The sequence below is a fragment of the Streptomyces sp. NPDC041796 genome (genome assembly GCF_055590785.1).
The window spans coordinates 1-114,978 of the sequence record NZ_JBVJAH010000006.1 but is presented as its reverse complement, the minus strand read 5'-3'; the positions used below and the strand labels follow the sequence as shown (position 1 = coordinate 114,978).

Sequence of the window (114,978 nt, the reverse complement as noted above, 5' to 3'; positions counted from 1 at the left end):
CCAGGGTGCGCACGCTGAACGCCCGCCCCTGCCCGTTCGACGCGCCGGAATCGCCGGTCGGCACCTCCGGCGGAAGGGGTACGGAGCCGGTGCCGGTGCTGGTGCTGGTCCCGGTGCCGGTGGTCGTCTCCTGGACCGCCCGTCGACGCCCGGTGGCCATGGGCGCGGGCGAGGGGGCCGGAGCGGGCACGGGCGGCGGGGTGGCCGAAACCGGGTGCGGCTGCGGCGGCGTGTGATCGGCGCCCGGCTCCGGACGCACCACGTCGTGGCGGCCCTCGTCGGGACGCCCGGAGAACTCGGAACGCTCGGGGAGCTCGGAGCGCTCCTCGGGGCGCCGGTCCGCCTCGGCGGGCGGCAGCGCGAACGCGGTGCGGGCGCCGCCCTCGGGCGCCTGCGGCACGGTCCGGTCCTGTGCCGCGGCGAGTGCCCGGCGGGCCCTCCGCCCCCCGGCCGGTTCGGCGGCCGGAGCGTCGGCGGCGGGTGCGGCGGCCGCCGGAAGCGCCGGCATCGCGCCCTCGCCGGTGCGCCGGGCCCGCCGCCCGGCAGCCGGAACCGGCACCGCGTCCGCGGGCACGCCCTGCGGCGGCACCGTCTCACCGAACGCGGCACGGCCCTGCGCGCTCTCCGCGGCCGTCATGACCGCCCCCTCGGCGGGCGCCCCGACCGCGGGGATCCCGACCGCGGAGGCTCCGGCCTCGGCCGGGCTCGGCCGCCCGCGCCGCCGCCCGGTCGGCTTGGCCGCCACCGGGTCCTCGGCCTGCACGGGGCTCTCCAGGAAGGCCTCCGTCGAAGCGCGCCGCGCCCGCCGCCGACCGCCACCGGGCGCCCCGCCACCGGAGGTGTCCCCCGACGCCTGCGCGGGAACAACAGCGGCCGGAGCGCCCACGGTCGCCGGCGCTTCGGCCACCGGCGCTTCCAAGGCCGGAGTCCCCGCGCCCTGCGTACCCGCTGCCTGCGTCCCCGCGCCCTGCGTCCCTGCGCCCTGCGTACCCGCGCCCTGTGTCCCTGCGCCCTGCGTCCCGGCGACCGGCACATCCGCCACCGGCACGTCCGCCACCGGCGCCGCGACCGGCTTCACCGTCCCGGCGCCCTCGCCCAGCGGCACCTCCAGGACGTACGCGCTGCCCGGCATCCCCGGCACCTCGTGCGTCTGGAGCACCCCGGCGTGCGCCCGGACGATCCCGCGCACGATCGGCTCGTGCACCGGGTCGCCCCCGGCGTACGGCCCACGCACCTCGATCCGTACGACGTCACCGCGCTGCGCCGCCGCGACGACGATCGTCGAGTCGACGTACCCGCCGCCCGGCACCACCCGCGCCTTGCCGGTCGAGTCGACCCCGGCGACGTCCGCGATCAGATGGGCGAGCGCGGTCGAGATCCGCACCCCGTCCACCTCGGCCTCAATCGGCGGGGCGTGCACGGCGAACTGCGCCCGCCCGGGGCCGATCAGCTCCACCGCGCCCTCGACACCGGCGGCGACGACCGCGTCGAGCAGCGCCTTCGACTTCCGCAGCGACTCGTCACCGACGTCGAGCCGCTGGAAGCCCAGCACGTTGTCGACGAGCGTCGTCATCCGGGAGTACCCGGCGGCCAGATGGTGCAGCACCTGGTTGGCCTCGGGCCACAGCTGACCGGCCGGGTCGGCGGCCAGCGTGCCCAGCTCGCGGCGCAACTCCTCCAGCGGCCCGCGCAGCGACTCGCCCAGCACGGCGGTCAGCTGGGCGTGCCGCGCGGCGAGGGCCGCGTACCGCTCCTCGTACCGCTCGATCTCGACGGAGAGGCGCTCGCTGAGGTCGGCCATCTCGGTGGCGTGCCGTTCGGTGAGCTCGGTGACCTCGGCCTCGTGCCGCTCGGTGAGCTCCGCGACCTCGGCGGTGTGCCGGGTCTCCTGCTCCTCGTACGGGCGCCGGTCGGTGAACGTCATCACCGCACCGACCAGCTGGTCCCCGTCGCGGACAGGCGCGGTCGTCAGGTCGACCGGCACCGGTGAACCGTCCTTGGCCCACACCACTTGCCCGCGCACCCGGTGCTTGCGCCCGGACCGCAGCGTGTCGGCCAGCGGTGACTCCTCGAACGGGAACGGCTCCCCGTCCGCCCGGGAGTGCAGCATCAGACCGTGCAGTTCCTTGCCGCCCAGGTCGCTGGCCCGCCAGCCCAGTATCTGGGCGGCGGCCGGGTTGACCAGCACGATCCGCCCGTCGGTGTCCGTGCCGACGACGCCCTCGGAGGCGGCGCGCAGGATCATCTCGGTCTGCCGCTGGGAGCGGGCCAGCTCGGCCTCGGTGTCGATCGTCCCGGACAGGTCCCGCACCACGAGCATCAGCAGTTCGTCGCCGGTGTAGGCACTGCCGTACGAGTCGTACGCCTCGCGCCCGTCCTCCAGGCTCGCGCTGGTCACCTCGACCGGGAACTCGCTGCCGTCCGTACGCCGCGCGATCATCCGGGCCGGCTTGGTGCGTCCGCGCGCGTCGGCGGCCTCGGGACGGCGCATCGAGCCGGGGATCAGCCGCGAGTCGAACGCGGGCAGCAGATCGAGCAGCCCGCGCCCGACCAGTGCCGTACCGGGCGTCTCGAACATTTCGAGGGCGATGGTGTTGGCGTTGACGACCGTGCCGTTGCAATTGACGAGTACGAGCCCGTCCGGCAGCGCGTCGAGTATGGCTGCGAGGCGAGCAGCGCCTCGGGATGGCCTGCTGCTCACGACGACGCTTCCTCCCACTCGGCCTGTCATTGGAGGGAGTCTAAAGGCAGGTGATGTGGGCTCGACGGCGGTTGTGTGCGGGTTCCTCTACGACCGGGCCATCGGCAGCACCGGCTTCAGGGTGTCCCACCTGGCGATCTCGCAGCCGTCGGTCCGCTTGAAGTGGGCGTCGACGTCCTGGCCCTGCCAGGTCCCGGTGATGTGCGCGGTGGCGGCCCCGCCGTGCTGCTGGGTGCACATCTGGTCCTTGGCCACGGGCGCGAACGGGTCCCGGCCCTCCGCGGCCAGCTCGTCGAGCCGGTCGCACGCGCCCTTGACCCGGGGGTGGTTCCCCTCGGCGGTCCTCAGGCCGCACTTCAGCTCGAACGTGCCGTCCGCCATCGGGTTGCCCGAATTGCTCACGGTCACGGTCAGCGAGTCGGTGCCCGCCAGCAGCGGCAGCGGCAGAGGCCCGCCACCGGCCATGGCGGCGGGCGCGGCGGCACCGAGCGCGGCGAGGGACGCGGCGGAGGTGAGGACGAGGCGGCGCAGCATACGAACTCCTGGGGGGTACGGATCCGTCGGGATGCCGGGCATCCCTCACCCCACTAACGCTCCAGCCCCCGGCGCGTTGCGCAAGCGGAGCGCCGCGGCACGGAGGAACGCCTTTGCCCCGCACCCCGCCCGCCTAGTACCGTGGGGATCGATTGGTGACACCCCCTTGGACTGTGTCATCATCTGCACGCACCACTCGCGCCTGCGCGGGTGCGGGCAAACGCTGGAGGCGTCGCCTAGTCCGGTCTATGGCGCCGCACTGCTAATGCGGTTTGGGTCTTAAAGCCCATCGAGGGTTCAAATCCCTCCGCCTCCGCCAGCACCACCCGAAGCCCCGGCCTCACGGCCGGGGCTTCGGTCGTTTTCCGCCCTCCCCCACCCGTCCGGGCGACCCCCGCACGGGGCCCCCGACAGCCCCCTGTTGGGTATTTGCCCAGGTCAGAGGGGGTGCGGCTAATGGATTTCGCGTGACGGCGCAGGTCATGTAATGTTGTTCCCGCAACGCCGACCGGGCAGAAAAGCCCGGGAAGCACAAGCACTCGTAGCTTAACGGATAGAGCATCTGACTACGGATCAGAAGGTTGCAGGTTCGAATCCTGCCGAGTGCACAACAAGCCAGAGGCCCCGGACGAAAGTCCGGGGCCTCTGGCGTTGTCGGGGTGGGCGGGCAGTGGCCGGTGTCGCGGCGGGGGAGCTCGGGCGCCTTACGGTTGCCGTCATGGTGTGGCGGTGCAGCGGGCTGCGGTGGCCGGGTGGTGGGGGCGGGGCCGGGCTGGTGTGGGAGGGCGGACGGGTCAGTCCGCTGGTGTACGGGCGGGAGATCGGCTTCCGGGTGGTGGGGGAGCGGCGGTGCGGTGGGGCGCGAGGGAACCCTTGTCCGGTGGAGGCCGTCGTGGCTGGGCGCAGTACCGGGGGGCGGTGCGCGGAGTGTGCGCGGCTGGACCGGGTGGGGTCCGTGGCGGCGGACGGTGTGGCGGACGACCCCAGGGTCTTCCGGGTGTACCTCGCCTGGTTCGGCGCCGGCATGGTCAAGGTGGGGATCACGGCCGAGGAACGCGGTGACGCCCGGTTGCGGGAGCAGGGAGCGGTCGCGTACGGCTGGCTGGGGCGCGGGCCGCTGATGGCGGCGCGGCGGACCGAGGAGGTGCTCGGTACGGCGCTGGGCGTTCCCGACCGGATCCCGTACGCCGCGAAGCGGGTCGCCCGGGTGGGGCTCCCGGGTGGACCGGAGCGGGCGGCGGAGGTGGCGGCGTTGTACCGGCGGGCCGTGCAGGTGCCCGGCTGGGCGGACACGCTGGAGCCGCTGGACCTGCGGGTCGTCGACCACGTCGGGGTCTTCGGACTGGACCGGGTGGACCGTGTCGACGGGGTGGTGCGGGAGCTGGTGGACGGTGGGGGCGTGGTGGGTACGGTCGTCGCCGCCGCCGGACCGGATCTTCACCTCGTGGCGCCGGACGGTCGCCGGATCGTGCTGGACACGCGGCTCATGACCGGATGGGGGCTGATCCGGGGCGGCGAGGGCGGTCTCACGGTTCCGGTGGCCGCCGTGCCCGACGGCGTGCAGGGCGGGCTCTTCTAGCACCCGAGGGTAAAGACTCGGATCCCGATCGCCCGGAGACCTGGACACCCCGCCGGGGCCCGGCGGAAGGTGAGCCGCATGAGCGATCAACTCGTGGGTGGCATCGAGCCGCCCTACTACACCGTCGTGTTCACCTCCGTACGCGCCGAGGAGGACCACGGGTACGCGGAGACCGCCGAGCGCATGGAGCAGCTCGTGCGGGACGTACCGGGCTTCCTCGGGTACGAGTCCGCCCGTACGCCCGGCGGCGTCGGCATCACCGTCGGGTACTTCAGGGACGAGGAGTCCATCGCCGCCTGGCGGGCGAACGCCGAGCACCAGGACGCGATGCGGCGTGGGCGGGCGGACTGGTACGAGCGGTACAGCGTGCACGTCGGCAGGGTCGAGCGGAGCTACGGCTTTGACCGCGGGTGACGAGGCGCGGCGTGTCAGGGCGTTCCAGGAGCGGCTCGGGCTCCCCGGGCTGGTGGACGTGCACACGCACTTCATGCCGGAGCGGGTGCTGCGGAAGGTGTGGGCGTACTTCGACGCCGTCGGGCCGCTGACCGGGATGCCGTGGCCCATCACGTACCGCGAGGAGGAGGACCGACGGGTCGAGCTGCTGCGGGAGTTCGGGGTGGTCCGGTTCACCTCGATGATCTATCCGCACAAGGCCGGGATGGCGGAGTGGCTCAACGGCTGGGCGGCCACGTTCGCGGAGCGGGTCGAGGGGTGCCTGCGGACGGCGACGCTGTTCCCGGAGGAGGGTGTGGAGCGGTACGTGGGGGAGGCGGTCGACGGGGGCGCGCGGGTGTTCAAGGCGCATCTCCAGGTCGGCGCGTACGACCCGAACGACCCGCTGCTGGACGGCGCCTGGGGGCTGCTCGCCGAGGCCGGCGTACCGATCGTGATCCACTGCGGTTCGGGGCCGGCACCCGGCAAGCACACCGGCCCCGAGCCGGTCGCGCGGCTGCTCGCCCGGCATCCGCGGTTGCGGCTGGTCGTCGCGCACATGGGGATGCCCGAGTACGCCGACTTCCTCGACCTCGCCGAGCGGTACGGGGAGGTGCGGCTGGACACGACGATGGCGTTCACCGACTTCAGCGAGCGCCTGGCGCCGTTCCCCGTCCAGGAGCGGGGAAGGCTGCTGGAGCTGGGGGACCGGATCCTGCTGGGGAGCGACTTCCCGAACATCCCGTACGGCTATCCGCACCAGCTGGAGGCGCTGGAGCGGCTCGGGCTGGGGGACGACTGGCTGCGGGCGGTGTGTCACGGGAACGGGGCCCGGCTGTTCGGGCTGCTTTCTCAGTGAATTCACAGAAAGGCGAAAGGTTCCTTTCAGCGGGGTGCGTGATCGTCGGGGCATGACCGTCTCCTCGCCCCAGGGGCGCACCGAAATGCTCAGGCCCGACGGGAGTGCCGTCCGGGTGCTCGTCGTGGACCACGAGGACGCGCTCACCGAGCTGCTGTCCATGGCGCTGCGGTACGAGGGGTGGGAGGTGCGCAGTGCCGGCGACGGCGCCGGGGCGGTGCGTTCGGCGCGGGACTTCCGGCCGGACGTCGTGGTGCTGGACATGATGCTGCCCGACATGGACGGGCCGGTGCTGCTCGGTGGGCTGCGGCGCGAACTGCCCGGCGTGCCCGTGCTGTTCCTCACCGCGAAGGACGCGGTGGAGGACCGGATCGCGGGGCTGACGGCGGGCGGGGGCGACTACGTCACCAAGCCGTTCGGCCTGGAGGAGGTCGTGGCGCGGCTGCGCGGGCTGATCCGGCGGTCGGGGGCCGCGGCGGGGCGCGGCGAATCGCTGCTGGTGGTGGGTGACCTGGTGCTCGACGAGGACAGTCATGAGGTGTCGCGGGGCGGGGACGGGATCCACCTGACCGCCACCGAGTTCGAGTTGCTGCGGTTCCTGATGCGCAATCCCCGGCGGGTGCTCAGCAAGGCGCAGATCCTCGACCGGGTGTGGAGCTACGACTTCGGCGGGCGGGCGAATGTCGTCGAGCTGTACATCTCGTACCTACGGCGGAAGATCGACGCCGGCCGGGCACCCATGATCCACACCCGGCGGGGCGTGGGGTACCTGATCAAGCCCGGCGTGTGATGCGCCGCCGAGCAAGAGGGCGGTCGGCAAGAGGGCGCCGAGCAAGAGGGCGGTGAGCGAAGCGGCGCTCCCCAGGACGGCGATGAGCGAGGCGGCGCTCAGCAGCACGGCGCTGGGCGAGGCGGCGCCCGCCAAAAAACGTTATACAGCGTATGACTCAGCCTTGTACGGTGTACGGGACCACCTCCCATACACCGTACAAGGAGCCTGCCGCATGACGGCGACCACCGCCGGGAACGACCGGAAGCCCTCCGCCGCAGCGCTCGGCGGCGGCCACCCGCAGCGCTGGCTGATCCTCGGCGTGATCTGCCTCGCCCAGCTCACCGTGCTGCTCGACAACACCGTCCTCAGCGTCGCGATCCCCTCCCTCACCAAGGAACTCGACGCCTCCACGGCCGACATCCAGTGGATGATCAACGCCTACTCGCTCGTCCAGTCCGGCCTGCTCCTCACCGCCGGCAACGCCGCCGACCGCTACGGCCGCAAGAAGATGCTGATCACCGGCCTCGCCCTGTTCGGCCTCGGCTCGCTGGCCGCCGGACTCGCCCAGTCCTCCGCCCAGTTGATCACCGCCCGCGCGGGCATGGGCGTCGGCGGGGCGCTGCTGATGACCACGACCCTCGCCGTCGTCGTCCAGATCTTCGACGACACCGAACGCGTCAAGGCCATCGCCCTGTGGTCCACGGTCAGCTCGCTCGGCTTCGCGGCCGGCCCGCTGCTCGGCGGGTTCATGCTCGACCACTTCTGGTGGGGCGCGATCTTCCTGATCAACATCCCGGTCGCGGTCATCGGTCTGGGCGCCGTCGCCGCCCTCGTACCGGAGTCCCGGCACAAGCAGGGCGACCGGCCCGACCTCGTCGGTGCCGTGCTGTCCACGATCGGTATGACGGCGGTCGTGTACGCGATCATCTCCGGGCCCGACCACGGCTGGACGTCCGGCCAGGTCCTCGTCCCCGCCGCGCTCGGCGTCGCCGTCCTCGCCGCCTTCGCGCTCTGGGAGCTGCGCACCCCGTATCCCATGCTCGACATGCACTTCTTCCGCAACCAGCGGTTCGTCGGTGCCGTCGCGGGGGCCATCCTGGTCGCCTTCGGCATGACCGGTTCGCTCTTCCTGCTCACCCAGCACCTGCAGTTCGTGCTCGGGTACGGCCCGCTCGACGCGGGTCTGCGCACCGCGCCGCTCGCCCTCACCGTCGTCGTGCTGAACCTCACCGGCGTCGGCGCCCGGCTGCTGCCCAAGCTGGGTACGCCGTGGACCATCGCGACCGGCATGGCCCTGGTCGCCGCCGGTCTCGCCGCGATCGCCGTCCTCGGCGGGGCGCACGGGTACGGCGGCATGCTGCTCGGACTCGTCGTCATGGGCGCGGGCGTCTCGCTGTCCATGCCCGCCATGGCCAACGCCATCATGAGCGCGATCCCGCCGGAGAAGGCGGGCGTGGGCGCGGGGATCAACGGCACGCTCGCGGAGTTCGGCAACGGGCTCGGCGTCGCCGTCCTCGGTGCCGTGCTCAACTCCCGCTTCGCGGCGCTCGTCTCCGTGTCGGCGGCCTCCCTGCCCGCCGCGCTCGCGGCGGCCGACGGGCCGGCCGAGAAGGCCCGGATCTCCGACGCGTTCGCCTCCGGTCTGGAGACCAGCCAGCTCGTCGGCGCGGTGGCGGTCCTGGCGGGTGGCCTGCTGGCGGCGCTGCTGCTGCGGCGCGCGGAGGGACGGCGGGCATAGCATCGGGGCCAGGAACGAGGAGGAGGCCCATGGTGTCGGCAGCCGATCGCCGCGACGCCCAGCGCCCGGCGCACTCCAGCGTGTGGCTGCGGGGCGACGGCGACAAGTCACGGCGGGCCGGGCGCAGGGCGGAGCAGCCGTCCGGCCTCGACCGGGACCGCATCACGGCGGCGGCGGTCCGGCTGCTGGACGCCGAGGGCCTGGCCAAGTTCTCCATGCGGCGGCTGGCGGCGGAGCTGAACGTCACGGCGATGTCGGTCTACTGGTACGTCGACACCAAGGACGATCTCCTGGAGCTCGCGATCGACGCGGTGTTCGGGGAGCTGGACGTCCCCGACCCGGCCACCGATGAGGACTGGCGCCTCCAGCTCCGCGCCCTGGCCTCCGGCTACCGCGCCCTGCTGGTCCGCCACCCGTGGGTGTCGCCGCTGATCGGCCGGTTCCTCAACATCGGGCCCCACTCGATGGCGTTCGTGCGGTGCGTCCAGCGGGTCATCGGCAACACCGGCCTGCCCGCGCACGCCCAGACGGGCGCGACGCAGGCGGTCTTCCAGTTCGTGTACGGGTTCGGCACGATCGAGGGCCAGTTCATCCAGCGGTGCGCCGGCGCGGGCATGAGCCAGGACGAGTACTTCCGCGAGGCGATGGCCACGATCTACGAACAGCCCGGGTACGAGAAGGAGTTCCGGCGCGCCACGGAGCTGATGGAGGCCCGCGGCGGCGACACGGTGGAGGAGATGCGCGAGCGGGACTTCGAGTTCGCGCTGAAGGTGCTGATCGCCGGCATCGAGGCGATGACCTAGGGCGGGCCGAGCGTGCCCCGGCCTTGTCCAGGCCCCTGTCCGGGCCTTGTCCAGGCCCTGCCTAGGCCTGCGGGAGCTCCCCCCGCACGGCCTGGATGTCCAGCTCCACCCTCAGCGTCGTACCGATCGCCGAGATCCCCGCCCGCACGACCTGGTTGTAGTTCATGGCGAAGTCCTCCCGCCGCAGCTCCGCCGTCGCCCGGAAGGCGGCGCGCACCCCGCCCCAGGGGTCCGGGCCCGTGCCCAGGTAGGTGAGGTCGAGGTCGACGTCACGCACGACACCGTGGAGGGACAGGGCGCCGTGCACGGTCCAGCGGTCGGGGCCCGCGGGGCTCAGGCCGTGGCTGCGGTAGGTGATCTCCGGGTGGGCGTCGACGTCCAGGAAGTCGGGCGACTTCAGGTGCTTGTCCCGCAGCGCGTTGCCCGTGTCGACGGACGCGGCCGCTATCACGGCGTCCACCCGCGAGCGGGCGACGTCCTCGGCGATCTCGATCCGGCCACCGAACTCGGTGAACCGGCCGTGCACGCTGGAGATGCCCAGGTGCTGGGCGACCGCACCCACGGACGAGTGCGCCGGGTCCACCGACCAGGCGCCCGGCGGCGGGAGTTCGGCACCTCCCGCCCGTGCCAGGACGACCGTGCCCACGTCTGCCCGGCCGCTCGCCGTCACCAGCGCGGTGGACGCCACCGGGGCGTACCCGACCGCCGTCACGATCACCGTGTACGGGCCGGGGGCGAGGGGCACGTCCGCGACGACGACGCCCTCGGGGCCGGCCTCGGCCCGCAGCACCTGCGCGCCGGTCATGTCGGTGACGGTCACCACGGCGTGCTGGACGGCCCAGCCGTCGCGGGTGCGTACGTGTGCGCGAAGTCCCATTCCCGTTTCTCTCCTCGTACCGGATGAAGGGGGGCGGCAGGCCGTCCCCTGCCTGCCGCCCCCTGCCCGGCCGCCGCCTCCGCTCGGTGTGCGGCCGGGGGTCTCGGGTCTACTCGCCGGGGTGGGCGAGCTCGATGTCGTGGTCGTCGAGTCCGTGCCCGGCCACCGTCAGGGCGCCCGCCACCGGCGGGTAGCCGGTCGCGATGACCGTGTACTCGCCCGCGTCGAGGTCGGCGAACGCGTAGGCGCCGTCCTCGCCGGTGGTCGCCGTCGCGACGACGTTCCCGGCCGCGTCGACCAGCGTCACCCGCGCGTCCGCCAGCGGGTGGCGGTCCGCCCCGGCGCGTACCGTGCCGCGCAGCCGGGCGCCGGACCGCAGGAGCGCCTCCACCCGGGTGACGCCCTGGCCGCCGATCTCGACCGGCAGGGCGAGCGGCCGGTGGCCCTCGGCGTTCACCGCCACGGTGACGGTGCCCGGCACCAGCTCGGCGAAGGCGAAGGTGCCGTCCTGGGTGGTCACCCCATTGGCGAGCACGTCACCGCGCACATCCGTGACGATCACCATCGCGCCCTCGACGGGCTCCCCGCCCTCGGCGGCCCGTACGGTGCCGACGAGGCCGCTCGTACCGGACAGGAGGATGTCGTACGCCAGCGCCTCCTCGCCCACGACGACCGTGGACGCCTGGGGCTGGAAGCCGTCGGCCGAGGCGATCAGGACGTACGAGCCCGGGCCGGGCGCGTCCAGCGCGTAACCGCCGTCGGCCTGCGCCACCGCGCGGCCGAGCTGCCGTCCGGCGAGCGAGATCAGCGTGACCGCCGCCCGGGCCACGGGGGTGCCCTCCGCGGTACGGACGGTGCCGTGGACGGGGGTGCCGTTCGCGGGCGCCGTGGCGCGGGGCGTCTCCGGCGCCGTTTCGGCGGCGGCCTCGGGCTCCGGCTCGGAGTTGCTCTTCAGGGCGACCTCCTTGATGAACAGCGTCACGAGGAAGGCGAGCAGGGCGAAGGGGGCGGAGTAGAGGAAGACGTCGGCCACACCGTGCCCGTACGCCGTCTCCATGACCGTACGGATCGGGGCGGGCAGCGCGTCCAGGTCGGGGATGCCCCCGCCGCCGGTACCGCCGTGGCCGAGGGCCGCGCCCCGCGGGCCCAGGTCGGCGAGGCCGTCCTGGACGTAGTGGGTGACCCGGTTGGCCATGACCGCGCCGAGCGCCGAGACGCCGATGGCACCGCCCAGGGACCGGAAGAAGGTGACGACGGAGGACGCGGCGCCGAGGTCGGAGGGGTCGACCTGGTTCTGGGTGCACAGCACCAGGTTCTGCATCATCATGCCGAGGCCCAGACCGAGGACGGCCATGAAGACCGCGATGTGCCAGTACTCCGTGTCGTACCGGATGGTCCCCAGCAGGCCGAGGCCCGCCGTGACCAGCACGCCACCGCTGACCAGCCACGCCTTCCAGCGGCCGGTCCTGGTGATGACCTGGCCGCTGACCGTGGAGGACAGGAACAGCCCGCCGATCATCGGGATGGTCATGACGCCGGACATCGTCGGCGACTTGTCGCGCGCAAGCTGGAAGTACTGGCTGAAGAAGACGGTGCCCGCGAACATCGCGACGCCGACGAAGAGCGACGCGACCGAGGCGAGCGTGATGGTGCGGTTGCGGAACAGCCGCAGCGGGATGATCGGCTCGCTCGCCCTCGACTCCACGAGCAGGAACAGCGCGCCGAGCGCGACCGAGCCGCCGACCATGGTGTACGTCTGCCACGACAGCCAGTCGTACTTGTCGCCGGCGAAGGTGACCCAGACCAGCAGCAGCGAGACCGCCGCGCTGATGAGGAACGCGCCCGACCAGTCGACCTTGACCTGCCGTTTGACCACCGGAAGTTTCAGGGTCTTCTGCAGCACGATCAGCGCGATCACCGCGAAGGGGACGCCGACGTAGAAGCACCAGCGCCAGCCGAGCCAGTCGGTGTCGGTGATGACGCCGCCGAGCAGCGGGCCGCCGACGGTGGCGACGGCGAAGGTGGCGCCGAGGTAGCCGCTGTAACGGCCGCGCTCACGCGGGGAGATCATCGCGGCCATCACGATCTGGGCGAGGGCGGACAGGCCACCGACGCCGATGCCCTGGACGACACGGCAGGCGATGAGCGTGCCGGCGTTCTGGGAGAGACCTGCGACGACCGAGCCGAGTACGTAGATGACCAGGGAGACCTGGACCAGCAGCTTCTTGGAGAAGAGGTCCGCGAGTTTGCCCCACAGCGGGGTGGTCGCCGTCATCGCGAGCAGCGAGGCGGTCACGACCCAGGTGTAGGCGCTCTGGCCGCCGCCGAGGTCGGTGATGATCTCGGGGAGGGCGTTGGAGACGATCGTCGAGGACAGGATGGCGACGAACATCCCGAGCAGCAGCCCGGAGAGCGCCTCCATGATCTGCCGGTGCGTCATCGGCGCGCCATCGTCATGGGTCCTGGCGTGGCCGCCCCGCACACCGGCCGGTGTGGTCGTAGCCATGAACTTCCTTTGTGTCGGTACGTACGTGTTCGGGTGTACGGGTGGCGTGCGCCCGGCAGTCGCCGAAGGAGTCGCGGAGCCGGGCGAGCAGTGCGGTGAGCTGTCCGACGTCGTCGTCGGACCAGTCCTTGAGGGTGCGGGCGAACATGTCCGCGCTCCGGCGGCCGAGGTCGTCGAGCAGGTCCTGGCCCGCCGGGGTCAGCCGCAGGATGCGGGAGCGCCTGTCGTCCGGGTCGGGCAGCCGCTCGACCCAGCCGCGTTCCACGACGTGCGCGACATGGCGGCTGGTCACCGACATGTCGACGGCGAGCAGCTCGGCGAGCCGGCTCATCCGCATGTCGTCGTGGTGGGCGAGGAGGGACAGGACGGCCGCCGATCCGCCGGGGCACTCGGCGGGCAGGGCCCGGGAGAGTCCGCGCTTGACGGCGCCGATGGCGCTGAGCTGCCGGGCCAGTTCCTCGTACTGACTCCGCTCGGCCATGGCCACCCCCGCATCTTGTTGCTTAGGGCAACCATAGAAGCTGTTGGTTGCTACAGGCAAACTAAAAAGGGGCGAAGGCGGCTAAAGTCCTGGCAAAGGAAGGCGAGGGTTGGGTGGGGGGACCAGGTTCGCTAGGGTCCTGGCCCATGGCACACAACCCCCAGGGCCCCGACGGCAACTACGACCCGGCGGGCAGCACGCAGATGTTCCGCGCCTTCGTCGACGAGGGCACGCCGCAGCGGCAGCAGCAGGTGGCGGCCCAGTCGGGCCCGAAGGCCGGCCTGATCGCCGGCGTCGTCGCGGTCCTCGTGATCGTCGCCGCGGTCGCCTGGCTCGCGCTCGGCTGATCGGTCCGTTCATTTCCGTTCAGGTCCAGGACGCGGTGACGTCCTGGGTCTCGACACGCATGCCCAGCGGCACCCGCCAGGCGGCCACGCACACCGTGTACGTCTCGGTCCTCGTCGTGCCCGCCGCGATCGGCGCGGGCAGCGGCTGAGCCGACTCGACGGTCGCCCAGTCGACGCCGAGCGCCCCGATGATGTGCGTCGCGAAGGTGGCGGTGCCCGAACGCACCGGTGAGCCGCCGGTGTTGCGGAACCGCACGGTCACCTTCTCGCACCAGCGCCGGTCCGTGGCGGCCCGGAGCGGTTCGCCGACCATGAGCGCGGCGGGGCGCGGCGGCGACGTGGTGCCGGGCACCGGCTGCTGGGGTTCCTGGGGCGGCTGTGGTCGGGGCGGCTTCGAGGGCGACGCCGAGGACGACACCGGGGGCGAGGACGGGGCGGGCGACGCGGGCGCCGGAGCGGCGGGCGCCCGGGGTGGTGATCCGGGCGGGGTCGCGAACGACGGCGGTGACGACGACGGTGACGACGGTGGCTGCGGCCGTACGGGCGGCCCGGACGGCGCCCTCGTCCCCGTACCGGACGGTCCACGGCCGTCCAGCGGTACGAGCACGACCTCGCCCGACGGCGGGACCGGCCGTCCCGAGCCACCGGGGCCGACCGCTCCGGTCGCCACGCGGCCTTCCCCGGCGCCGTTCCCGCACGCGGTGAGCGCCCCGCCCAAGCAGAGCGCCACCGCCACCCGACCCAGTCGACGCTTCATCGCGCCAGTGTGGCTGACGAACCGTCAGTTATAAAGGGGTGCGCGTCAGTCGGAGATGAGCCCGTCCCGGAGCTGTGCCAGGGTCCGGGTCAGCAACCGCGAGACGTGCATCTGGGAGATGCCGACCTCCTCGCCGATCTGGGACTGCGTCATGTTGGCGAAGAACCGCAGCATGATGATCTGCCGCTCGCGGGGCGGGAGTTTGGCGAGGAGCGGCTTGAGCGACTCCCGGTACTCGACACCCTCCAGGGCGCTGTCCTCGTACCCCAGGCGGTCCGCCAGCGAGCCCTCGCCGCCGTCGTCCTCGGGGGAGGGCGAGTCGAGCGACGACGCCGTGTACGCGTTGCCGACCGCGAGACCGTCCACCACGTCGTCCTCCGACACGCCCAGCACGGCGGCGAGTTCGGGAACGGTCGGCGAGCGGTCCAGCTTCTGCGCGAGCTCGTCGCTCGCCTTGGTCAGCGCCAGGCGCAGTTCCTGGAGCCGACGCGGCACGCGCACCGACCACGAGGTGTCGCGGAAGAACCGCTTGATCTCGCCGACCACCGTCGGCATCGCGAACGTCGGGAATTCCACGCCCCGTTCGCAGTCGAACCGGTCGATCGCCTTGATCAGGCCGATGGTGCCGACCTGGACGATGTCCTCCATCGGCTCGTTGCGCGAGCGGAAGCGGGCGGCGGCGTACCGCACGAGGGGCAGGTTGAGCTCGATGAGCGTGTCGCGTACGTACGTACGCTCCGGGCCGTCCACACCTTCGGCGTCCAGGGCGGCGAGCCGCAGGAACAGGGAGCGGGACAGAGTGCGGGTGTCGATGGCTTCGGACCCCGACGACACGGTGTCGGGAGCCGCTGCGGGACCGCTCTGCGCGGGTACGGGCACCGGTACGGACTCCGGTGCGGGCACGGACGCCGGCACGGGCGTGAGCGTGAGCACCTTCGAGCTGCCCTGTTCTGCGGACATGCCACCCCCTTGAGGTCGCGGACGGTCGCGTGGGCCGCGACCATCGGAGGAACGCAGCCTCCACCTGAATACCGGAGCCGAGACTGCGGCAAACGCGGTTCCAGCAGAATGTCACATGTCGGCAACGCGCTGTAGTGACTTGTCGACAAGAATGCGGCAAGTATGCGCAGGAAACTAGGGGTGTGGGGCATTTGGGCCCCTGATCCTGGGCTGAACGGGTCTACCCGATCAGGTTACGCATCGATTCGATTTGCGGACCTCAGCCGGGCGAAGCTCCGGGCCAGGAGCCTTGACACGTGCATTTGTGAGACGCCCAGTTCCTGGCTGATCTGGGACTGGGTCAGATTGCTGTAGTACCGCAGCATCAGGATCCGCTGCTCCCGTTCGGGCAGCTGGACGAGCAGGTGCCGTACGAGGTCCCGGTGTTCGACCCCGGCCAGCGCCGGGTCCTCGTACCCGAGCCGGTCCAGCAGGCCCGGCATGCCGTCGCCCTCCTGAGCGGCCTCCAGTGAGGTCGCGTGGTAGGAACGGCCCGCCTCGATGCAGGACAGCACCTCGTCCTCGGAGATCTTCAGCCGCTCGGCGATCTCGGCGGTGGTGGGCGAGCGCCCGTGAGCCGTCGTCAGGTCCTCCGTCGCGCCGTTGACCTGTACCCACAGCTCGTGCAGCCGGCGCGGTACGTGGACGGTGCGCACGTTGTCACGGAAGTACCGTTTGATCTCCCCGACGACGGTCGGCATCGCGAAGGTCGGGAACTGCACCCCCCGGTCCGGGTCGAACCGGTCGATCGCGTTGATCAGCCCGATCGTGCCGACCTGGACGACGTCCTCCATCGGCTCGTTGCGGGAGCGGAAGCGGGCGGCGGCGTAGCGCACCAGGGGGAGGTTCGCCTCGATGAGCGCCCCGCGCACCCGGGTGTGTTCCGGTGTGCCGGGCTCCAGGGTCTTGAGCTGACCGAACAGCACCTGGGTGAGCGCTCGGGTGTCCGCGGCCCGTCCCTGTGCCGCGGTGCGGGCCTCCGGCTCGTTCTGGGGTGGCACCTGTTGAGGCGTCGTACTGGCCGGCACGTTCACGCCACCCCTTCGTGGTCGTTTTCTCGGTCAATTACGGTCAACTCATCCGTCAAAAGCGGTCATAGCATCACAAGACATGTCCACTGTGTGCAAGCACCTGATAACGTCGTGTTGTCGCCGCGCAGACGCGAAAAGCCCCGCACCGGTGGGGTGCGGGGCTCACATCCGGGAAGCGCCGGGAGCGGCGCGCGGGTCTAGAACTCGTAGTCGGCGATCACCCATGTGGCGAACTCGCGCCACAGACCGGCGGCGGCCTGGTGGGCCGGGTGCTCGATGTACCGCTTCAGTGCGTCCTTGTCCGCGACCGCCGAGTTGATGGCGAAGTCGTAGGCGATGTCCCGGTCGGTGATGTTCCAGGCGCACTCCCAGAACTCCAGCTCCGGAATGAGCCCGCCGAGCTCCTCGAACGCCTTCACGGCCTCGGCGACGCGCGGCTCGTCGCGCCGCACCCCGTCGTTCAGCTTCAGCAGGACCAGGTGGCGGATCACGGCGGACTCCTAGTTGACGAGCTCGGTCATGAAGTCGCCGACGCCCTGCGCGGCGCTCGAAATGCCCTCGAACCCTACCTGCACGAGGTCGGCGGCACGCGCCGGGGAGGTGATGATCGTGTACAGCACGAAGACGACGACGACGTACAGCGTGATCTTCTTGGCCTGCACCATCGACCCGGTCTCCCCGTCTCTCCCCTGCGATCCCCTCGGCGGTCGGGTGAGTCTAACCGAGCGCTCACGGACCAAGGTCCTCCCCACCGGGGCCTTTTGCCGGTCCCTCCGTGACAGGGCGAGCGAACCGGTCCCCCTCGCCCCCACGGAACGCGAAGGGCCCCGACGCCGAAGCGTCGGGGCCCTTCACACAAGAGCGGTAGCGGAGGGATTTGAACCCTCGGTGACTTGCGCCACACTCGCTTTCGAGGCGAGCTCCTTCGGCCGCTCGGACACGCTACCGAGAGAGAGCTTAGCCCAAAGGGGCCGCTTCGAAGAAATCCATTGCCGGGCGGGGCGCCGGCGGGTCAACGGTCACGGAAGAAGCGGGTGAGGAGCGCGGCGCACTCCTCCGCCAGCACTCCCTGGATCACCTCGGGCCGATGGTTGAGCCGACGGTCCCGTACGAGATCCCACAGCGAACCGACCGCACCCGCCTTCTCGTCCAGCGCCCCGAAGACCAGCCGGTCCACCCGGGACTGCACGAGCGCGCCCGCGCACATCACGCACGGCTCCAGCGTGACGACGAGCGTGCAGCCCGTCAGCCGCCACTCCCCGTACGCCTCGGCCGCCCGGCGCAGCGCCAGCACCTCGGCGTGCGCGGTCGGATCGCCCGTCACCTCGCGTTCGTTGTGACCGGTGGCGAGCACCGAGCCGTCCGGGGACAGCACGAGCGCGCCGACCGGCACATCGCCGGCCCGCGCGGCTCGCTCGGCCTCCTCCATGGCGCGGCGCATGGACGCCCGCCACGGTTCCCGCACGGGGTCGGGTGCGGTGGGTGTGGATGTCGGTGCCGGACGCACTAGCGGACGGCCTCCAGCACCTCCGCGGCGCCGAGCGCGTCCGCGATCTCGGACAGCGCGTCGGTGTCGAGTGTCAGCAGTTCCTTCTCGGTCAGGCCCAGGTCGGCCAGGATCAGCCGGTCGCCGACCGGCGCCGCGGGCACGGCCTCGGCCGCCACCGCCGATTCCTCCTCCTCGTCGTCCTCGACCGGCTCCCCGTCCTCGGTGCCGTCGAGGTCCAGCGCGTCCAGGTCGGGGCCGTCGTCCTCCTGGTCGTCGCCCAGCAGTTCCTTGGTGAGGATCTCCCCGTACGAGGAGCGGGCGGCGGCCGCTCCGTCGGAGACATAGATCCGAGGGTCGTCCTCACCCTCCACGCGGACGATGCCGAACCATGCGTCCTCCTGCTCGATGAAGACGATCACTGTGTCGTCGTCCACCGAGGCATCACGGGCCAGCTCGGTCAGATCCGACAAGGTCTCCACATCGTCGAGCTCTGTGTCGCTCGCTTCCCACCCGTCTTCGGTGCGCGCGAGCAGTGCGGCGAAGTACACCGTGACTCTCCCACTGATCAGAGGTGTGACGATCGGGCGGCACGCTCCTTCAATGCCCCGCCCACTCGGCATCGTGGCAGATGCGAGGCCCTGAGGAGAGGCGTTCCGCTCTTGCGTCGTGCACCAGTCTGAGTCCGATGCCCGGTCCGTGTCATCAGCGAATCACCAGCGGCTCGTCACCGGATCGCCGGCGGGCCACCGGCGGAAGGCCGCCGAATCGCCGCCGGATCACCAGCGGAACGTGCGCATCCGCATCTGCTGGCGCATCCTCGCGGCCCTCGCCCGCCGTGGCTGGACACGGTCGCGGAGCGCCTTGGCCTCGTTCAGTTCGCGCAGGAACTGGGCCCGGCGCCGCCGACGCTCGGCATCGGCCTCCTGACGGTCCGGCGCCCGGCCGTCCTGCTCCCGTTCCGGCTCTTCCGGGTCCGGCATCGCGACCACCCCCAGGCTGGGTCCGTCCACCCCACCTTCCCTCCGCGGCGGGGGTTGATGCCAGTGCGGGCTACTGTTGAGGGCATGCGGATCCACGTCGTCGACCACCCGCTGGTGGCGCACAAACTCACCACGCTGCGCGACAGGCGCACCGACTCCCCGACCTTCCGGCGGCTCGCCGACGAGCTGGTCACCCTGCTCGCGTACGAGGCCACCCGGGACGTGCGCACCGAGCAGGTCGACATCGAGACCCCGGTGACCCGGACGACCGGGGTGAAGCTGTCGAGCCCCAAGCCGCTGGTGGTGCCGATCCTGCGGGCCGGTCTGGGCATGCTCGACGGCATGGTGCGGCTGCTGCCGACCGCCGAGGTGGGCTTCCTGGGGATGATCCGCAACGAGGAGACGCTGGAGGCGTCCACGTACGCCACCCGGATGCCGGAGGACCTCTCCGGGCGCCAGGTGTACGTCCTGGACCCGATGCTGGCCACCGGCGGCACGCTGGTCGCCGCGATCCAGGAGCTGATCAAGCGCGGTGCGGACGACGTGACGGCGGTCGTGCTGCTCGCCGCGCCGGAGGGCGTGGAGGTCATGGAGCGCGAGCTGGCGGGCACGCCGGTGACCGTCGTGACCGCCTCGGTCGACGAGCGCCTCAACGAGCACGGCTACATCGTCCCGGGCCTCGGTGACGCGGGCGACCGGATGTACGGGACCGCCGACTAGCGGCTCGAGGTTCTCTCAGCACTTCCCGGAGGGCGCGGGCGCGGGCTTGGCCAGGGCGGCCAGGGCCACGGTCGCGTCCTTCGGCGGTGTCAGGGTCTTGAAGGCCGTACCGATGATCAGGTCCACGTCCGCCGTGGCCCGGGCGTCCGTCTTGAGCGTGGCGCCCTTGAGCTGCGTACCGAGGACGGGGAAGGCGCTCTTGCCCGACCCGGTGCCGCCGAGCAGTATCCCGGCGCCCGGGACCTTCTTGTCGTACGCGGCCGGGGCGTTGCCCACCTTGCCGATGGCGAAGCCGCGCTTCTTCAGCTCGTCGGCGGTCGACTTGGCGAGGCCCGCGCGGGGGGTCGCGTTGTAGACGTTCACCGTGATCTGGGCCGGTTTGAGCGGTACGTGGACCGGCGTCAGGGGCTTCTTGGCGGGCTTGCAGCCGGGACCGGCCGTGGTGCGTGCCCGGGTGTCGGTACCACCCCCGCCGAAGACGTCGATGAGCTGCAGTGTTCCCCAGCCGGCCAGGCCGAGGGCGACCACTGCGGCGAGGGCCGCGACCACGATCCGGCGACGGCGTCGGGGGCGGCGCATGCGCGGGTAGGCATTACCCGTAACGCGGTACTTTCCGCCCATACCGGGGGGAGTGAGCATGCTCATGGGCGCAGCGTAATGCGGCCCGGTGACTATGCCTACTAAACGATCAGCCGATGGGGGCCGGACGGGTGGGAAAGGGCCCGAAAGGCTGACATCGCCGGGTGTGTTCGCTCAGTCCAGTTCGAGCACGCGGGCGTGGAGCACCTGGCGCTGCTGCAGGGCCGCGCGCACGGCGCGGTGCAGTCCGTCCTCGAGGTAGAGATCGCCCTGCCACTTCACGACGTGCGCGAAGAGGTCGCCGTAGAAGGTCGAGTCCTCGGCGAGGAGCGTCTCCAGGTCCAGCTGGCCCTTGGTGGTCACGAGCTGATCGAGGCGGACCGGGCGCGGCGCGACATCCGCCCACTGCCGGGTGCTTTCCCGGCCGTGGTCGGGATACGGCCGCCCGTTACCGATGCGCTTGAAGATCACACGGAAAGCCTACCGGGCGAGTGGCTCCCGGCGCAGCCACGCGGCGCCGTCGCGATGCGGGTGAAAGTCGAGCAAACCGGGACAGGCGGGCTGGATGTCTGCCGGTGAAACGCTCCGAGGGGCCCGGGCGCGCCGCGGTCGGACGCGGCCTCGGCCCACGCGCCGGGTGTGGCGCCGGCGAAGGATCACCCGGTTCGGGGACGGGGCGGCGTGCCGTGGGGGTGACCCGCGGCCCGCCGCCCCGTGGCTGCTACTCGGTCACGTCGTGGTCGTGGCCGTCGTGCAGGCCGCCGCCGCTGCCCGCGTCGCCGTCCGTGGGGACGGTGACGACCGGCTTGCGCAGCGAGCTGAGGTCGTGGGCGTAGACGCCCACGGCGTTGGCGATGACGTCGATGTTGGCGTCGAACGCCGTCATGTTGATGTTCTTGATGTCGTCGCACTTGGCGTGGTAGCACGCGTCGTACGCGACCCCCGCCGTGCCGCCGAACTTCTCCGCCTGCTTGGCCGTCTTCAGGCCCTCGGCGCCGGTGAACGTGCCGCCGGACGGGATGCCGACCGCGATGAACGGGCCGTAGTCGGAGCGGCCGGTGAAGTCCGTGCCCTCGTGCGGGCGGCCCTGCTTGTCCATGAACTCGTTGATGTCACGCTCGAGCTGGGCGGAGCCTGCCGGGCCGGCGGGCGCGCCGACGCCGTCGGAGTTGTCACCGTCGTACACGAACAGGCCGTAGTTCGGCGAGGCGATCATGTCGAAGTTCAGGTAGAGCTTGATCTCCTTGCGGTCGAGCTCGCTGAGGTTCTCGACGTAGTGCTCGGAGCCGAGCAGGCCGTTCTCCTCGGCCGACCACCAGGCGAAGCGCATCTTGTTGGTGGGCTTCACCTTGGACTTGGCGAGGTCCAGGGCGACTTCGAGCAGACCGGCCGAGCCGGAGCCGTTGTCGTTGATGCCGGGGCCGGCGGTCACCGAGTCGAGGTGCGAGCCGAGCATCACGGTGTTGGCCGCGTTGCCGCGGGCGGTCTCCGCGATGACGTTGTTGGTGGTCCGCTTCTCCTGGAGCTGGCGGATCTCGAAGTTGACCTCGACCGGGCCCTTGGCCAGGTCGGCGACGAGCGCCTCGCCGTCGGCCTGGGATATGCCACCGGTCGGGATCTTGCCGGCCGCCGGGTCGCCCAGGGTGCCACCGAGCGAGCCGGGAACGTTGTTGTAGACGATCGCGCCGGTCGCGCCCGCCGCGGCGGCCTGGGCCTGCTTGTCGGCGAAGGTGCAGCCGCCGCGCTTGATGAGGGCGATCTTGCCGGTGAAGGTGCCGGACGCGTAGTCGGCGGCCTCGCAGCCCGGCGTCGCGTCGTCCGCGGGGGCCGGGACGGCGGCGAGGCCGGCCTTGACCCCGCCGACGGGCGTCGACTTGGTGTAGGTCATCGCCCCGATGGTGATGTCACGCGGCGTCGGCGAGACGACCGAGAGCTTCTCGGCCTGGGTCTGGGTGTAGATGAACTCGAACTTCTGGTACGAGACCTGGTAACCGGCCTTCTTAAGCTGCTGGTACACGTACGCGGCCGAGGCGTCGTGTCCGAGCGAGCCGGCCGCCCGGTGGCCGCCGGCGGAGTCGGCTATCTGCTGGAACTTCTCCAGGTGCTTGTAGGCGTCCTTGGCGGACGCCTCCCGGACGAGCTTCTTGGAGAGGTGCGCGGCATCTTTGGCCGCCTCCTTGCCGGGGTCGTGCCGACCGGCGGAAGCGGGGGAGGCGGAAGCCAGCAGGAGCGGGGTCGCGAGTGCGGCTGCGGCCAGGGTGGCCACGGCTCTGCGAGGGGATGAGGTCACAGAGGTCCTTCCCGGTGTGAACGAGGTTGAAGGGAAGCTAGCGATCTCCCAGGCTCCTGTGAACAGATGTGCCACAACTCACGTAATTTTCCGTACGTTTGGCAATGGAACATGTCACTCCGTCGCCGAAGGTCCCGTGTTCCTGGCCGATTTGGCGGCCTTCGTGGTCTTGGTGCCCTTGGCGGTCTTCGCGGTCTTCGCGGGTGTGGCCGCCTTGGCGGCGCGCTTCGCCTCCTGCTTGTACGCGCGGACCTTGGCGAGCGAGTCGGGCCCGGTGATGTCGGCGGCCGAACGGTACGAGCCCTCCTCGCCGTACGCGCCCGCCGCCTCCCGCCAGCCCCCGGGCCGTACGCCGTACTGCTTGCCCAGCAGCGCCAGGAAGATCTGCGCCTTCTGCCTGCCGAACCCGGGCAGGGCGAGCAACCGGTCCAGCAGCTCCTTGCCGGTACCGGCGTCCGACCAGACGGCGCTCGCGTCACCGCCGTACTCCTCCACCAGGTACTGGCACAGCTGCTGGACCCGCTTGGCCATCGAGCCGGGGTAGCGGTGCACCGCGGGCTTGGCGGACAGGAGGGCGACGAAGGCCTCCAGGTCGTACGCCGCGATCTCGTGCGCGTCCAGATCGTCGCCGCCCATGCGCTGCGCGATCGTGTACGGGCCGGAGAACGCCCACTCCATGGGGACCTGCTGGTCCAGGAGCATGCCGACGAGCGCGGCGAGCGGGCTGCGGCCCAGCAGCTCGTCGGCCTCCGGTTGCTGGGCGAGGTGGATCGTGGTCGTCATGTTTCGATGATCGCGCCGGTGCCGACGGGGCGCACGGCGGGGGCCCGGCCCGTGCGCTCGACGTGTTCGGGGCGGTGGTCAGCCGGCCGAGTGACGCAGGCGGGCCGCCCGCATCCGCAGGTACCGGGCTTCCGGGACGCTGAGGGTGCGCGCGGCGGCCGCCCGGTAGGCGGCCAGGGCGCCCTCGGTGTCACCCGCCCGTTCCAGCAGGTGCGCGCGGACCGCGTCCAGCCGGTGGTGGCCGGCGAGCCGGCCGGCGGGCCGTTGCTCCAGGGAGGCGAGTTCGGCGAGCCCGGCCTCGGGACCGTCCACCATGGCCAGGGCCACCGCGCGGCTCAGCTCGGCCATGGGGTCGGGTTCCCGCGTACGGCGAAGGAGCTGGTCGTACAGCGCCAGGATCTGGGGCCAGTCGGTGTCCTCGGCCCGCGCCGCCTCGTCGTGCAGCGCGGCGATCGCCGCCTGGATCTGGTACGCCCCGGCCGGGCCCTCCGCCAGTGCCTCCTCCACCAGGGCGGTGCCCTCCCGGACGGCGTCCCGGTCCCAGAGGGTGCGGTCCTGCTCGTCGAGCGGGATCAGCTCGCCGTGCGGCCCGGTGCGCGCCGCGCTGCGGGCCTCGGTGAGCACCATGAGCGCCAGCAGTCCCGTCACGGCGCCCTCCCGGGGCAGCAGGCGGCGCACCGCCCGGGTGAGGCGGATCGCCTCGCGGGCGAGGTCGGCGCGGTGCAGCTCGCGGCCGGAGGTCGCCGTATAGCCCTCGTTGAAGATCAGGTACAGCACCTGCAGGACGGCAGCCAGCCGCTGGTCGCGGTCGTCCGGGCCGGGCGGGCGGAAGGGCACCCCCTTGAGCTTCTGCTTGGCACGGCTGATCCGCTGCGCCATCGTCGCCTCGGGGACGAGGTGCGCCCGGGCGATCTCGGCCGTCGTCAGGCCGCCCACCGCGCGGAGCGTCAGCGCGATCTGCGCGGCCGGCGGGAGCTCCGGGTGGCAGCACAGGAACAGCAGCGTGAGCGTGTCGTCCTCGGACGGGGCCCTGCCCTCCCCGGGCGGCGGCGCGGTGAACGCGTCCCGGGGCGCGAGCGCGGCCTCCGCCTCCTCGCGGCGGCGCCGGGCCTCGTCGGCCCGGAGCTGGTCCGTGAGCCGCCGCGACGCCACCCGGATGAGCCACCCCCGCGGGTTCTCCGGCACCCCGTCGTCGGGCCACTGCCGCGCGGCGGCGAGCAGCGCTTCCTGTACGGCGTCCTCGGCGGCGTCGAAGTGCCCGTACCGGCGTACGAGCGCGCCGAGGACCTGCGGCGCGTGGTGCCGCAGCAGATCCTCGACGCTCCCGCTCATGCCGCCCCGCTCATGCCCCGCTCATGCCGTCCCGCTCATGCCGCGGTCATGCCGGGGCGATCTCGGGGCCGTTCTCCATGATCGGCCGGATGACGACCGGGTACTCGGGTGCGCCCTCCGGCTGCGGGCAGCGGGCGACGCGTGCCGCGATCTCGGTGACCCGGTCGAGGCTCGCGCAGTCGAGCACCCAGTACCCGGCCAGCAGCTCCTTGGTCTCCCCGTACGGTCCGTCCGTGATCACCGGCCGGCCGTCCTCGCCGAGGCTGACGAACCGTGTCCGGCGCGGCTCGGCGAGCCCCTGGCCGTCGACGAGCTCACCGGACTCCGCGAGGTCGTCGTTGATCTCCTGCATGAAGGCGAACATCGCCCGCAGGTCCTTCTCGCTCCAGGCCGGGCTGTGCGCGGAGGCCTTGCCGGTCATCGCGTCGTAGTCGGCCTGTGTGCCCTGCACCATCACCAGGTACTTCATGGTGCCGCTCCTTTCGAGGCTGCTTCGGGGTTGCCGTTCACAGGGGACGTCGGAGCCGACGACGCGTTCTCGACATCGGCTCCGGCCTCGGCGGCGACTTCCGGGAAAAGCCTCACAGAAATGCCCCGGGCACGGTGAGCGACTGCCTCCGTCGGCCGTGTTTGTCGCCCGCCCGGTCACCGGAGCACACCCGATTGCGGGACATGGCACTCCGCCGCCCACCGAACCGGTCATACGATCATCGCCGGTTCTCCGACCTGTCGAACCTTCCGACCAAAGGGCTCCTGTGAAGATCCGCCGTATGCTCGCGACGGCTGTCGTCGCCGCCGTGACCGCGCCCGCCGCACTGGTCTCCGTTCCGCCCGCGTTCGCCGCGACCGGCCCGGCGGTGCCGCAGTCCCAGGAACCGCCCCTCGGCCGGCCGTTCGGGGGCCGCGCCGCCACGGCCGCCGAGCCCGCCAAGCCCTCCCTCACGGAGCTCGAAAAGGCGGCCGAGGCGGCGCGCAAGGCCTACGAGGACGCCGTCGCCGCGGAAGCCGTCGCCCGCCGGGCGCTGACCGAGGAGCTGTCGGACAGCGCCCCGCTCGCCGTGGCCGCCGCCGGGGCGAACAGGAGCGCCGAGGCCGCCGCCACCGCCAAGGAGGCCGCCGACGGCAAGCTCGCCGAGGCCCGGGAGTCCCTGGCGGGGCTGCCGGTGACCGCCACGGAGGCGGAGAAGGCCCGGGCGGCGCAGGACGTCGCCGACGCCCTGGCCGCCACCGAGGCGGCCGGAAAGGCCAAGGACGCCGCCGACGCCCGGGCGCGGGAGGCCGGAAAGGCGCGGGACGACGCCCGGACCGCCGCGTTCCAGCGCGTGGACCGGGCGGGCCGGGACAAGGCGAAGGCCCTCACTGCCAAGGAGGCCGCCGACAAGGCGCTCGCCGACGCCGAGAAGGAGGCCCAGGAGGGTGCCTGCGTCCCCGAGGACCGGCTGACGGTCACCGCCACCGGCCTGCCGGCGAAGGTCACCGCCGGTTCGACGGTCGACTTCACGGTCCGCGTCACCAACGGCACCGACCGGACCCTGGACGAGGTCTGGCCGTACGTGAAGGTCGAGGCGGCCGACGACCTGCTGGACGTCCTGTGGTCCACGGCCGACTCCCCGGTCTGGCAGGACGCGGACGCCGACCACTACGCGGGCGCCGTCGAGAAGCTGGCGGTCGGCGCCCACGCCGACGTCAGGCTGCGCCTGAGGGTCGGCGCCTCGACGCCGGCCGGCGACGGCGTGGCCTCCATCGCCGCGGACTACCTCAACGACGACCGGTCGTGCGGCGGGACGCCGGAGTACTTCGACTACGCCTTCGACGTCGTCGCCGCGGCGCCCACCCCCGGTCCGGCCGCCGACCCGTCCGCCACCCCGGCCCCCGGGGCGCAGGGCTCCGCCTCCACACGGCCGGCCCACGCGGCCACCGCCACGACCGCCACCACCGCGGGCAGCCTCGCCGCCACCGGTTCCTCCTCGGCGATGCCGCGGGTCGCCCTCGCGGGCGCCGCGGCGGTCGCCCTGGGCGCCGGCGCGATGCTCGCCGCACGCCGCCGGAAGGCGCGTACGGACGGTTGACGTCCACGGGCCCGGACCACCCGGCCCGTGGACGTCCATCGGCTCATTTCCGCTGATGAGGCACGCCGAAGCCATTGCCCCGGAGGACCGCGAGACTAGGATCGCCGACCAGGGAGAGGGGGCGCGCGCGTGGGTTCCGAGCCAGGTCTTCGTTTTCACGTCCTCGGCGCGCTGGAGGGCTGGTCCGCGGGCGCGCGGCTGCGTCTCGGCGGCGTGATCCAGGAACGCATCCTGGTCACCCTGCTCCTGGAGTACGGAAGGGTCGTCCCCGTCGCGCGGCTCGTCGAAGCGGCCTGGGACGAGCTGCCTCCCTCCAGCGCCGAGCACCAGGTGCGCAAGGCGGTGTCGGACCTGCGCCGGCGCGTTCCGGGCGGTGCGGGGGTCATCGTCACCGACGGTCCCGGGTACCGTGCCGAGTCCTCCGGGTACGGGCTGGATCTGGTCGAGTTCGCCGAGGGGCTCCGCACGGCGCGGGAGGCGGTCGCGGCGGGGCGGCGCCAGGAGGCCGTCGACGCGCTGGGCCAGGCTCTCTCGCTGTGGCGGGGGCCGGTCATGGCCGGCCGGGGCGGCAGGGTGATCGAGTCGGCGGCGGCCCTCTGGGAGGAGCGCCGGCTCGCCGCGGCCGAGCAGTTCTTCGAGCTGCGCCTCGAACTGGGGGAGTCCGCCGAGCTGGTCGGCGACCTGCGGGCGCTCGTGTCGCAGCACCCGCTGCGGGAAGCCCTGCGCGCGCACTTGATGCTGGCCCTGTACCGGGCGGGCCGAGGGGCGGAGGCCCTGGAGGAGTTCCGCGCGGTGCGGGCCCTGCTGGCGGAGGAGCTGGGCATCGACCCCGGTGCGAGGCTCGTCCGGCTGCACGAGCGGATACTGCGGGAGGACCCGGCGCTCGCCCCGCCTCCCCGGCCGGCCGGCCCCGAAACCGGCCCCGAAACCGGCCCCGGAGCGGGAACCGGGACGGGGACGGGGACGGCGGACCCCGGGGCATCGGGCACCGGGACGCCGGACCCCGGGGCGGCGAGCAGGGCGGCGGCTTCGGCCGGCCCGCGGGGCGGCACGTACGCGGGAGCGGCGCCGGGGACCGCGCCGGAGGCGGAGACGGGAACCGCGCCCGGCACCGAGCCCCGGACCACCCCCGTACCGGGCCGCGCGCCCGACCCCGCGTACACGGGCCAGCCGCAGCAGGGGATCCGCGCCCTGCCGTACGACCTTCCGGACTTCACCGGGCGGGACGAGGAACTGGAGCTGCTGCTCGAACGCGCCCGCCGGCCCGGCGGCGGGTCGACGCGCGTCATCGCGATCGACGGCATGGGCGGTGCCGGGAAGACGGCGCTGGCCGTGCGCGCCGCCCACCGGCTCGCCCCGTACTACCCCGATGGGCAACTCCACATCGACCTGCGGGGTTTCACCCCGGGCGAGAGCCCGTTCCGGCCCGGTGACGCACTGGAGTCCCTGCTGCGGGGGCTGGGGCTGCCCGACCAGCCGCTGCCGGAGGGCGTGCAGGACCGCGCGCGTGTGTGGCGGGCGGCTCTGGCGGACAAGCGGGTGCTGGTCCTGCTGGACAACGCCGCCGACACCGCGCAGGTTCTGCCCCTGCTGCCCGCGTCCCCCGGCTGTCTGGTGCTGGTCACCAGCCGGGCCAGGCTGGTGGACCTCGACGGCGCCGAGTGGTTCTCGATCGGGATGCTGGCGCCCGCGGACAGCGCCGCGCTGCTGGCCGAGACGCTCGGGGCCGAGCGCACGGCCGCGGAACCGGACGCGGTGGCCGAACTGGCGGAGCTGTGCGGCCGGTTGCCGCTCGCCCTGCGCATCGCGGCCGCCCGGCTGCGCAACCGGCCGCGGTGGACCGTGCGCCACCTGGTGGAACGGCTCCGCCACGAGACGCGGCGGCTCGACGAACTCAGCGCCGGTCAGCGCAGTGTCACGGCCGCCCTGGAACTCTCGTACCAGTCCCTGGGCGCCCGGCAGCGGGCGGTGTTCCAGCTGCTGGGGCAGCACCCGGGCGCGGAGATCGACGTCTGGTCGGCGGCGGCGCTGGCGGGCACCTCGGCGCGTGAGGTGGAGGACGTACTGGAGCACCTGCTGGACGTCCACCTCCTGCAGCAGCACACGGAGGAGCTGTACAGCTTCCACGACCTGGTACGCAGCTTCGCGCGCTCGTTGCGGGCCCCGGAGGGCGACGACGACGGTGCCGGTGTCGTCGCCGAACGCCTCTTCCCGTACTACCTGGGGGCGACGGAAGCCGCGTGCGCGGCGCTGTTCCCGGACCGGTTGCGCTTCGGCACCGGTGTCGACGTGCCGGAGGAGCTGCCGCCGTTCCCCACCGCCCATGACGCGCTGGCCTGGTTCGACCGGGAACATCACGCGATCCAGCTCGCCCTGGGCCGGGAGGGTGACGCGGCGGACCAGCGGTGCGCCCTGCACCTGTCCCGGAACCTGGCCTTCTACTTCTATACGCGCAGCCGGGTCGAGGAGCAGGCGGCGCAGGGTGTCGCTGCCGTCCGCGCCGCCCGGCGTCTCGGCGACCCGACGCTGGTGAGCCTGAGCCTGAACAACCTCGCGGTGGCGCACTGGAGGCTCGGCCGGTTCACCGAGGGCGTCGCGGCGGCGTCCGAGGCGCTGGAGATCTCCCGCCGCTCCGGCGACCGCCAGCACGAGGCCATCAGCGTCGGCCGGCTCGGACTCCTGCACAGCGCGCTCGGCGACATCCCGAAAGCCCTCTCGTACCTCGAACGGGCCGTGGTGCTGCGCAAGGAGAGCGGGGACGAGGTCGGTGTGGCGGAGAGCTGGACCAACCTCAGCCCCGTCTACCGCTGGCTCGGCCGGTTCCCCGAGGCCACCGAGGCAGCACGGCGGGCCGTCGGCATCAACCGGCGGATCGGCTCGTACGACAACGAGAAGATGGCCCTGATCGAACTGGCGGCCACCAGCCTGGCCACCGGCGACGCACCTCAGGCGCTGGACACGCTCCAACAGGCCCTGGAGCTCGGCGACGAGACCCGCAGATCCGAGAACCACGCCCTCGCCCTGGCCTACGCCGCCGAGACCCGGCAGCTTCTCGGCGACGGGACGCGCGCCCTCGCCGACGCCGGGCGGGCCCTGGACGTCGTCGCCCGCTCCGGGGCGAGGCTGCGGTCCGCCGAGGTCGAGAACATCGTGGGCCGCGTCCACCGCCGAAGCGGCGACCCGGCCAGGGCCCTGCGCCTCCACACGAGCGCCCTGCGGCGCTCCACCGACCTCGGCTACCGGGTGGAGGCCGCCTGCGCGCTGGCCGGACTCGCCCGCGCCGCCGAGGAGGCGGGGGACGACCGTGCGGCCGAGGACCACCGCCACCGGGCCCACGCGCTCTTCGACGAGCTGGGGATACTGGCCACCACCTACAACACCTGGTCCTGAAGCCGGCGGGCGAGGGTCGGCCCCGGCCTTCGCCCACCGCCAGTCAGCCCTGGCTTCTGCCGACCGGGCATCAGCCCTGGCTTCTGCCGACCGGCGACCGGCGGTCAGGCCTGGCTTCCGCCGGTCGGCGTCCTGGGCGTGGGGACCGACGGTCCCTCGTCGCCCGCGACCGCCCGGGTCGTGTTCCCGGAGGTGTGTCCGGCGTGCACCGCCTCGACGGCTCCCCCCGCCGCCAGTGCCAACGCCATGGCGAGTATTCCGGTCAACCTGCCCACCTTGCCGCGCATGTCCCACCCCTTGGATCGGTCCGTCCGTTGCCCTTGGCACTTCTGATACTGGCGCCGGTGGTTCCCGATCCCGTCCCCTTTCCTTCCTTTCCCTCAGGACGTCGTCACCGCGGCCGCCCGCTCCTCCGTCTCCTTCTCCTTCTCCGTCTCCTCGGGCTCGCTACCGCGCAGCGCCCGCAGATCGACCCATCGCACGGTGAACAGCGTCAGCAGGACCGGGAGTACTCCGCCGAGGACGAACAGCCAGACGATGAAGTCACGGTCCGGGCTCAGGCCGGCCAGCACCGCCGACAGCGGTACGAGGGCCAGTGAGCCCAGCCAGTCGATGCTGATGACCCGGCCTCGGACGGCGTTGGGCACCGAGGTCTGTACGAGGGTCGACCAGTACACGTTGCCGACGGTGGAGAAGAACCCGTACATGGCGCCCAGCGGAAGCAGCATCCAGAAGGACGGTACGAAGACCATCAGCGCGAGCGGGGCGGCACCGGCCGTCCAGGCGAGCAGCATCCGGCGGGGGTAGTCGCGGGGCGGCTTGTGCGAGGCGAGCAGCAACGACCCGACCACCGCCGCGATACCGGTGACGGCGATGAGCGTGCCGTAGTCGCGGGCGTCGCCGCCCAGGTCGTTGTGGATCACGAACGGCAGGAGGACCTGGCGCGGTCCCGACTGGAGCAGCAGGACCACGCCCGACCAGACGATCAGGACCCACAGCCAGCGCTCACTGAAGAGATAGCGCAGTGCCTCGCGGTACGGGACCGGCGCGGCGTCTGCCCCTTCGCCACCGGCCACGCCACCGGCCACGTCACCGGCCACGTCACCGGCCACGCCGTCGTCCGCGCCGCCCGGCCCCGCCACGGCGGCGGGCGCCGGTGCGGGCCGGGGTACGACGATCATCGCCACGCACGCGGCCGCGATGCCGAAGCTGGCCGCGTTCAGGACGATGATGCTGAGCGAGTCGATCAGCGAGATGAGCAGTCCCCCGACCGCCGGTCCGACCATCCTGACGGCCAGTGAGCGTACGACGGATTCCATCGCGTTGGCGGCGTGCAGGTCGTCCCTCGGCACCAGATCCGGTGTGAAGGCGTCGGAGGCGGGGCCACTGATCGCCGCGGCCGCGCCCAGCACGAAGGCGGCGCCGACGAGCTGCCAGATCTCCAGACGTCCGGTCACATGGATGACGGCGAGCGAGGTGAGGACGGTGAAGGCGGCGGCGTACGACCAGCCGATGACCAGCTTGCGCGGATAGCGGTCGGCGAGTGCCCCGCCGATCAGGACGCAGGAGATGAGGCCGACCGACTCGGCGCCCACCACCATCGCCAGGTCGGAGCTGTTGCCGCCCAGATCCATCGCGACCCAGGGGAGGGCGACCAGCCAGACGCCGTCCCCCAGCATGCTGATGACGAAGGAGATGAAGAGCAGTCGGTAGTTCCTGTGCCGCAAGGGGGCCAATGACGTGGACAGGGACAGCATCGGGATTCCCAACTCCGGGAGAGCACCCGGACGGTGAGGACGGGGGAACGCGTGGAGCCGTGGACGCGGCCGGCTTGTCGCGGCGGCCGCGCCCACGGTCGTGGGGAGGGGTGACGTGAGTGGAGGAGAAACGGCGCGGGGGGCCGGTCCGGCGGAGGGGGCCCGCCGGGTCCCTCGGGGCGGGATCAGGAGGCGGCGGGCACCTTCTTGCGCAGCGCGATCCGGATCTCCTTGCCGTCCTTGCCCTTGATCATCATCACGGACGGCGTGGAGTGGGTGACCGGCAGCTCCCGCAGCTGCTTCTGGTCGGCGACCCGGGCCTCGTAGTACTCGCGGCTCGCCGGCACGGTGTTGGCCCGCAGCGACGGGATCGGACGCTTGGCGACCGGCCAGTCGATGACGTCGTTGCCCGGGTGGTACTCGCTGCCGTCCTCGGGGAGGAGGGTGCGCGGCCGGTTGACCGTGTAGACGTTCTCCAGGTGCTCGAAGGCGTGGCCGACGCCCGGCGGGATCAGCAGGTAGCGCTCCGGGTCGGGGAAGAACCGGTAGGTGATGTCCGCTCCGTACGTCGGTGAGTCCACCCGTGTGTCGATGAGGTGGAGGGTGACCTCCTGGTCGCGGGGCCCGGCGAAGGTCAGCCGGTCCTCCTGGCCCAGGTGGATTCCGTACGCGTCGTGCGTGTAGCCCGTCTCGCCGTGGTCGATGAAGTACAGCGGGTGGCGGTCCAGGAGAGCGGAGAAGCCGGACTCGGGGCCGGAGGAGATCACCGGGTGCCGCACCCAGCCGACGCCGAAGACCTCGGCCAGGGGCTCCCAGTTCTTCCTCTCGCTCCGCTGGAGCAGCCGGCGCAGCTCGACCCGGCGGACGCTGCCGTCGGCCAGCCGTACGTCGCGGGTGACGGGGTACTCGTACGCCACCTTGGGGATCATGGCGCGCTGCTGCGCGGCGACCATGTCGTACCAGAGTTCGCTCGCGGGGTGGGAGTTGGGCTTGTAGAGCGGGAGGTCCTCGTCGGCGACGTTCAGCGGGAGGTTGATGATGTCCGCGTCCGGCTGCCAGTCGAGGGTGCCGTGCACCCATTCCTCGGGGTCGGGGAGGAAGAGCTCGTAGGAGTTGATCGTGTTGACGGACTCCAGGCCGTCGAAGGTGTGGGCCACACCCGGCGGGATGTAGAGCGCGCGGGCGGAGCCCGGTGCCCATGTGTGCCGCTCGCGGACCCCGGCCGTCGGGGACCCCTCGCGGCAGTCGATGAAGTGGCCGGTGATGGTGCCGGTGCTGGGGCCGAGGAAGGTCAGGACGTCTGCCTGGCCGAGGTGAATACCGTAATGCCCGTAACTGAATTCCGTCTCGCCGTGGAATACGAGGGTCGCCGGCCGCAGTGTCGGAAAGGGGACGACGTAGGAATCGTTCCCGTTCTCGATCCGCCAGTTTTTCTGCCAGCAAAGTCCATCAATGGAGAACGACTCGTTCACAACAGTCCTCTTTCTTTCGTCGTGTCGACCGGAGGCCGGGGCGGGGCCGGACGGGCGATCCGGTGCGGTCGCGCGGTTCCGGGTACGGAAACGGGGTTCCGGGCGGAAACACGGTTCCGGTACGGAAACGCGGTTCCGGGGCGGCCCGGTCCCGGACGCGGAGGTCCGGGACCGGGCCGTACCGCCCCGTACCGCGTCAGGCGAGGATCTCGACCTCGTAGCCCGCGGCCTCGGCGGCGGCGCGCAGGTCCTCGATGGAGGTGGTCGGGAGCTCGTCGAAGATCTCCGCGACGGCCGCCTGCTTGATGCCGGCCAGCGAGGCGGAGAGGCGAGCCGCCTGGTCGGCGCCCTCGAACTTGGTGAACGCCAGGTTCGTCAGCAGCGTCTGCAGGGCCTCGTCACCGGAGGCGGCGGCCTCACGGAGCTTCGCCACGGTCTCGTCGTTCACGCCGCTCCAGTCGGCGTCGAACTGCGCGCCGGAGGCGTACAGACCGGTCAGCATCTGGTGGGCCTCGGTGGTCGTGATCGCCTTGCTGTTCATGGTCGACTCCTTATTCGCCGAGCACGGTCACGGTATTTCCGCTTTTCGGGGCGGTCCGTGTTGGTGATTGAATTTCAACAGTCGGCGGGGGGTCCGGTCAATGAATCCCTCATCGCCTTACGGGAATTCGGCATTCGGACATTCCGATGGGTCGGGTCCGGCGTACGGAAAAGGCCTGGTGCATCACGCCGCGGCGGCTCCCCGCTCCTGGGCCAGGAACGCGCCGGCCTGGTCGATGAACAGCCGCATCTCACGGGTGAGGGAGGTGCGCCGGCGGCGGACGAGCTGGGTGAACACCTCGAAGGGCGGCCGCCAGGCCAGCGGCACGAGCACACCGGCCGCCATGTCCTCCTGAACGGCGACCTCGGACAGCAACCCGACGCCGAGACCGGCCGCCGCCCACCGCTTGGTCGACTCGACGGTCCCCGACTCCAGCAGCGGTACGGGCGCGCCCGGCCGGCTGCGCAACTCCGCCTCCAGCAGCCTGCGGTGGCCGCGCCCGCACTCCGGCGCCAGGATGGGGACGCCCCGCAGGTCCGCCGAGGTGACCCGCGCCCGGCCCGCCAGTGGGTGGCGGGGGGCGGCGACCGCGACCAGGGGCTCGGGGCCGAGGACCTCGCTGTCCACACCGCTGTGCCGGGTCTCGGCCGACATCAGCATCCCGAGGTCGACGGTCCCCTGCCGCAGGGCGTGCAGGGTCTCCGCCCCGGAGCCCGGTCTGAGCACCAACTGGAGGTCCGGGTACCGGTGGTGGAAGTACTCCAGGACGGGCGGCAGGCGGTAGGTGGCGAGCGACTCCATGGTGCCGATGACCAACTGCCCCGACGGCTCGGGCGGACCGGCCGTCGCGCCGCGCGCCTCGTCGGCCAGGGTCAGCAGACGTTCGGCGTACGGCAGCAGCCGCTGCCCGGCCGGGGTGAGCCGGACCTGTCGGCCGGAGAGCCGCTCGAACAGCTCGACGCCCAGGGAGTTCTCCAGTCCTCTGATCTGGCCGGTGACGCTGGACTGCGCGTAGTTGAGTTCGGCCGCCGCCCGGCTGAAGCTGAGCAGCGTGGCGGCCCTCTGGAAGGTCGTGAGCTGGCGTATGTCCACCTGTCGTCTGTCCTCCGGGTCGTGGCGTTGCGCTGTCTTCCCTGGTTGAGACCGGGTTCGGGTCATGGGCTGTGGGTGCGGTCGGTGGCGGTCGCGCCGGCCGTGCCGGCCTCGTGGCTTTCGTGGTTCTCCTGGTTCTCGTGGCCGTCGGGCGGCGCCCCCAGCAGCCGCCGGGCGGCGGCCAGGTGTCGGGCGGCTTCCTCGGGCCCGTCCCCGACGACGACCACCCGCGCGGAGCGGCCCGGCCGTGGCCGTACGTCGACGGCATGCACGTACGGCAGGGCCCGCAGCGCGCCGATGGCGGAACCGTCGGGGCCCCCGCCCCCGGGCAGTCGGACGAAGCCGGTCATGGCGGTGCGGCGAGGGCTGGGCGTGGGCAGGAGGCCGCCGGTGAGCGCCCGGAAGGACTCGGCCTCCAGGTCGATCCCGCAGGCCAGCTCGACCAGCAGGGGAACGCGGTCCCCGCCGAAGCCGGCGCGCGAGGCGAGAACGCGGGGCCCGTCCGGAGTCCGCACCACCTGGGTGTGCGCGGGACCGCACTCGAAACCGGCCAGGTCCAGCACGGCGCACACCGCGGACCGGATCTCCGCCTCGGCACGGGCACCGAGCGGCGCGGGATGGACGTGCGAGACCGTCTCGAAGTGGGGCGGGCCCGTGGTCCGGGTGGCGATGATGCCGGCGACCTGGTGCATCCCGTCGACGCTGAGCGTCTCGACGGCGTACTGGGGGCCCGGAAGGTACTCCTCGACGAGGAAGGGCCCGGGCACGGCATGGGCCGCCACCGCACGTTCCCAGTCGCCGACGCCGTACGCGTCACCCACCAGCGCCGCGCCGCACCGGCCCGAAACGGCGGCGGACTTGACGACGACGGGGTCGCCCGCGAACCGCGCCACCGCCGCCCGTACCCCGGCGGTGTCGGCTGCCCTTTCGGCGCGTACCCGGAGACGGGGGTAGGTCCGCAACAGCTCCCGCATCGCGGCCCGGTCGCTGAGCAGCCGCATCGCGTGCGGGGGGTTGGCGCCGAGCCCCAGGGTCGCGGCCTCCGCCAGGACGGGGACCATGGCGCGGGCGCCGCCCAGGTGCATCACATGGGTGACCCGGTGCTCGCGGGCGGTGCGGGCGATGAGGGCCCGCAGGCCCGTCTCGTCGTCCAGGTCGGCCAGCAGCAGCCGCTCGGAGTGCCGGGCCACCTCGTCCAGGTAGGCCCGGTCGCGCAGCGCGGGGTCCCACACCGACCAGACCCGGCATCCGGCTTCGGCTGCGGTGCGCACGAGCCGGTCCGAGGGCAGCACCATCAGGATGCGTTCCGCGGACCGGGTGTCCGGCAGGGTGCCGGACAGGGAGTCCGTCATGGGCCGGCCCTCCTCCATCGACTGCGGCGAGTCTGGCCGGTCCGCTTCCCGATCCGTTCCCTCGTGGTTCCGGCCCCGTGGGAACCGGCGCTGCGACGATGTGGGAATGAGCGCACCGGATGACGACGGCCCCGAGGAAACCCGCCCTGTGGAAGAGGAAACCCGCCTTGAGGAAACCCGCCCTGTGGAAGAGGAAACCCGCCTTGAGGAAAGCCGTCTTGAGGAAAGCCGTCTTGAGGAAACCCGCCGCCACCTGCTGGACCTGGCCGCCCGCTCACCGGACGACGCCGACGTGGCGTACCGCACGGCCTGCGTCCACGACCGGCTGGGCCTGGAGGCGGAGGCGGTCCCGTTCTACGAGCGCTGCCTGACCGGAACCGGCCTCCCGGCCGAGGACCGCCGCGGCGCCTTCCTCGGCCTCGGCAGCACCTACCGGGTGCTCGGCCAGTACCCACGCGCCGTCGACACCCTCCGCCGCGGCGTGGCGGAGTACCCCGACGACGGCGGCCTCCGGGCCTTCCTCGCCATGGCGCTGTACAACACGGGCGATCACCACGAGGCCATGCGGATCCTGCTGGACCTGCTGGCCACGACCAGCCACGACCCGTCCGTCCAGCAGTACCGCCGTGCCATCGCCCTCTACGCCAAGGACCTCGACGCCACGGGATGACGACGGCACGTCGAGGGAGCCACCTGAGCCCGAGGTAAAGAATCATTGACATCATGTATGCGTTTCTTTACGCTCCTCAATGTCAAGTTTGTTTTACGTGGGGGAGGGCGAGTGGCGTTCGAAGAGAAGCGCGCATGGATCATGGCGGTGGTCGCGGTCGGGGCCTACCTGGCCTACGTCGGCGTGATCCTGGGGCGCGCGCAGGGCATCCCCCTCGCCGAGGTGACGTACGCGGCGACGCTGCTGTGGAGCGTCGGGGCCGCGATCGCCGCGGCGATCGCGCTCACCATCCTGGCCGCGGTCGCCTCCCCCGAGGAGGCCAACAAGAAGGACCAGCGCGACAGGGAGATCAGCCGGTTCGGTGAATACGCCGGACAGTCGTTCCTGGTCGTCGGCGGCGTGGCGGTCCTGGTGCTCTCGATGGCCGAGGCCGACCACTTCTGGATCGCCAACACGATCTATCTGGCGTTCGTTCTCTCCGCCGCCCTGGGGTCGGCCGCGAAAATCGCCGCCTACAGGTGGGGTTTCCAGCCGTGGTGAAGCCGACCCGCGTCACGAACCAGATCCGCTCCCTCCGGTTCGCCCACGGAGAGATGACCCAGGCGGAGCTGGCGGACCGCCTCGGCGTGACCCGTCAGACCGTCATCGCCATCGAGAAGGGCCGCTATTCGCCCTCCCTCGAAATGGCGTTCCAGATCGCCCGCGTGTTCAAGGTCCGCCTCGACGAGGTCTTCCAGTACCCGGGCAACGAAGGAGAGACGCCATGAAAGCCATCGCGCACGACAGGTACGGCTCCTCCGAGGTACTGGAGCTCCGGGACGTCGACCAACCGACTGCACCGGGCGAAGCGGACGTACTGATACGGGTGCACGCGGCCGCCGTCGACGCGGGCGTCTGGCACCTCATGACGGGCCTGCCGTACCTGCTCCGGCTCATGGGGTTCGGCCTCCGCGCCCCCAAGGTCCCGGTCCGGGGCCGCGAGGTGGCGGGCCGCGTCGAGGCCGTGGGCGCCGCGGTGACCCTGTTCCGGCCGGGCGACGACGTGTTCGGCTTCTGCGAGGGTGCCTTCGCCGAGTACGTGTGCGCCCCCGAGGACCGGTTCGTCGCGAAGCCCGCGAACCTCACCGCCGAGCAGGCCGCCGCCGTCCCCATCTCCGCCGTCACCGCCCTCCAGGCCCTCCGGGACGCGGGCCGCGTCCAGCCGGGCCAGAAGGTCCTGGTCATCGGCGCGGCGGGCGGAGTGGGTACGTACGCGGTCCAACTGGCCAAGGCGTTCGGCGCGGACGTCACCGGCGTGTGCAGCACCACCAAGACGGAACTGGTCCGCTCGATCGGCGCCGACCGGGTCATCGACTACACCCGCGACGACCTCACCGCCGGCGGCCACCGCTACGACCTCGTCGTCGACACCGCCGGCAACCGCCCCCTCTCCCAGCTCCGGCGCGTCCTCACCCCCCGAGGGACCCTGGTCCTCGTCGGAGGCGAGAACGGAGGCCGCTGGCTCGGCGGCACCGACCGCGTCCTGCGGGCGCTGCTGCTCTCCCCGTTCGTGGGTCAGAAGCTGCGCGGTCTGTTCTCGGCGGAGCGCCAGGAGGACCTCCAGACGCTGAAGGACCTCATCGAGGCGGGCCGTCTGACCCCGGTCATCGACCGCACCTACCCCTTGGCCGACACCCCGGAGGCCATCCGGTACTGGGAACGGGGCCACGCGCGCGGCAAGGTCGTCATCACCGTCTGACGGTCGGGCCCGGCCGTCGCGCGCTCCGCGTGTTCCGCGTGTTCGAGAAGGGCGCCCCCCATGCCTGAGCTGCCGGACGTCGAGGGATTCCGTGAGGTGCTCGAATCGTGCGCGAAGGGCAGGGTCGTCCAGCGCGTCGAGGTGCGCGACGCGGGCGTATTGCACGGGGTGAGCGCGCGGCGGCTGCGCGACGCGCTGGAGGGCCGCCGGATCACGAAGGCGGAGCGGCACGGGAAGTGGCTGCTCGCCCGCACCGGCGGCGGCCCCACGCTCGTGCTGCACTTCGGTATGACCGGCCTGCTGGTCTGCGGCCACCCCGACGAGCCGGCCGGGACCCACGACCGTGTCCTGTTCACCGTCGGGGACGGTCGTCAGCTCCGCTACCGCGACCAGCGCAAACTCCAGGGGCTGTGGCTGGCCGACGACGTCGGCGTCGAACGGCTCCTGGAGCACCAGGGACCCGACGCCCTGGAGGTGGGCCGCGCGGAGTTCGAGGCCGCGCTCTCCGCACGCCGCGGCCGCGTCAAGACCGTCCTCACCGACCAGTCCGTCCTGGCCGGACTCGGCAATCTGCTCGCCGACGAGATCCTGTGGCGCGCGGGACTGCGCCCCACCCGCCGGGCGAGCGACCTCACCGGGGCCGAACGCCGTCGCCTCTACACACACATGCGGCGCACCCTGCGCTCCGCGGTCACCGCGGGCCGGGTCCCGCCGCGCGACTCCTGGCTCACCGGCCACCGCGACGCCCCCGCCCCGGCCTGCCCCCGCTGCGGCACCCCCCTGCACCGCTCCCGCATGGCCGGCCGCGGCACGGTGTGGTGCCCACGCTGCCAACCGGACGACTGAACGCCACGCCGCGTTCAGCCCCCACCGGGCCGCACCGGTCCACACCGACGGCGAACCGAGTCCGGCGCGACCGTGGAACGACGAAGGCCCAGCACCGATGTCGGTGCGGGCCTTCAGTCACGAGGGGAACGAGGTGCCTCGCGAAAACGACGCGGCACGTCTCCCCGTGCGCATGCGGGAAATTGCGAGCTGGGTAAGCTGGAAGAAGGACACGTCGTCTTGGCGACAAGGAGCCAGAAAGCCGCGATTCAGCGAGCGAGTATACCTTTGACTGGGTATACCGGACGCGTTCCCAGGCGACCAGGGCTGAGACCGGCCGGAGAATTCCCCCCCCGTTCAGCCGTCGGCCCGATTCCTCGGGATGACAGCTGACCTCCGGTGCCGTTGGCTCAGCTCGGTCCACCCGACAACCGGCCCTGCCAGGAGGTGGGTTTGGGGTGAACCAGCGACCGCGAAGCCAGGCCGCGACGGTCGCCGTGACCGTATGCGTCGTCGTGCTGATCGCGCTCTACTACACATTTCCGGAACAGCGGCTGATCTTCGTATGCATCGGAGCGGTCGGCGTCATCGGTATTTGCCTGGGCGTCTATTTCAACCGCCCGGCGCATCGACTTCCTTGGCTGCTGCTCGCCGCCGGGAATCTCGCCTTCGCCGCGGGCCAAGCCACCCAGATCGTCCTCATCGAGACGCACGCCGAACAGTTGCCGTTTCCGTCGATCCACGACGGCTTCTATCTCGCGGCATATCCGCTCTATGCGGCCGGGCTGCTGGGCTTCGTCCATTGGCGCACGGGGTGGCGCGACCGGGCGAGCCTCGTCGACGCGCTGACGCTGACGGTCGGTCTGGCACTGCTGGTGTGGCTCTACCTCATCGAGCCCTACGCCCAGGCCTCGGGCCTCACTTGGATACAGAAGGCGTTCTCCATCGCCTATCCGCTCGGCGACATCCTCGTCCTGGCGATGCTGCTGCGCCTGCTCGCCGGCCGGGGCGGCAAGAGCCTCTCGCTCCTCCTGCTCACCACGGGCACCCTCGCCCTGCTCGCGGCGGACGTGGCATACGGCCTCATACAACTGCATGGGACCTGGCGCACGGGTACCGCGGTCGATCTCGGCTGGGCCGTCCTGTACGGCGCCTGGGCGGCCGCCGCGCTCCATCCATCCATGCGGTCGCTGACCCAGCCGGTGACCTGGCACGGTGAGACCGGCATGAGCCGGCTGAGCCTGCTCACCCTCGCGTCGCTGATCGCGCCGGCCATCCTCCTGACGGAGGCGGTGCGCGGGGCGAACGCCAACGTCGGCGTCATCGGGGTGTTCTCCGCGGTGCTCTTCATCCTCGTGCTGTACCGCCTGTCGGGCGTGGCGGCGACCCACCGGCAGGCAGTGGGACGGGAGAAGGTGCTGCGCAAGGCGGTGTCGTCGCTGGGCGGGGCGGGTGATCCACGGGATGTGGCCACTGCCGTCCTCTCCGCGGTGACAGAGCTGATGTCGCACGGCCCGCCGCGTTCCGCGCTGCTCACCGTGCCGGACAACACGCTCTGGCTGGACCGGATGCACGGCGGCGTACGAGGTCCCCTGACCGCGCCGGTGACCGCAACGGTCCGGGAACTGATGGCGTCGGGCGGGACCCGCCTGGTGACGCTCGACGGGGTGGGGCCCGAGCTCGCCTCCCACCTCACGGGCCAGGACGGGGAGCCGACCCGCACCAGCCATGCCCTGGTCTGCCCGCTCACCTCGCAGGATCACCCGTCGGGCGATCCGCTGATCGGAGCACTGATCGTGACCGGGGACGAGCGGAACCTGCTTGTGCTCCGCGAAACGCTGGCAACTCTCGCAGCGCAGGCGGCACTCGCCGTGGCGCGGGTCGCCCTCGCCCAGGAGGTCAACCGGCGCAACAGCGAGATGTACTTCCGCACACTGGTGCAGAACGCCTCCGACGTCATTCTGATCCTCGACGACGACCGGGTCCGTTACGCCAGCCCGTCCGCCGAACAGATGCTCGGAGTCGCCCACCTCGAGGGGGCGCACATCGTCGATCTGGTGCCGCCGCAGGACAGCCGCACGGTGGCCGACACGCTCGGACGGATACGAAGCCGCGAATACCACAGCCGGAGCGAGCACTGGCGCATGGTCCGCGCCGACCGGGCGACCATCGAGGTCGAGGTGAGGTGGAGCGACCTGCGGGAGGAGGCCACCGTCGGCGGGGTGGTGCTCACCCTGCGGGACGTGACCGAACAGCGAAAGCTCGAACGCGAACTCACCCACCAGGCGTTCCATGACTCGCTCACCGGCCTGGCCAACCGTGTGCTCTTCGAGGAGCGCGTCAACCACGCCCTCGTACAGGCCCAGCGCGACGGCACGGTGGTCGGCGTGCTCTTCGTCGACGTGGACGACTTCAAAGTCGTCAACGACATACACGGCCACGGTGTGGGCGACGAACTCCTCGTCGCGCTGTCGCTCCGGCTGCAGACCGCCGTCCGTGCCTCCGACACCGCCGCCCGCATCGGCGGCGACGAGTTCGCCCTGCTGGTGGAGGGCTCCACCAGGCCGACGGGCGTGGAGCGGTTCACCGAACACGTGATGTCCGTGTTCGCGGAGCCGTTCCGGCTCAGTGTGGGGCCGTTGAGCACGTACGCCAGCGTCGGCGTCGCGACGACGGAGGACAGCGTCGACTCGGTCGAACTGCTGACGCACGCCGATCTCGCGCTGTACGCGGCGAAGACGGCGGGCAAGCGCCAGTGGCGCCGGTATCACCCGGAGCTGCAGCGCGGCATGGCTGAGCGTGCCCGGTTGCAGGAAGGGCTGGACAGTTCGTCGATCGAAACCTCCTTCATGGTGCTTTACCAGCCCATCGTGGAGTTGGCCAGTGGGCGGATCGCCGGCTTCGAGGCGCTCGTTCGCTGGCCCCACTCCACACAGGGCATGGTGCTGCCGGAACAGTTCATCACGCTGGCCGAGGAGAGCGGGCAGATCGTTCCGCTCGGAGCGTGGGTGCTCGACCAGGCCGCGGCCGAGGCGGTCCGGTTGGAGGACTCCGTGCTGCGCGAGCGGACGGCCGACCGCGACGCCCCTTACGTCAGCGTGAACGTGTCTCCGCGTCAGTTCCGGGACGAGGAGTTCTACAACGTGATCCGGCGCGCTCTGGAGTTTTCCGGAATCGAACCGTCGTCCCTTGTACTGGAACTGACCGAAAATGTGTTGATGTACAACGATGAACGGATTCTGGCCGAGATGAGTTCGCTCACCGACCTCGGTATCCGTATCGCGATCGACGACTTCGGAACGGGCTACTCGTCGCTGAGCTATCTGCGGGAGTTTCCGATCTCGATACTCAAGATCGACAAGTCGTTCGTCGACGAACTCGGGCGCTCACCCGAACAGTACGCCCTGGTCGAGGGCATCACGCATCTCGCAGACACACTCGGCCTCACCGTGATCGCCGAGGGAGTGGAGGACGTGAGGCAGCAGGAGTCGCTGATCGCCATGGGCTGCCGGTTCGGCCAGGGATACCTCTTCGCCGAGCCGGTCGGTGCCGAGGAGGCGGAGCACCTCGTCATCGCGCCACCGCTCGGCCGGCTGCCCGGACTGCGCGGAACAGCCGTGGGCAGGAAGCCGTGATGGCGGCGGCCCTCTCCCGCGAGCGGCGCGGGTCGTGCTCCGTAGTACTCCGCGCAAGGCGGGAGACCCAAGGTGCCGGAACGTGATCGACCGTCGACGGAGTCGGCTGCACTGTGTGTCGTACTGCGCAACGACGAGGAACAGTACGCGATCTGGCCTGCCGATCGCCGGCTTCCGGCCGGGTGGCGCCGGGTCGGCGGGCCGGAGACCGCCGGGTGGTGCGCGGGCCTGGTCGACCGCCTGTGGACCGACATGCGGCCCGCGAGCGCCCGCGCCGAGCGGCGGCCCCAGGAGTCCTGGCCGAGCAGTGTGCCCGAGCTGATCCGGGAACGGGCGCGGCGGGAGCCGTCCGCTCTCGCGGTTCTCTCGGACGAGGGCCGGCTCAGCTACGCGGAGCTGACCGGCCGCGCCGACCGGCTTGCCCGACGGCTGCGGGAGGCGGGCGTCGACGCGGCGTCCGTCGTCACCGTGTGCCTCGACCGCGTGCCCGAGCTCGTCGTCACGCTGCTGGCGGTGCTGAGCTCCGGCGGCGCGTTCCTGCCCCTCGACCCCGCGACACCACGGCAACGGATGGCCGGACTGGCCGGGGAGACCGGTTCACGCCTCATCGTCTCCGACCGCGAGCACGCCCCGATGTTCGCCGAGCGCGAGGCGCGGATCATCCACCCCGGGGAACCGGCCCCGCCGGCCCCGGGGCCGACCCCGGAGCCGACCCCGGAGCCCCGGCCGGACGACCTCGCCTACGTGATCTACACCTCCGGATCCACCGGGCCTCCCAAAGGAGTGATGATCAGTCACGGGTCGCTGGCACACTCCCTCACCGCGGTGGCCCGGGCCTACGAACTGACGCCCGGCGACCGGGTGCTGCACGCCGCGGCGCTCGGCTTCGACACCTCGGTGGAGCAGATCTTCGCCACGCTGCTCAGCGGCGCGACACTCGTCCTCGCGGGAACACATACGTGGGCGCCCACCGACCTGCTGCACCGCTTCCCGGAGCACGGGATCACCGTCGCCGACCTGACCCCCGCCTACTGGCATCGGATCGTCTCCGCCCCGGACCACGACGAGGCCCTCGCGTCGCTGAGGCTCGCCATCGTCGGCGGCGAGATCGTCCATACGAAGGACTGCCGCGCCATACTGCACCGGATCCCCGGCGCCCGGCTCGTCAACGCCTACGGGCTCACCGAGACCACCATCACCTCCACGCTCTGCGACCTGAACGAGGAAGTGCTCGCCGCGCCGGACACCGCCCTCGCCCCGGTCGGCAGGCCCCTGGAGGGGACTCAGGTCCACGTGCTCGACGCCGAACTGCACCCGGTGCCGCCGGGCGAGCGCGGCGAGATCTATATCGGCGGTCCGGGGCTGGCGCGTGGTATCTGGCACCAACCTTCCCTGACCGCACAGCAGTTCCTGCCCGACCCGCACGGCTCGACACCCGGCGACCGGATGTACCGCACCGGGGATCTGGGGCGCCGGCGTTCGGACGGCAACCTGGAAGTCCTCGGCCGGGTCGACGACCAGATAAAGATCCGCGGGTTCCGGGTCGACCCGGCCGAGGTCGAGGCCGCGCTCGGTGCCCACCCGGAGATCGGCCAGGCGATGGTGGTGGCCCGGACACGCGGCAGCGGCGACCGGGACCTCGTCGCCTACGTCACGCCGGCTTCGCCGCCGGCCGGCGGCGAGGCGGTGCTGCGCGCACGGCTGCGGTCGGCACTTGCCCAGGTACTGCCCGGCTACATGATCCCGGCGACCTTCCACGCGGTGGAGCGGCTGCCCGTCACGCCCGGAGGAAAGCTCGACCGCAAGGCCCTGCCGGAACCCGTGACCGCGGCGCCGACGACCGGCGCCGACGACCGTCCCGTGCCGCAGGGAATGGCCCAGTTGTGGAGCCAGATCCTGGGTGTGGACTACGTCCGCCCGCACGACGACTTCTTCGAGCTGGGCGGCAACTCCCTCCTGGCCATGGAGATGCTCGCCCGGACCCGCGTCGTATTCGGCATCGGCATCACACAGATCCGCGACCTGACCCGTTCACTGCTGCGGTATCCGACGCTCGCCGCGTTCGCCGAGTCCGTGCGGAAGGCGCGTGCCGGGACGCTGGCCCACCCGGACGGCGGGAGCGTCGACTTCACCGCCGAGACCGACCGGCGCCTTCCGGAAGTGGGTCGTGGCGCACCGGCTCCGGCCCCCCGGCCCCCCGGCGACGTCCTCCTCACCGGGGCCACGGGGTTCTGCGGGGCGTACATGATCGACGAACTACTGCGCAGGACGACCGGGCGGGTCCTGTGCCTGGTCAGGGCCTCCGACGAACAGCACGGCCTGGAACGGATCCGGGTGAGTCACCAGCGGCACGCCCTCAGCGATCTGTCCAGCGATCGTGTCCAGCCGGTCGTCGGCGACCTGGGCAAGCCCGGGCTGGGGCTGTCACCCAGCCGGTTCGAGGAGCTCGGATCGACGATCGACGCCGTGTACCACTTCGGTGGCCACGTCAACTTCATCTACCCGTACCACGAGTTGCGCGCGGTCAATGTCGACGGAACATTCGAGATCATCCGCCTCGCCGCCGGCCGTGCCGTTCCCGTCCACTTCACCTCCAGCATGGCGGTGCTCGCCGGATTCGGGCCCGCCGGGGTGCGCGAGGTGACGGAGAGCACCCCGTTGCGCTTCCCCGAATACCTGTCGGTGGGATACGTGGAGACCAAATGGGTCGGCGAGGCGCTGTTGCGGAGGGCGTCCGACGCGGGCCTGCCGGTCGCCGTCTACCGCCTGATGGACGTCACGGGCAGCAGCGGAACCGGCGTGATGAACACCAGCAGCGAGATGGCCGCCCTCATCGACTTCATCGCGCGGACCGGGCTGTGCCCGGCCGTCCCGCTGCCGCTGGACTTCCTGCCGGCCGACCAGCTCGCCCGCGCCGTCGGACACATCTCCACCCGCCATCCCGCCCGCGGCGAGGTCTACCACATCACCAACCCCCGCCCCGCATTGTTGAGCTCGCTCGCTGAGCGCCTTCGCCGACGGGGTTACCCGGTCCAGGAGATCTCGTACGCCGAGTGGATCGCCGCTCTGGTGAAGTACGCGGCCGGGCACCCCACCGACCCGATCACGCCGTTCGTCCCGCTCTTCGTCGACCGGTGCGCGCACGCCGACATCACCGTGAGCGAAATGTACTTCCAGGGCGTTTTCACGGAGTTCACCCGCGACAACGCTGAGCGGGCCCTGGCGGACAGCGGGATCGACATTCCGCCGGTGGACGCGCAGATGATGGACCGCTACATCGACTTCCTCCAGCGGTCCGGCGCCGTCCGCCCGGTGAGGAGCCAAGGGCGGGAAGCGGCACGGTGGTGAGCCGATGCCCTCGCTGGGAGGCGCTGGACGTGCTGGACGCGGCTCGCGACGGTCCGGTGGCCTTCTGCGCCGACCTCAGCCCCGCCGGCCTCCTGGCGGCGTACCGCGCCGGGGTCTATCCGTTCCCGGCGTCCGACGACTACACCCGCGTCCTCAACGAGGTGGTTTACGCCGACCAGGTCGACGAGGGCCGCATTCCGCTCGTGGGGGAGGAACTCGTGGGGGAGGAGTCAGACGATCCCTACGCCGTCTCCTGGTGGTCGCCCGACCCCAGGCCGGTGCTGCCCGTCTCGGCCGCGCACGTGAGCCGCAGCCTCGCCCGGCGGCTGCGCAATCGGCTGGCCTGGTCGACCAGCCTGGACCAGAGGTTCGAGCAGGTCGTCCGCGCATGCCGGGCCGACCGCGACCCGTTGTGGCTCACCGACGAGCTGATCGCAAGCCTGCTGCGCCTTCACGAGCTGGGTCACGCTCACAGTGTCGAAGTGTGGGAGGGCGGCGAGCTGATCGGCGGCGTCTTCGGCCTCCAGGTCGGGTCCGTCGTCAGCATGGACTCGATGTTCTTCCACCGTCCCGGTGCCTCGAAAGTCGCGGTGGCCGACCTCGCGGCGCGTTTCGCCCAGGCCGGCGGCACGCTGCTCGACGCCCAGCGGGACAGCCCGCACGTCCGCGGCCTGGGCGCCCTTCTCGTACCTCGAGAGCAGTACGTGCGACACCTCCGGCGCGCCGCGTGCGACAGCCTCCCGATGATGCCCGCCGCCACCTTGCCCGCCCGCCGTCTCACCCCGCCGACGGGGTCGCGATGAGCGCGTTCGCCGCACTGCCCGCCCGGGCGATCGACGGACTCGGGATCCACCGTGCCGCCCGCTACGGCTGTGAGGACGGTGGAGTCGTCCCGGTGGTGGTCCGACCCGCGCTGCGACCGATCGGCACTTCTCCGGTCGTGGGGCCACCGGACGGCGGGCAGGTGACCTCCACGCCGATGGCCTCGTGCCCGACCCGGGTCATGGCCACGGGCGTGCGGGAAGCCCAGGTGGCGGGGCCCCGACCGTCGCGGCGTGTGCCGGGCATTCCTGAACGGTCGGCCCTGGGCGCCCCGAAAGTCGCAGCCGCGGCCATACCGCAACCACCGAACGACGAAGGACCCGGCCGCGATGCGGTCGGGTCCTTGTCTGCCCTGGTGGGCGGCTGCGGAGGATACGAGATTCGAACTCGTGAGGGGTTGCCCCCAACACGCTTTCCAAGCGTGCGCCCTAGGCCTCTAGGCGAATCCTCCGCCGCAAACAATACAAGACGTTGAGGAGTGCTCGCGAACCCGTTCCCCCGGGACCGTCCGAGAGCGCCCGCGGGGGTTCCCGGACGCCAGGGGGGTGCCCACGGGGGCGCTCGGCATCGGGTAAGCTGGGCGCAGCCCCTCACGTGGCGCTATCTGACTGAACTCCCCCAGGGCCGGAAGGCAGCAAGGGTAGGTCGGCTCTGGCGGGTGCGTGAGGGGCGCTTGCGTTGTCGGGGGCGGGTTCGGTGGGCCGGGCCGATTGTCGGTGGGGCCCGATATCGTCGTAAGGGTGTCGTCCCTTGCGCTGTACCGCCGCTATCGTCCCGAGTCCTTCGCCGAGGTCATCGGGCAGGAGCATGTCACCGACCCGCTGCAGCAGGCCCTGCGGAACAACCGGGTCAACCACGCGTACCTGTTCAGCGGGCCGCGGGGGTGCGGGAAGACGACCAGCGCACGGATCCTGGCCCGCTGTCTGAACTGTGAGCAGGGCCCCACGCCCACCCCCTGCGGGGAGTGCCAGTCCTGTCGGGACCTGGCGAGGAACGGGCCGGGGTCGATCGACGTCATCGAGATCGACGCCGCCTCGCACGGTGGCGTGGACGACGCCCGTGACCTGCGGGAAAAGGCCTTCTTCGGGCCCGCGAGCAGCCGGTACAAGATCTACATCATCGACGAGGCCCACATGGTCACCTCGGCGGGCTTCAACGCCCTGCTGAAGGTGGTCGAGGAACCGCCGGAGCACCTCAAGTTCATCTTCGCGACGACCGAGCCCGAGAAGGTCATCGGGACCATCCGGTCGCGTACGCACCACTATCCGTTCCGGCTCGTGCCGCCCGGCACGCTGCGGGAGTACCTGGCGGAGGTGTGCGGCAAGGAGCAGATCCCCGTCGAGGACGGTGTGCTGCCGCTCGTGGTGCGCGCCGGTGCCGGGTCGGTGCGTGACTCGATGTCCGTCATGGACCAGCTGCTGGCCGGTGCCGCCGAGGACGGTGTGACATATGCCATGGCCACCGCGCTCCTCGGCTATACGGACGGTTCGCTGCTCGACTCGGTGGTGGACGCCTTCGCCGCCGGGGACGGCGCCGCCGCGTTCGAGGTGGTCGACCGGGTCATCGAGGGCGGCAACGACCCTCGGCGGTTCGTGGCCGACCTGCTGGAGCGGCTGCGCGACCTGGTGATCCTGGCCGCCGTGCCGGACGCCGCCGAGAAGGGGCTCATCGACGCGCCCACCGACGTGGTGGAGCGGATGCAGGCCCAGGCGTCCGTGCTCGGGGCCGCCGAGCTCAGCCGGGCCGCCGACATCGTGAACACCGGGCTGACCGAGATGCGCGGTGCCACCTCCCCCCGGCTCCAGCTCGAGCTGATCTGCGCACGCGTGCTGCTGCCCGCCGCGTTCACCGACGAGCGGTCGCTGCTGGCCCGGCTCGACCGGCTGGAGCGGGGCTCCGTGGTCCAGGGCGCCGCCTTCCAGGCGACGGGACCGGGGCCCGCCATGGGGTACGTACCCGGTCCCGAGGCCCACGCCCCCGTGCCGTCGGCCGCGCCCGTCGGCGGGCCGGCCGCCGCCCGCGCGGCGGTACAGGGCCCGGGCGACGCCCCCGCCCCGGCGACGGCACCCGCGCCCGCCCAGGTGCCCGCGCCCGCTCAGGTACCCGCTCCCGCCCCCGCGGACCCCGAACCGGCTCCCGCGCCCCCGGCACCCGCCGCGGCACGGCCCGGGGCGTGGCCGTCCGCCGCCGCGCCCGGGTCCCAGGAGCCGGGCAGCCGGCCGGGCGCCTGGCCCACCGCGTCCGCACCCCGCTCCTCCGCCCCGGCGCAGCAGGAGCCCTCGGCGCCCGCGCCCGTGTCCACGCCCGCGCCCGCAGGCGCCGCGCCCGCCTCCGCGCCCACCGGTGGCCCCGGTATGGCGCAGGGTGCCGCCCAGGTGCGGAACATGTGGCCGGACATCCTGGAGGCGGTCAAGAACCGCCGCCGCTTCACCTGGATCCTGCTCAGCCAGAACGCCCAGGTGGCCGGCTTCGACGGCACCACCCTCCAGCTCGGCTTCCTCAACGCCGGTGCCCGTGACAACTTCGCCGGCAGTGGCAGCGAGGACGTCCTGCGGCAGGCGCTGGCCGAGCAGTTCAACGTCCAGTGGAAGATCGAGGCGATCGTCGACCCCTCGGGCGGCTCCGCGCCCCCGCCGGCATCAGGCGGCGCGGGCGGCGGTGGCTACGGAGGCGGTGGTGGCTACGGCGGAAGCGGCGGTGGCGGTGGCTACGGCGGAGGCGGAGGCGGAGGCGGTGGCGGTGGCGGTGGCCGTCCGCCCCAGGCGTCCTCGCCCGCCGCCCAGGCCGCCCCGCAGGCCGCCGCCCGGCCCGTACAGCAGGCGTCCCAGGCGCAGGCGCCCCGGCAGGCCCCCGGCGCGGGGTCCGGCGCGCCCGCTCCGGAGCCTCCGCGGGCCCCGGCGGCCCGGCAGCCGGTCAGACCCGAGGACGACATGCCGGAGGACGACGACCCCGACCTCGTCGACTCGGCGCTCTCCGGCCACGAGCTGATCGTGCGCGAGCTCGGGGCGACGGTGGTGGAGGAATATACGAACGAGTAGCGGGGGCGTCCTCGGTGGCCCGCACAAAGATCGCCCCGCTCAGCGGGCTACCCTGGCTGGCGTGAAGGTCCTCGTCATCGGCGGCGGCGCCCGCGAACACGCCCTGTGCCGCTCTCTCTCCCTCGATCCCGACGTCACCGCTCTGCACTGCGCGCCCGGCAACGCCGGAATCGCGGAGGTCGCCGAGCTCCACCCGGTCGACGCCCTCGACGGGGCGGCCGTGGCCCGCCTCGCCGCCGACCTGGGCGCAGGTCTGGTCGTCGTCGGCCCGGAGGCACCGCTCGTCGCCGGTGTCGCCGACGCCGTACGGGCGGCCGGCATCCCCTGCTTCGGCCCCTCGAAGGAGGCCGCCCGGCTGGAGGGCTCCAAGGCGTTCGCGAAGGACGTGATGGCCGCCGCCGGCGTCCCCACGGCCCGTTCGTACGTCTGCACCGCCCACGACGAGATCGACGAGGCGCTCGACGCCTTCGGCGCCCCGTACGTCGTCAAGGACGACGGCCTCGCGGCCGGCAAGGGCGTCGTCGTCACCGGCGACGTCGAGCAGGCCCGCGCCCACGCCCGCTCCTGCGACCGCGTGGTCATCGAGGAGTACCTGGACGGTCCCGAGGTCTCCCTCTTCGCGATCACCGACGGCACCACCGTGCTGCCGCTCACCCCCGCCCAGGACTTCAAGCGCGCCCTCGACGGCGACGAGGGACCGAACACGGGTGGCATGGGCGCGTACTCGCCCCTCCCGTGGGCCGACCCCAAGCTGGTCGACGAGGTCATGGCGAGCGTCCTCCAGCCCACCGTCGACGAGCTGCGCCGCCGCGGCACCCCCTTCCAGGGACTGCTGTACGCGGGTCTCGCGATCACCTCGCGCGGTGTTCGGGTCATCGAGTTCAACGCCCGCTTCGGCGACCCCGAGACGCAGGTGGTCCTCGCCCGCCTCCGGACCCCGCTCGCCCGGGTCCTGCTGCACGCCGCCAATGGCACCCTCGACAGCGAGCCGCCGCTGACCTGGCGCGACGACGCCGCCGTCACCGTGGTCGTCGCCTCGCACAACTACCCCGGCACGCCGCGCACCGGTGACCCGATCGAGGGTCTCGACGAGGTCGCGGCGAAGGACGCGCCCCACGCGTACGTCCTGCACGCGGGGACCAGGCGGGACGGCGACGCGATCGTGAGCGCCGGTGGCCGTGTCCTGTCCGTCACCGCGACCGGCAAGGACCTCGCCGAGGCGCGGGAGCGGGCGTACGCGGCGGTCGGACGCATCCGTCTCGACGGCTCCCAGCACCGTACGGACATCGCGCGCAAGGCCGCCGGGGAGTGAACCGGGCGCGAGCGCGGGAGTGAACCGCGTGGTTCGCTGAACCGTCTTCACCTTTGCCCAAAGCCATTCCATCGAGTGACGGCTGGCCCATCCGGATGACGCCTGCCGGTGCCCCAACTAGGGTGCCGCGCAAGCGTTCCGGCACTTGGCCCACCGGCATTGCGATGTCAGTGGCGGGTGCCACAGTGGGGGAGTGACCAACACCGCCGCGAGGCAGTCCGCCGCAGGGCAGAAGGGGGTGACGTACGGCCGTGTCCGATTCCGGTACTCGTTTCGGGATGGGTGAGGAGCGAGGCGCGCGGGCCGCGCACGCCCGGGCCCTGGCCGTGCTGCGGGTCCGCAGCAGGGCGCTGGCCGTGGCGTTGCTGCCCGCCGCCTTCGCCGTCGTGCTGCTGGCCGGTGGCGCCACGGGCCACCTGTCCGGCGCGGGCTGGGACACCGCGCGCCGCGTGGTGTCGGTGCTCGCGGTGGTGGTCCTGCTGGCCGCCGCGGCGGTCGGGGCCGTGATCGCGCGGGCCAGGCCGGCGCTGACCCCGACGGTGGAGATCCCCCGGGAGTCGGCCCCCGACCTGTACCGGCTGGTGCAGGACCTGGCGGGCCGACTGGATGTGCCGGTGCCTTCCGGGATAGCGCTGACCCCGGACTGCGACAGCTGGCTGGAGGACCGTACGCACCCGGCGCACGGCAGGCCGCCCATACCGGGCGTGCACCGTTCCGACACCCCGCCCGTGCTGGTCATAGGGTCACCGTTCCTGTGGTGGATGCGGGTCGCCGAGCTCCGGGCCGTGCTGGCCCCCGTCGTCGCCGGTACGGGACCGTCGGCGCACCCCGACATAGCGGCGGCCCGCCGTTTCGTCCGGGGCCTCGACGCGGCGGTCGCGGTGGCGGACCGGCCGGGGCTCGATCCGGTACGGCGCCTGGGGGCACGGTTCGTCGGCACGGCGGTGCGGGCGCTGCTCCGCGGGTGCCGGGTCCACGCGGCCGAGATGGAGCGGGGTGTGGCGGCTGCCGCGTCGGAGCGTGCACAGGCTGTGGACTACGGCCTGCGGATCGTCGCCCAGGAGCAGGTCGGGCTGGCGTACGCGGGCTGGGACCGGCTGCTGACCCGGGTGGCCCTGCCCGCCTGGCGGATGGGCCGCTGGCCCTCCCGGCTGGACGCCGGCGTCGTCTCGGCGCTGACCGAACTGTCGCGGCGCGACCGGCTGGCGGAGGGCTTCGCCTCCCGGCTGGGTGAGCGCCCGGCGTGCGACCTGCTCGAAGAGCCCGGGCTCGTCGACGAGGCCACCTCACTGCTCGCCGCCCGCCTCTTCCACGGCGGGCCCGCCGAGGTGGGCCCCGACTGGGCGCCGGTGGACTGGCAGCAGTACCCGGACGAGGTCGTCGACCGCAAATGGCGTACGGAGGCGGCACGCCTCCACCGGGTCCTCGACCGTCTCGGTGTCGACCGGGAGGAGACGACGCTGGCCCGGGTCATGGACCACCTGGCCACCGCCCGGACCGGCGAGACGCTCGCCGCGGCCATCACCGCGGAGGTCTCCCGCGAGGCGCAGACCCGGGCGGCCCCCGAGACCCCCGTAGCCTCCGGTCAGGCGGCAGCGCCCGAACGGGTCGCCGTGGCGCACCAGCAGAGCCCCGTGGCCCCTCAGGAGCCCCTTGTGGGGCACCAGCAGACCCCCGTGGCCTCCCAGGCCCAGGAGCCCTATGTGGCCCCCGAACAGCCTCCCGCCGCCACCGAGCGCGCCCCCCTGACCTCCGCCTCCGACCCCGCCCTCGCGGCGCCTGCCGAGCGGACCGCAGACCAGGCCTCCGACCGGGCCCCCGTAGCCCCTGGCCCGGCCTCCATGGCGCCCGAAGAGCCCGAAGAGGGACAAGCAGCTCCCGAGCGGGCACCCCTGGCCTCCGGCCCGGCCCCCGCCGAGCAGAACCCCAGCCAGACCCCCCACCACGCCCCCACCGACCCGGCCCCCACCGACCCGGCCTCCCCGCTTCCGCCCCCGCCCGCGCCTTCGGCGGCCGGGCAGGGGGAGCGGCGCGACGGCTCGACCAGCGCGGCCATATCCGTCCCCGGCGACCTGGACCACGCCGCGTGGGGCCCTGGCGGCGACGAGCTGCCGCTGTTCCCGTTGCAGCCACCGCGCAGTGGGCGGGAGCTGCTGGCCGATCATGTGACGGCGATGGTGTGCTGCGCCGCCGTCGACACCGCCGGTGCGGCGCCGGGGCTGGACTGGCTCGACGGGCCGACCCTCCTCGTCGCCGGAAAGCGCCACCCCGACCTCGGCGCGCGGGTCCTGAGTCTCATAGAGGACGCCGATCCCGAGCCGCTCCGCGACTGGCTCACGACCGTCGGAGTCCGGCCGGAGAAGCCCGTCCGTCTGCTCTGAACGGCGGCGTCGGGAACCCCGTACGAGACGGCGGAAAGCCCCAGGGCGTCACAGAACGCTGCGAAACGCACGCGACCGGCGCGCCAGGAACGGAATGCCACGTTCCGTTCTCGCCAATTAACGACGAACGGTGACGGAGTGGGTGCGTTATGTGATGTGCTGGAGACCGGCACTGACAGTCGCGGGGGAGTCGAGGGAGGGGCGCAGCATGGGGGCGGAACAGATTCGGCGGTGGGAATCGGGAGCCCTCGCCCATGCCGTCACGGACCCGTTCGGCCAGGGGCCGTTGCCCTGGCTCCGCGGCAGCGAGCAGTACTTCGGAGACACCGGTCAGGTCGTCCCCTGGTACGCCGACCCGGCCCTGGCGCGCGGTGGCCACGGCGGGCCGCGCTCCGCCGACGACGTACGCCGCCAGATCAAGGGCTTCGTTTCGGCCGGCGCGGTGGCGCCCGGCGAGGCGATCGACTTCCACATCACCGTCGACCCGCCCCAGCAGTTCTCGGTCGACATCTATCGGATCGGTCATTACGCGGGCGACGGCGCGGCCAAGATCACCACCAGCCCGCGCCTCTCCGGCATCGTCCAGCCGCCCCCGCTGACCGCGGACCGGACCGTTTCCTGCCACCACTGGTGGCTCTCCTGGCGGCTCCAGGTCCCGTCCTACTGGTCGATCGGCGCGTACGTGGCGGTCCTCACGACCGTCGACGGGTACCGCTCCCACATCCCCTTCACCGTCCGCGACGGCCACCCCGCGGATCTGCTGCTGCTCATGCCGGACATCACCTGGCAGGCCTACAACCTCTACCCGGAGGACGGCCGCACCGGCGCCAGCCTCTACCACGCCTGGGACGAGGACGGCCGCCTGCTCGGTGAGGAGGACGCCGCCACCACCGTCTCCTTCGACCGCCCGTACGCCGGGGCCGGGCTCCCGCTGCACGTGGGCCATGCCTACGACTTCATCCGCTGGGCCGAGCGGTACGGCTACGACCTCGCGTACGCCGACGCCCGCGATCTGCACGCCGGCCGTATCGACCCCACCCAGTACCGGGGCCTGGTCTTCCCCGGCCACGACGAGTACTGGTCGGTGCCCATGCGCCGCACGGTGGAGCAGGCCCGCGACCAGGGCACCTCGCTGGTGTTCCTCTCCGCCAACACCATGTACTGGCAGGTCGAGCTGTCGCCCTCCGCCTCAGGAGTACCCGACCGCCTCCTCACCTGCCGAAAACGCCGCGGCCCGGGAAAACCGGCCCTGTGGCGTGAGGTCGACCGCCCGGAGCAGCAGCTGCTCGGCATCCAGTACGCGGGGCGCGTCCCCGAACCGCACCCGATGGTCGTCCGCAACGCCGAGCACTGGCTCTGGGACGCCACCGGCGCCGGCGAGGGCGACGAGTTGCCCGGCCTGGTCGCCGGCGAAGCGGACCGGTACTTCCCGCGCACCGCCCTCCCCGAGCACCAGCGGCGCATCCTGCTCGCCCACTCCCCCTACCGGGACGGCGAGAGCACTGTGCGCCACCAGGAGACCTCCCTCTACCGCGCCCCCTCCGGCGCCCTCGTCTTCGCCTCCGGCACCTTCGCGTGGTCACCCGCCCTGGACCGGCCGGGTCATGTCGACCTCCGTATCCAGCGCGCCACGGCCAACCTGCTGGACCGCATCTGCAAACGGGACTAGAACGCAACCGGGAGCCGCTCCCGGAACCACCCGAGATCAGCCCGGGCATCGCCCGAGGACCCCCGGGGTACCAGGAACCGGGGACTCCGCCCGAAGATCCTTCCCGACCATCCCGTGCGATCCGCGAGACCCCTGGCCAAAGCCCGGCCCCGCATGCGGGAGAATCGGAGCCGATTGGACAGAACCACGGGGAGGAACCGTGTCCGGATTCGTCGAAAAGCCCGAGCCCGTCGAGGTCCCGGGCCTGGTGCATCTGCACACCGGCAAGGTGCGCGACCTGTACCAGAACGAGGCGGGCGACCTCGTGATGGTCGCCAGTGACCGCATCTCCGCCTACGACTGGGTGCTGCCCACGGAGATCCCCGACAAGGGCCGGGTGCTCACGCAGCTCTCACTGTGGTGGTTCGACCGGCTCGCCGACCTCATCCCCAACCACGTCATCTCCACCGAGCTGCCCGCCGGGGCCCCCGCCGACTGGGCGGGCCGCACGTTGATCTGCCGGTCGCTGCGCATGGTGCCGGTCGAGTGCGTGGCCCGTGGATACCTCACCGGCTCCGGCCTCGTCGAGTACAACGAGTCCCGTACGGTCTGCGGCCTCGCCCTCCCCGAAGGCCTCACCGACGGCTCCGAACTCCCCGCGCCGATCTTCACCCCCGCCACCAAGGCGGCCGTCGGCGAGCACGACGAGAACGTGTCGTACGAGGAGGTCGCCCGCCAGGTCGGCGCGGAGACCGCCGCCCAGCTGCGCCAGTCGACCCTCGCGATCTACTCCCGCGCCCGTGACATCGCCCGGGACCGGGGGATCATCCTCGCGGACACCAAGTTCGAGTTCGGCCACGACGGCGACGGCCTGGTCCTCGCCGACGAGGTGCTGACCCCGGACTCCTCCCGCTTCTGGCCGGCCGACGCCTGGGAGCCGGGCCGCGCGCAGCCGTCGTACGACAAGCAGTACGTACGCGACTGGCTGACGTCCCCGGCCTCCGGCTGGGACCGCAAGAGCGAGCAGCCCCCGCCGCCCCTCCCGCAGCAGGTCGTGGAAGCGACCCGGGCGAAGTACCTGGAGGCGTACGAGCGGCTGACCGGCACCGCCTGGCAGTAGGCGCACGAAGAAGCCCCCCGGCCGACCGGCCGGGGGGCTTCCATCTGAGCGGACGACGAGGCTCGAACTCGCGACCTCAACCTTGGCAAGGTTGCGCTCTACCAACTGAGCTACGTCCGCATGCGCCGTAGCGCGAGACCACTATACCCAACCTCGCTCGCGGGCGAGACGCACCGCCGTATGACGGTTCTCGGCACCCAGCTTCGAGGCGGCCGACGACAGGTAGTTCCGTACGGTCCCGGGGGACAGGGACGCCCGCTCCGCGATCTCCGCGATCGGCGCCCCGTCCCCCGCCAGCTCCAGCACCTCCGCCTCCCGGGCGGTCAGCGGCGAGTCCCCGGCGGAGATCGCGTCGGCGGCCAACTCGGGGTCGACGTAACGGTTTCCGGCGTGGACGGTACGGATGATCTCGGCGAGCCGCTGGGCGCTGACCGTCTTCGGCACGAAGCCCCGCACCCCCGCCGCGAGGGCCCGCTTCAGGTGCCCGGGACGGCCGTGACCGGTCACGATCATGGTCCGGCACCCGGGCAGTTCGGTCCGCAGCGATGTGGCGACCTTCACACCGTCGGCGCCCGGCATCTGGAGGTCCAGCACCGCGACGTCCGGCAGGTGCGCCCGCGCCATGGCGAGCGCCTCGGGCCCGGAGGCAGCCTCGGCGACGACCACGAGGTCGTCCTCCAGACCCAGCAGGGCGGCCAGCGCCCCCCGTATCAGGTGCTCGTCGTCGGCCAGCAGTACGCGTACGGGACCGGTCACCGGGCCACCCCCGAGGCGACCGCCTTCGCGCCCCTCGCCGTCCCGACCGGCACCCGCGCCGTCAGCCGGAACCGCCCTCCGCCCACCGGCCCGGCCTCCAGCGTCCCGTCCAGCACCGCGAGCCGCTCCCGGAGCCCGGCCAGCCCCGACCCCGCCCCCGGACCGGCACCTGGACCCCTCCCGGAACCGGCACCCGCACCCGCCCCGGACCGCGTCCCAGAACCCGCACCCGCCCCGGACCCCGTCCCAGAACCGGCACCCGCCCCCGCCCCGGACCCCGCACCCGCATCACCGTCCGCCCCGTCGTTCTCGACCACCAGCACCACGCACCCCTCCTCGGCGCCCACCGACACGGACACCGACACCGTGCACCGCCGCGCGTCCCCGTGCCGCAGCACGTTCGTCGTGCCCTCCCGCACCACCCACGCGAGCGCCGACTGGACCCGTGCCGGGAGCTCCGCGTCCTCCGCCGCCACCGTGCAGGTGATGCCGGCCGCCGCCAACACGCTCCGGGCGCCCTCCAGTTCCGTGTGCAGATCGGCCTCCCGATAGGCCCGCACCACGTCCCGCACCTCACGCTGGGACTCCTGGGCGATCCGCTGCACCTCGACCATCTGGTCCACCGCCACCTCCGTCTTGCCCCGCCGTGCCAGCTGTACCGCCAGCTCGCTCTTCAGCGCGATCACCGACAGGTTGCGGCCCATGACATCGTGCAGGTCCCGCCCGAACCGCAGCCGCTCCTCCGCGACCGCGAGCCGCGTCTGGAGCTCACGCGCCGCGTCCAGCTCCCACACCGCCCGCAGCAGCCAGGCCGAGAAACCACTGGTGAACGCCGTCATCAGCCCGGCGATCAGGAACCCCACGGCGAACCCGAGGGTCTCTCCAACGGTCAGCCCCAGCACCAGACAGGTCAGGGCCACACCGGCCCCCGTGCCCAGCACCAGGTACAGCATGTGCCGCACCTTGACCACGCACAGCACCACCGAGACAAGACCGAAGCCGAGCGACCCGATCACCAGCATCGAGGCCGTCCCCATGTCCTTGTCCAGCGTGCCGAACCGCCACAGCGCCAGCCCCCCGGCGGCCAGCGCCGCCGACAGCGTGCCGTGCGCGGCGATCAACCGGTACGGGCGCTCCCGCCGCCCCACGGTCCAGTCCAGCGCCCGGGAGGACAGCACCCCGCCCAGTGCGGCGTGCGCGCACGTCAGCAACAGCAGCCAGCCGCCCAGCGGCTGCGGCGCCTGCGACAGGGCCCGCAGCCCGATCGCGCCGACCTCGATCAGCACGAAGGCATGGAACGACCAACGGGTGTAGAGCTCCACCTTCTCCGGGTTGCTCCGCCGGCTCCACCAGCCCGTCAGCTTCATCCCCGTACCCCCCGATACCCCGGTTCAGCGCCGTGGCTCCCAGCGGAACCACCGCTGCACAGCAAACACCGAGATCACCGTCCAGGCCAGCGCCGTCAGCGCCGCACCCACCAGTTCTTCGGCGTCGCCCCCGCCGCCCAGCCAGCCGGCCCGAACGAGCGTCATCACACCGGTGAGCGGCAGCAGTTCGCACACCGAGGCGACCTTCTCCGGAAGTATCTCCAGCGGCACGAACAGCCCCGAGCCGATCGCCGAGATCAGGAACAGCGGCATGGTGGTGATCTGCGCGCTCTCCACGGTGCGCGTGACCGCCGCGGTCGCCCCCGCGAGCGCGATCAGCATCACCACCCCCAACACCACCCCGCCGACGAGGAGTTCCGGACGCTGCGGGCCGTCCACACCCAGCAGCGCCACACCGGCCACCACGATCAGCACGCTCTGCGCCACGGCGAGCACGAGCGCCGGCAGCGCGGTCCCGGCGAGGATCTCCCGGTCGGACGCCTCACCCGTGCGCAGCCGCTTGAGCACCAGTTCCTCGCGTCGGGCGACGTAGGCCGAGACGAGATTGAGGTAGACGACGAGGATCAGCATCATCACCACCCCACCGCTCAACGCCGCCTCGATGGCGCTCATCCCCGCCCGGTCGAGGTCGACCCGGTCGAGCGAGGACCGCAGCACCCCCACCATCAGCACGGGCATCAGCAGCGCGGTGAACAGCGCGTACCGGTTCCGTACGAGGAGGGTCAGCTCGGCCCGTCCCAGCGCGCCCATACGCGTCGTCATCGTGGTCGCCGCCATGTCACACACCCACCGTTTCGTTCTGCGCGATGTCGAGGAAGGCCTCTTCGAGGGAGGCGGACCGGGCGTCGAGCCCTTCGAGCCGTACACCCGTCCCGCGGGCCCACAGCAGCAGTTCGGCGAGCGTGTCCTGGAGTTCGTGCGTACGGATCTCGACCCTCCGCCCCGTGGCTGCGGCCCGCAGGGACAGCGGCAGCCGCCCGGCCGGAACGCCTTCCGGGAGGGAGAAGCGGATGCGCGCGGGGCGGGTGGCCGTCACCTCGGCGGGCGTCCCGGTCGTCACGATCCGCCCCTGGTGCATGATCGCCAGCCGGTCGGCGAGCGCCTCGGCCTCCTCCAGGTAGTGCGTGGTGAGCAGTACGGTCGTGCCGCCGTCCCGCAGGTGCCGTACCAACTCCCAGGTGTCGCGTCGGCCTTCGGCGTCCAGCCCGGTCGACGGTTCGTCCAGGAAGAGCACCTCGGGACGGCCGAGCAGGGCCAGGGCCAGGTCGAGCCGCCGCCTCTCGCCGCCTGACAGCTGCTTGACGCGCACCCGGGCCCGTCCGCCGAGCCCGACCATCTCCAGTGCCTCTCCGGCCGGCCGCGCCCCGGTGGTGCAGCCGGACCACATCCGTACGGTCTCGGTGACCGTCAGGTCGGAGGGGAAGCCGCCTTCCTGGAGCATCACCCCGATACGGGGCCGGACGGCGGCGCGTTCGGCGTACGGGTCATGGCCGAGGACCCGTACGGCGCCGCCGCTCGGGCGGGCGAGGCCCTCCAGCAGTTCCACGGTCGAGGTCTTTCCGGCGCCGTTGGTGCCGAGGAGGGCGAAGATCTCACCGCGCGTCACGGAGAAGGTGATCCCGGTCACGGCCTCGAACCCGCCGGCGTAGCTGCGCCGGACGTCCTCCGCCTCAATCACTTTGGTCATGCCTCAAGGCTTCCGCCGCCCGCCCGGCGAGGGCAGGCCGCGCTGTCACCGGTCCGCGATGACAAATGTCATCGAGCCGGGGCGGGGGAAGAACGCCGAAGGCCCCGGTCGTCCGAAGGCCCCGGTCGTGATGACCGGGGCCTTCGTACTCTGAGCGGACGACGAGATTCGAACTCGCGACCCTCACCTTGGCAAGGTGATGCTCTACCAACTGAGCCACGTCCGCATTGCTCCCGACTGCCAGCCTCCCGTTAAGGGAGCCACCGGTCGGTGCGAACACCACTGTACCTGATCCACAAGAGTGGTTGGTAAGCGATGCAGAGCGGGTGACAGGAATCGCACACTGCGCCTCCCCCCTGGAAGGGGGGTGTTCTACTACTGAACTACACCCGCACGCTCCGTGAGGTTCGGGCCTGTCGGCCTCGCCCCTCGGCGTGATCCAGACTCTAGCGGATCACCTGGGGTGGTGCGCAACTCGGTGCTCCGGGGGTCGCTCAGCTCGCCTCGCGGAAGGCCTCGTAGACCCGCTTGGGGATCCGGCCGCGGGCCGGGACGTCCATCTTGTTGGACTGCGCCCAGGCACGGACGGCAGCCGGGTCGGGTTCGAGCGAGGTGCGCTTGTACGCCGTCCGGGCCTTGCCGGCGGTGCCCCCGCCGCCTCCGCCGCTGCCGGCGGACTGCTTGCGCCCGGCCGCCATGTACGGAGCGAGGGTCTTGCGCAGTTTCTTTGCATTGGCAGGATTGAGGTCGATCTCGTACGTCTTACCGTCGAGGCCGAAGGTGACCGTTTCCGCCGCTTCCCCTCCGTCGATGTCGTCGAAGAGCGTGACCACTACGCGCTGCGCCACGGATATCGGTCCTTTCCCGCGGTGTGCCGCCCTTGCCTGCCAGGCATGGCATGTGCCATGTCTGACGTGCGGCGATACCGGATTTACGGCTGTTGAGGGGCAATGCTGCTTTCCTCTGTATTCCTTTGTACAGCGGAACGCGTGACATTGTGAAGCCCAGCCAATTGCATCAGCGTGTCCGACGGCAATGGCCGGGGTCATTTTTTTCCGGGATTTTCCCCGCCGGTTCCGAGTCCGTTCTCGTGGTCATTTGTAGGGACCTCCAGATGTCTACTCGCGTAGATTTTGGAGACAGGTACGCTGAAGGAACCGCCCACGCAACACACCACCGGGAGTGCCAGTGGCACGCGTCGTAGTCGACGTCATGCTCAAGCCGGAGATCCTCGACCCGCAGGGACAGGCGGTGCAGCGCGCACTGCCCCGCCTCGGTTTCGAGGGGATCGCCGACGTCCGTCAGGGGAAGCGTTTCGAGCTCGATGTGGAGGGGCCGGTCGATGACGCCGCCCTCGCCCGCATCCATGAGATGGCCGAGACGTTCCTCGCCAACACCGTCATCGAGGACTTCGTCGTGAAGGTGGAGTCGTGACCGCTCGGATCGGGGTCGTCACCTTCCCCGGGACGCTCGACGACCGGGACGCGCTGCGCGCGGTCCGGCTCGCGGGCGCGGAGCCCGTGTCGCTCTGGCACCGTGACAAGGACCTCAAGCAGGTCGACGCGGTCGTTCTGGCGGGCGGGTTCTCCTACGGCGACTATCTGCGCGCCGGCGCCATCTCCCGGTTCTCGCCGGTGATGGGAACGATCATCGAGCAGGCGAAGGCCGGTATGCCGGTCCTCGGGATCTGCAACGGCTTCCAGGTGCTGACCGAGTCGCACCTGCTGCCCGGGGCGATGCTGCGCAACAACCACCTGCACTTCATCTGCCGCGACCAGAAGCTGCGGGTGGAGAACGCGGACACCGCCTGGACCGCCGATTACGAGCAGGGCCAGGAGATCCACATCCCGCTCAAGAACATCGACGGACGGTACGTCGCCGACGAGCGCACGCTGGACGAGCTCGAGGCCGAGGGACGTGTCGTCTTCCGGTACGAGGAGTTCAACCCGAACGGCTCGCTGCGGGACATCGCCGGCATCACCAACGCCGCCGGCAACGTGGTCGGCCTGATGCCGCACCCGGAGCACGCCGTGGAGCCGCTGGTCGGTACGGGCCGTACCGACGGGCTCGGTTTCTTCACCTCGATCCTCAAGAAGCTGGTCAACGTCTGATGAGCCTCGACGCCGGAACGGCCGAGGGAGCGACTGAGCGCCCCGGCCGTCGACACCTGCACCACTCCGCGCGAAGGAGCGACCGAGCGTGACCCTCGACACCGTCAAGCACGCCACTGAGACCCCCGACGCCGAGCAGCCGTGGGCCGAGCTCGGCCTGAAGAAGGACGAGTACGAGCGCATCCGGGAGATCCTCGGCCGGCGCCCGACCGGTGCCGAGCTGGCCATGTACTCGGTCATGTGGTCGGAGCACTGCTCGTACAAGAGCAGCAAGGTCCACCTGAAGCAGTTCGGCGAGAAGGCCCCCGAGAACGACGCGATGCTCGTCGGCATCGGCGAGAACGCGGGCGTCGTCGACGTCGGCCAGGGGTACGCGGTGACCTTCAAGGTCGAGTCGCACAACCACCCCTCGTACATCGAGCCCTACCAGGGCGCGGCCACCGGTGTCGGCGGCATCGTCCGCGACATCCTCGCCATGGGCGCCCGCCCGGTCGCGGTCGTCGACCCGCTGCGCTTCGGTGCGGCCGACCACCCCGACACCAAGCGCGTCCTGCCGGGCGTCGTCGCGGGCATCGGCGGCTACGGCAACTGCCTGGGCCTGCCGAACATCGGCGGCGAGGTCGTCTTCGACTCCTGCTACCAGGGCAACCCGCTGGTCAACGCCGGCTGCATCGGTGTGATGAAGCACGAGGACATCCACCTCGCCAAGGCGTCCGGCCCCGGCAACAAGGTCATCCTGTACGGCGCCCGTACGGGCGGCGACGGCATCGGCGGTGTTTCCGTGCTGGCCTCGGAGACCTTCGACGACACCAAGCCCACCAAGCGGCCCGCCGTCCAGGTCGGCGACCCGTTCCAGGAGAAGCTCCTGATCGAGTGCACCCTTGAGATCTTCAAGGAGAAGCTCGTCGCGGGCATCCAGGACCTCGGTGGCGCGGGCCTGTCCTGCGCGACCAGTGAGCTCGCCTCCGCCGGTACCGGCGGCATGCGCGTGGAGCTGGACACCGTGCCGCTGCGTGACGCGTCGCTCTCGCCGGAGGAGATCCTCATGAGCGAGTCGCAGGAGCGCATGTGCGCGATCGTCGAGCCGCAGCACGTCGACCGTTTCATGGAGATCTGCGAGAAGTGGGACGTCATCGCCACCGTCATCGGTGAGGTGACCGACGGCGACCGCCTGGAGATCTTCTGGCACGGCGAGCAAATCGTCGACGTGCCCCCGGGCACCGTCGCCCACGAGGGCCCGACCTACCACCGCCCGTACGCCCGCCCGGAGTGGCAGGACGCGCTCCAGGCCGACGACGCGAACATGCTGCCCCGGCCGCAGAGCTCCGAGGAGCTGCGCGAGCAGGTCCTCAAGCTGGTCGCGCACCCGAACCAGGCCTCCAAGGCGTGGATCACCGACCAGTACGACCGGTTCGTGCAGGGCAACACGGTCCTCGCGCAGCCCGAGGACTCCGGCATGATCCGGATCGACGAGGAGACCAACCTCGGCGTGGCGATCGCGACGGACGGCAACGGCCGGTACGCGAAGCTCGACCCGTACGCGGGCGCGCAGCTCGCGCTGGCGGAGTCGTACCGCAATGTCGCCGCCTCGGGTGCCAAGCCGCTGGCGATCTCCGACTGCCTGAACTTCGGCTCGCCCGAGGACCCGGCGGTCATGTGGCAGTTCGCCGAGGCCACGCGCGGTCTCGCGGACGGCTGTCAGCAGCTCGGTACACCGGTGACCGGCGGCAACGTCTCGCTGTACAACCAGACGGGTGAGGTGGCGATCCACCCGACGCCGGTCGTCGCCGTCCTCGGTGTGATCGACGACGTCAACCGCCGTACGCCGATCGCCTTCGCGGAGGAGGGCCAGCTCCTCTACCTGCTGGGCGACACGCGTGAGGAGTTCGGCGGCTCGGCCTGGTCCGAGGTCGTCCACGACCACCTCGGCGGTCTGCCGCCCAAGGTGGACCTGGACCGCGAGAAGCTGCTCGGCGAGATCCTGATCGCGGCCTCCCGCGACGGCATGATCGACGCCGCCCACGACCTGTCGGACGGCGGGCTCGTCCAGGCGGTCGTCGAGTCCTGCCTGCGCGGCGGGAAGGGCGCGCGCCTGGTCGTCCCGGACGGGCTGGACGCGTTCACGTTCCTGTTCAGCGAGTCGGCCGGCCGCGCGGTCGTGTCCGTCCCGCGCAGCGAGGAGCTCCGCTTCACCGACATGTGCGGCGCGCGTGGCCTGCCCGCGACCCGCATCGGTGTCGTGGACGGTGACGAGATCGACGTACAGGGCGAGTTCAGCATCGGGCTGGGCGAGCTGCGCGAGGCGCACGAGGCGACCATCCCGGGTCTGCTCGCCTGACGCATCCGCCGACGGAGCCCCCGTACGGACCGCACATGGTCCGGGCGGGGGCTCTTTCGTTCTCCCGACGCTTGCACGTAATTACGTAACTACGTATTCTCTGGGTCATGGAGCTGGAGGAGCGGGTCGCGGAACTGGAGCGGCGCATGGCGGCGCTGGAGAGCGGTGACCGTCCCGCGCCGCCCGTCGGCGAGGGCGACTTCTGGGCCCTGGAAGGGCTCAAGGCACGGCTCGCCCAGGCGGGCGCCTCCGAGGGCGGGGTGCTGTTCACCGGAGCCGTACGGCTGCCGACGGGTGAGCAGTACGAATGGCAGTACGGGGTCCCCGCCGAGGAGGAGCTTGCCGGCGACTGGACCGAGGCCGCCGAGTCCTTCGCGGCGCTCGGCCACCCCGTCCGCCTCCGGCTGCTGCGCGAGATCGTCGGCGGCCGGCGCACCGCCGCCGAACTGGCCGCGCTGGAAGAGATCGGCACGACCGGCCAGATCTACCACCACCTGCGCCAACTGACCGGCGCGGGCTGGCTCCACACCGCCGGACGCGGCCGCTACGAGGTCCCACCGGGCCGCGTGGTGCCGCTGCTCGTGGCCCTGGCCACGGCCCGGCCCTGATCCACGTCCTTGGGGGAACGATGACGACACGCAAACTCGGCATGGTCCTGTACCGGCTGCTGCAACTGACCTTCGTGGCCACGGTCTACGGCTGGATCGTCCTCGATCACGCCTGGTGGTGGATGCTGCCGCCCCTCGTGGCGGCGTACGCCATCGTGATCGCCACGGCCCCGCGCCGGAAGGACCCCGTGCCGTCCGCCTCGCCGGTGGAGATCGCCCCACCCGTCACCGGCCGCTGGGCGGCGCTCAACAGCCCCGCCGACAAGACTCCCAGCCACGGCACCCACGGCTACGGCCAGACGTACGCGATCGACGTCATCGCCGACCCGGAGGACCGCGAGCGTCCCGAATTCAGCGCCCTGTGGCCCGTCATGCGCCGCAACCGCGACTTCCCCGCCTTCGGCGCCCCGCTCCTGGCGGTCGCCGACGCGACGGTCGTGCACGCGGCCGACCGGCAGCGCGACCACCTCAGCCGCAACTCCCTGCCCGGCGTCGCCTACCTGATGCTCTTCGAGGCGTGGCTGCGGGACATCGCCGGACCGTCCAGGATCTTCGGCAACCACCTCGTCCTCGACCTCGGCGACGGCACGTACGCGGCCTACGCCCACCTCCAGCGGGGCTCCCTGACCGTTCGCGCGGGCGACCGGGTGACCGCCGGGCAGCAGCTCGCCCGCTGCGGCAACTCGGGCAACTCCACCGAGCCGCACCTGCACTTCCAGCTCATGGACGGCCCGGACCTGGACACCGCCCGGGGCGTGCCCTTCACGTGGCGTGGCGTGGGCGTGCCGAAGAGCGGGGAGACGTTCGAGGCGGAGCCCGTGGCCTACTCGGCCTGACCCCAGAAGGCGTCGGCCTCGTCGATGTCCTCGACGCACTCGTCGATGTCGGTCGCCTTGTCCCCGACGATCGTGAAGAAGAGGCCGCCCTTCATCTCGATGCCCCGGTCCCCGCGGTCCGCGTGCCACTTGTGCACGGCCATCACGTGGCCCCGGCCGTCCGGGTAGACGCCCTGGAGCTCCACGCGGAAGGTGCCGTGGGTCAGCTCCATGAGCTTGCCGAAGTGAGCCATCACGTTGTCACGGCCTTTGAAGTGCCCGGACATCTGGCTCTCGCCGGGCGAGTGATGCGTGCAGTCACCCGTCATCAGAGAGGCGACCGTATCCATGTCTCCGTTGACGAACGCCTCGTAGCCCTTGCGTACCAGTGTGGCGTCAGGGTGTTCAGCCATGATCCCTCCACCCCTCTCGTAGCCCTCTCCCAGTCTCCGCCTCGCCTCTCCTCCCTGCCACACGGCGACGCGACTAGCCTCGGGCCCATGCCACCCGCCAAGAAGCGTCCGCGTGCCTACGACTCGGCCAAGACCCGCGCCGCCGTGCTCGCGCAGTTCGACCACGTACACCGAGCGGTCCGCACCCTCACGCCCGGGCAACTCGCCCTGCCCACCCGCCTGGGCGCGTGGACGGTCCGTGAACTGGCCGCGCACGTCACCATGGCGGTGCGCTCCGTCGTCCGGGGCGTGGCCGCGCCCGCGCCCGCGACCCGCGACCTCACCCTGCTGGAATGGCCGCTCGCCACCCGGAGGTTCGCCGGGGACGTCGACCACGACACCCGGGAGATCGCCGAGGCGGCGGCCGACACCCCGGCCGCGCTCGCCGCCCTGTACGAGGAGACCGGGCGGCAGCTCGCGGACGCGCTGGCCGCGGCCCCGGACGAGCGGCTGATCACCACGCGCTTCGGCGGCGTACGCCTCGGCGACTTCCTGGTGACCCGTACCGTCGAGCTGATCGTCCACACCGACGACCTGAACGCCGCGACGGGGCTCACCGTCCCGAACGACCGCCAGGCGCTGGCCGCCTGCACCCGGCTGCTCGCCGACGCGCTCGCGGTCAAGGCGCCGGGCGGGTCGGTGGAGGTACGGGTGCCGCCGTACGCGGTGGTGCAGTGTGTCGAGGGGCCCCGGCACACCCGCGGTACGCCGCCGAACGTCGTGGAGACCGACCCGCTGACCTGGGTCCGGCTCGCCACGGGGCGTACGACGTGGGCGGACGCCCTGGCCGCGGCCCAGGTCCACGCGAGCGGCGAGCGGGCGGACCTGTCGGCCCACCTCCCGGTCCTCGGCTGAGACGCCGTTGACCCCCGGACGGCCCTGAAACGGAACCGGGCCTCCACCCGGTCCGTCCCATCACCATGCCGACCATGACGAAGAAGCAGCCGCACCTCGCCGGGGCCGCCGCGCTCGCCCCGCTCCTCGTGCTCGCCCTCGCCGCCTGCGGCACCCAGTCCGGAAACGGATCGGGCGCGGGCGACGGCAGCACCTCCGTACGACCCGACGTACCGGTCACCGGTGTGCACTGGACCGTCGAGAGCGTCACCGTCGACGGCAAGAAGACCGCCGCCCCGGCCGGCGCGCATGTCCGGATCGACCCCAAGGGGCAGGCCAAGGGCAACTTCGGGTGCAACCACTTCAACGCCAGGGCGACCGTCGAGGGCGACACGATCACCCTCAGTGACATGGGTATGACCGAGATCGGCTGCCCCGAGCCGCTCCAGGGCTTCGAGGACGCGCTGAGGTCCGCCCTCACCGGCAAGCTCAAGGCCCGGCTGACGGACGGCGAGCTGACGCTGACCACCGCCGGCGGCGACACGATCCGGCTCAGCGAGCAGCCCCCGGCTCCGCTCGTCGGCACCAAGTGGACGGTGAACTCGCTGGTCTCCGGTCAGGCCGCCACCTCCCTGCCGGCCGGCACCGAGGGCAAGGCGTCCTTCGTGTTCGGCAAGGACGGCTCCGTACGCGGCACGCTGGGCTGCAACCAGTTCAACGCCCCGGTCACCACCGACGGCTCGACGATGACGTTCGGCCGGGTCACCACCACGCGCAAGCTGTGCGCCGGGCCGCAGATGGAGCTGGAGCGCGCCCTGCTCGCGACCATGACCGGCAAGGTCACGTACCGGATCGACCACCGCAGTCTCACGGTGACCGCCCCGGACAAGACGGGCTTCGCGGCCGGCGCGCAGTCGAGCACGGAAAACCGGACGACAACGGCTCCTCCCGCGCAGTAGCATCCGGCCCGCCTGCGAGGTCCGTCACACCCGGCGAGTAGCGCGGCGGGCCGCGCAGGCCCGCCGGGCCGCCGCCGGACCCGCCGACGGCCTCCACGGGCCCCTGGCCAGGGCCGCCGGGGAGCCCGCTCATGCCCTGGTCAGCGCTTGATCGGCGCCCGGCCGGGCCGCCGACCGGCGCCTGACCAGCGGCGGGCCGAAGGACCGCGCGGCACCGGAGCAACCGGAACGAATGACTCCCCCGCCCGGCCCCGGGCCGTCCCCAATTCGGACCAGTGGTCGATCTCGCCTACACTCGGTGGCGTGCCACGTGGTGACGGTCGACTCAATCACGATCTGCTTCCCGGCGAAAAGGGCCCCCAGGACGCTTGCGGCGTCTTCGGTGTCTGGGCTCCGGGTGAAGAGGTCGCAAAGCTCACGTACTTCGGGCTCTACGCCCTCCAGCATCGGGGTCAGGAATCCGCGGGAATCGCGGTCAGCAACGGCTCCCAGATCCTCGTCTTCAAGGACATGGGCCTGGTTTCCCAGGTCTTCGACGAGACTTCGCTCGGTTCCCTCCAGGGTCACATCGCGGTCGGTCACGCCCGCTACTCGACCACCGGCGCCTCCGTGTGGGAGAACGCGCAGCCGACGTTCCGGGCCACCGCCCACGGCTCCATCGCGCTCGGCCACAACGGCAACCTGGTCAACACGGCCCAGCTCGCCGAGATGGTCGCCGACCTCCCCAAGAAGGACGGCCGCGCCACACAGGTGGCGGCCACCAACGACACCGACCTCGTCACCGCGCTCCTCGCGGGCCAGGTCGACGACGACGGCAAGCCGCTGACCATCGAGGAAGCCGCCGCCAAGGTGCTCCCCGAGGTCCGGGGCGCCTTCTCCCTCGTCTTCATGGACGAGCACACCCTCTACGCCGCCCGTGACCCGCAGGGCATCCGCCCGCTGGTCCTCGGCCGCCTGGAGCGCGGCTGGGTCGTCGCCTCCGAGTCCGCCGCCCTCGACATCTGCGGTGCCGCCTACGTCCGCGAGGTCGAGCCGGGCGAGATGATCGCGATCGACGAGAACGGCATCCGCACCTCCCGATTCGCGGAAGCGAAGCCCAAGGGCTGTGTCTTCGAGTACGTCTACCTGGCGCGCCCGGACACCGACATCGCCGGCCGGAACGTGTACCTCTCCCGGGTGGAGATGGGCCGGAAACTGGCCAAGGAAGCCCCCGTCGAGGCGGACCTGGTCATAGCGACGCCCGAGTCCGGCACGCCCGCCGCAATCGGTTACGCGGAGGCCAGCGGGATCCCGTTCGGCGCGGGCCTGGTGAAGAACGCGTACGTCGGCCGGACCTTCATCCAGCCGTCCCAGACCATTCGCCAGCTCGGCATCCGCCTGAAGCTGAACCCGCTGAAGGAAGTCATCAAGGGCAAGCGCCTGGTGGTCGTGGACGACTCGATCGTCCGCGGCAACACCCAGCGCGCGCTGGTCCGGATGCTCCGCGAGGCCGGGGCCGCCGAGGTCCACATCCGGATCTCCTCCCCGCCCGTGAAGTGGCCGTGCTTCTTCGGCATCGACTTCGCCACCCGGGCCGAGCTGATCGCCAACGGCATGACGGTCGAGGAGATCGGCAAGTCGCTCGGCGCCGACTCCCTCTCGTACATCTCCATCGACGGCATGATCGAGGCCACCACCATCGAGAAGCAGAAGCTGTGCCGCGCCTGCTTCGACGGTGAGTACCCGATGGAACTGCCGGACCCCGAGCTGCTCGGCAAGCAGCTCCTGGAGACCGAGCTGGCCGCCGGACCGGCCGCCACGGCCGCGGCCGACGCCCTCCGTCGCCCGTAGGACCACCCGCAATCCCTGCAGTACGACACGAAAGTTCTCACAGTCATGTCTGAGACTGAGACCACCGGTGCCAGCTACGCAGCCGCGGGCGTCGACATCGAAGCGGGCGACCGCGCCGTCGAGCTGATGAAGGAGTGGGTGAAGAAGACGCAGCGCCCCGAGGTCCTCGGCGGCCTCGGCGGCTTCGCCGGCCTCTTCGACGCCTCCGCCCTCAAGCGCTACGAGCGCCCGCTGCTGGCCTCCGCCACCGACGGTGTCGGTACGAAGGTCGACATCGCCCGCCAGATGGGCGTGTACGACACCATCGGCCACGACCTGGTCGCGATGGTCATGGACGACATCGTCGTCTGCGGCGCCGAGCCGCTGTTCATGACGGACTACATCTGCGTCGGCAAGGTCCACCCCGAGCGGGTCGCCGCCATCGTCAAGGGCATCGCCGAGGGCTGTGTCCTGGCCGGCTGCGCCCTGGTCGGCGGCGAGACCGCCGAGCACCCCGGCCTGCTCGGCCCCGACGACTTCGACGTCGCCGGCGCCGGTACGGGCGTGGTCGAGGCCGACCGGCTGCTCGGTGCCGATCGCATCCGTACGGGTGACGCGGTGATCGCCATGGCGTCCTCCGGCCTTCACTCCAACGGGTACTCGCTCGTACGCCATGTGCTGTTCGACCGGGTCGGCATGCGCCTGGAGCAGCAGGTCGAGGAGTTCGGCCGGACGCTCGGCGAGGAGCTGCTGGAGCCCACCAAGATCTACTCGCTGGACTGCCTGGCGCTCACCCGGACCACCGATGTGCACGCGTTCAGCCACATCACCGGTGGTGGCCTGGCCGCGAACCTCGCCCGAGTGATCCCGGACGGGCTGCACGCCACGGTCGACCGGTCGACCTGGGCCCCGGGCGCGGTGTTCGACCTGGTCGGCACGGCCGGCCGGGTGGAGCGGCTGGAGCTGGAGAAGACCCTGAACATGGGCGTCGGCATGATGGCCGTCGTCCCCGCCGAGTCGGTCGACGTGGCACTGACGACCCTCGCGGACCGGGGCGTCGACGCCTGGGTCGCCGGTGAGATCACCGAGCGCGGCGAGCACGCCACGGGCGCAACCCTGACCGGTGAGTACGCCGTCTGAGCAGCACAGAACCCGGTCCGGGGCGGGGCCCCGGACCGGGCTCAAGTGGATTCAGGCGTCAAGCACCGCGACGCTGTGACGACGGACCGGACTCCTCGTCCTCGTCCTCGTCGTCGTTGTACAGCTCCGCGTAGCGGGCGTACGGGTCGTCTTCCTCGTCGTCGTCCTCGAAAGGCTCGCCGTTCGGCGGCTGCGAGAGCGGTTGCGGAGTAGAAGCGCCCAGCTCGCTGGCCAGACGCGACAGGTCAGTCCCGCCGCTGTTGTACTTCAGCTGGCGGGCGACCTTCGTCTGCTTGGCCTTGGCCCGGCCGCGCCCCATGGCTCGACCCCCTCGGTGACGGGGCTCGACGGCCCCAGAGTCTTGACACGCGTTCATGAGTCGGAACGGACTCTCCGCGGAGAGACCGGCCCGTAGGGCTTCAACGGTACCTGCTTCCGCGGCCATACGGTACGCCGCCCGCATGACGTGCCTCGGAGCAAGACCGACGAGGAGCCCCGTCCTCGCTGGTCAGCTGCGATTTTAACCTCTTCTCGGCAGTCGACCCGCCGACCGGCGTGAGCCATGTCTCGCTGTGGGCGGACACGGTCACGCGGCCGGCGGGTCGACGCTGTCAACCACGGCTGTCCACGGGGTTACCCGCGACGCGCCTCCGCCATGCGCTGTTCGGCGATCCGGTCGGCGGCGGCGGCCGGCGGAATACCGTCTTCCTTCGCACGTGTGAATATTGCCAGCGTGGTGTCGAAGATCTTCGACGCCTTCGCCTTGCACCGGTCGAAGTCGAACCCGTGGAGCTCGTCGGCCACCTGGATCACACCACCGGCGTTGACGACGTAGTCGGGGGCGTAGAGGATCCCGCGGTCCGCGATGTCCTTCTCCACGCCCGGGTGCGCGAGCTGGTTGTTGGCCGCGCCGCACACCACCTTCGCCGTCAGTACGGGCACGGTGTCGTCGTTCAGCGCCCCGCCGAGCGCACAGGGGGCGTAGACGTCGAGGCCCTCGGTGCGGATCAGCGCGTCGGTGTCGGCGACCACGGTGACCTGCGGGAACTTGTCGGTGATCCGGCGCACCGACTCCTCGCGCACATCCGTGATGACGACCTCGGCACCGTCCTCCAGCAGGTGCTCCACCAGGTAGTGACCGACCTTGCCGACGCCCGCGACGCCGACCTTGCGGCCGCGCAGCGTCGGGTCGCCCCAGGCGTGCTGGGCGGAGGCGCGCATGCCCTGGAAGACGCCGTACGCGGTGAGGACGGAGGAGTCACCGGCGCCACCGTTCTCGGGGGAGCGGCCGGTGGTCCAGCGGTTCTCCCGGGCGATGATGTCCATGTCAGCCACATAGGTGCCGACGTCGCAGGCCGTGACATACCGGCCGCCGAGGGACGCCACGAACCGGCCGTACGCCAGCAGCAGCTCCTCGGTCTTGATCAGCTCCGGGTCACCGATGATCACGGCCTTGCCGCCACCGTGCTCCAGACCGGCCATGGCGTTCTTGTACGACATGCCCCGGGACAGGTTCAGCGCGTCGGCGACGGCGTCTTCCTCGGAGGCGTACGGGTAGAAGCGGGTACCGCCGAGGGCCGGGCCCAGAGCGGTCGAGTGGATGGCGATGACGGCCTTCAGGCCGGAGGCACGGTCCTGGCAGAGCACGACTTGTTCGTGGCCCCCCTGCTCCGATCGGAACAGGGTGTGCAGGACGCCGTCGGTCACATCGGTCACGGTGGTGACTCCCAAGTACGAAGCGGCGGATGAGGCCCTCCTGCGGGTGGGGGAGGACCTTGACGGCAAGAGAGTAAGTCCTACCTGCGCGTAGATGAGAGCCAGTGCCGCGGATCACCCCCTCGCGGAGTACGGGCGTGGAAGGATTCGTGACATGCCAGCCGTCTCCTCGGTCCTCGTCCCGTACGCGTCCTACCTGCGCGTGTACGAGCCGCTGGCGGCCTTCCCGGAGCCGGAGCGCGGCCACTGGGCGCGCTACGCGCGCCGCGGCACCGCTCCGACCGCCCAGGACGAGCTGCGCCGTTCGCTGGCCGACCTGCTGGCCACGCCGCCGGTCGCGGTGCCCGTGCACGAGAGCGCCGACGCCTTCGTGGTGGAGGTGGACGGTGTGGTGTGCGTGTGCCCGTGGCGGACGCGGCTGCGCGGGTGGCTGGCCCTTGAGGAGCTGCCGGGCACGCTGCCGCCGGCGGTCCTGGACGCGGCGGTGCCGCCGGTGGTGCGGGGCCAGGCGGAGGCGGACTACGAGCGGTGGCGGGAGCGGAACCCGGACGCGCGGCCGTGGATCCGGACGGCGCTCTGGCAGGTGCCGGTGCGGTGGTTCGCCCTGTTCGCGGACGAGGAGCGGGAGTACGTCGCCTCCGGCGGCCCGGGGAAGGCGCCGTGTCTGCGCTACCGGACGCCGATGGTGCAGGCCCGGCGGCGGGTGGCGCGGGCGCTGAAGACGCTGCGCGAGTCGCTGGACGAGGGACCACTGACCGAGGGTCTGGTGGACGTGGGGCGGTGGCTGGAGGAGTTCCACCCGCGTTCGCTGGTCGAGCTGGACTACGGCGGCCTGGTGCACGCCCTGCCGGAGGAGTTCCTGGCCGAGGACCGCTCGGCGGCCGACGTGGCGGCCGGTCTCACGGCGCTGCGGTCCGGCGACGGGGAGGCGGCGGGAGAGGCGTACGAGCGGCTGATGGAGCGGTGGCGCTCGGTGAGGAACCGGCAGCACGCCAACTGAGGCCCCGACGCCGAGGCGAGGCGCCCCCGCCCGGGAGCGGGAGTTCGGGGAGGAGCCTGGTGCGAGAGCCCCGGCGTGGAGGCCGGCGTGGGCCTGGCGTGGAACCCGGGCGTGGGGCCCGGCGTGGAGACCGGCGTGAGAGAACCGCGTTGGCACCTGGCGTTGGAGCCCGGCGTGGAGCCCCGGGTGCGGAGGACCTGGCGTTGGAGGCCGGAGTGGAGCCCCGGCGTGAGAGAACCGCGTTGGAACCCGGCGTGGAGACCCGGCGTCAGAGACCCGGCGGTCGTCCGCCGGGCGATCGGCTGCTGGTCGGCTATGGATCTGGCGGGCGATCTGCCGCATGATCTCGCTCCAGGGAACCCTTCGCGTGTCCCGATGGGCCCTTGGTCCCGATCCGGGCCTTTGTGTCAAGCGTGACGGATAGCACTAACAGGGCTCTTGCGCCCATCGCCCGACCTCATGCCAAAATAGGACAAGGAGTCCGGGGAGGGCTCCTTCCGTCCAAGTATGGGCGGAAGGCTCAGCATTGCACGCTATGGGGGGTCTGTTGGCTCCTGATCGCTCTGTGACTGATCGTCACTGTGACGTGACTGTCCGCTATGGCATGGTCCATCGGCTTCCGCCGCTGATGGACACCTGAGAGGGCAATTCCATCGGTTTGGCCGAACGTGGCTGGACAGATGGTGTAGTTGTAGTGCCGAGGACAAGCCGTTCGTCCTATAACCGACTCGGCTCGCGTCCGCCATTTCGGGCAACGCGGGTCAAGGTGCAGAATTTAGAGGAAAGAACCGAGAAGGTTCGGTTCTCCCGAGGAGGCCGCTCATGACCGCTCGCACCCCTGATGCCGAGCCGCTGCTGACCCCCGCTGAGGTTGCCACGATGTTCCGCGTGGACCCGAAGACGGTGACCCGCTGGGCAAAGGCGGGCAAGCTCACGTCCATCCGCACGCTCGGTGGACACCGCCGGTACCGCGAGGCAGAGGTCCGCGCACTGCTTGCGGGTATTCCGCAGCAGCGCAGCGAGGCCTGAACACCCCGATGAACCGGGCATTTCCGGGTCCCCCAACCCGGTGCGCCCGCCCTTAGCTCCACCGACGTGAGCCCGCCCCAACGGGCCCCTCGTCATCGATCGCGCTGGACTCCGCCGGGTCCAGCGCGATCTTTTTTGTGTGCCCGTGGCCGGCCGGAGTCCGGCCGTGGCCCGGGCGGCCGGGGGCCGGCCGGGTGCTGCCCAGGGGGCGGCCGGGGGTGGATCGGAGGCCGCTCGGTGCCCCTCAGGGGATCAGCCGGAGGGTTGCCGAAGGGGTGCAATTGCACATATTAAATCGGGCGGTTGTAGGGAGGGTGTAAGTTGAGGGGTTTTCAAAACTCATTTCGTGACTCGCGTCACACCCGTCCGGTGTCGTCCCCCGGGGTCCCGTCCTCCCCTTCGGTCACGTGCGGAGCGTTCTCCCGCCCCTCCTCGGCCGTGTCCGGGTGCTCCATGGCCAGTCTCAGGAGGCGGTGACAGACCGGGCAGTGGCGCGTGAGGTGGCGGTAGCCGGACGCGGCCGCCAGATGGGCGCGGAGCAGTGCGCGTGTCTCGTGCCTGGCTGTGGATGCCGCCGCCATGCGCGTCACCTCCGGTGAAGGGCCCCCGATTCCCTGTTGCCTGGGTACCGGTGGCAGTTGACCGCGTCAAGACGCACGACAGAAGGGCCCGAATCCGTGGGGGATTCGGGCCCTTCTGTTACTTCTCGGCGATCCTGACGGGACTTGAACCCGCGACCTCCACCTTGACAGGGTGGCGAGCTAACCAACTGCTCCACAGGACCTTGATTCGCGGCCGACCGCGCGGCTGCGAATCAAACTGTACAGCAGGTCAGAGGCTCCGGTCGAACTCACTCCTGGCGACGTGATCGTCACTACGGCGCGGCGGCGTCGATCGCCTTCACGATCCTCTTGTCGGACACCGGGTACGCCGTGCCCAGGGCGTGGGCGAAGTAGCTGACCCGCAGCTCCTCGATCATCCAGCGGATGTCCAGGACCTCCTGCGGCACGGGGCGGCCCTTGGGCATCTGCTCCAGCAGCCAGGCGTACTCGTCCTGCATCTCGTGGACCTTCTCCATGCGCGTGGTGTCGCGCTGGACGGACGTGGGCATCTGCTGGAGCCGGCGGTCCACGGCCACCAGGTAGCGCATCAGGTCCGGCAGGCGCCGCAGGCCCGTCCTCGTCACGAAGCCCGCCGGCATCAGGGCCGCCAGCTGCTCCCGGACGTCCTGGACGTTGTTCACCAGCACCAGGCTGTTCGTGGCCTTCAGGCGCCGCTCACAGGCCTGCCAGGCGGCGAGGATCTGCTGCACCTGGTCGACCGTGCGGATCGTCAGCTCGACGAGGTCGGCGCGGACCTTGTCGTACAGCTTCCGGAACGACTCCTCGTCCCAGGCCGGGCCGCCGTGGTCGGCGATCAGCCGGTCGGCCGCGGCGGTCGCACAGTCGTCGAACAGCGCCTGCACCGAACCGTGCGGATTGCGGGACAGGGCCAGCTTCTGCTGGTTCGTCAGCTTGTCCGAGGCGAACTTCGCCGGGTTCACCGGGATGTTCAGCATGATCAGCTTGCGGGTGCCGCGCCACATCGCCTGGGCCTGCTCGGCCTCCGTGTCGAAGAGCCGTACGGAGACGGATTCGCCGGCGTCGACGAGGGCCGGGTACGCCTTGACGGGCTGGCCCGCGCGGCGCGTCTCGAAGACCTTCGTGAGCGTGCCGATCGTCCAGTCCGTCAGGCCCGTGCGCTCCAGGGACTGTCCGGAGCCCGAGGGGCCCGCCGTGGCGGCCTTGGCGGCCTTGGACAGCGCCTGACGGGCCTTCGGGCGCAGCCGGAGCTTCAGGGCCTCCAGGTCCTTGTCCTCGGCCAGCTTGCGGCGCCGCTCGTCAACGATCCGGAAGGTGATCTTCAGGTGGTCGGGGACGCGGGAGAGGTCGAAGTCGTCGGCGTCGACCGGGACACCCACCATCCGCTGGAGTTCCCGGGCGAGCGTGACCGTCAGCGGCTCCTGCAGGGGCGTCGCCCGCTCCAGGAACCTCTTCGCGTAGTTCGGCGCCGGGACGTAGTGGCGGCGGACCGGCTTCGGCAGCGAGCGGATCAGCTCGGTCACGACCTCTTCGCGCAGGCCGGGGATCTGCCAGTCGAAGCCCTCGTCCGTCACCTGGTTCAGCACCTGGAGCGGGACGTGGACGGTCACGCCGTCCGCGTCCGCGCCCGGCTCGAACTGGTACGTCACCCGGAACTTCAGCGCGCCCTGCCGCCACGAGTCGGGGTAGTCGGCCTTGGTGACCGCGCCCGCCTTCTCGTTGATGAGCATCTCGCGCTCGAAGTCGAGAAGGTCCGGCTCCTCGTGGCGCTTGTGCTTCCACCACGAGTCGAAGTGCGCCCCGGACACGACGTGTTCGGGCACGCGCCGGTCGTAGAAGTCGAACAGAGTCTCGTCGTCCACCAGGATGTCGCGGCGGCGGGCCCGGTGCTCCAGCTCCTCGACCTCGGTCAGCAGCTTGCGGTTGTCCGCGAAGAACTTGTGGTGCGTCCGCCAGTCGCCCTCCACGAGGGCGTTGCGGATGAACAGTTCCCGGCTGACCTCCGGGTCGATGCGCCCGTAGTTGACCTTGCGCTGGGCGACGATCGGCACGCCGTACAGGGTGACCTTCTCGTACGCCATGACCGCCGCCTGGTCCTTCTCCCAGTGCGGCTCGCTGTACGTGCGCTTCAGCAGGTGCCCGGCCAGCGGCTCGATCCACTCGGGCTCGATCTTCGCGTTGACCCGCGCCCACAGGCGGGAGGTCTCCACCAGCTCGGCGGACATGATGAAACGCGGCGGCTTCTTGAACAGCGCCGATCCGGGGAAGACGGCGAACTTGGCGCTGCGGGCGCCCAGGTACTCGTTCTTCGCGCCCTCCTTCACGTCCTTCATCCCGATGTGGGACAGCAGGCCGGCGAGCAGCGAGACATGGACGCGGTCCTCGGGCGCATCCTCCTCGTTGAGGTGGATGCCCATCTGCTTGGCGACCGTACGCAACTGCGTATAGATGTCCTGCCATTCGCGAATGCGCAGGTAGTTGAGGTACTCCGACTTGCACATCCGGCGGAAGGCCGAGGACGACAGCGCCTTCTGCTGCTCGCGGATGTAGCGCCAGAGGTTCAGGAACGCCAGGAAGTCGGACGTCTCGTCCTTGAACCGGGCGTGCTGCTGGTCCGCCTGCGCCTGCTTCTCGGCCGGCCGCTCGCGCGGGTCCTGGATGGACAGGGCGGCCGCGATCACCATGACCTCGCGTACGCAGCCGTTCTTGTCGGCCTCCAGGACCATCCGGGCCAGGCGCGGGTCCACCGGGAGCTGGGCCAGCTTGCGGCCCGCCTGCGTGAGCCGCTTCTTGGGGTCCTTCTGCGCCGGGTCGATCGCGCCCAGCTCCTGGAGGAGCTGTACGCCGTCGCGGATGTTGCGGTGGTCCGGCGGGTCGATGAAGGGGAATTTCTCGATGTCGCCCAGCCCGGCGGCCGTCATCTGCAGGATGACCGACGCCAGGTTCGTCCGGAGGATCTCGGCGTCCGTGAACTCGGGACGGGCGAGGAAGTCGTCCTCGTCGTACAGCCGGACGCAGATGCCGTCCGACGTACGGCCGCAGCGGCCCTTGCGCTGGTTGGCGCTGGCCTGGCTGATCCGCTCGATCGGCAGGCGCTGCACCTTGGTGCGGTGGCTGTAGCGGGAGATACGGGCGGTGCCGGGATCGATGACGTACTTGATGCCGGGGACCGTCAGGGAGGTCTCGGCGACGTTCGTCGCGAGGACGATCCGGCGACCGGAGTGGGCCTGGAAGACCCGGTGCTGCTCGGCGTGCGAGAGACGGGCGTAGAGGGGGAGGACCTCGGTGTTGCGCAGCTTCTTCTTGATCAGCGCGTCCGCCGTGTCGCGGATCTCGCGCTCACCGGAGAGGAACACCAGGATGTCGCCCGGGCCCTCGGCCTGGAGCTCGTCGACCGCGTCGCAGATGGCGGTGATCTGGTCGCGGTCGGACTCCTCGGAGTCCTCCTCCAGCAGGGGCCGGTAGCGCACCTCCACCGGGTACGTACGACCGGACACCTCGACGATCGGGGCGTCGCCGAAGTGGCGGGAGAAGCGCTCCGGGTCGATGGTCGCGGAGGTGATCACGACCTTGAGGTCGGGACGCTTGGGGAGGAGCTGGGCCAGGTAGCCGAGGAGGAAGTCGATGTTGAGGCTGCGCTCGTGGGCCTCGTCGATGATGATCGTGTCGTAGGCGCGCAGCTCGCGGTCCGTCTGGATCTCGGCGAGCAGGATGCCGTCCGTCATCAGCTTGACGAAGGTGTCGCCGCCCACCTGGTCGGTGAAGCGGACCTTCCAGCCGACCGCTTCCCCGAGGGGCGTCTTCAGCTCGTCGGCGACCCGCTCGGCCACCGTGCGGGCGGCGATCCGCCTGGGCTGCGTATGGCCGATCATGCCCCGGACACCGCGCCCCAGCTCCAGGCAGATCTTGGGGATCTGGGTGGTCTTGCCGGAACCCGTCTCACCGGCGACGATCACCACCTGGTGGTCACGTATCGCCTCCAGGATGTCGTCCTTCTTCTGGCTGACCGGCAGCTGCTCGGGATACGTGATCTCCGGCACCCGAGCGGCGCGCTCGGCGGTGCGGGCAGCGGCCTTCCCGGCCTCGGCGGCGATCTCGTCCAGCACGGCCTGCCGTGCTTCGGGCTTACGGATGCGGCGAGCGCCTTCGAGACGGCGGCCGAGCCGGTGCGCGTCGCGCAGCGAGACCTCGGCCAGCAGGGTCTGGAGGTCGGCGAGGGAAGTAGACATACCTGACCCAGGATCTCACTCGCGGCGACGGAGTGGCGAACCGATTTCCCCGTACCATTTCCGGCGGGTCGGCGACCTCATGATCCGACCCGAAGACCTCCTGGACGACCTTGGAAGGCGGTGCCCATGCCCCGGGCCGGCAGCCGGTGGTGCCGCGTCGTGGCCGCCGTGCTCGTGCTGGTGGGCGCGCTGCTGGTGTGCGGTCCGGGCGCCGACCGGGGCACCGCGCACGACGTGGTGGCCGCCACCGGTGCCTCGGGACAGCCGCCCGGGTGCGGCTCCGCCGACGACGAGGGAGGCCTGGCGCCCGCCGTGCCGCCCCGCTCGGCCACCCTGTGCGAGCTGCTGCCCGCCCTGCACGCCGCCCGCGCGGCGACCGGGGCGTGGGGCCTGGACGAGACGGTCCTGGTCGTCCGGCCGGAGCGGGGACCGCCGCCGCTCGCGCCGCCCTCCCCACCGGACCTGTCGATCCTGCGCGTATAGCCGGCGCGCCGTACCTTCCGTACCTTCCGCCGGTCACTTCCCCATGCGTACAGGAGTTCCACCATGCCCAAGTCCACGCCGTACCTCATCGGCGCGGGTGTCGTCGCCGCGGCCGCGCTGCTCGGTGTCGTCTCGTACACCGCCACCAAGCCCGCCGAGCCCTCGCCGTCCGTCGTCGCCGAGTCGTCCGCGGGGCCGCGGGCCGACGTCCACCCCGAGCTGGAGGAGTACGCGCGGCGCGACGCCAAGGACCCGCTCGCGGTCGGGCGCGCCGACGCGCCCGTCGTGATGATCGAGTACGCCGACTTCACGTGCGGCTACTGCGGCAAGTTCGCCCGCGAGACCGAGCCGGAACTGATCGAGAAGTACGTCGACGAGGGCACCCTGCGCATCGAATGGCGGAACTTCCCGATCTTCGGCGAGGAGTCCGAGCGCGCGGCACGCGCCGCCTGGGCGGCGGGCCGGCAGGGGCGGTTCTGGCAGTTCCACAAGGCCGCGTACGCCGAGGGCGCCAAGGAGCAGGGCTTCGGCAAGGACCGGGTGCTCGCGCTGGCGCGGGAGGCGGGCGTGCCCGATGTGGAACGCTTCGGCCGGGACCTGGACAGCGACGCGGCGCGGCAGGCCGTGGCGAAGGACCAGGAGCAGGCCTACGCGCTCGGCGCCACGTCCACGCCGTCGTTCCTGGTGAACGGCCGCCCCATCGCGGGCGCACAGCCCATGGAGACGTTCACGAACGCAATCGAGGCGGCGAAGCGGGAGGCCGCGAAGTGACGGACATCGGCTACCTGGCCGCGTTCCTGGGCGGTCTGCTCGCCCTGCTCAGTCCGTGCAGCGCGCTGCTGCTCCCCGCGTTCTTCGCGTACTCGATCGACACCCGGGCCCGCCTCCTGGCCCGTACCGGGATCTTCTACGCCGGCCTCGCCACCACGCTCGTCCCGCTGGGCGCGGCCGGATCCTTCGCGGGGCGGCTCTTCTACGGCCACCGTGACCTGCTGGTCGCCGTGGGCGGCTGGACGATCGTCGCGCTGGGCGTGGCGCAGATCCTGGGCCTGGGCTTCGCCTCGCGCCGGATCGCCGAGGTGAGCGGCCGGATCCGTCCCGTCTCGGCGCTCTCCGTGTACGCCCTGGGCCTGGTGTACGGCCTGGCCGGCTTCTGCGCGGGCCCGATCCTCGGCAGCGTCCTGACGGTGGCGGCGCTCAGCGGAAGCCCGGCCTACGGGGGCCTGCTCCTGGCGGTGTACGCACTCGGCATGGCCGTGCCGCTGTTCCTGCTGGCCCTGCTGTGGGAGCGCCACGACCTGGGACGGCGTGGCTGGCTGCGGGGCCGCCCGCTGCGGGTGGGCCGCTTCTCGCTGCACAGCACGTCGCTGCTGTCGGGCGTGTTCTTCATCGTCCTGGGCGCGATGTTCCTGGCCTTCGACGGCACGACCGCCCTGCCGGGCCTGCTGTCGGTCGACGACTCCTACGCGGTGGAGAAGTGGGCCTCCTCCCTCGGCCGAGCGGTGCCCGACTGGGCCCTGCTCGTCGCGGTCGTCGCGGTGGTCGCCATCACGCTCGGCGTCCGCGGCTGGCGCGGCCGCGAGCGGACCTGACGGCGGCGCTACCGGCGGTGAACCACCACGCTGTCCGCCGCCCTGTCGTGCGTGCGAGCAGCCACAGGACGGCGGTGGTCCGCCAGACGGTCCGCGGCCCGGAGCCGATCTCGACCGGGCGCCGCGCCGCACCGCGTGGGGGTACGACGAAGGCCCCGATCCGGAGATCGGGGCCTTCGTGGTGGTGGCTGGGGCCGGGGTCGAACCGGCGACCTTCCGCTTTTCAGGCGGACGCTCGTACCAACTGAGCTACCCAGCCACGTGACTCTTTCGAGCCACAGCGGTCCTGACGGGATTTGAACCCGCGGCCTCCACCTTGACAGGGTGGCGAGCACTCCAAACTGCTCCACAGGACCAAGCAATGTGCGAGCACCAGTCTCGCACACGGTGATGCGTGCCCCCAACGGGATTCGAACCCGTGCTACCGCCTTGAAAGGGCGGCGTCCTGGGCCACTAGACGATGAGGGCTAATTGGCCCGCCTGGGCGCTTCGTCAGCGCGTCGGGGACGTGAGAAGCATATGGGATGCGGGGACCGTTCGCCAAAACGGTTATGGGGATCGGGTGGGCGGGCGGGCTGAGGAGGGGGTTCCCGAGGGTGCGGTGGACGGGGCGGCCGGGGGTTCCTCCTCCGGGACGTGGCGGCTGACCTCGGCCGTCGTGAGGCCCAGACCGCCCAGGGTGATCTCGTCCCAGGCCTGGAGGCGGCGGGTGTCCCGGTCCAGGTAGAGGACCGAGGCGTGGACCTTCTCCGGCTCCTCCTGCTCCAGGGCGCGCAGGCCGCCGCCGCCCGTGGAGCCCTCGATCTTGAGGCGGGTGCCGTGGGGCAGGAGCTTGTTCACCCGGCGGTGGACGTGACCGGCCAGGACGAGCGGGACCTGGCCGTCGGTCTCCTGGGCGGCCACCGGGTTGTGGGCCACCGCGATGTCGACGGGCCGGCCGGCCCTCGCCTGCTCACGCAGGGCCGCCGCCAGCCGGGCGCCCGCCGCGCGCTCGGCGTCGTCGCCGGCCGGCACCACCGAGCGGTCCGGTGTGAACTGCGGGTCGCCGGTGCCGGCCACCCGGAGGCCGGCGACGGTCACGGTGCGGCCCCCGTCGAGGACGTGGACGTTCCTCATGCCCTCCAGGTACCGCTGGGTGACCTGCGAGTCGTGGTTGCCGCGCACCCAGACGTAGGGCGCGCCGAGGTCGCTGATCGGGTCGAGGAAGCCGTTCTCGGCGGCGGTGCCGTGGTCCATGGTGTCGCCCGAGTCGATGATCACGTCGATCCGGTACTGCTCGACGAGCGAGCGGACGATCTCCCACGCGGCCGGGTTCAGGTGGATGTCGGAGACGTGCAGCACCCGCATGGTCCCCGGGTCGGGCTGGTACGTGGGAAGCGTGGAGGCGGCGTCGTACAGCTTCGTCACATTCGTGACGAGACGGGCGAGTTCCTTCTGGTAGACGTCGAACTCGCTCACGATCGAGCGGGCGTTGCCGACCACGGACGGGGCGGAGGACAGCAGCCCGGAGAACTTGGGTTCCAGGACGGACTTGGGGTTCCAGGTGGCGTACGCGGACACGCCGGCGGCTCCCAGCAGCGCGAGCGCGAGGCCGCCGGCCGCGAGCGCGCGGCGCGGGCGGCGGTAGACGGCGAGGCCGAGCGCGGTGGCGCCCGAGACGACGGCGACGCAGGAGCGCCACGCCAGTTCGCGGGTGCCGTCGGCGACGTCCTGGGTGATCTCGTCCTGGAGGCCGGTGATCCGTTCGGGGTGCTCCACCAGGGCCTGCGCGCGGACCGGGTCGAGCTGGTCGACGTCCACGTCGAGGCGGATGGGCGCGGTGTGCGAGTCGAGCTCCAGCGCGCCCAGCGGCGAGACGTTGATCTTCGTCCCGCCGTGCAGGGAGGGCCGCAGGGTCATGCTCGTGTCCATCGGCCCCACGGGCGTACGGACACTGCCGACGATCAGCAGGCCGAGCCACGCGCCCATCAGGACCACGGCGATCAGGCCGAAGGTTCGGGCATATGGGTGAGGGCTGTGGACGAGGGCGGACGTGGGGGCGGTGCGGCGGGAGCGGTAGTGGTGCAGCAGGCGGGCGTAGGTGGAGCGGAGGGCAGCTCGGGCGGCCATGGGCGCCGTATGCCCATGTGGACGGGTCACTATGCCCGGCCATCCGTGACAATGGCCGCGTGCTGGAGATGACACGCGAGGAGTTCGAGGAACTGGTCGCCGAGGCGCTGGACAGGATCCCGCCGGAGCTGACGCGGCTGATGGACAACGTCGCGGTGTTCGTGGAGGACGAGCCGTCGCCGGACGACCCGGATCTGCTGGGGCTGTACGAGGGGACTCCGCTGACCGACCGGGGCGAGTGGTACGCGGGCGTGCTGCCCGACCGGATCACCATCTACCGGGGGCCGACGCTGCGGATGTGCGACTCGCGCGAGGACGTGGTCGCCGAGACGGAGGTGACGGTCGTCCACGAGATCGCCCACCACTTCGGGATCGACGACGAGCGGCTGCACGAGCTCGGGTACGGCTGAGACCGGTTCCGGGGCGGGCGTGTCCTTGTGGGGCCCGGGGAGTTGGGCAGGGAAACCCCCGTACCGCACCCATGGAGGTGCCCTCGTGCGCCATTTGTCCGCCCCCGTCCGATGGGCCGTCACCGCACTGGCGGTAGCGGCGTCCGCAGGCTCCGTCAGCGGCTGCATGAGCGTCTCCGACGCGGGCGCGAAGCCGGGCCCCGCCCGCTCCGCCGGCCCGTCGGGGGCCGCGGCGGCCGAGCCGGACGGCGGTGCCGACGCGCCGGGCGGCCGGCATGACGTACGCACCGGGCACGGCGTCGAGGGCCAGGCGGGCGGGGCGGGCGAGGAGGACGGGGCGTCGCCCGGGCCGAGCGACGCGCCCGGGTCGGCGGCCCCCTCCGCGGCGCCCTCGGGGAAGCCGTCGGCGGGCGGGGAGCCCGGGCCGCGGCCCGCGCGGCCGCCCGCCCCCTCGCCGAGCGGCGGCGACGGCGGTGCGGCCGGCGGTGGCGGGGCCTCGCCGAGCCAGCAGCCGACGCCTCCGGAGCCCACCCCGCCCCCGCCGTCGACCCCCGCGCCGACCCCGCCGGCCGAGCCGAGCCCGGACCCGTCGGACCCCCCGTCCGCGTCACCGGCCGCCGACACCCATACGCAGTCGCTGCACGCCCCGGAGGGGTGGCACGAGGGTCACGGCGCTGAACCCTCGGCATCTCCCCAGGTCGCCCCCGCGTGACCCCGCCGGACCGGCCGGGCACGGCCGCGCACGGCGCCGTCCGGTGGGCCGGGGCGGTTCGCTCCCGGGGCCGGGCGGTGGGCCGGGGCGGTTCGCTCCCGGGGCCGGGCGGCCTCCGGGCGGGCGCATGAGGTGGACGTCACAGGCGGGGTGACGTGAGCCGGTTTGCGCTGACCGGGGGGGAGTGCGTATGGTGGTAGATCGTTTGATCCCATGTTCCCCTTTGCCCGGCGCCACTACCGAGAGCGCCGCGTGTGGCGCGTACTCTCCCTTGCCGTGGCTGACCGCATCGAGGCGGTCGAATTGCGAAACACGGAGTTGACGGGCGCGTGCCGAGACTCCGGAAGGTTTCGCATTTCGCATGTCCATTTTCAGTCCTGACCACGCCGTCATGCCCGAGAACGCCGAGCTCGACGAGAGCGTCGCTCTCGAAGCCGCCGAGGCTCCCGAGGCTCCCGAGCAGCAGACGCCGGAGACGCCGGACGAGCCGCAGGTCACCTTCGGCGACCTGGGTCTGCCCGAGGGCATCGTCCGCAAGCTCGCCCAGAACGGCGTGACCACCCCCTTCCCGATCCAGGCCGCGACCATCCCGGACGCCCTGGCCGGCAAGGACATCCTCGGCCGTGGCCGCACCGGCTCCGGCAAGACCCTCTCCTTCGGCCTGCCGCTGCTCGCCACCCTGGCCGGCGGCCGCACCGACAAGAAGAAGCCCCGCGGCGTCATCCTCACGCCGACCCGTGAGCTCGCCATGCAGGTCGCGGACGCCCTCCAGCCGTACGGCGACGTCCTCGGCCTCAAGATGAAGGTCGTCTGCGGCGGCACGTCGATGGGCAACCAGATCTACGCCCTGGAGCGCGGCGTCGACATCCTCGTCGCCACCCCGGGCCGGCTGCGCGACATCATCAACCGCGGCGCCTGCTCGCTGGAGTCCGTCCAGATCGCGGTCCTCGACGAGGCCGACCAGATGGCCGACCTGGGCTTCATGCCCGAGGTCACCGAGCTGCTCGACCAGATCCCCGAGGGCGGCCAGCGCCTGCTCTTCTCCGCCACGCTGGAGAACGAGATCGACAGCCTGGTCAAGCGCTACCTGGTCAACCCGGTCACCCACGAGGTCGACCCGTCCGCCGGTGCCGTCACCACGATGACCCACCACGTCCTGGTCGTGAAGCCCAAGGACAAGGCGCCGGTCACCGCCGCGATCGCCGCCCGCAAGGGCCGCACCATCATCTTCGTCCGCACCCAGCTCGGCGCCGACCGCATCGCCGAGCAGCTCCAGGACACCGGCGTGAAGGCCGACGCCCTGCACGGCGGCATGACGCAGGGCGCCCGTACCCGCGTCCTCGAGGACTTCAAGAAGGGCTACGTCAACGCCCTGGTCGCCACCGACGTCGCCGCCCGCGGCATCCACGTCGACGGCATCGACCTGGTCCTCAACGTGGACCCGGCCGGTGACCACAAGGACTACCTGCACCGCTCGGGCCGTACCGCCCGCGCCGGCAAGTCCGGCGTGGTCGTCTCGCTGGCCCTGCCGCACCAGCGCCGCCAGATCTTCCGCCTGATGGAGGACGCGGGCGTCGACGCCACGCGCCACATCGTGGGCGGCGCCGGGGCGTTCGACCCGGAGGTTGCCGAGATCACCGGCGCCCGGTCGCTGACCGAGGTGCAGGCCGACTCCGCGAACAACGCCGCCAAGCAGGCCGAGCGCGAGGTCGCCGACCTCACCAAGGAGCTGGAGCGCCTCCAGCGCCGTGCCGTCGAGCTCCGCGAGGAGGCCGACCGCCTGATCGCCCGTGCCGCCCGTGAGCGGGGCGAGGACCCGGAGGCCGCCGTCGCCGAGGTGACCGAGGCCGCCGAGGCCGAGGTCCAGGCCGCGATCGCCTCCGTACCGGCGCAGCCGGCGCGCGAGTCCCGTGACGAGCGCCCGTCGTTCGACCGTTCGTCCTCGTACGAGCGTCGTGACCGCCGTGACGACCGGGGCAACTTCGAGCGTCGTGACCGTCGCGACGACCGGGGCGGCTTCGAGCGCCGTGACCGTGACGACCGCGGTGGCTTCCGCCGTGACGACCGCCGGGACAACGACCGTGGTGGCCGTTCCTTCGAGCGCCGTGACGACCGTGGCGGCTTCCGCCGTGACGACCGCCGGGACAACGACCGTCCGTCGGGTGGCTTCCGCCGCGACAACGACCGTCCGTCCTCCGGTGGTTTCCGCCGGGACAACGACCGTCCGTCCTCCGGTGGTTTCCGCCGGGACAACGACCGTCCGTCCTCCGGTGGTTTCCGCCGCGACAACGACCGTCCCTCCGGCGGCTTCCGCCGCGACGACCGTCGTGACGACCGCCCCACCGGCGGCCACCGCGGCAGCGACCGTCCGTTCAACCGCGACCGTCGTGACGACCGTCCCTCGGGCGGCGGCTTCCGCTCCGGCGGCCACGAGCGCCCCTACGGCCGCCGTGACGACCACCGCGGTGGCTCCAACACCGGCTCCTCCTTCGGGCGCCGTGACGACAAGCCGCGCTGGAAGCGCAACGGCTGACGCGTCCGCTGACGCATAACGCCTGAACAGGGCCCGTATCTCGAACAGGGATACGGGCCCTGTCCTGTTACGATCCCGCTCACGTGCCGCGGGGGTCGCGTCCGGGGGGATTCTTCAAGCCGGCGCACCACGCCTTCGACCTGTCTTTGACATGCCTTTGTCGACTCGCCGCGCTCCGCATTTCTTTCCTGGGGAGGACCTGAGTGCCTCGACGCGCTCTCATACGCCATTCCGTCGCCGCCGTCGCGGCGGTGACACTCGCTTCCGGGGTCGGGCCGCTCGCCCCTGCCGCGGTCGCCGCCGACGCGCCCGGTGTGGTCTTCGGTGCGACCAAGGCCGCTCAGCCGCGGACCGTGATCCCGCTCTCCGCCGGACCGACGGGCTACCTGCGGTACGAAGAGGGCCGCGGCCACTTCTGGAGCACGTACTCCGGTACGACGACGCCCGTGTACAACCAGGCGGAGGGCCCGGAGGAGGGCGCCACGTACGGCGCCGGCTCCGACGTCATCGCCGCCCTGGGGACCGGCCCCACCAGCGCGGGCCGCGTCCGGCTGTTCGACACCGCCGCGGGGACCAACACGTACATCGACGTGCCCGCCGGACACCGGTACGTCGGGACGTACGGCTCCACCGTGGTCACGTACAGCCGGGCGAGCAGCACCGCCGAGCCCGAGTGGCACACGCACCGCCTGGCCGGCGGCACGGTCCAGACCGCGCAGGTGACCGGCTGGCCGGCCGGGGCCGAACGGCCGTACACGATCCAGTCGGCCGACGCCGGCGGGATGGTGACGTCCTTCCGCGCGGACGGCGTGACCCGGCCGGTCTGGATCAGCGACGGGCAGGTGCGACAGCTCCCGCGCACCACGACCGCCGTCACGGCCGGGACCGTGCTCACGCCGGACCACGTTGTGGAGTGGACCGTGGACGGCAAGCTCGCGTTCTACGCCAGGACCGGCGCGACGGCCGGGAGCGCGCCGGCGCAGACCCGGGTCGCGGACCTTCCGTACCAGGAGGGCGCCAAGCTCCTCGGGGTCATCGGCGACCGGGCGTTCGTGGCCCGCCCGTCGGGCCTCGGCGGGTCGGCCCCCTACCGTGTCGTGAGCGTTCCGCTGTCCGGCGGCGCCGAGACGACCGTCCTGGCGTACGCGCGTTCCCATGCGACGCCCACCCCCGACGGCACGCGACTGCTGCTGATCGGCGGGGACGGCGCCGACGCCCTGGGCGTCCAGCTTGTCGGCGTCACGGACTCCGCGCCCACGGTCGGCAAGCTCACTGACATCACCCCGCTGACGTCACTGCCCAGGTCCTTCGCTTTCGCGGGCGGCCGCCTGCACTCACTGGAGCGGATGCCGGACCAGGGCAACGCCTTCCGCACCCGGACCGTGTCGGTGACCGGTCCGCTGGCGGCCGGCGACACGGCCGACCGCGGAACCTTCGGCATGGACCTCACCGGGTGCGACGACAGCAGCGGCTGCCCGCAGATCGCGTCCACGGGCGACGGCCGACTGCTCGTCCAGCCGGACCCCAACAGCGGCAGCCCGTACCCGCTGCTGGCACAGCCCGGCGCCACCACGGCCACCCCGGTGAGCGCCGGCCTCGCCTCGCTGACCATGGTGCACGCCTCGGGCCGTCACCTGGCCGCCACCGGTGAGCGCGCCGACGGCTCGTCCACCGGCCTGATCACGGTCGACCTCGACACCGGCAAGCAGCTTGCCTCCTTCCCCACCGTCAACGCGTGGGACTTCGCGCTGTACGGGGACACCGTCTGGGCCGCCGGCGAGGTGGCCGGCACCGTGAAGGCCTACGACGCCAGGACGGGCGCGGTGAAGCGGACCGTCAACCTGGGCAGCGGATGCAGGGCCGAGTCCATCAAGGTGACCGCGCACTGGCTCAACTGGAGCTGCGCGGGAACCGTCGCCAGGGGCGGGGTGTTCGACCTCGACAAGAACGTCAACCACACGTACACGTCCCCGGTCTCCGAGCTCGGAGACGGCTATGTGGTGTGGCGCAACGACAGCACGGTCAAGGTCACCGACTTCCGGGGCGCCCAGCCGGTGGAGGTCGGCAACCACGCCCTCGCCGACGACGGCGAGCGGGAGTACAGGTACGCGGTCGACGCCACGACCGGGCGGATCGCCCTCACCGCCACCACCGAGGGCGACATCCGCGTCGTGGACGCGGGTGTGACCGCCTCGCCGCTGGCGCGCATCGACGCCCACGTTCCCGCGGCGCAGGCCGTACAGGGCGGCAGCGCCCCCTGGAAGGCCCGCTGGTGGCTGTCCAAGCCCGCCGCCTCCTGGCAGCTCACGCTGAAGGACGCCTCCGGTACCGTGCGGCGCACCCTGTCGGGCGGCGAGGCCCGTGGCCTCGTCAGCGTCGCCTGGGACGGCAAGGACGCGGCCGGCAAGCCGGTCGCGGACGGCTCGTACGCCTGGTCGCTGACGGCGGTTCCGGCCGATGGACAGGGTGCCGCGCTGGCGCAGTCCGGCACGGTCGCGCTGTCGGGGGCCGTGACGGCCACGACGCCGGTGCCGACGCGGCGGGACCACAACGGCGACCGGGTCGGGGACCTCGTGTCGCTGAGCTCGACGGGCACCCTCGCGGTCCGGTACGGAACGGGCGCGGGCACGCTCTCCGGCGCGGTGAGCGGCAGCGGCTGGTCCACGTCCGCGGTGGCGGTGCCGTTCGGGGACCTGAACCGTGACGGCTGCAACGACGCGCTGGTGCGGCTGCCGAGCGGTGAGCTGCGGGCCTACCGGCCGGGTTGCGGCAAGGCGCTGGTGCCGACCGCCCCGTACACCTCGCTGGGCACGGTGTGGGCGCAGTTCAACGTGCTGACCTCGCCGGGCGACCTGACCGGTGACGGCCGGGCCGACCTGGTGGCGCGTCAGACGACCACGGGTGACCTCTACCTGTACGCGGACGACGGCGCGGGCAAGCTCAAGGCGCGGGGCCGGATCGCCACCAACTGGAAGGCGTACCGGGCGGTGTTCGGGGCCGGTGACCTGAACGGTGACGGCGTCGGCGACCTGCTCGCGGTGGGCGGCGCCAACTCGCTGTGGCGGATCAATGGCACGGCGACGGGCACACTCAAGCCGCGCGTCCTGGTGTTCGGCAACAACTGGGGCACCGGCCGCAACGCGTTCGTCGGTGTCGGTGACCTGAACAAGGACGGCAAGGCGGACCTGATCTCCCGCAACGCCGCCGGGGACCTGCTGCGCAACAACGGCAACGGCACGGGGTCGTTCGGTTCGACGGTCAAGATCGGCACCGGCTGGCAGGGCTACAAGGGCCTGTTCTAGAAGCGGCCGTCACGAGGGCCCCTACGGCACACGATCACCGTGCCGTAGGGGCCCTCGGTGCTGCTGTCGCCGTCCCGGCCATGACGCGCGCCGGCGTCCCGGTGGCTGCCGCACCGGCCACCGCGGTGGCCGCCGAGCCGGTGTTCCCGGGCGCGGGCGACACTCGGGCGAGCGGTGGCGACACGACGGCACGGGCACGGGCACGGTGAAGCCCCGCGGCCGGTCTTCCGCGACCGGGGCGCCGGCCTGCTCTCCCGTGACGCCCACGGCGGACTCCTCCGCAACACGGGCGACGGCACGGGGGCGTTCGGGGCGACGGTGCCGATCGCCGCCGGCCGGCAGCACGACCCCACGCTGTCCCCGACGATCTCCCCGCCTCCACGACGCGACGGCGCCCGTTCACCCGATACCCGATCGGATGCCGGGCGCCGTGGGGCTATGCTCAGGGGTGACTCGTCGAGGGCCGTTAGCTCAATTGGCAGAGCAGCGGACTTTTAATCCGTTGGTTGTGGGTTCGAGTCCCACACGGCCTACCGCGTCGAGAGCCCCGCGGGGCTCCGACCTGAGCGCTCGTGCCCCGGCCACCTTCCGTGACCGGGGCACATGTGCGTCGGGCGTCTCCGCGGGCGGCGGCCCGACGGCTAAGCCTCCTCCACCAGAAGCCGCGCGTTGATGGTGGGATTGCCCGCCTGCGCGAGGGGGAAGGCCGAACCGATCTCCGCGGCGTGCCGGGGCACGTCGATACGGACGGACAGCGTCCGGTCGACAAGCTGTTCCTGAGCCATCCGGAAGTCGATGTTGACGATGCCGTGCTGCACACACCCCGCGCAGTTCCGCGGGTCCTCCGGCTGGAAGAAGAAGCGCTTCGCGACCGGCTCGTCGTCGGCGAGCAGACTCACGACGAACGACCCCGGAATTGCCAGCCGGTTGATCCCCTTCACCCGCACCGAGACCGGATTTCCGCTCCGGAACGCGAAAGCGTGGGAGGCATCGATGCTTCCGGACAGATTCTCCAACGCGCCCTCCACCGGGCTGACGAGTTCCAGTCGATCGTACGAGACGTCGGTTTCGATCGTCTGGTCGGCGGTGGTGCTGAACGGTGGCAGAGCGTTGAACGGCGGCGTGAGCCACTCGGTGTTCTGCCCCAGTGTGGATCGGAATCCGGTCAGCGTGGTGGCGCCCACGAGTGTCTGCCAGCTCAGCCAGAGGCGGTCGAGGTTGCAGTGGAAGAACCAGAACACGGGGTCGAAGGAGGCGACATTCTGGTCGCCCATCGTCGGCCCGATCGATCCGTGGCCACCGTCGTGGGCCTGGATGGAGAAGTCCTGGTACCCGTTCACATTGGACTCGCCCCACAACGACTGGGTCAGCGACGTGGCAATGTCGTCCAGGACCCCGAAGTTCGTCACGTTCTGTGCGATTTCGGTGGCGGGGAAGCGTTCGGTCTTGTACGGGAAGTATCCGGTCACGGGCTGTGGCGTCGCGTTGACGCCGGGATCGGCCGGCAGGGTGTACGAGTCGAACGGCGGCTGTTGCAGCCGGTCCGGCAGCATGGTCGAGATGTCCCAGTAGGGAATCGTCACCCCCTCGCAGCCCGGGACGGAGCGCAGGGCGTCTTCGAACACCCGCAGGTACTGGCGGTGCCAGGGGTTGTAGCGGTCTTCGTGGTGCAGGCACCAGCGTTTCGGGAGGCCGTGCTGCCCGGCCAGGGCGAAGTAGCTGTCCGGATCGCTCGGGTCGCGGTCCATCAGGCCGGTGAACGCCGTCGCCAGTAGGTCGAACTCGGCATCGCTCAGCTTCGTGACGTCCTTGCGCAGCCGTGCCGTGGGCTGCCCGGTCGCCGGCGGCTCGACCGGCGTCACCGTACCGAGCGGACATCCGTTGACGATCCAGTTGCGGAACGTCTGCGAGCGTTCGGTACTCCATTGTCCCGCTGCGTCCGGGGCATCAGAGCGTTTGGCGGAGCGGTCTGTGCGTGAATTGCGAGCGCGTTGCTCTTCACCCCTTCATAGGTGCCGAGCTCGATTCCCTTGGCGGCCATATGGGCCACGTCTTTGGGCCGGAAGAAGAAGCGGATATCCGCCAGATAGGTCGGCGCTGCAACGACTTGGTCAGCGATCGGGCTGTTCATGCTTCCTCCGTTGGGCTCCGCACGGTGTGAGGGGTCGACTGGGTGCCGCAGTGGCCGAGAGGCTCGTATCGGCTTTCCGAGTATGCGGTACCCCAAGAGGTGTCTGAATGATCGACACAGGCCGACCAGGGCCTGAATCGCGAAGGAGTGACACTCCGCGAATTCCGGTTTCCGCTCCTATTGATTGATTCTGCAATTTCATTTCGCCGGGGAAGCGGGACGGATTTCTCCGTCCTGCTCGGGAAGTGGCGGGTGCGGGGCCGGGCCGGCTTCCTTCCGGCGGTGGGCGAGCCGTCTTGCCGCCGCCGTCCGGGAGCGATGCCGCACGCGGGGACCGGCGGGGCCGTTTTGTCCCCTCGGGGGGAGCTGCCAGGGATATTGGTTAGGGATCGTGCTCCGGATGGCGTAGGGTGGTGTTCACCGACGCGGGGTGGAGCAGCTCGGTAGCTCGCTGGGCTCATAACCCAGAGGTCGCAGGTTCAAATCCTGTCCCCGCTACTGAAGACGAAGGCCCGGTGCATTGCGCACCGGGCCTTCCGTCTTTCCCGGACCGGCCGGCGTCGTGTGTCGCTCGGTCGGCGGACGGCGGGTCGCCGGGCGGCGCGGCTCCGGCCGGGCCGGGTGCGGCGCGGTACCGTCCGCAGCCGTGGGTGGACCCGGCAGGAGACCAGTGGTGGGGCGACGAGCGCGGGACGGCGGCGACCGGCGGGAGGGTGCCCCGCGGGCCCGGAGGTTCGTGTGCGCCCTGCCCGCGCTGTTGATCGCGGGGGGTGTGGTGTACGGCGTGTCGACCCCGCCGCAGTTCACCGCCGTACCGCTGTTCGCCGCCGCCCCGCTCGTCGCGGCGCCGCTGTTCGCCGCCCGTATGACGGTGCTGACCGGTCTGTGCGCCGTGCTGGCCGTGCTCGGCCTGCACCTGGGCAGCGGAACGCTGGGCGAGGTGCGGGCCCTCACCGAGATCCTCACCGTGGTGGTGGTCGCCGTGCTCGCGCTGCTGATCAACCGGGTCGTGCGGCGCAGTGGTGAGCGGCTCGCCTCGGCCCGGGTGATCGCCGAGACCGCGCAGCGGGCCGTGCTGCCGACGCCCGCCGAGCGGATCGGCGGGTTGCAGGTGGCGGCGCGGTACGAGGCGGCGCAGGCGGACGCGTTCATCGGGGGAGACCTCTTCGCCGTGCAGGACACGCCGTACGGGGTGCGGCTGGTGGTGGGGGACGTGCGCGGGAAGGGCATGGGCGCGGTCGAGACGGTGGCGGTGGTCATCGGGGCGTTCCGGGAGGCGGCCGAGCAGGAGAGTTCGCTGGAGGGCGTGGCGCAGCGGCTGGAGCGGGCACTGGCCCGGGAGGGGACGCGGCGGGACGGGCTGGACGCCGTCGAGGGGTTCACCACCGCGGTGCTGGCGGAGATCCCGCGCGGGGCGGAGGTGGTGCGGGTGGTGGACCGGGGGCACCCGGAGCCGCTGATGCTGTACGCGGACGGGCGCGCCGAACTGCTGGAGCAGGCCGAGCCCGCGCTGCCGCTGGGCATGGCGGACCTGGGGGCGTGGCCGGACCGGGCGCATGAGGTGCCGTACCCGGCGGGGGCGACGCTGCTCTTCTACACGGACGGGCTGTCGGAGGCGCGCGACGCGCAGGGAGTGTTCTACGACCCGGTCGCGCGGCTGGCGGGGCGGCTCTTCCCGGGGCCCGACGCGGTACTGGACGCGCTGGTGACCGACGTACGGAGGCACACCGGCGGCGGGGCGACGGACGACCTGGCGCTGCTGGCGGTCGGCCGGCCGGCCCAGGGGCAGCCGGAGCGGCGCCGGACGGTTCCGGTCGTGTCGTGACCGCGCCCGGCCGCTCGACACGCTGCGTAGTCGACGCGTGTCACTGCGCATAACATCTGATAAACCGTCAGAAGTACTGTGGTCGGTGAATGTTTCTGATGCGCGGTCAACTCGCCCGGCTGTGCCCGTGTGTGCACCGGTACGTCCGGGGCCCGTCCGCTTAATGATCACTAGGAACGGCTTGGAATCCGGAGCCCCCGTCTATTAACGTTCGATAACGCAGCGCGGTCGTCCCAGCCGTCGCAAGAGACGGCACCGTGCGCGTGCGCCGAATTCCGCAAGGGAACCGGGGAACCACCACCTTGGGGTGAATCGGGCCGAAGTGGGCCCGTAGGAGACCTTCCTGCTCCGAACCCGTCAGCTAACCCGGTAGGCGAGAAGGAAGGAAAGGAGTGCGCCTCCGTGGCGTCCAACAGGCCTGCCCCCGAAGCTCCGTACGGCTCGATCGCCTCGTTCAACTCTTCGGGTGTCCCGGACGCCGCACCTGTAAACGGGCAGCAGTGGGAAGAATGGAACCCCACCGAGGAGACCGTCCGCCCCGTCCGCGGCCGTCACCGCGTGGCCAAGCAGCGCGGCGGGCTCGCCCGTAGCTCCACCGTCCTCGGCGTCGGCGTCATCGCGGCCGTCGGCGCGGGAGGCATGGCCACCGCGCAGGACAAGCCCGCGGTCTCCATATCCCTGCCGGACGTCGTCACGGACAACCTCCCCGACGCCGAGTCCCTGCCCGGCATCGGCTCCCTGATGTCCGACGACTCGGACGCCGGTGATTCCGACGAGACGGCCCCCGCGGACAGCGGGCCGCTCACCGCCGCGTCCCTCACCGGGACCGCCGACGCCGCCGCGCAGCAGAGCGGCGCGGACGCGGGCGAGGCACTGCGCGCCCGCATCCTCCAGCAGGCCGAGCAGCAGCAGGCGTCCGCCGACGCCGCGGCGAAGGCGGCCGCGGAGACGGCCGCCGCCGAACAGGCCGCCGCCGAGGCGAAGGCGCAGGCGACCGCCGCCGAGAAGCAGGCCGCCGAGCAGGCCGCCGAGGAGAAGGCCAAGGCCGAGGCCGAAGCCGCCGCCAAGGCGAAGGCCGCCGAGGAGGCCCGGCTGGCCGAGCTCGCCGGAAGCTGGTCGCTGCCGACCTCCTCGTACACCATCACCTCCACCTACGGCCAGGCCGGCAACATGTGGTCCTCCGGCTACCACACGGGCCTCGACCTCGCCGCGCCCACGGGCACGCCCGCCAAGGCCGTCCACGGCGGCACCGTCAAGTCGGCCGGATGGTCGGGCTCGTACGGGTACCGCATCGTCCTGGAGCTGGAGGACGGTACGGAGGTCTGGTACTGCCACCTGTCGTCGATGACGGTCGGCGCCGGGCAGACGGTCGGCACCGGTGAGACCATCGGCCGGGTCGGCGCCACCGGCAACGTGACCGGACCGCACCTGCACCTGGAGGTGCACACGCCGGGCGGCGACGGGATCGACCCGCTGGCCTGGCTGCGCGGCAAGGGCCTCACCGTCTGAGCACCGGCTCGGGAACTTCTGACCCCGGCAGCTCTGGCGGCACACCCCCCGACGCCAGGGCTGCCGGTTTCGTCGTCACTCACCCGGAATATCCCGCCTCTTCGGCACGTTGGTCCACCCCATGACCTCTCTCCGCAAGCTGGGCACGTCCGACCTCCACGTCTTCCCCCTCGCCCTCGGCGGCAACGTCTTCGGCTGGACCGCCGACGAGGTGCAGTCCTTCGCCGTCCTCGACGCGTACACGGCCGCCGGCGGCAATTTCGTCGACACGGCCGACAGCTATTCGGCGTGGGTCGCGGGCAACGAGGGCGGGGAGTCGGAGACCGTCATCGGCAGGTGGATGGCCGCGCGCGGCAACCGGTCCGACGTCGTCGTCGCCACCAAGGTCGGTGCCCACCCGCAGTACAAGGGCCTCACCCCGACCACCATCAAGGCCGCGGCCGAGGAGTCGCTGCGCCGGCTCGGCACCGACTACATCGACCTGTACTACACGCACTTCGACGACCCGGCCGTGCCGGTCGAGGAGATCGTCACCGCCCTCGACCAGCTGGTGAAGGAGGGCAAGGTCCGTGCGGTCGCCGCCTCCAACATCTCCGCCGAACGCCTCCAGGCCTCCCTGGACTTCGCCGGGAGCGAGGGCCTGACGCCGTACGCCGCGCTCCAGCCGCACTACAACCTGGTCTCCCGCGACACCTACGAGGGCGCGCTCCAGGACACCGCCGAGCGCGCCGGCCTCGGTGCCGTGCCGTACTACGCGCTGGCCTCCGGCTTCCTCACCGGCAAGTACCGGCCGGGCACGCACGTCGACAGCGCGCGGGCCGGGAGCGCGGCCAAGCACCTGCAGAGCGAGCGCGGCCGCAAGGTCCTCGCCGCGCTGGACGCCGTCGCGGCGGCGCGCGGCGCCCGGACGGCCACCGTCGCCCTCGCCTGGCTCGCCGCCCGCCCGACCGTCACCGCGCCGCTCGCCTCGGCCCGCACGGTCGAGCAGCTGCCCGCCCTGCTCGCGGTCGCCGACCTGGAGCTGACGGCCGACGAGCTGGCGACCCTGACGGCCGCCTCCGCGTAGCCCCGGGGGCACGTCCCGCTGGTGGGGGTGCCCTGCGCGTGGGCGCCGACGGGTGCGTCCTGCTGGTGGGCGTCGAGGGACGCGGGCGAGTGGAGCCGCTGGGCGGGCGCGTCCCGCTGGTTGGGCGGCGGGGGCCCGCTCGCGGCGTCGACGGGCGCGTCCCCGCTGGTGGGGCGACGGGGGTGCCCCGCTCGCGGCGTCGACGGGCGCCCCGCGTCAGTACCGGTACGGGTTGTAGCCGCCGTAGTTGAGGTGCGGGGGCGGCGTCCACACCCGGCCGGTGGCCTGCGCGGCGTACGTCAGCGCCGGCCCGGCTATCTCCTTGCGCTGCCACAGGTGGTGCAGCAGCTCCTGCTCGCGCGCCACGAAGTCCTGGCCCGCCGCGCCCCGGCGGGCCCGGTGGCGGAGGAACGCCAGCGACGTCGCGAACGCCTCGTACTCGCCGACGGCGCGGGCCGCCGCCGGGCCGAAGCAGCGTGCCGCGTACCCCCGGGCCAGGCCGCGCGCCCGCATCGAGGAGAGCGCGAGGGGCTCGGCGGGCGTGAGCCAGCCCGCCGCGGCGTACGCCGGGAGTTCACCGGATATCGTGCGCAGCTCGCGCTGCCGCGACCAGATGGCCAGCCACGTCAGCAGCCCGAAGGCGGGCACCATGAACGCCCCGTACACCGCGTAGAACGCCCACGGCCCGAACGCCGCCGAGCCGTTCCACAGCGCGTGCGTGCCCATCGCCAGGGTCAGCCCCAGCACCGGCAGCGCGACCCGGCGTATCTTCTTGCGGCGCGCCGTGATCGCGGCGATGCCGAAACCGATGCCGGTGAGCACGGTGAACAGCGGGTGCGCGAACGGCGACATCACGATCCGTACGAAGAAGGTCGCGGCCGTGACCGACGCGAACCCCGACGCCCCGATCTGCTGGTCCTCCCCGAAGGCGTTGCCGAGGTACAGGATGTTCTCGGTGAAGGCGAAGCCCGTCGCGGTGAACCCGGCGATGACCACGCCGTCGACGATCCCGGTGAAGTCCCTTCTGCGGAACACGAAGACGAGCAGCACGGCCGCCGCCTTCGCGCTCTCCTCGACGATGGGGGCGACGACCGTGGCGCCGAGCGTGTCGGCGGACGCCGGATCGGCCGTGGCGGTTGCTATCCAGCGGGTCGCGAAGGTGTTGGCGACGATCGCGACCAGCGCGGCGGCGCACGCGCCCCACGCGAACGCGAACAGCAGGTTCTTCCACGGGCCCGGCTCCACCCGGTCCAGCCAGCGGAACGCGGCCATGAGCAGCGGAACGGGCAGCAGGGCGAGGCCGAGCCCGACCAGGAAGCCCTCCGTGCCGGTCTGCTCCCGAACCAGGGCGAGGATCACCAACCCGCACAGGGCGAGCACGATGGCCACCGCGGAGGCCCGCACCACCTTGCTGCGCCAGAAGGCACGGCGGGGTTTGTAGCGCCAGCGGGCGCGCTCCGGCACGGCGTCGAACGACGGCTGTGGTTCGTACGCCGGGACGGCCGGATACGGCGACTGGTGCTGCGCAGACGAATGGGACACGCGATCGACCCTAACGACCGTCACTGACAGTCCGCGACGGTATTGCTATGAGTACGGTGACGGGCGCGTCACACGGTCACCCGCCGCGCGCCCGGGCGGTCACCCGCCGCGCGCCCGGGCCGTCACACGCGTGCGAACAGCAGGTCGTGCACGACGTGGCCCTTGTCCAGGCCCTGCCCCTCGAACCGGGTGAGCGGGCGGAAGGCGGGGCGCGGCGCGTAGCCACCGTCCGGCGAGGTGTTGCGGAAGTCGGGGTGCGCGGTCAGCACGTCCAGCATCTGTTCGGCGTACGGCTCCCAGTCGGTGGCGCAGTGCAGCACGGCGCCGGGCTTCATCCGGGTGGCCACCAGGTTCAGGAACTCGGGCTGGATCAGCCGGCGCTTGTGGTGCCGCTTCTTGGGCCACGGGTCGGGAAAGTACACGCGTACGCCGTCGAGGGCTTCGGGGGCGAGCATCTCGCGCAGCAGGATGATCGCGTCACCGTTGGCCACCCGTACGTTGGTCAGGCCGGCCTTCTCGGCGAGGGAGAGCAGGTTGCCCTGCCCGGGAGTGTGCACGTCCACCGCGAGGATGCCGGTCGACGGGTCGTCGGCGGCCATCTGCGCGGTCGCCTCGCCCATCCCGAACCCGATCTCCAGCACGACCGGCAGCCCGCCGAACATCTCGTCCAGGTCGAGCGTGCGCTGCCCGTCGATGTCCAGCCCCCACACGCCCCACAGCCGTCGCAGGGCGTCGCCCTGCCCGGGCGTGACGCGGCTGCGGCGGGGCTGGAAGCTGCGGATCCGCCGCTCGAAGTGCGACCCGGCGGGGTCGGGCGCGGGGCCCTCGGGGAAGCGGGGCTCACCCTTGGGCCGGCGGGGGGCGGCGGTTTCACGGGACTCAGACACAATGCCCCGATTCTACGGCGCCTCCACGGTGGGCCGCCCCGGGCGGCCGGTCGGGCGGTGGCCGGTCAGCCCAGGTGCGCCAGGGCCCGGCGGGCGACCTCGCGGCCGATGGGGAGGGAGGCGGTCGCCGCCGGGGACGGGGCGTTCAGCACGTGGACCGTGCGGCGGGCCTCGCGGATCAGGAAGTCGTCGACCAGGGTGCCGTCCCGCAGCACGGCCTGGGCACGCACGCCCGCCGGGGCGCGGTGGAGGTCCTCCGGGCCGACCGACGGCAGCAGCCGCCGCACCGCCTCGGTGAACGCCCGCTTCGACACCGACCGGTGCAGCTCGCCCGCCCCGTACCGCCAGTGGCGGCGCGCTATCCGCCAGGAGCCCGGCCACGCCAGGGTGCCGGCCAGCTCCCGGGGCCTGACGACGGACCAGCCGTACCCCTCGCGGCCCAGCGCGGGCACCGCGTTCGGCCCCACGTGGACGCCCCCGTCGATACCGCGTGTGAGGTGCACGCCCAGGAACGGGAACGCCGGGTCCGGCACCGGATACACCAGGCCCCGCACCAGCTCCGGCCGGGCCAGCTCGTAGTACTCGCCCCGGAACGGCACGATCCGCATGCCCGGGTCGTCGCCCGCGAGCCGCGCCACCCGGTCGCAGTGCAGCCCCGCGCAGTTCACCAGCACCCCGGCCCGCACGATCGTCCCGTCGGCCGTCCGCACGGCGACGCCCCAGGGGCGCCGGTCCACGGCGACGACCTCCGCCCCGTACCGGATGTCCGCGCGGGACGCCTCCGCCAGCTGCGCCGCCACCGCCCCGTAGTCGCACACCCCGGTCGTGCCGACGTGGATCGCGGCCACGCCCCGCACCCGCGGCTCGTACTCGGTGATCTGCGCCGGTCCCAGCTCACGCACCGGAATGCCGTTCTCCCGGCCGCGCTGGACCAGGGCGTGCAGCCGGGGCAGCTCGGCGCGCTCGGTCGCGACGATCAGCTTGCCGGTGACCTGGTGGGGCAGGCCGTACTCCGCGCAGAACTTCACCATCTCCGCGGCGCCCCGCACCGCGTACCGCGCCTTCAGCGAGCCCGGCCGGTAGTAGATGCCGCTGTGGATCACCCCGCTGTTGCGCCCCGTCTGGTGGCGCGCCGGGCCCTGCTCCTTCTCCAGCACCACCACCCGTGTCCCCGGGGCGGCGCGCGAGACCGCGTACGCCGTCGACAGCCCGACGATCCCCCCGCCGATCACGAGCACGTCGCAGTCGAAACGGTCGAAACCCTTACCGCCGTACGCGGACACCTGTGCCACCTCCCACCCCAGATAGTGCACTGGCCCACTGACAATGGCCTTAAACACAGGTGGGACACGGTGGGACGCGGTTCACGCCGGGGCCATCAGCAGGGGCCGCGCACGCTCCCGCAGCTCCGCCACCCTGGGCTCGTCCCCGTACGGCTCCAGCCGGTGCAGCAGGTCCCGTACGTACTCGGTCGTCCGCGCCGACGAGATCCGCCCGGCCACCTCCACCGCGCGCGTGCCGGCCGCGCAGGCCGCGTCCAGGTTGCCCGACTCCAGCTCCGCCACGGCGCTCACGACCAGCCGTAAACCGTGCGAGCGGACGTACTCCTCCGTGGGCCGCGACAGGGCCTGCTCCGTGAAGCGGCGCACCTGGAGCGGCGCCTTGAGGTCCCGGTAGCACTCCGCCGCGTCCGCGCAGAACCGGTCGTACGAGTAGAAGCCCAGCCAGGTCGGGTCCGTGTCGCCCTCCCTCGACCGCTCCAGCCACCCCTCCGCGGCCCGCAGCGCCGCACCGGCCGCCGCCGCGTCGCCCGCCTTGGCGTGGGCGCGCGCCTCCACCAGCCGGAAGAAGGACATGGTCCGTGCGGTGGCCAGGCCCCGGTTGCGCTCCAGCGCCGCCTGGGCCAGGTCGACGCCCTCGTCGGCGAAGCCCCGGTAGGTCGCCTGGAGCGACATCGACGCCAGCACGTACCCGCCGAGCGGCACGTCGGCGGCCGCCCGCGCGAGCCGCAGCGCCTGGATGTAGTACCGCTGGGCCGCCTCCTGCTGGCCCGTGTCGAAGGCCATCCAGCCCGCGAGCCGGGTCAGCTCGGCGGTCGCCCCGAACAGCGCCCGGCCGACCTCGTCCGAGTACGAGCCCAGGAGCAGCGGTGCCGCGTCCACCCGCAGGCACTCGGGCACCATCGACGAACGCCAGTCCCCGCCCCCGTACTTGGAGTCCCAGCGCCGCGCGTCCTCCGCCGCCTCCCGCAGCTTCGCCACGTCGCTGTGGCCGACCCGCACCGCGCCGCCCTCGTCCGCCGCGCCGTCCGGCGCCGTCGGCACCGACCGCTCCACCGACGAGTCGGCGGGGGTTATCAGCCACCGGGAGGCGGGTGTCGCGTACGCGCTGACCGCGAACGATCCGGCCAGCGACTGCCAGATCCCGCCCCCGCCGGCCCGCCGCCCTGCCAGGTCCAGCCGGTACAGCTCGGTGGCCGATTTCACCGCCTCGCCCACGTCCCGCGGGAAGGCCAGCCCCACCTCCGGCGCCGGGTCGGCGTCGGCCAGACCGATCTCGTGCAGCGGGACCGGGCGGCCCAGCTTCTGCCCGATGGCGGCCGCGATCAGGTGCGGCGCGGCGCCCTGCGGCACCATGCCCTTGGACACCCACCTGGCGACCGACGTCTTGTCGTACCGAAGGGTCAGACCGCGCTGCGCGCCGAGGTCGTTGACCCGCCGGGCCAGGCCGGCGTTGCTGATTCCCGCGAGGGCGAGAACGGTGCCGAGCTTCTCGTTCGGCCCGCGTTGCTCCCTGGACATGCGCCACCCCTCGACCCAGACGGCCGCCGCGACGCCAGGCATAGGCGCGCGGCATTCGTAAACCCAGCGTAGTTCGCCGCATCCCCACCGTTAAGGGGCGGTGTCCCGTATGGCGAGATTGTTGTGCGAACGGGTGGTCGCGAGGTCGGCCCGTGCTCCGCCGGTGCGCGGGCGCTGCGCGGCGGGGTCGCGGAGGCGTCCGCCGGCCTGCGCGCGGGCGGCGCGCGCCCCGTGCCGACGCGCCGCGCCCTCGTCGTGCTCCGGGTGTGTGGCCGTGCGCCTGTCCGTGCGCTCTGGCCGGGCCGGTGGGGGGAGCGCTTCCATGGGTGCTGCGTGGGTCGGCCCGCCGTACTGGAAGCGGTGGGCTGGGGGACACCGCCGCCTCAATCCCCGCGGGTGGCGGACCGGTCCGGGGGGCGGACAGCGCCTCCCGGACCGAGGTCGTGGGTGGTTGTACGGACGGATCCACGGTTGAGGTGCGCGCCGAGATTGGCTGAATGATGCCCATCGTTCGGCCGGTCGAACCCTCTCTCGAACCGTCGTCACATGGCCACTGCCGCACCACGTGGCCAATGCCAGGGGCGCGTTCCCATTTCACGGGGCGCGGCCCGTAGCCCCTCCTGTGCGCCGTTGTCGTGGCAGCATGTCTTCATCAAGAGTGCTGAGTTGTCCACAGGCTGTGGAGGCGGCGATGCGGTGGCTGGTGGGGTGGAGCAGTATCGCCGCGAGTTTCGGTACGGGCTTCGCCACCGCGGGAGCCGTCGGCAACGACGACGAGAACCGCACCGTGCACCCCGTCGGCGCCCAACTCCTGTGGGGCGACCCCGACCCGCTGTGGGCGGTCGGCGACTGGCGCCCCGACGAGATCCGCGTCGTCACCGTCGACCCCATCACCCGCCTCGCCGTACTGGGCTGTTGCGCCGCGAGTGACGACGAGCTGCGGGTGGGGCTCTTCGCGGCCCGCGGCGGCGCCATGCGCCACCTCACCGCCTGGCCCGGCAGCTACACAGCCGTCGTCCAGGTCGGCCGCCGGATCATCGTCACCGGCGACCTGGCCGGCGCGCGGCCCGTCTTCCACACCCCGTGGGCCGGCGGCACCGCGTACGCCACCGCCGCCCTGCCCCTGGCCGACCTCATCGAGGCGCAGCTCGACATCGGACACCTCGCCGCCCTGCTCGCCTGCCCCGAGACCCCGGAGGCGCTGCGCGACTCGACCCCGTACGTCGGCGTCAAACGCGTACCGCCCGGCCACGCGCTCGTGCTGCGCGAGGGCTCCCGCGAGATCACCGGGTACGAACCGGTCGCCTCACTCGCCGTCGCGGCGCCCCAGATCGACCCGGACCGGGCGGTGGACGGCGTGCGGGACGCCCTCGTCGAAGCGGTACGAGCCCGGCTCACCGCCCCACGGCACGCCCCCGAGACGCTGCCGCCCGACCCCGGGCCCGTCCCCGGCATGGGCCCCGCCGAACGGCGCGCCGCGCGGGGGGCGCCCGCACCCGGGATCGGCGCCGACCTGTCCGGCGGCAGCGCGTCCGGAACGCTCGCCCTGCTCGCGGCGGGCCTGCCCGGCGTCCCGGGCACGATCCTGGGACACGGCACCGGCGCGGGCGAGCGGCTGCTCGCCGTCACCTTCAACGACCTGGCCACCGGCGGGCGGGACGCCGAGGCGGAACGGGTCCGCGCCCGCGCCATCGCCGAGAACCCCCGCCTGCACCACGTCGTCGTGGCCGCCTCCGAGGAAGCCCTCCCGTACGCCGAACTGGAGGGCCCGCTCACCGACGAGCCCGGGCCCTCCCTGGTGACGGCCGAACGGCACCGGCGGCGCCTCGCGGCGGGCAGCGCCGACCACTTCACCGGGCACGGCGCACGGCAGGTGCTCGACGCCCACCCCGCGCGCCTGGCCGATCTGCTGATGGACCGCAGACGCCGCCACCTGCTGCGGCCGGTCACCGCACTCGCCAAGGCCACCGGGCCGTCGGCCGGTTCCCTGCTGGTTCCGCTCACCGTCTACCGCGCGGCCCGCAAACTGGCCCGTACGCCCTACCGCGCCGGTCTCGAATCGGCCGCCGACCGGCTGCTGGAGGCCAACCGGTCGGCTCCCGCCGTGAACGGCCCGCTGTCCGCCTCCCTCGCCGCCCTGGCGTGGGCCCTCCCCGGCCCCGCGGCGCGCTGGCTGACCGGTGAGGCCCTCGCTGAAGTATCGGTTCGCCTCAACCAGGCGGCCACCAGGCCGACTTCGGTCCAGCGGCCCGGCGAGTCACGCGCCCGAGCCGCTCTCGCCCGGTACGCGGCGGACCACCGCATCCTGGAGCAGGCCGCCGAGATCCGCAGCCAGCGGCTCCACTCGCCCTTTCTCGACAACCAGGTCGTACGGGCCTGCCGCGACCTGCCCGAATCACTGCGCGTCCAGCCCGGCGCGCGTGCCGCGATCCTCCGCACCGTCCTCGCGGGCGCGGGCATCCACGACCTGCCACCCGGCTGGGGGGCCACCTCCCACGCACCGACGGCCGCCGCCAACCGTGCCGGCCTCCGCACCGCCCTGCCGCAGCTCATGGCCCTCTTCGACGCACCGCTCCTCGCCGACGCCGGCCTCATCGAGGCCCGCGTCGTCCGCAAGGCCCTGCGCGCCGCCACCGAGGGCGAACCGGTCCCCCTGGACGGGCTGGCCGACCTGGTCTCCACCGAGCTGTGGCTGCGGCGCCTCCTGGCCCGCCGGGGCACCTGCTGGACCGGCACGGCGGCACCGCGGCAGCGCGCCGTGGCGGCCGGGGTGCCCCCGCGTCCCACGCTCCGGTCGTAAGGCCGTGCCGGGGCGTCAGCCGCAGGTGATCCGCGACTCCGCCCAGTCGGCGGGCGCCACCGAGCTCAGCGGCGTGGCCCGGTCCGGTTCGACGACGAGCCGGACGGTCCTGCGGCCCGAGATCCCGACGCGCAGCGGCACCGCCGCGTCACCGCCGCGCAGCAAGGGGGACCGCCACAGCCGGGTGCCGTCCCCGTACACCGAGAAGCGCACCGCGCCCAGCCCCAGCGCCATGTCGTCCACGCCGGCGAACGCCTCGTAGGCCGAGCAGCGGCGGTTGAGGTCGATGGTCAGCGACGACCGGGCGTGCACGGTGACGCCGTGCCCGTACCGCTCGCCGCCGATCGCCATCCCCCAGCGCTGCCACATCCAGCTCGACTCTCCGAGCCGGACCTCCGGAGCGGTGTGGTCGCCGTAGAGGCCGTACGGGAGCCGGTTGACCTGGTAGACGGTGGGCGGCGGGGGAGGGGGCGGGGCCGGCGGTGTCGGCGTGGGCACCGGGGCGGGTGCCGGGGGGCCGGCCGGCGGGGGAGGGGGCGGCGTGGGCGTGGGCTCCGGGGCGGCCGGCGCGGCCGGGGACGGGGGCGCGGCGGAGGGTGCCGGCCGCGCCGGGCTCGAGCTCGGGCTGGGGCTGCGGCTCGTGCTCGGGGAGGCCGGCCGCGGGGCGGGCTCAGGGGCGGGGGACGGCGGCGGCGTGGTCCGGCTCGGGGCGGCCACGGGCTCCTGCGGTACGACGGGCTCGGCGGCGGGCGGGCGCGCCTCCGTCCCGGCCGGGGGCCGGGGACTGCCGGACAGGGCCCACACCACGCCCGCGACGGCCGTGACGGCCACCGTCACCGCGATGCCGGCCTTCGCCGGGGCACCCAGCCCCTCCGCGGCCGCCCCGCCCACCGCCATACCGGCGGCCCCACCGGAACCGGCTGCCGCGCCCCCGGCCGCCGCGCCCCCCGAACCGCTCGCCGCCGCGGCGGCCCCCGCCCCGGCACCGGCCGCGCCCACGGCGCCACCGGCGGCGAGCCCGGCGGCCTTGAGCGAGAACCCGGCCGCGAACCAGCCGATGACGGCGACCGGCAGCAGCGCGGGGATCCCGGCGTTGACCTGCTCCAGCTCACCCACCGCCAACCGGCACCGGGCGCACTCCTCCAAGTGCTTGCGCAAACCCCGCTCCGCCCGCGTCCGCAAACCACCCCGGGCGTAGGCGCCCAGCCGGTCGGCATGGCGCGCGCAGTCGCCCCCGGCGGTGAGCGACCGGCTCACATGCGCCTGGAGGTACGCCTGCTTCAGCCCCTCGCGGGCCCGGCTGGCGAGCACCGCCGTCGCATTGGCAGTCAGCCCGAACAGCGGCGCCACCTCGCTCGGTGACTCCTCCTCGACCGTGGTGTGCCACAGCACCGCCTGCCACCGCTCGGGCAGGGAGCGGAAGGCCCGCATGGCCAGCGACTGCTCCGCCTCGTGCATCGCCCGCACGTCGGCACCCAGCTCCAGGGTGTCGGCCTCCGACACCGCCGAGGCACGCACCGCCTGCGCGGCGAACACCGCGAAGTCCTCGACCAGTTGCTCGCGCCGGGACGTCTTCGTCCACGCTGCGGCCACCCGCCGCACGGTCGTCAGCAGGTACGCGCGCACGGCCTGCCGCGGACCGGCGCCGCCGCGAACCGCCTGGAGCGTCCGCGCGAACACCTCCGCCGTCAGGTCGTCCGCCGTGTGCGCGTCGCGACAGCACGTCCGGGCATAGCGCCGCACCGCCGCCGAGTGGCGGCGGAACAGCTCCTCGTACGCCGAGTCGTCGCCGTCCCGCATCCGCCGGACCAGTTCACCGTCCGACGGCGGCAGCTCGATGGGCGGCGGCAGTACGGATCCGGCAGCGGCCCTCTCGCGCCGCGCGGACACGGTGGCGTCGGCGTCACCGCCCGGTGGCCTCGGGGCACCGCCGGGCCCGCCCTGGCTCGGCACCTTCGGCGTGGCGGCGGCGGCCGACGACGGGAAGGCGGCCGCAGGGGTGGACGGGAGTACCCCGTCGGCCTCCCCGGCCCCGTCGCCGAACGGCTCGTCGCGACCGTCACCGCTCATCGCGGAAGCCCCGTACCCCTGCTCAGACCCGGACACCGGGCCAGCGTGCCACGGCGGACCAGTCCCACCGGGGGCAAGCGCCCGTCAACCACCCGTCCGGGGAGTTGACCCGAACGCCGGAGCCGGACGTCACCCCTTCGGGTGACCCCTACGCGGGGCGGGAGCGGAGCCCCTCCAGCAGGATGTCCAGGAGCCGTGCCGACGCGGCGCTCTGCTGGGCCGCGTCCGGCAGCGAGGGTGCCGCCGTGGCGATGACCAGCAGCACGTCCGCCACCGTCACGTCGCCCCGCAGCTCACCCGCCTCCCTGGCCCGGTCGACCAGCTGTCCGACGACCTCCAGCAGCTCCGACGCACCCGCGTCGTCCAGCTCGGCCGGCGACACCGCCCGCGGCGGGACCACCCGGAGCTCGGGCTGCCCCGAAACGCCGGACACGGCCGGAACCCCACGCTGCTGCGGCACCCGAAGCTCGTCGGCCTGCCCGGCCGCCACCGCACCGGACGGGACCGCGCCCGGCTCGTCCACGCCCACGCGCAGCACGTGCGGCGGCAGCAGGCGCCCCGCCCCCGACGCCACGGACGTCCGCAGGAACCGGGAGAGGGCCGACCACGGCTCCTCCTCCTGCCCCAGAGCCGTACGCGCCTGCTCGGTGAGCCGGGAGGTCTCCTCCTCGGCTATTCGGCGCACCAGCACGTCCTTGCTCGGGAACCGGCGGTAGACCGTGCCGACCCCGACCCGCGCCCTGCGCGCCACGTCCTCCATCGGCGCCCCGTACCCGAGCTCGCCGAACACCTCCCGAGCCGCACGCAGTACGTGCTCGAGGTTCCGCTGCGCGTCCACCCGCAGGGGCGCCGTACGACTGGAGGCCCCGGCCGATCCGACCCGGCCGTTCACCCCGCCGAGCCCGTCCGCGGACGAAGCGGACGAAGTGGACGCCGAGGCGACAGCGGTCGACCAGCGAGAATCCTGAATATGCATGAATGTTCCCCCGGTAATGATGTGTCTCCCCCCGGAGACCCTCCCCCATCTGACAACCGGGGCCCGGTCCACACGCTCAGGTCATGCGCAGTGACCCGACACCCCGACGACATACGAACATAGTTGAGTCGAGGTCAATTCAGAAGGGGCAGTTCCGACCGGTGCGCCCCCCGATCGGAGCAAGGGCCGGAACACACCCGATTCTGCCCCCTCCCGCCACCCCCCTCCCACCCCCTGACCTGCGGACCTTCCCCCACACGCACCTCCCGCGCCACCCAGGACCCCACCCGTCCTCCGGTCACACAATTTGCCGGGCCTGTGGACAAACCCCGAAGCCCGTTGCGTCATGGGATGGTGACCGAACCTGTGCGCATTCTCGTTGTCGGCGGTGGCTACGTCGGGATGTACACCGCCCTGCACCTCCAACGGCTGCTCAAGGCCGAGCTGAGAAGCGGCACGGCCGAGATCACCGTGGTCACCCCCGACCCGTACATGACCTACCAGCCGTTCCTGCCGGAAGCGGCGGCCGGCAACATCTCGCCCCGCCACGTCGTCGTCCCGCTGCGCCGCGTCCTCGACAGGTGCCACATCGTCATCGGCGAGGCCACCTCCGTCGACCACGCCAAGCGCACGGCGACCATCACCACCCTCGCCACCGACGAGGAGGGCACCGGGCCCGTCCAGCTCACCTACGACGAACTCGTCATCGCGCCCGGCTCCATCTCCCGCACCCTGCCCGTGCCCGGCCTGGCCGACTACGCCATCGGTTTCAAGACCGTCGAGGAGGCCATCGGGCTGCGCAACCACGTCATCGAGCAGATGGACATCGCCTCCTCCACGCGCGACCCCGCCATCCGCGACGCCGCCCTCACCTTCGTCTTCGTCGGCGGCGGCTACGCGGGCGTCGAGGCCCTCGGCGAGCTGGAGGACATGGCCCGCTACACGGCGCGGTACTACCACAACATCAAGCCACAGGACCTGAAGTGGGTCCTCGTCGAGGCGACCGACCGCATCCTCCCCGAGGTCGGCGAGGACATGGGCAAGTACACCGTGCGCGAGCTGCGCGCCCGCAACATCGACGTACGCCTCGAAACGCGCCTGGAGTCGTGCGAGGACCGGGTCGCCGTCCTCAGCGACGGGAGCCGTTTCCCCACCCGTACCGTCGTGTGGACCGCCGGTGTGAAACCCGCCCCCGTCCTGGCCAACACCGACCTCCCCCGCAACGAGCGCGGGCGCCTCAAGTGCACCGCCCGCCTCAGCGTCGAGGGCGTCGAACACGCCTGGTCCGCCGGGGACGCCGCCGCCGTCCCGGACATCACCGCGGCCGAACCGGGCCGCGAATGCGCCCCCAACGCCCAGCACGCCGTGCGCCAGACCAAGATCCTGGCCGAGAACCTCGTCGCCTCCCTCCAGGGCCGCCCCCTGAAGGACTACGCCCACAAATACGCGGGTTCCGTCGCCTCCCTCGGCCTGCACAAAGGCGTCGCCCACGTCTACGGCCGCAAACTCAAGGGCTACCCTGCCTGGTTCATGCACCGGGCCTACCACCTCAGCCGCGTCCCCACCTTCAACCGCAAAGCGCGCGTCCTGGCCGAATGGACCCTCGCGGGCCTCTTCAAACGGGAGATCGTCTCCCTGGGCTCGCTGGAACATCCACGCGCCGAGTTCACACTCGCCGCGGGGCCACCGCCGCCCGAACCGGACGACGAGGCATCGAAAGGCGGAACCGCGGACGGCGGGGCGAAGTCCGACTGACGGATCCCTTCGGCGGGTCCCCCTGAGGAGGCGGAGTCACGACAGGCACCTCCTGTCAGTGCGGTCGGTCACACTGGACGTGTGACCATAGGTGGGCTCACACCTGCACAGAGTGACTCGGCACGGCAACGACACCATGAGGCATACAGATCCGTGAACTTCACGCGTTGGAGCGCCCGGCTCCCCGGTACGCAGCGCCGCGCCGCCGCGCGCGGCACCGACCCTGGGGTCTCGCCGGCGCAGCGGGGCGACTCCGTACCCGCGGCGCGAGGTGAGTCCGACCAGCAGCTGGAGACCGTGCCCGACGACGTCCCCGCCCCGGAGGACTTCTCCGTACGAGAGATCCTCGGCCGCCTCCCCGGGCTCGTCGCCCTCACCTACGGCCCCGACCACCGCGTCGCGTACGTCAACGACGCCTACGCCACCGCCTTCGGCCCCCGCCGCCCCGGCGTGACCGTCGCGACCGCCTGCCCCGAGCTCACCGAGCTGGGACTGGTGCCGCTCATGGACCAGGTGCTGCGCAGCGGAAAGCCCCGCACGGTCAAATCCCGCCGCACGCACGCGGGAGGCTCGTACACCGTCACCTGCCTGCCCGTCGACACGCGCGGGACCGCCGAGGCCGGGGTGCTCGTCCACGCCGCCGACGTCACCGACCACGCGGAGGCCGCCGAGCGGCTCCGCGCCAGCGAGCGCCGCCACCGTGACACCGCCGTCACGCTGCAACGCTCACTGCTGCCCCAGGAGTTGGAGCAGCCCGACGACCTCCGCGTCGCCGCCACCTACCAGCCGGGCGGTACGGACGCGGCGGTCGGCGGCGACTGGTACGACGTGATCACCCTCGGCGCCGGCCGGACCGCCCTCGTCATCGGCGACGTCATGGGCCGCGGTGTCCGCGCGGCGGCCGTCATGGGCCAACTCCGCACCGCCGTGCGGGCCTACGCCCGACTCGACCTGCCGCCCCACGAGGTGCTCCAGCTCCTCGACGGCCTCGCCGCCGAGATCGACGCCAGCCAGATCGCCACCTGCGTCTACGCCGTCCACGACCCCAACGAAGGCCGCCTCGTCTACGCCTCCGCCGGACACCTGCCCATCCTCGTCAGGGACGAGGACGGCACCGTCCGCCGCGCCGAGGAGCCGACCGGCCCCCCGCTCGGCACCGGCGGCTGGCTCCACACCTCCGGCACGATCGCCCTCCCGCCCGGCTCCACCGCCGTCCTCTACACGGACGGCCTGGTCGAGCGGCGCAGGGAGGACATCGACGAGGGCGTCGCCGCCCTGGAGCGCGCCCTGTCCGGCGCCACCGGCAGCCCCCAGGTCGTCTGCGACCGGCTTCTGCGGGCGCTCGGCGTCACCGCCGAGCACGACGACGACGTCGCCGTCCTGGTCCTGCAGCACCCGTCCCGTACGGGACCGGACGCCGAGCTGTTCCACAACGCCGCCCTCGACCTCCTCGGCGGCGTCGAAGCGGCGCCACGCGCGCGTGCCTTCGCCTCCGGGGTCCTCTCCAGCTGGCGCTTCCCGGTCGAGCTCCGCGACCTGGGCGTCCTCGCCACCAGCGAACTGGTGGCGAACTCCCTCCAGCACGGCACCCCGCCCATGCGCCTCAGACTCCGCCGCACCGACCGGCGCCTGATCATCGAGGTGACGGACGGCGACGACCACCTCCCGCGCCGCCGCCGCGCCGAAACGGAGGACGAGGCGGGTCGCGGCATCTCGATCATCGCCACGATCGCCTCGTCCTGGGGAAGCCGCCGCACCCCCGGAGGGGGCAAAGCGGTCTGGTGCGAGTTCGCGCTGCCGGGCTAGGCGGCCGCCTCCACCGCCTGCTCCGGCTTGCGCTGCGCCACGACCCGGGACTTCGCCACGAGGTACGGGTGGTCCTGCGCCGGCGTGAGCTTCCTGCCCAGCCGCACCGCCAGCAGCGTGATGCCGAGCGAGAACAGGACGAACGTGATGATGTACGGCCCGTGCAGCGCGGCGCCCATGGGCCCGCCCACGGCCGGACCGACCGCCAGCGCGAGCTGCTTGACCAGGGCGAACGCCGAGTTGTACTGACCGACCATCGACTCCGGCGCCAGGTCGGCCACCAGCGGGGCCACGGTCGGCGACAGCATCGCCTCACCCAGTCCGAACAGGCCGTACGTCGCGATGAACGCGGCCGTCGCCATCGCCTGGCTGCCGTGCCCGAGGCCCGCGTACCCCGCGAACAGCCACGCCACGGTCCAGATCAGCCCGACCCACGCGATCACCCGCGTCCGCCGCCGCCGCTCCACGAACCGCAGCACCAGGAACTGCGCGACCACGATGACCGCCGTATTCGCGGCCAGAGCCATCCCCAGCGCGGACGGCTCGATCCCGGCGGCCTCGGTCCCGTACGCCGCGAGCCCCGACTCGAACTGCCCGTAGCAGGCGAAGAACAGCACGAAGCCCAGGACGCACAGCTGCACCATCGCCCGGTGCCCGAGCAGCGCCCGCAGTCCGCCCCCGGACGTGTCGCCCTTCGGCGCCCGGCCGATGGACGGCGTACGCGGCATGGTCACGGTGGCGGCGATCCCGGCCAGCACCAGGAACATCGCGGCCTCGATCGAGAAGAGGAGCAGGAAGCTGCCCGGCCGGCTCTCGTCGACGAGCTGCCCACCGATCAGACCACCGACACCGAGCCCGAGGTTCTGCAGGAAGAACTGCGTGGCAAAGGCCCGGGTGCGCGTATCGGGCGACGAGCACCAGACGATCATCGTGGCGAGCGCCGGCTGCATCACGGCCGTACCGGCGCCGAGCAGCGCCGCCGCCCCGACGACGGCCGGGACACTGGCCGCCACACCCATGCCGAGCGCCCCGACGGCGGCCAGCAGCGCGGCCCCCACCAGCACGGGCAGAGGACCCCGTCGGTCGATGGCCCGCCCGGTGAAGGGGAGGACGACCAGAGCGGCCATGGCGAAGACCGCCAGTACGGCCCCGGCCGTACCGGCGCCCAGGTCCCGCACCTGAGCCACATACACATAGAGATACGGAACGGTGAACCCGAGCCCGAACGCGCTCAGCACGTTCCCTGCCTGGATCCGGCGCATCGCAGCGCCCATCGCCTTGGTCACACTCACCTACTTCGACTCTGTAGGACTCAGTCCTGAAGACTTCAACGTTAAAGTTCGATAGTTAACTGTACACATCGAAGGACTTCAACGCCAACGAGCGCCGTGGGATACTCCCCGCATGTCCGACACGCAGGAACCGAGCCTCGACGAGCAGATCGCGGCCTATCAGCGCGAGTTCCGCGACCTCGACCCCCAGGTCGAGAAGGTGGTCTCGGCCCTCGGCCGGCTCAACCGCCGGATGAACGTCGCGTACGGCCGCCAGGTCGCCGAGCTCGGCATCAGCAACGCCGAGTGGGAGGTCCTCAAGCACCTCGTCCTCTCAGGGGCGCCCTACCGCCTGGGCCCCGGTGAGCTCGCCAAGCGCCTCGGCCTCACCCCCGCCGCCATGACGCACCGCATCGACCGCATGGCCGCCGACGGCCTGGTCACGCGCGACCGGGACGAGAACAACCGGGTGCGCGTCATCGTGGAGCTGACCGACGAAGGCCGCACCAAGTGGCTGGAGGCGATGCGCATGGCCACCGCCTTCGAGGAGGACCTGCTCCAGGACCTCACACCGGAGGAGCGCGGAGCCCTGGGCGAGATGCTGATCCGCCTGCTCCGCCGGGTGGAGCACGCCCAGCCGGACGCGGGCGGCAGGCTCAAGGACCTGGACTAGCCCCCCCACCAGCGGGGTTGACACACCCCTCCCTGATCCGTAAAGTTCTTCGGGTTGCCACGGAGCCGTAACGGTTCTGCGGTAGCCGATCCCGCCGCATCACGCGGCAACCCAAACTCAGCACGGACTCCCGACCGGGACGTTTTTCGGCATGCCGAAATTCATTTCGAAGGCTCGATTATGAGTCGCCCGGGAAATCCGCTAGAGTTTGAAACGTCGGAACGGCCCAACAGCCGGAAAGACAACCCCCTCTGACTGGGAATCAGGCCCGAAAGGATCTGATAGAGTCGGAACCGCCGGAAAGGGAAACGCGAAAGCGGAGAACAGCCCGGCAGCCCGCTCCAGCGGGTGGCAGAAACGGAAAACGGATCTGCTAGACTGGAAACACGAAATACCGAAGGGAAGCGCCCGGAGGAAAGCCCGAGAGGGTGAGTACAAAGGAAGCGTCCGTTCCTTGAGAACTCAACAGCGTGC

General features: G+C 72.0%; 95 protein-coding genes, 13 tRNA genes, 1 other RNA gene and 1 riboswitch (1 of these 110 only partly in view). Of the genes, 54 read left to right on the top strand and 55 right to left on the bottom strand.

Going from position 1 to position 114,978, the window contains the following annotated elements; genetic code table 11:
• Both ACZ6C1_RS13650 and ACZ6C1_RS13645 read right to left on the bottom strand, forming a co-directional pair.
• Positions 1-2,701, bottom strand: partial view of a hybrid sensor histidine kinase/response regulator gene (locus tag ACZ6C1_RS13650; RefSeq protein ID WP_469240568.1) — the 5' portion only. Its footprint begins 1,019 nt before the window's first position; only the first 2,701 of its 3,720 coding nucleotides appear in the window; the start codon lies at positions 2,699-2,701; its stop codon lies beyond the left edge, outside the window.
• A gap of 87 nt (positions 2,702-2,788) precedes the next feature.
• Positions 2,789-3,235 (bottom strand): SSI family serine proteinase inhibitor, encoded by a 447-nt coding sequence (locus tag ACZ6C1_RS13645; RefSeq protein ID WP_469240566.1) that lies wholly within the window; start codon positions 3,233-3,235, stop codon positions 2,789-2,791.
• Positions 3,236-3,460: 225 nt separating this feature from the next.
• On the opposite strand from ACZ6C1_RS13645, the gene ACZ6C1_RS13640 reads away from it, so the two are divergent.
• From ACZ6C1_RS13640 to ACZ6C1_RS13605, 8 genes are all read left to right on the top strand, one after another.
• Positions 3,461-3,554 (top strand) — tRNA-Ser (locus tag ACZ6C1_RS13640).
• A 216-nt stretch (positions 3,555-3,770) separates the two neighbouring features.
• A tRNA-Arg gene (locus tag ACZ6C1_RS13635) sits at positions 3,771-3,843 on the top strand.
• Between the two features lie 110 nt (positions 3,844-3,953).
• The gene (locus ACZ6C1_RS13630; protein WP_469240564.1) at positions 3,954-4,814 is read left to right on the top strand and encodes a DUF2797 domain-containing protein; all 861 of its coding nucleotides are present in this window, start codon (positions 3,954-3,956) and stop codon (positions 4,812-4,814) included.
• Positions 4,815-4,892: 78 nt separating this feature from the next.
• Positions 4,893-5,228 carry an antibiotic biosynthesis monooxygenase family protein gene (locus ACZ6C1_RS13625; RefSeq protein ID WP_469240562.1) on the top strand — a complete coding sequence of 112 codons (336 nt, stop codon included), beginning with the start codon at positions 4,893-4,895 and terminating at the stop codon, positions 5,226-5,228.
• Positions 5,215-6,105 carry an amidohydrolase family protein gene (locus tag ACZ6C1_RS13620; RefSeq protein ID WP_469240560.1) on the top strand — a complete coding sequence of 297 codons (891 nt, stop codon included), beginning with the start codon at positions 5,215-5,217 and terminating at the stop codon, positions 6,103-6,105. Before ACZ6C1_RS13625 ends, ACZ6C1_RS13620 begins: the two co-directional genes overlap by 14 nt.
• Positions 6,106-6,157: 52 nt before the next feature.
• Positions 6,158-6,895, top strand: a complete 738-nt coding sequence (locus ACZ6C1_RS13615; protein ID WP_469240558.1) for a response regulator transcription factor — start codon at positions 6,158-6,160, stop codon at positions 6,893-6,895.
• A gap of 214 nt (positions 6,896-7,109) precedes the next feature.
• Positions 7,110-8,615: an MFS transporter gene (locus ACZ6C1_RS13610; RefSeq protein WP_469240556.1), complete on the top strand. Its 1,506-nt coding sequence runs from the start codon at positions 7,110-7,112 to the stop codon at positions 8,613-8,615.
• A gap of 29 nt (positions 8,616-8,644) precedes the next feature.
• Positions 8,645-9,418: a TetR/AcrR family transcriptional regulator gene (locus ACZ6C1_RS13605; RefSeq protein ID WP_469240554.1), complete on the top strand. Its 774-nt coding sequence runs from the start codon at positions 8,645-8,647 to the stop codon at positions 9,416-9,418.
• A 61-nt stretch (positions 9,419-9,479) separates the two neighbouring features.
• Here the strand turns inward: ACZ6C1_RS13605 and ACZ6C1_RS13600 are convergent, their stop codons facing one another.
• From ACZ6C1_RS13600 to ACZ6C1_RS13590, 3 genes are all read right to left on the bottom strand, one after another.
• A complete protein-coding gene (locus ACZ6C1_RS13600; protein ID WP_469240552.1) occupies positions 9,480-10,295 on the bottom strand; it encodes a YceI family protein in 816 nt (271 codons plus the stop codon).
• Between the two features lie 109 nt (positions 10,296-10,404).
• On the bottom strand, positions 10,405-12,735 hold the full coding sequence (locus ACZ6C1_RS13595; RefSeq protein ID WP_469241207.1) for an MFS transporter: 2,331 nt from the start codon (positions 12,733-12,735) through the stop codon (positions 10,405-10,407).
• A gap of 13 nt (positions 12,736-12,748) precedes the next feature.
• Positions 12,749-13,282: a MarR family winged helix-turn-helix transcriptional regulator gene (locus ACZ6C1_RS13590; protein WP_469240550.1), complete on the bottom strand. Its 534-nt coding sequence runs from the start codon at positions 13,280-13,282 to the stop codon at positions 12,749-12,751.
• Positions 13,283-13,428: 146 nt separating this feature from the next.
• Here ACZ6C1_RS13590 and ACZ6C1_RS13585 point away from each other — a divergent pair, with 146 nt between their 5' ends.
• A complete protein-coding gene (locus tag ACZ6C1_RS13585; protein WP_469240548.1) occupies positions 13,429-13,629 on the top strand; it encodes a hypothetical protein in 201 nt (66 codons plus the stop codon).
• 19 nt (positions 13,630-13,648) lie between these two features.
• On the opposite strand, the gene ACZ6C1_RS13580 is transcribed toward ACZ6C1_RS13585, so the two are convergent.
• Positions 13,649-13,942, bottom strand: a complete 294-nt coding sequence (locus tag ACZ6C1_RS13580; RefSeq protein ID WP_469240546.1) for a hypothetical protein — start codon at positions 13,940-13,942, stop codon at positions 13,649-13,651.
• Between ACZ6C1_RS13580 and ACZ6C1_RS13575 the strand changes: the two genes are divergently transcribed.
• Positions 13,941-14,420, top strand: a complete 480-nt coding sequence (locus ACZ6C1_RS13575; RefSeq protein WP_469240544.1) for a hypothetical protein — start codon at positions 13,941-13,943, stop codon at positions 14,418-14,420. The genes ACZ6C1_RS13580 and ACZ6C1_RS13575 overlap by 2 nt on opposite strands.
• An 11-nt stretch (positions 14,421-14,431) precedes the next feature.
• Here the strand turns inward: ACZ6C1_RS13575 and ACZ6C1_RS13570 are convergent, their stop codons facing one another.
• From ACZ6C1_RS13570 to ACZ6C1_RS13535, 8 genes are all read right to left on the bottom strand, one after another.
• Entirely contained in the window at positions 14,432-15,346 is a 915-nt protein-coding gene (locus ACZ6C1_RS13570; protein ID WP_469240542.1) for an RNA polymerase sigma factor SigF, read from the bottom strand.
• A gap of 233 nt (positions 15,347-15,579) precedes the next feature.
• Positions 15,580-16,386: an RNA polymerase sigma factor SigF gene (locus ACZ6C1_RS13565; protein ID WP_064069837.1), complete on the bottom strand. Its 807-nt coding sequence runs from the start codon at positions 16,384-16,386 to the stop codon at positions 15,580-15,582.
• A gap of 227 nt (positions 16,387-16,613) precedes the next feature.
• Entirely contained in the window at positions 16,614-16,907 is a 294-nt protein-coding gene (locus ACZ6C1_RS13560) for a Dabb family protein (RefSeq protein WP_469240540.1), read from the bottom strand.
• A gap of 9 nt (positions 16,908-16,916) precedes the next feature.
• Positions 16,917-17,081 carry a hypothetical protein gene (locus tag ACZ6C1_RS13555; RefSeq protein ID WP_469240539.1) on the bottom strand — a complete coding sequence of 55 codons (165 nt, stop codon included), beginning with the start codon at positions 17,079-17,081 and terminating at the stop codon, positions 16,917-16,919.
• A gap of 197 nt (positions 17,082-17,278) precedes the next feature.
• Positions 17,279-17,363: transfer RNA gene (locus ACZ6C1_RS13550), tRNA-Ser, on the bottom strand.
• Positions 17,364-17,428: 65 nt separating this feature from the next.
• Entirely contained in the window at positions 17,429-17,857 is a 429-nt protein-coding gene (tadA, locus tag ACZ6C1_RS13545; RefSeq protein WP_469240537.1) for a tRNA adenosine(34) deaminase TadA, read from the bottom strand.
• Positions 17,858-17,922: 65 nt separating this feature from the next.
• Positions 17,923-18,453: a tRNA adenosine deaminase-associated protein gene (locus ACZ6C1_RS13540; protein ID WP_469240534.1), complete on the bottom strand. Its 531-nt coding sequence runs from the start codon at positions 18,451-18,453 to the stop codon at positions 17,923-17,925.
• Positions 18,454-18,681: 228 nt separating this feature from the next.
• Entirely contained in the window at positions 18,682-18,885 is a 204-nt protein-coding gene (locus tag ACZ6C1_RS13535) for a hypothetical protein (protein WP_469241205.1), read from the bottom strand.
• Positions 18,886-18,969: 84 nt separating this feature from the next.
• On the opposite strand from ACZ6C1_RS13535, the gene upp reads away from it, so the two are divergent.
• Positions 18,970-19,605 carry a uracil phosphoribosyltransferase gene (gene upp, locus ACZ6C1_RS13530; RefSeq protein ID WP_351824145.1) on the top strand — a complete coding sequence of 212 codons (636 nt, stop codon included), beginning with the start codon at positions 18,970-18,972 and terminating at the stop codon, positions 19,603-19,605.
• 15 nt (positions 19,606-19,620) lie between these two features.
• Here the strand turns inward: upp and ACZ6C1_RS13525 are convergent, their stop codons facing one another.
• From ACZ6C1_RS13525 to ACZ6C1_RS13500, 6 genes are all read right to left on the bottom strand, one after another.
• Positions 19,621-20,250: a LytR C-terminal domain-containing protein gene (locus ACZ6C1_RS13525; RefSeq protein ID WP_469240533.1), complete on the bottom strand. Its 630-nt coding sequence runs from the start codon at positions 20,248-20,250 to the stop codon at positions 19,621-19,623.
• A 108-nt stretch (positions 20,251-20,358) separates the two neighbouring features.
• Entirely contained in the window at positions 20,359-20,655 is a 297-nt protein-coding gene (locus tag ACZ6C1_RS13520; RefSeq protein WP_003999914.1) for a type II toxin-antitoxin system VapB family antitoxin, read from the bottom strand.
• 250 nt (positions 20,656-20,905) lie between these two features.
• Complete coding sequence (locus tag ACZ6C1_RS13515; RefSeq protein ID WP_469241203.1) at positions 20,906-22,450, bottom strand: M28 family metallopeptidase; 1,545 nt, start codon at positions 22,448-22,450, stop codon at positions 20,906-20,908.
• Between the two features lie 138 nt (positions 22,451-22,588).
• Positions 22,589-23,257, bottom strand: coding sequence for an HhH-GPD-type base excision DNA repair protein (locus ACZ6C1_RS13510; protein WP_469240530.1), 669 nt, complete (start codon positions 23,255-23,257; stop codon positions 22,589-22,591).
• 78 nt (positions 23,258-23,335) lie between these two features.
• Complete coding sequence (locus ACZ6C1_RS13505) at positions 23,336-24,589, bottom strand: RNA polymerase sigma factor (RefSeq protein WP_469240528.1); 1,254 nt, start codon at positions 24,587-24,589, stop codon at positions 23,336-23,338.
• Between the two features lie 46 nt (positions 24,590-24,635).
• Positions 24,636-25,058 (bottom strand): YciI family protein, encoded by a 423-nt coding sequence (locus ACZ6C1_RS13500; protein WP_469240527.1) that lies wholly within the window; start codon positions 25,056-25,058, stop codon positions 24,636-24,638.
• A gap of 301 nt (positions 25,059-25,359) precedes the next feature.
• Between ACZ6C1_RS13500 and ACZ6C1_RS13495 the strand changes: the two genes are divergently transcribed.
• A complete protein-coding gene (locus tag ACZ6C1_RS13495) occupies positions 25,360-26,658 on the top strand; it encodes a hypothetical protein (protein WP_469240525.1) in 1,299 nt (432 codons plus the stop codon).
• 129 nt (positions 26,659-26,787) lie between these two features.
• A complete protein-coding gene (locus ACZ6C1_RS13490) occupies positions 26,788-30,048 on the top strand; it encodes an AfsR/SARP family transcriptional regulator (RefSeq protein WP_469240523.1) in 3,261 nt (1,086 codons plus the stop codon).
• A 104-nt stretch (positions 30,049-30,152) separates the two neighbouring features.
• On the opposite strand, the gene ACZ6C1_RS13485 is transcribed toward ACZ6C1_RS13490, so the two are convergent.
• The 6 genes from ACZ6C1_RS13485 to ACZ6C1_RS13460 form a co-directional block, all read right to left on the bottom strand.
• Positions 30,153-30,335, bottom strand: coding sequence for a hypothetical protein (locus ACZ6C1_RS13485; protein WP_469240521.1), 183 nt, complete (start codon positions 30,333-30,335; stop codon positions 30,153-30,155).
• A gap of 93 nt (positions 30,336-30,428) precedes the next feature.
• Entirely contained in the window at positions 30,429-31,805 is a 1,377-nt protein-coding gene (locus tag ACZ6C1_RS13480; protein ID WP_469240519.1) for an MFS transporter, read from the bottom strand.
• 185 nt (positions 31,806-31,990) lie between these two features.
• The gene (locus ACZ6C1_RS13475; RefSeq protein ID WP_469240517.1) at positions 31,991-33,277 is read right to left on the bottom strand and encodes a hypothetical protein; all 1,287 of its coding nucleotides are present in this window, start codon (positions 33,275-33,277) and stop codon (positions 31,991-31,993) included.
• A gap of 196 nt (positions 33,278-33,473) precedes the next feature.
• Positions 33,474-33,818: a hypothetical protein gene (locus tag ACZ6C1_RS13470; protein WP_469240515.1), complete on the bottom strand. Its 345-nt coding sequence runs from the start codon at positions 33,816-33,818 to the stop codon at positions 33,474-33,476.
• Between the two features lie 183 nt (positions 33,819-34,001).
• Positions 34,002-34,910 carry a LysR family transcriptional regulator gene (locus ACZ6C1_RS13465; protein ID WP_469240513.1) on the bottom strand — a complete coding sequence of 303 codons (909 nt, stop codon included), beginning with the start codon at positions 34,908-34,910 and terminating at the stop codon, positions 34,002-34,004.
• 62 nt (positions 34,911-34,972) lie between these two features.
• Positions 34,973-36,262 carry an ATP-grasp domain-containing protein gene (locus ACZ6C1_RS13460; protein WP_469240511.1) on the bottom strand — a complete coding sequence of 430 codons (1,290 nt, stop codon included), beginning with the start codon at positions 36,260-36,262 and terminating at the stop codon, positions 34,973-34,975.
• Positions 36,263-36,446: 184 nt separating this feature from the next.
• On the opposite strand from ACZ6C1_RS13460, the gene ACZ6C1_RS13455 reads away from it, so the two are divergent.
• The 8 genes from ACZ6C1_RS13455 to ACZ6C1_RS13420 all read left to right on the top strand — a co-directional run bounded on the left by ACZ6C1_RS13455 (position 36,447) and on the right by ACZ6C1_RS13420 (position 47,281).
• On the top strand, positions 36,447-36,932 hold the full coding sequence (locus tag ACZ6C1_RS13455) for a tetratricopeptide repeat protein (protein WP_469240509.1): 486 nt from the start codon (positions 36,447-36,449) through the stop codon (positions 36,930-36,932).
• A gap of 111 nt (positions 36,933-37,043) precedes the next feature.
• Positions 37,044-37,472 (top strand): hypothetical protein, encoded by a 429-nt coding sequence (locus ACZ6C1_RS13450; protein ID WP_469240507.1) that lies wholly within the window; start codon positions 37,044-37,046, stop codon positions 37,470-37,472.
• Positions 37,466-37,699: a helix-turn-helix transcriptional regulator gene (locus ACZ6C1_RS13445; RefSeq protein ID WP_469240505.1), complete on the top strand. Its 234-nt coding sequence runs from the start codon at positions 37,466-37,468 to the stop codon at positions 37,697-37,699. The genes ACZ6C1_RS13450 and ACZ6C1_RS13445 overlap by 7 nt, the downstream gene beginning before the upstream one ends.
• Positions 37,696-38,670, top strand: coding sequence for an NAD(P)-dependent alcohol dehydrogenase (locus ACZ6C1_RS13440; RefSeq protein ID WP_469240503.1), 975 nt, complete (start codon positions 37,696-37,698; stop codon positions 38,668-38,670). Before ACZ6C1_RS13445 ends, ACZ6C1_RS13440 begins: the two co-directional genes overlap by 4 nt.
• A gap of 60 nt (positions 38,671-38,730) precedes the next feature.
• Positions 38,731-39,516, top strand: a complete 786-nt coding sequence (locus ACZ6C1_RS13435; RefSeq protein WP_469240501.1) for an Fpg/Nei family DNA glycosylase — start codon at positions 38,731-38,733, stop codon at positions 39,514-39,516.
• Between the two features lie 437 nt (positions 39,517-39,953).
• Positions 39,954-43,130 carry a putative bifunctional diguanylate cyclase/phosphodiesterase gene (locus ACZ6C1_RS13430; protein ID WP_469240499.1) on the top strand — a complete coding sequence of 1,059 codons (3,177 nt, stop codon included), beginning with the start codon at positions 39,954-39,956 and terminating at the stop codon, positions 43,128-43,130.
• Positions 43,131-43,202: 72 nt separating this feature from the next.
• Positions 43,203-46,478 carry an amino acid adenylation domain-containing protein gene (locus ACZ6C1_RS13425; RefSeq protein WP_469240497.1) on the top strand — a complete coding sequence of 1,092 codons (3,276 nt, stop codon included), beginning with the start codon at positions 43,203-43,205 and terminating at the stop codon, positions 46,476-46,478.
• The gene (locus ACZ6C1_RS13420) at positions 46,475-47,281 is read left to right on the top strand and encodes a leucyl/phenylalanyl-tRNA--protein transferase (protein ID WP_469240495.1); all 807 of its coding nucleotides are present in this window, start codon (positions 46,475-46,477) and stop codon (positions 47,279-47,281) included. Before ACZ6C1_RS13425 ends, ACZ6C1_RS13420 begins: the two co-directional genes overlap by 4 nt.
• Positions 47,282-47,666: 385 nt before the next feature.
• Here the strand turns inward: ACZ6C1_RS13420 and ACZ6C1_RS13415 are convergent.
• A tRNA-Ser gene (locus tag ACZ6C1_RS13415) sits at positions 47,667-47,751 on the bottom strand.
• A gap of 130 nt (positions 47,752-47,881) precedes the next feature.
• Here ACZ6C1_RS13415 and ffs point away from each other — a divergent pair.
• From ffs to ACZ6C1_RS13385, 6 genes are all read left to right on the top strand, one after another.
• An RNA gene (gene ffs, locus ACZ6C1_RS13410) (signal recognition particle sRNA small type) lies at positions 47,882-47,980 on the top strand.
• Positions 47,981-48,040: 60 nt separating this feature from the next.
• Positions 48,041-50,338 carry a DNA polymerase III subunit gamma and tau gene (locus ACZ6C1_RS13405; RefSeq protein ID WP_469240493.1) on the top strand — a complete coding sequence of 766 codons (2,298 nt, stop codon included), beginning with the start codon at positions 48,041-48,043 and terminating at the stop codon, positions 50,336-50,338.
• A gap of 61 nt (positions 50,339-50,399) precedes the next feature.
• A complete protein-coding gene (gene purD, locus ACZ6C1_RS13400; RefSeq protein WP_469240491.1) occupies positions 50,400-51,650 on the top strand; it encodes a phosphoribosylamine--glycine ligase in 1,251 nt (416 codons plus the stop codon).
• Between the two features lie 278 nt (positions 51,651-51,928).
• Positions 51,929-54,031: a hypothetical protein gene (locus tag ACZ6C1_RS13395; protein WP_469240489.1), complete on the top strand. Its 2,103-nt coding sequence runs from the start codon at positions 51,929-51,931 to the stop codon at positions 54,029-54,031.
• 208 nt (positions 54,032-54,239) lie between these two features.
• Positions 54,240-55,700: a N,N-dimethylformamidase beta subunit family domain-containing protein gene (locus tag ACZ6C1_RS13390; RefSeq protein WP_469240487.1), complete on the top strand. Its 1,461-nt coding sequence runs from the start codon at positions 54,240-54,242 to the stop codon at positions 55,698-55,700.
• A 199-nt stretch (positions 55,701-55,899) separates the two neighbouring features.
• Positions 55,900-56,799, top strand: coding sequence for a phosphoribosylaminoimidazolesuccinocarboxamide synthase (locus ACZ6C1_RS13385; protein WP_469240485.1), 900 nt, complete (start codon positions 55,900-55,902; stop codon positions 56,797-56,799).
• A gap of 47 nt (positions 56,800-56,846) precedes the next feature.
• Here ACZ6C1_RS13385 and ACZ6C1_RS13380 read toward each other — a convergent pair.
• The 8 genes from ACZ6C1_RS13380 to ACZ6C1_RS13345 form a co-directional block, all read right to left on the bottom strand.
• Positions 56,847-56,919, bottom strand: a tRNA-Gly gene (locus ACZ6C1_RS13380).
• A gap of 21 nt (positions 56,920-56,940) precedes the next feature.
• Entirely contained in the window at positions 56,941-57,555 is a 615-nt protein-coding gene (locus ACZ6C1_RS13375; protein ID WP_469240483.1) for a response regulator, read from the bottom strand.
• Positions 57,552-58,922, bottom strand: coding sequence for a sensor histidine kinase (locus ACZ6C1_RS13370; protein WP_469240479.1), 1,371 nt, complete (start codon positions 58,920-58,922; stop codon positions 57,552-57,554). Before ACZ6C1_RS13370 ends, ACZ6C1_RS13375 begins: the two co-directional genes overlap by 4 nt.
• Positions 58,923-58,946: 24 nt before the next feature.
• Positions 58,947-59,720, bottom strand: coding sequence for an ABC transporter permease (locus ACZ6C1_RS13365; protein WP_469240475.1), 774 nt, complete (start codon positions 59,718-59,720; stop codon positions 58,947-58,949).
• Position 59,721: 1 nt separating this feature from the next.
• Complete coding sequence (locus tag ACZ6C1_RS13360) at positions 59,722-60,630, bottom strand: ABC transporter ATP-binding protein (RefSeq protein WP_469240473.1); 909 nt, start codon at positions 60,628-60,630, stop codon at positions 59,722-59,724.
• Between the two features lie 153 nt (positions 60,631-60,783).
• A tRNA-Gly gene (locus ACZ6C1_RS13355) sits at positions 60,784-60,856 on the bottom strand.
• A gap of 95 nt (positions 60,857-60,951) precedes the next feature.
• Positions 60,952-61,023, bottom strand: a tRNA-Gly gene (locus ACZ6C1_RS13350).
• Positions 61,024-61,124: 101 nt separating this feature from the next.
• The gene (locus ACZ6C1_RS13345) at positions 61,125-61,478 is read right to left on the bottom strand and encodes a histone-like nucleoid-structuring protein Lsr2 (protein WP_469240471.1); all 354 of its coding nucleotides are present in this window, start codon (positions 61,476-61,478) and stop codon (positions 61,125-61,127) included.
• A gap of 340 nt (positions 61,479-61,818) precedes the next feature.
• On the opposite strand from ACZ6C1_RS13345, the gene purS reads away from it, so the two are divergent.
• The 5 genes from purS to ACZ6C1_RS13320 all read left to right on the top strand — a co-directional run bounded on the left by purS (position 61,819) and on the right by ACZ6C1_RS13320 (position 66,523).
• Positions 61,819-62,064, top strand: coding sequence for a phosphoribosylformylglycinamidine synthase subunit PurS (gene purS / locus ACZ6C1_RS13340; RefSeq protein WP_073756364.1), 246 nt, complete (start codon positions 61,819-61,821; stop codon positions 62,062-62,064).
• Positions 62,061-62,741 carry a phosphoribosylformylglycinamidine synthase subunit PurQ gene (purQ, locus tag ACZ6C1_RS13335; protein WP_469240468.1) on the top strand — a complete coding sequence of 227 codons (681 nt, stop codon included), beginning with the start codon at positions 62,061-62,063 and terminating at the stop codon, positions 62,739-62,741. The genes purS and purQ overlap by 4 nt, the downstream gene beginning before the upstream one ends.
• Positions 62,742-62,829: 88 nt before the next feature.
• Complete coding sequence (gene purL / locus ACZ6C1_RS13330; protein ID WP_469240466.1) at positions 62,830-65,079, top strand: phosphoribosylformylglycinamidine synthase subunit PurL; 2,250 nt, start codon at positions 62,830-62,832, stop codon at positions 65,077-65,079.
• Between the two features lie 107 nt (positions 65,080-65,186).
• Positions 65,187-65,687: an ArsR/SmtB family transcription factor gene (locus ACZ6C1_RS13325; protein WP_344432367.1), complete on the top strand. Its 501-nt coding sequence runs from the start codon at positions 65,187-65,189 to the stop codon at positions 65,685-65,687.
• A gap of 20 nt (positions 65,688-65,707) precedes the next feature.
• On the top strand, positions 65,708-66,523 hold the full coding sequence (locus tag ACZ6C1_RS13320; RefSeq protein WP_469240464.1) for a M23 family metallopeptidase: 816 nt from the start codon (positions 65,708-65,710) through the stop codon (positions 66,521-66,523).
• Here ACZ6C1_RS13320 and ACZ6C1_RS13315 read toward each other — a convergent pair.
• Positions 66,511-66,915, bottom strand: a complete 405-nt coding sequence (locus ACZ6C1_RS13315) for a nuclear transport factor 2 family protein (RefSeq protein ID WP_469240462.1) — start codon at positions 66,913-66,915, stop codon at positions 66,511-66,513. The two genes, ACZ6C1_RS13320 and ACZ6C1_RS13315, sit on opposite strands and share 13 nt — an antisense overlap.
• 87 nt (positions 66,916-67,002) lie before the next feature.
• Here ACZ6C1_RS13315 and ACZ6C1_RS13310 point away from each other — a divergent pair, with 87 nt between their 5' ends.
• The 4 genes from ACZ6C1_RS13310 to purM all read left to right on the top strand — a co-directional run bounded on the left by ACZ6C1_RS13310 (position 67,003) and on the right by purM (position 71,696).
• On the top strand, positions 67,003-67,809 hold the full coding sequence (locus ACZ6C1_RS13310; RefSeq protein ID WP_469240460.1) for a maleylpyruvate isomerase family mycothiol-dependent enzyme: 807 nt from the start codon (positions 67,003-67,005) through the stop codon (positions 67,807-67,809).
• A 74-nt stretch (positions 67,810-67,883) separates the two neighbouring features.
• The gene (locus ACZ6C1_RS13305; RefSeq protein ID WP_469240458.1) at positions 67,884-68,747 is read left to right on the top strand and encodes an META domain-containing protein; all 864 of its coding nucleotides are present in this window, start codon (positions 67,884-67,886) and stop codon (positions 68,745-68,747) included.
• Positions 68,748-69,050: 303 nt separating this feature from the next.
• Entirely contained in the window at positions 69,051-70,577 is a 1,527-nt protein-coding gene (gene purF / locus ACZ6C1_RS13300; protein ID WP_469240456.1) for an amidophosphoribosyltransferase, read from the top strand.
• Positions 70,578-70,622: 45 nt separating this feature from the next.
• Positions 70,623-71,696, top strand: a complete 1,074-nt coding sequence (gene purM, locus ACZ6C1_RS13295; protein WP_469240454.1) for a phosphoribosylformylglycinamidine cyclo-ligase — start codon at positions 70,623-70,625, stop codon at positions 71,694-71,696.
• A gap of 58 nt (positions 71,697-71,754) precedes the next feature.
• Here purM and ACZ6C1_RS13290 read toward each other — a convergent pair whose 3' ends face one another.
• Both ACZ6C1_RS13290 and ACZ6C1_RS13285 read right to left on the bottom strand, forming a co-directional pair.
• The gene (locus tag ACZ6C1_RS13290) at positions 71,755-72,015 is read right to left on the bottom strand and encodes a DUF3073 domain-containing protein (protein ID WP_469240452.1); all 261 of its coding nucleotides are present in this window, start codon (positions 72,013-72,015) and stop codon (positions 71,755-71,757) included.
• Between the two features lie 314 nt (positions 72,016-72,329).
• Positions 72,330-73,412 carry a Leu/Phe/Val dehydrogenase gene (locus ACZ6C1_RS13285; protein ID WP_469240451.1) on the bottom strand — a complete coding sequence of 361 codons (1,083 nt, stop codon included), beginning with the start codon at positions 73,410-73,412 and terminating at the stop codon, positions 72,330-72,332.
• Between the two features lie 154 nt (positions 73,413-73,566).
• On the opposite strand from ACZ6C1_RS13285, the gene ACZ6C1_RS13280 reads away from it, so the two are divergent.
• Positions 73,567-74,412, top strand: coding sequence for a DUF8083 family protein (locus ACZ6C1_RS13280; protein WP_469240449.1), 846 nt, complete (start codon positions 73,567-73,569; stop codon positions 74,410-74,412).
• 822 nt (positions 74,413-75,234) lie between these two features.
• Positions 75,235-75,441 (top strand): developmental transcriptional regulator BldC, encoded by a 207-nt coding sequence (gene bldC, locus ACZ6C1_RS13275; RefSeq protein ID WP_003949541.1) that lies wholly within the window; start codon positions 75,235-75,237, stop codon positions 75,439-75,441.
• Between the two features lie 356 nt (positions 75,442-75,797).
• Here the strand turns inward: bldC and ACZ6C1_RS13270 are convergent, their stop codons facing one another.
• The 3 genes from ACZ6C1_RS13270 to hrpA form a co-directional block, all read right to left on the bottom strand.
• Complete coding sequence (locus ACZ6C1_RS13270; protein WP_469240447.1) at positions 75,798-76,022, bottom strand: DUF6274 family protein; 225 nt, start codon at positions 76,020-76,022, stop codon at positions 75,798-75,800.
• 129 nt (positions 76,023-76,151) lie between these two features.
• Positions 76,152-76,225: transfer RNA gene (locus ACZ6C1_RS13265), tRNA-Asp, on the bottom strand.
• 90 nt (positions 76,226-76,315) lie between these two features.
• Positions 76,316-80,251 carry an ATP-dependent RNA helicase HrpA gene (hrpA, locus tag ACZ6C1_RS13260; protein WP_469240445.1) on the bottom strand — a complete coding sequence of 1,312 codons (3,936 nt, stop codon included), beginning with the start codon at positions 80,249-80,251 and terminating at the stop codon, positions 76,316-76,318.
• A gap of 159 nt (positions 80,252-80,410) precedes the next feature.
• On the opposite strand from hrpA, the gene ACZ6C1_RS13255 reads away from it, so the two are divergent.
• From ACZ6C1_RS13255 to ACZ6C1_RS13245, 3 genes are all read left to right on the top strand, one after another.
• On the top strand, positions 80,411-80,734 hold the full coding sequence (locus tag ACZ6C1_RS13255; protein WP_469240443.1) for a hypothetical protein: 324 nt from the start codon (positions 80,411-80,413) through the stop codon (positions 80,732-80,734).
• A gap of 63 nt (positions 80,735-80,797) precedes the next feature.
• On the top strand, positions 80,798-81,505 hold the full coding sequence (locus ACZ6C1_RS13250; RefSeq protein ID WP_469240442.1) for a DsbA family protein: 708 nt from the start codon (positions 80,798-80,800) through the stop codon (positions 81,503-81,505).
• Positions 81,502-82,326 (top strand): cytochrome c biogenesis CcdA family protein, encoded by an 825-nt coding sequence (locus ACZ6C1_RS13245; RefSeq protein WP_469240440.1) that lies wholly within the window; start codon positions 81,502-81,504, stop codon positions 82,324-82,326. Before ACZ6C1_RS13250 ends, ACZ6C1_RS13245 begins: the two co-directional genes overlap by 4 nt.
• A 182-nt stretch (positions 82,327-82,508) precedes the next feature.
• Here ACZ6C1_RS13245 and ACZ6C1_RS13240 read toward each other — a convergent pair.
• The 4 genes from ACZ6C1_RS13240 to ACZ6C1_RS13225 form a co-directional block, all read right to left on the bottom strand.
• Positions 82,509-82,585: transfer RNA gene (locus tag ACZ6C1_RS13240), tRNA-Phe, on the bottom strand.
• Positions 82,586-82,607: 22 nt separating this feature from the next.
• Positions 82,608-82,682 (bottom strand) — tRNA-Asp (locus ACZ6C1_RS13235).
• A 39-nt stretch (positions 82,683-82,721) separates the two neighbouring features.
• A tRNA-Glu gene (locus ACZ6C1_RS13230) sits at positions 82,722-82,794 on the bottom strand.
• Between the two features lie 81 nt (positions 82,795-82,875).
• Positions 82,876-84,435: a metallophosphoesterase family protein gene (locus tag ACZ6C1_RS13225; protein WP_469240438.1), complete on the bottom strand. Its 1,560-nt coding sequence runs from the start codon at positions 84,433-84,435 to the stop codon at positions 82,876-82,878.
• Between the two features lie 59 nt (positions 84,436-84,494).
• On the opposite strand from ACZ6C1_RS13225, the gene ACZ6C1_RS13220 reads away from it, so the two are divergent.
• The 5 genes from ACZ6C1_RS13220 to ACZ6C1_RS13200 all read left to right on the top strand — a co-directional run bounded on the left by ACZ6C1_RS13220 (position 84,495) and on the right by ACZ6C1_RS13200 (position 91,925).
• Positions 84,495-84,845: a metallopeptidase family protein gene (locus ACZ6C1_RS13220; protein ID WP_064072095.1), complete on the top strand. Its 351-nt coding sequence runs from the start codon at positions 84,495-84,497 to the stop codon at positions 84,843-84,845.
• An 85-nt stretch (positions 84,846-84,930) separates the two neighbouring features.
• Positions 84,931-85,557, top strand: coding sequence for a hypothetical protein (locus ACZ6C1_RS13215; RefSeq protein ID WP_469240436.1), 627 nt, complete (start codon positions 84,931-84,933; stop codon positions 85,555-85,557).
• A gap of 361 nt (positions 85,558-85,918) precedes the next feature.
• A complete protein-coding gene (locus ACZ6C1_RS13210) occupies positions 85,919-88,090 on the top strand; it encodes a DEAD/DEAH box helicase (RefSeq protein ID WP_469240434.1) in 2,172 nt (723 codons plus the stop codon).
• Between the two features lie 203 nt (positions 88,091-88,293).
• Entirely contained in the window at positions 88,294-91,392 is a 3,099-nt protein-coding gene (locus tag ACZ6C1_RS13205) for an FG-GAP-like repeat-containing protein (protein WP_469240432.1), read from the top strand.
• Positions 91,393-91,852: 460 nt separating this feature from the next.
• Positions 91,853-91,925, top strand: a tRNA-Lys gene (locus ACZ6C1_RS13200).
• A gap of 108 nt (positions 91,926-92,033) precedes the next feature.
• Here ACZ6C1_RS13200 and ACZ6C1_RS13195 read toward each other — a convergent pair.
• A complete protein-coding gene (locus tag ACZ6C1_RS13195) occupies positions 92,034-93,254 on the bottom strand; it encodes a tyrosinase family protein (RefSeq protein WP_469240430.1) in 1,221 nt (406 codons plus the stop codon).
• Entirely contained in the window at positions 93,251-93,523 is a 273-nt protein-coding gene (locus tag ACZ6C1_RS13190) for a hypothetical protein (RefSeq protein ID WP_469240427.1), read from the bottom strand. Before ACZ6C1_RS13190 ends, ACZ6C1_RS13195 begins: the two co-directional genes overlap by 4 nt.
• A 424-nt stretch (positions 93,524-93,947) precedes the next feature.
• Between ACZ6C1_RS13190 and ACZ6C1_RS13185 the strand changes: the two genes are divergently transcribed.
• The 4 genes from ACZ6C1_RS13185 (at position 93,948) to ACZ6C1_RS13170 (ending at position 97,923) form a co-directional block, all read left to right on the top strand.
• Positions 93,948-94,021, top strand: a tRNA-Met gene (locus ACZ6C1_RS13185).
• 148 nt (positions 94,022-94,169) lie between these two features.
• Positions 94,170-95,348 carry a PP2C family protein-serine/threonine phosphatase gene (locus tag ACZ6C1_RS13180; RefSeq protein ID WP_469240425.1) on the top strand — a complete coding sequence of 393 codons (1,179 nt, stop codon included), beginning with the start codon at positions 94,170-94,172 and terminating at the stop codon, positions 95,346-95,348.
• 256 nt (positions 95,349-95,604) lie between these two features.
• Positions 95,605-95,739, top strand: a riboswitch (cyclic di-AMP (ydaO/yuaA leader).
• Positions 95,740-95,750: 11 nt separating this feature from the next.
• Entirely contained in the window at positions 95,751-96,857 is a 1,107-nt protein-coding gene (locus ACZ6C1_RS13175) for a M23 family metallopeptidase (RefSeq protein ID WP_469240423.1), read from the top strand.
• A 121-nt stretch (positions 96,858-96,978) separates the two neighbouring features.
• On the top strand, positions 96,979-97,923 hold the full coding sequence (locus ACZ6C1_RS13170; RefSeq protein WP_469240421.1) for an aldo/keto reductase: 945 nt from the start codon (positions 96,979-96,981) through the stop codon (positions 97,921-97,923).
• Between the two features lie 216 nt (positions 97,924-98,139).
• Here ACZ6C1_RS13170 and ACZ6C1_RS13165 read toward each other — a convergent pair whose 3' ends face one another.
• From ACZ6C1_RS13165 to ACZ6C1_RS13145, 5 genes are all read right to left on the bottom strand, one after another.
• Entirely contained in the window at positions 98,140-99,465 is a 1,326-nt protein-coding gene (locus tag ACZ6C1_RS13165) for a PrsW family intramembrane metalloprotease (RefSeq protein ID WP_469240418.1), read from the bottom strand.
• Between the two features lie 122 nt (positions 99,466-99,587).
• Positions 99,588-100,352, bottom strand: a complete 765-nt coding sequence (gene trmB, locus ACZ6C1_RS13160) for a tRNA (guanosine(46)-N7)-methyltransferase TrmB (protein ID WP_469240416.1) — start codon at positions 100,350-100,352, stop codon at positions 99,588-99,590.
• A gap of 65 nt (positions 100,353-100,417) precedes the next feature.
• A complete protein-coding gene (gene lhgO, locus ACZ6C1_RS13155) occupies positions 100,418-101,644 on the bottom strand; it encodes an L-2-hydroxyglutarate oxidase (protein ID WP_469240414.1) in 1,227 nt (408 codons plus the stop codon).
• A 72-nt stretch (positions 101,645-101,716) separates the two neighbouring features.
• Positions 101,717-103,153, bottom strand: a complete 1,437-nt coding sequence (locus ACZ6C1_RS13150; protein WP_469240412.1) for an MFS transporter — start codon at positions 103,151-103,153, stop codon at positions 101,717-101,719.
• A 90-nt stretch (positions 103,154-103,243) separates the two neighbouring features.
• Positions 103,244-103,477: a hypothetical protein gene (locus tag ACZ6C1_RS13145; RefSeq protein ID WP_469240410.1), complete on the bottom strand. Its 234-nt coding sequence runs from the start codon at positions 103,475-103,477 to the stop codon at positions 103,244-103,246.
• Positions 103,478-103,844: 367 nt separating this feature from the next.
• Between ACZ6C1_RS13145 and ACZ6C1_RS13140 the strand changes: the two genes are divergently transcribed.
• Positions 103,845-105,953, top strand: a complete 2,109-nt coding sequence (locus ACZ6C1_RS13140) for an asparagine synthase-related protein (protein WP_469240408.1) — start codon at positions 103,845-103,847, stop codon at positions 105,951-105,953.
• Between the two features lie 15 nt (positions 105,954-105,968).
• Here ACZ6C1_RS13140 and ACZ6C1_RS13135 read toward each other — a convergent pair whose 3' ends face one another.
• On the bottom strand, positions 105,969-108,023 hold the full coding sequence (locus ACZ6C1_RS13135; RefSeq protein WP_469241201.1) for a sigma-70 family RNA polymerase sigma factor: 2,055 nt from the start codon (positions 108,021-108,023) through the stop codon (positions 105,969-105,971).
• Between the two features lie 148 nt (positions 108,024-108,171).
• Positions 108,172-108,999, bottom strand: coding sequence for a TetR/AcrR family transcriptional regulator (locus ACZ6C1_RS13130; RefSeq protein ID WP_469240406.1), 828 nt, complete (start codon positions 108,997-108,999; stop codon positions 108,172-108,174).
• 351 nt (positions 109,000-109,350) lie between these two features.
• Between ACZ6C1_RS13130 and ACZ6C1_RS13125 the strand changes: the two genes are divergently transcribed.
• On the top strand, positions 109,351-110,754 hold the full coding sequence (locus ACZ6C1_RS13125) for an NAD(P)/FAD-dependent oxidoreductase (RefSeq protein WP_469240404.1): 1,404 nt from the start codon (positions 109,351-109,353) through the stop codon (positions 110,752-110,754).
• A gap of 153 nt (positions 110,755-110,907) precedes the next feature.
• Entirely contained in the window at positions 110,908-112,560 is a 1,653-nt protein-coding gene (locus ACZ6C1_RS13120; protein ID WP_469240402.1) for an ATP-binding SpoIIE family protein phosphatase, read from the top strand.
• Here the strand turns inward: ACZ6C1_RS13120 and ACZ6C1_RS13115 are convergent.
• A complete protein-coding gene (locus ACZ6C1_RS13115; protein WP_469241199.1) occupies positions 112,557-113,822 on the bottom strand; it encodes an MFS transporter in 1,266 nt (421 codons plus the stop codon). The two genes, ACZ6C1_RS13120 and ACZ6C1_RS13115, sit on opposite strands and share 4 nt — an antisense overlap.
• Before the next feature lie 142 nt (positions 113,823-113,964).
• On the opposite strand from ACZ6C1_RS13115, the gene ACZ6C1_RS13110 reads away from it, so the two are divergent.
• Positions 113,965-114,504 carry a MarR family winged helix-turn-helix transcriptional regulator gene (locus ACZ6C1_RS13110; RefSeq protein WP_469240400.1) on the top strand — a complete coding sequence of 180 codons (540 nt, stop codon included), beginning with the start codon at positions 113,965-113,967 and terminating at the stop codon, positions 114,502-114,504.
• The last annotated feature ends 474 nt before the right edge of the window (positions 114,505-114,978 follow it).

Bases quoted from the DNA above. Each gene is read 5' to 3' on its own strand.
- ACZ6C1_RS13145 (WP_469240410.1), bottom strand. From the start codon at position 103,477: ATGGAAGCGCTCCCCCCACCGGCCCGGCCAGAGCGCACGGACAGGCGC.
- ACZ6C1_RS13135 (WP_469241201.1), bottom strand. From the start codon at position 108,023: ATGAGCGGTGACGGTCGCGACGAGCCGTTCGGCGACGGGGCCGGGGAG.
- ACZ6C1_RS13435 (WP_469240501.1), top strand. From the start codon at position 38,731: ATGCCTGAGCTGCCGGACGTCGAGGGATTCCGTGAGGTGCTCGAATCG.
- ACZ6C1_RS13310 (WP_469240460.1), top strand. From the start codon at position 67,003: ATGCCACCCGCCAAGAAGCGTCCGCGTGCCTACGACTCGGCCAAGACC.
- ACZ6C1_RS13110 (WP_469240400.1), top strand. From the start codon at position 113,965: ATGTCCGACACGCAGGAACCGAGCCTCGACGAGCAGATCGCGGCCTAT.
- ACZ6C1_RS13225 (WP_469240438.1), bottom strand. From the start codon at position 84,435: ATGGCCGCCCGAGCTGCCCTCCGCTCCACCTACGCCCGCCTGCTGCAC.
- ACZ6C1_RS13595 (WP_469241207.1), bottom strand. From the start codon at position 12,735: ATGACGCACCGGCAGATCATGGAGGCGCTCTCCGGGCTGCTGCTCGGG.
- ACZ6C1_RS13570 (WP_469240542.1), bottom strand. From the start codon at position 15,346: ATGTCCGCAGAACAGGGCAGCTCGAAGGTGCTCACGCTCACGCCCGTG.
- ACZ6C1_RS13325 (WP_344432367.1), top strand. From the start codon at position 65,187: ATGGAGCTGGAGGAGCGGGTCGCGGAACTGGAGCGGCGCATGGCGGCG.
- ACZ6C1_RS13590 (WP_469240550.1), bottom strand. From the start codon at position 13,282: ATGGCCGAGCGGAGTCAGTACGAGGAACTGGCCCGGCAGCTCAGCGCC.
- ACZ6C1_RS13625 (WP_469240562.1), top strand. From the start codon at position 4,893: ATGAGCGATCAACTCGTGGGTGGCATCGAGCCGCCCTACTACACCGTC.
- ACZ6C1_RS13115 (WP_469241199.1), bottom strand. From the start codon at position 113,822: ATGCGCCGGATCCAGGCAGGGAACGTGCTGAGCGCGTTCGGGCTCGGG.
- ACZ6C1_RS13615 (WP_469240558.1), top strand. From the start codon at position 6,158: ATGACCGTCTCCTCGCCCCAGGGGCGCACCGAAATGCTCAGGCCCGAC.
- ACZ6C1_RS13525 (WP_469240533.1), bottom strand. From the start codon at position 20,250: ATGAGCATGCTCACTCCCCCCGGTATGGGCGGAAAGTACCGCGTTACG.
- ACZ6C1_RS13500 (WP_469240527.1), bottom strand. From the start codon at position 25,058: ATGAAGTACCTGGTGATGGTGCAGGGCACACAGGCCGACTACGACGCG.
- ACZ6C1_RS13575 (WP_469240544.1), top strand. From the start codon at position 13,941: ATGAGCGCGGCGGGGCGCGGCGGCGACGTGGTGCCGGGCACCGGCTGC.
- ACZ6C1_RS13365 (WP_469240475.1), bottom strand. From the start codon at position 59,720: ATGGCGGCGACCACGATGACGACGCGTATGGGCGCGCTGGGACGGGCC.
- ACZ6C1_RS13270 (WP_469240447.1), bottom strand. From the start codon at position 76,022: ATGGCGGCGGCATCCACAGCCAGGCACGAGACACGCGCACTGCTCCGC.
- upp (WP_351824145.1), top strand. From the start codon at position 18,970: ATGCGGATCCACGTCGTCGACCACCCGCTGGTGGCGCACAAACTCACC.
- bldC (WP_003949541.1), top strand. From the start codon at position 75,235: ATGACCGCTCGCACCCCTGATGCCGAGCCGCTGCTGACCCCCGCTGAG.
- ACZ6C1_RS13440 (WP_469240503.1), top strand. From the start codon at position 37,696: ATGAAAGCCATCGCGCACGACAGGTACGGCTCCTCCGAGGTACTGGAG.
- ACZ6C1_RS13510 (WP_469240530.1), bottom strand. From the start codon at position 23,257: ATGACGACCACGATCCACCTCGCCCAGCAACCGGAGGCCGACGAGCTG.
- ACZ6C1_RS13370 (WP_469240479.1), bottom strand. From the start codon at position 58,922: ATGAAGCTGACGGGCTGGTGGAGCCGGCGGAGCAACCCGGAGAAGGTG.
- ACZ6C1_RS13395 (WP_469240489.1), top strand. From the start codon at position 51,929: ATGGGTGAGGAGCGAGGCGCGCGGGCCGCGCACGCCCGGGCCCTGGCC.
- ACZ6C1_RS13250 (WP_469240442.1), top strand. From the start codon at position 80,798: ATGCCCAAGTCCACGCCGTACCTCATCGGCGCGGGTGTCGTCGCCGCG.
- ACZ6C1_RS13125 (WP_469240404.1), top strand. From the start codon at position 109,351: ATGGTGACCGAACCTGTGCGCATTCTCGTTGTCGGCGGTGGCTACGTC.
- ACZ6C1_RS13505 (WP_469240528.1), bottom strand. From the start codon at position 24,589: ATGAGCGGGAGCGTCGAGGATCTGCTGCGGCACCACGCGCCGCAGGTC.
- ACZ6C1_RS13130 (WP_469240406.1), bottom strand. From the start codon at position 108,999: ATGCATATTCAGGATTCTCGCTGGTCGACCGCTGTCGCCTCGGCGTCC.
- ACZ6C1_RS13390 (WP_469240487.1), top strand. From the start codon at position 54,240: ATGGGGGCGGAACAGATTCGGCGGTGGGAATCGGGAGCCCTCGCCCAT.
- ACZ6C1_RS13485 (WP_469240521.1), bottom strand. From the start codon at position 30,335: ATGCGCGGCAAGGTGGGCAGGTTGACCGGAATACTCGCCATGGCGTTG.
- ACZ6C1_RS13305 (WP_469240458.1), top strand. From the start codon at position 67,884: ATGACGAAGAAGCAGCCGCACCTCGCCGGGGCCGCCGCGCTCGCCCCG.
- ACZ6C1_RS13600 (WP_469240552.1), bottom strand. From the start codon at position 10,295: ATGGGACTTCGCGCACACGTACGCACCCGCGACGGCTGGGCCGTCCAG.
- ACZ6C1_RS13360 (WP_469240473.1), bottom strand. From the start codon at position 60,630: ATGACCAAAGTGATTGAGGCGGAGGACGTCCGGCGCAGCTACGCCGGC.
- ACZ6C1_RS13190 (WP_469240427.1), bottom strand. From the start codon at position 93,523: ATGAACAGCCCGATCGCTGACCAAGTCGTTGCAGCGCCGACCTATCTG.
- ACZ6C1_RS13535 (WP_469241205.1), bottom strand. From the start codon at position 18,885: ATGCCGGACCCGGAAGAGCCGGAACGGGAGCAGGACGGCCGGGCGCCG.
- ACZ6C1_RS13555 (WP_469240539.1), bottom strand. From the start codon at position 17,081: ATGGTGCAGGCCAAGAAGATCACGCTGTACGTCGTCGTCGTCTTCGTG.
- ACZ6C1_RS13320 (WP_469240464.1), top strand. From the start codon at position 65,708: ATGACGACACGCAAACTCGGCATGGTCCTGTACCGGCTGCTGCAACTG.
- ACZ6C1_RS13495 (WP_469240525.1), top strand. From the start codon at position 25,360: ATGCTCGCGACGGCTGTCGTCGCCGCCGTGACCGCGCCCGCCGCACTG.
- ACZ6C1_RS13470 (WP_469240515.1), bottom strand. From the start codon at position 33,818: ATGAACAGCAAGGCGATCACGACCACCGAGGCCCACCAGATGCTGACC.
- ACZ6C1_RS13315 (WP_469240462.1), bottom strand. From the start codon at position 66,915: ATGGCTGAACACCCTGACGCCACACTGGTACGCAAGGGCTACGAGGCG.
- ACZ6C1_RS13140 (WP_469240408.1), top strand. From the start codon at position 103,845: ATGCGGTGGCTGGTGGGGTGGAGCAGTATCGCCGCGAGTTTCGGTACG.
- ACZ6C1_RS13630 (WP_469240564.1), top strand. From the start codon at position 3,954: ATGGTGTGGCGGTGCAGCGGGCTGCGGTGGCCGGGTGGTGGGGGCGGG.
- hrpA (WP_469240445.1), bottom strand. From the start codon at position 80,251: ATGTCTACTTCCCTCGCCGACCTCCAGACCCTGCTGGCCGAGGTCTCG.
- ACZ6C1_RS13580 (WP_469240546.1), bottom strand. From the start codon at position 13,942: ATGGTCGGCGAACCGCTCCGGGCCGCCACGGACCGGCGCTGGTGCGAG.
- ACZ6C1_RS13290 (WP_469240452.1), bottom strand. From the start codon at position 72,015: ATGGGGCGCGGCCGGGCCAAGGCCAAGCAGACGAAGGTCGCCCGCCAG.
- ACZ6C1_RS13210 (WP_469240434.1), top strand. From the start codon at position 85,919: ATGTCCATTTTCAGTCCTGACCACGCCGTCATGCCCGAGAACGCCGAG.
- purM (WP_469240454.1), top strand. From the start codon at position 70,623: ATGTCTGAGACTGAGACCACCGGTGCCAGCTACGCAGCCGCGGGCGTC.
- ACZ6C1_RS13280 (WP_469240449.1), top strand. From the start codon at position 73,567: ATGCCAGCCGTCTCCTCGGTCCTCGTCCCGTACGCGTCCTACCTGCGC.
- ACZ6C1_RS13480 (WP_469240519.1), bottom strand. From the start codon at position 31,805: ATGCTGTCCCTGTCCACGTCATTGGCCCCCTTGCGGCACAGGAACTAC.
- ACZ6C1_RS13585 (WP_469240548.1), top strand. From the start codon at position 13,429: ATGGCACACAACCCCCAGGGCCCCGACGGCAACTACGACCCGGCGGGC.
- ACZ6C1_RS13605 (WP_469240554.1), top strand. From the start codon at position 8,645: ATGGTGTCGGCAGCCGATCGCCGCGACGCCCAGCGCCCGGCGCACTCC.
- ACZ6C1_RS13645 (WP_469240566.1), bottom strand. From the start codon at position 3,235: ATGCTGCGCCGCCTCGTCCTCACCTCCGCCGCGTCCCTCGCCGCGCTC.
- ACZ6C1_RS13150 (WP_469240412.1), bottom strand. From the start codon at position 103,153: ATGTCCAGGGAGCAACGCGGGCCGAACGAGAAGCTCGGCACCGTTCTC.
- ACZ6C1_RS13610 (WP_469240556.1), top strand. From the start codon at position 7,110: ATGACGGCGACCACCGCCGGGAACGACCGGAAGCCCTCCGCCGCAGCG.
- ACZ6C1_RS13460 (WP_469240511.1), bottom strand. From the start codon at position 36,262: ATGACGGACTCCCTGTCCGGCACCCTGCCGGACACCCGGTCCGCGGAA.
- tadA (WP_469240537.1), bottom strand. From the start codon at position 17,857: ATGCGCCGCGCCATGGAGGAGGCCGAGCGAGCCGCGCGGGCCGGCGAT.
- ACZ6C1_RS13170 (WP_469240421.1), top strand. From the start codon at position 96,979: ATGACCTCTCTCCGCAAGCTGGGCACGTCCGACCTCCACGTCTTCCCC.